The 106,140-nt window shown below is 53.0% G+C and carries 97 protein-coding genes; 51 read left to right on the top strand and 46 right to left on the bottom strand.

Annotated features, from left to right (window positions below):
- Together ACRRUX_RS14250 and ACRRUX_RS14245 are read left to right on the top strand one after the other, a co-directional pair.
- The coding region (locus ACRRUX_RS14250) for a disulfide bond formation protein B (protein ID WP_432531469.1) at nt 1–208 on the top strand (208 nt) is incomplete at its 5' end.
- Between the two features lie 361 nt (nt 209–569).
- Nucleotides 570–1,223, top strand: a complete 654-nt coding sequence (locus tag ACRRUX_RS14245) for a GntR family transcriptional regulator (protein WP_432531467.1) — start codon at nt 570–572, stop codon at nt 1,221–1,223.
- Between the two features lie 103 nt (nt 1,224–1,326).
- On the opposite strand, the gene ACRRUX_RS14240 is transcribed toward ACRRUX_RS14245, so the two are convergent.
- The 3 genes from ACRRUX_RS14240 to ACRRUX_RS14230 are packed head-to-tail and all read right to left on the bottom strand — an operon-like array spanning nt 1,327 to nt 3,847.
- Nucleotides 1,327–2,292 (bottom strand): DMT family transporter, encoded by a 966-nt coding sequence (locus ACRRUX_RS14240; RefSeq protein ID WP_432531465.1) that lies wholly within the window; start codon nt 2,290–2,292, stop codon nt 1,327–1,329.
- Between the two features lie 50 nt (nt 2,293–2,342).
- Nucleotides 2,343–3,518 carry a UxaA family hydrolase gene (locus tag ACRRUX_RS14235; RefSeq protein WP_432531463.1) on the bottom strand — a complete coding sequence of 392 codons (1,176 nt, stop codon included), beginning with the start codon at nt 3,516–3,518 and terminating at the stop codon, nt 2,343–2,345.
- On the bottom strand, nt 3,518–3,847 hold the full coding sequence (locus tag ACRRUX_RS14230) for a UxaA family hydrolase (protein WP_432531461.1): 330 nt from the start codon (nt 3,845–3,847) through the stop codon (nt 3,518–3,520). The genes ACRRUX_RS14235 and ACRRUX_RS14230 overlap by 1 nt, the downstream gene beginning before the upstream one ends.
- 566 nt (nt 3,848–4,413) lie before the next feature.
- Here ACRRUX_RS14230 and ACRRUX_RS14225 point away from each other — a divergent pair.
- On the top strand, nt 4,414–4,593 hold the full coding sequence (locus ACRRUX_RS14225) for a DUF2986 domain-containing protein (protein WP_432531459.1): 180 nt from the start codon (nt 4,414–4,416) through the stop codon (nt 4,591–4,593).
- Nucleotides 4,594–4,714: 121 nt separating this feature from the next.
- Here the strand turns inward: ACRRUX_RS14225 and ACRRUX_RS14220 are convergent, their stop codons facing one another.
- The 6 genes from ACRRUX_RS14220 to ACRRUX_RS14195 form a co-directional block, all read right to left on the bottom strand.
- Complete coding sequence (locus ACRRUX_RS14220) at nt 4,715–5,548, bottom strand: hypothetical protein (protein ID WP_432531457.1); 834 nt, start codon at nt 5,546–5,548, stop codon at nt 4,715–4,717.
- 323 nt (nt 5,549–5,871) lie between these two features.
- On the bottom strand, nt 5,872–6,441 hold the full coding sequence (locus ACRRUX_RS14215) for a DUF4125 family protein (RefSeq protein ID WP_432531455.1): 570 nt from the start codon (nt 6,439–6,441) through the stop codon (nt 5,872–5,874).
- Between the two features lie 53 nt (nt 6,442–6,494).
- On the bottom strand, nt 6,495–7,832 hold the full coding sequence (locus ACRRUX_RS14210) for an MFS transporter (RefSeq protein WP_432531453.1): 1,338 nt from the start codon (nt 7,830–7,832) through the stop codon (nt 6,495–6,497).
- A gap of 452 nt (nt 7,833–8,284) precedes the next feature.
- Nucleotides 8,285–10,720: a pyruvate formate lyase family protein gene (locus tag ACRRUX_RS14205; protein ID WP_432531451.1), complete on the bottom strand. Its 2,436-nt coding sequence runs from the start codon at nt 10,718–10,720 to the stop codon at nt 8,285–8,287.
- 104 nt (nt 10,721–10,824) lie between these two features.
- Nucleotides 10,825–11,739 carry a glycyl-radical enzyme activating protein gene (locus ACRRUX_RS14200; RefSeq protein WP_432531449.1) on the bottom strand — a complete coding sequence of 305 codons (915 nt, stop codon included), beginning with the start codon at nt 11,737–11,739 and terminating at the stop codon, nt 10,825–10,827.
- 113 nt (nt 11,740–11,852) lie between these two features.
- The gene (locus tag ACRRUX_RS14195; protein WP_432531447.1) at nt 11,853–13,154 is read right to left on the bottom strand and encodes an MFS transporter; all 1,302 of its coding nucleotides are present in this window, start codon (nt 13,152–13,154) and stop codon (nt 11,853–11,855) included.
- Nucleotides 13,155–13,563: 409 nt separating this feature from the next.
- On the opposite strand from ACRRUX_RS14195, the gene ACRRUX_RS14190 reads away from it, so the two are divergent.
- Nucleotides 13,564–14,964 carry a sigma-54 interaction domain-containing protein gene (locus ACRRUX_RS14190; RefSeq protein WP_432531445.1) on the top strand — a complete coding sequence of 467 codons (1,401 nt, stop codon included), beginning with the start codon at nt 13,564–13,566 and terminating at the stop codon, nt 14,962–14,964.
- A 664-nt stretch (nt 14,965–15,628) separates the two neighbouring features.
- Here the strand turns inward: ACRRUX_RS14190 and ACRRUX_RS14185 are convergent.
- The 5 genes from ACRRUX_RS14185 to ACRRUX_RS14165 form a co-directional block, all read right to left on the bottom strand.
- Nucleotides 15,629–16,651, bottom strand: coding sequence for a transposase (locus ACRRUX_RS14185; RefSeq protein ID WP_432531443.1), 1,023 nt, complete (start codon nt 16,649–16,651; stop codon nt 15,629–15,631).
- Nucleotides 16,652–17,213: 562 nt separating this feature from the next.
- Complete coding sequence (locus tag ACRRUX_RS14180; protein WP_432531441.1) at nt 17,214–17,636, bottom strand: trypco2 family protein; 423 nt, start codon at nt 17,634–17,636, stop codon at nt 17,214–17,216.
- 650 nt (nt 17,637–18,286) lie between these two features.
- Nucleotides 18,287–18,919 carry a TlpA family protein disulfide reductase gene (locus ACRRUX_RS14175; protein WP_432531439.1) on the bottom strand — a complete coding sequence of 211 codons (633 nt, stop codon included), beginning with the start codon at nt 18,917–18,919 and terminating at the stop codon, nt 18,287–18,289.
- 48 nt (nt 18,920–18,967) lie between these two features.
- On the bottom strand, nt 18,968–19,381 hold the full coding sequence (locus ACRRUX_RS14170; RefSeq protein ID WP_432531437.1) for a cytochrome c-type biogenesis protein: 414 nt from the start codon (nt 19,379–19,381) through the stop codon (nt 18,968–18,970).
- The gene (locus ACRRUX_RS14165) at nt 19,378–21,327 is read right to left on the bottom strand and encodes a heme lyase CcmF/NrfE family subunit (protein ID WP_432531435.1); all 1,950 of its coding nucleotides are present in this window, start codon (nt 21,325–21,327) and stop codon (nt 19,378–19,380) included. The genes ACRRUX_RS14170 and ACRRUX_RS14165 overlap by 4 nt, the downstream gene beginning before the upstream one ends.
- Nucleotides 21,328–21,874: 547 nt before the next feature.
- Here ACRRUX_RS14165 and ACRRUX_RS14160 point away from each other — a divergent pair.
- The 11 genes from ACRRUX_RS14160 to ACRRUX_RS14110 all read left to right on the top strand — a co-directional run bounded on the left by ACRRUX_RS14160 (nt 21,875) and on the right by ACRRUX_RS14110 (nt 33,400).
- Entirely contained in the window at nt 21,875–23,917 is a 2,043-nt protein-coding gene (locus tag ACRRUX_RS14160) for a multiheme c-type cytochrome (RefSeq protein WP_432531479.1), read from the top strand.
- Nucleotides 23,918–24,055: 138 nt separating this feature from the next.
- Nucleotides 24,056–24,484, top strand: coding sequence for a rhodanese-like domain-containing protein (locus ACRRUX_RS14155; protein WP_432531433.1), 429 nt, complete (start codon nt 24,056–24,058; stop codon nt 24,482–24,484).
- A gap of 87 nt (nt 24,485–24,571) precedes the next feature.
- Nucleotides 24,572–25,348: an FKBP-type peptidyl-prolyl cis-trans isomerase gene (locus ACRRUX_RS14150; protein ID WP_432531431.1), complete on the top strand. Its 777-nt coding sequence runs from the start codon at nt 24,572–24,574 to the stop codon at nt 25,346–25,348.
- Between the two features lie 36 nt (nt 25,349–25,384).
- Nucleotides 25,385–26,089, top strand: a complete 705-nt coding sequence (locus ACRRUX_RS14145; RefSeq protein ID WP_432531429.1) for a tetratricopeptide repeat protein — start codon at nt 25,385–25,387, stop codon at nt 26,087–26,089.
- A gap of 123 nt (nt 26,090–26,212) precedes the next feature.
- Complete coding sequence (locus ACRRUX_RS14140) at nt 26,213–26,920, top strand: 4Fe-4S dicluster domain-containing protein (protein ID WP_432531427.1); 708 nt, start codon at nt 26,213–26,215, stop codon at nt 26,918–26,920.
- Nucleotides 26,921–26,922: 2 nt separating this feature from the next.
- Nucleotides 26,923–27,870, top strand: coding sequence for an NrfD/PsrC family molybdoenzyme membrane anchor subunit (gene nrfD / locus ACRRUX_RS14135; RefSeq protein WP_432531425.1), 948 nt, complete (start codon nt 26,923–26,925; stop codon nt 27,868–27,870).
- Nucleotides 27,871–28,050: 180 nt separating this feature from the next.
- Entirely contained in the window at nt 28,051–28,539 is a 489-nt protein-coding gene (locus tag ACRRUX_RS14130) for a nitrous oxide reductase accessory protein NosL (RefSeq protein WP_432531423.1), read from the top strand.
- Between the two features lie 111 nt (nt 28,540–28,650).
- Nucleotides 28,651–29,985: a nitrous oxide reductase family maturation protein NosD gene (gene nosD, locus ACRRUX_RS14125; RefSeq protein WP_432531421.1), complete on the top strand. Its 1,335-nt coding sequence runs from the start codon at nt 28,651–28,653 to the stop codon at nt 29,983–29,985.
- A 3-nt stretch (nt 29,986–29,988) separates the two neighbouring features.
- Nucleotides 29,989–30,924 carry an ABC transporter ATP-binding protein gene (locus ACRRUX_RS14120; protein ID WP_432531419.1) on the top strand — a complete coding sequence of 312 codons (936 nt, stop codon included), beginning with the start codon at nt 29,989–29,991 and terminating at the stop codon, nt 30,922–30,924.
- On the top strand, nt 30,921–31,751 hold the full coding sequence (locus ACRRUX_RS14115; RefSeq protein WP_432531417.1) for an ABC transporter permease: 831 nt from the start codon (nt 30,921–30,923) through the stop codon (nt 31,749–31,751). The genes ACRRUX_RS14120 and ACRRUX_RS14115 overlap by 4 nt, the downstream gene beginning before the upstream one ends.
- Nucleotides 31,752–32,116: 365 nt before the next feature.
- Nucleotides 32,117–33,400 carry a winged helix-turn-helix domain-containing protein gene (locus ACRRUX_RS14110; protein ID WP_432531415.1) on the top strand — a complete coding sequence of 428 codons (1,284 nt, stop codon included), beginning with the start codon at nt 32,117–32,119 and terminating at the stop codon, nt 33,398–33,400.
- Nucleotides 33,401–33,651: 251 nt separating this feature from the next.
- On the opposite strand, the gene ACRRUX_RS14105 is transcribed toward ACRRUX_RS14110, so the two are convergent.
- The 3 genes from ACRRUX_RS14105 to ubiD all read right to left on the bottom strand — a co-directional run bounded on the left by ACRRUX_RS14105 (nt 33,652) and on the right by ubiD (nt 36,698).
- Nucleotides 33,652–34,224, bottom strand: coding sequence for a nucleoside triphosphate pyrophosphohydrolase family protein (locus ACRRUX_RS14105; protein WP_432531413.1), 573 nt, complete (start codon nt 34,222–34,224; stop codon nt 33,652–33,654).
- Nucleotides 34,225–34,464: 240 nt separating this feature from the next.
- Nucleotides 34,465–35,163: an NAD(P)H-flavin reductase gene (gene fre / locus ACRRUX_RS14100; RefSeq protein WP_432531411.1), complete on the bottom strand. Its 699-nt coding sequence runs from the start codon at nt 35,161–35,163 to the stop codon at nt 34,465–34,467.
- A 53-nt stretch (nt 35,164–35,216) separates the two neighbouring features.
- Complete coding sequence (gene ubiD, locus ACRRUX_RS14095; protein ID WP_432531409.1) at nt 35,217–36,698, bottom strand: 4-hydroxy-3-polyprenylbenzoate decarboxylase; 1,482 nt, start codon at nt 36,696–36,698, stop codon at nt 35,217–35,219.
- A 411-nt stretch (nt 36,699–37,109) separates the two neighbouring features.
- On the opposite strand from ubiD, the gene ACRRUX_RS14090 reads away from it, so the two are divergent.
- Nucleotides 37,110–38,054 carry a TerC family protein gene (locus ACRRUX_RS14090; RefSeq protein WP_432531407.1) on the top strand — a complete coding sequence of 315 codons (945 nt, stop codon included), beginning with the start codon at nt 37,110–37,112 and terminating at the stop codon, nt 38,052–38,054.
- 300 nt (nt 38,055–38,354) lie between these two features.
- Here ACRRUX_RS14090 and ACRRUX_RS14085 read toward each other — a convergent pair whose 3' ends face one another.
- The 7 genes from ACRRUX_RS14085 to ACRRUX_RS14055 form a co-directional block, all read right to left on the bottom strand.
- Nucleotides 38,355–39,233: a penicillin-binding transpeptidase domain-containing protein gene (locus ACRRUX_RS14085; protein ID WP_432531405.1), complete on the bottom strand. Its 879-nt coding sequence runs from the start codon at nt 39,231–39,233 to the stop codon at nt 38,355–38,357.
- 237 nt (nt 39,234–39,470) lie between these two features.
- Complete coding sequence (gene pyk, locus ACRRUX_RS14080) at nt 39,471–40,910, bottom strand: pyruvate kinase (RefSeq protein WP_432531403.1); 1,440 nt, start codon at nt 40,908–40,910, stop codon at nt 39,471–39,473.
- 123 nt (nt 40,911–41,033) lie between these two features.
- The gene (eno, locus tag ACRRUX_RS14075; RefSeq protein ID WP_432531401.1) at nt 41,034–42,338 is read right to left on the bottom strand and encodes a phosphopyruvate hydratase; all 1,305 of its coding nucleotides are present in this window, start codon (nt 42,336–42,338) and stop codon (nt 41,034–41,036) included.
- A 70-nt stretch (nt 42,339–42,408) separates the two neighbouring features.
- A complete protein-coding gene (locus ACRRUX_RS14070) occupies nt 42,409–43,551 on the bottom strand; it encodes a glycerate kinase (protein WP_432531399.1) in 1,143 nt (380 codons plus the stop codon).
- An 11-nt stretch (nt 43,552–43,562) separates the two neighbouring features.
- Nucleotides 43,563–44,828 carry a GntP family permease gene (locus ACRRUX_RS14065; RefSeq protein WP_432531397.1) on the bottom strand — a complete coding sequence of 422 codons (1,266 nt, stop codon included), beginning with the start codon at nt 44,826–44,828 and terminating at the stop codon, nt 43,563–43,565.
- A gap of 390 nt (nt 44,829–45,218) precedes the next feature.
- The gene (locus ACRRUX_RS14060) at nt 45,219–46,385 is read right to left on the bottom strand and encodes a sugar diacid recognition domain-containing protein (RefSeq protein WP_432531395.1); all 1,167 of its coding nucleotides are present in this window, start codon (nt 46,383–46,385) and stop codon (nt 45,219–45,221) included.
- Nucleotides 46,386–46,705: 320 nt separating this feature from the next.
- Nucleotides 46,706–48,109: a multiheme c-type cytochrome gene (locus ACRRUX_RS14055; RefSeq protein ID WP_432531393.1), complete on the bottom strand. Its 1,404-nt coding sequence runs from the start codon at nt 48,107–48,109 to the stop codon at nt 46,706–46,708.
- Nucleotides 48,110–48,783: 674 nt separating this feature from the next.
- On the opposite strand from ACRRUX_RS14055, the gene ACRRUX_RS14050 reads away from it, so the two are divergent.
- From ACRRUX_RS14050 to ACRRUX_RS14005, 10 genes are all read left to right on the top strand, one after another.
- Nucleotides 48,784–49,293 (top strand): MerR family transcriptional regulator, encoded by a 510-nt coding sequence (locus ACRRUX_RS14050; protein ID WP_432531390.1) that lies wholly within the window; start codon nt 48,784–48,786, stop codon nt 49,291–49,293.
- A 112-nt stretch (nt 49,294–49,405) separates the two neighbouring features.
- Nucleotides 49,406–49,978: a hypothetical protein gene (locus tag ACRRUX_RS14045; RefSeq protein ID WP_432531388.1), complete on the top strand. Its 573-nt coding sequence runs from the start codon at nt 49,406–49,408 to the stop codon at nt 49,976–49,978.
- 672 nt (nt 49,979–50,650) lie between these two features.
- Nucleotides 50,651–52,687: a cytochrome c3 family protein gene (locus ACRRUX_RS14040; protein ID WP_432531386.1), complete on the top strand. Its 2,037-nt coding sequence runs from the start codon at nt 50,651–50,653 to the stop codon at nt 52,685–52,687.
- A 94-nt stretch (nt 52,688–52,781) separates the two neighbouring features.
- Nucleotides 52,782–53,204 (top strand): rhodanese-like domain-containing protein, encoded by a 423-nt coding sequence (locus tag ACRRUX_RS14035; protein WP_432531384.1) that lies wholly within the window; start codon nt 52,782–52,784, stop codon nt 53,202–53,204.
- A 68-nt stretch (nt 53,205–53,272) separates the two neighbouring features.
- On the top strand, nt 53,273–54,034 hold the full coding sequence (locus ACRRUX_RS14030) for an FKBP-type peptidyl-prolyl cis-trans isomerase (RefSeq protein ID WP_432531382.1): 762 nt from the start codon (nt 53,273–53,275) through the stop codon (nt 54,032–54,034).
- 40 nt (nt 54,035–54,074) lie between these two features.
- Entirely contained in the window at nt 54,075–54,773 is a 699-nt protein-coding gene (locus ACRRUX_RS14025; protein WP_432531380.1) for a tetratricopeptide repeat protein, read from the top strand.
- 44 nt (nt 54,774–54,817) lie between these two features.
- Nucleotides 54,818–55,522: a 4Fe-4S dicluster domain-containing protein gene (locus ACRRUX_RS14020; protein WP_432531378.1), complete on the top strand. Its 705-nt coding sequence runs from the start codon at nt 54,818–54,820 to the stop codon at nt 55,520–55,522.
- 3 nt (nt 55,523–55,525) lie between these two features.
- Nucleotides 55,526–56,473, top strand: a complete 948-nt coding sequence (gene nrfD, locus ACRRUX_RS14015; protein ID WP_432531376.1) for an NrfD/PsrC family molybdoenzyme membrane anchor subunit — start codon at nt 55,526–55,528, stop codon at nt 56,471–56,473.
- A gap of 161 nt (nt 56,474–56,634) precedes the next feature.
- The gene (locus ACRRUX_RS14010) at nt 56,635–57,138 is read left to right on the top strand and encodes a nitrous oxide reductase accessory protein NosL (protein WP_432531373.1); all 504 of its coding nucleotides are present in this window, start codon (nt 56,635–56,637) and stop codon (nt 57,136–57,138) included.
- Between the two features lie 50 nt (nt 57,139–57,188).
- On the top strand, nt 57,189–58,424 hold the full coding sequence (locus ACRRUX_RS14005; protein ID WP_432531370.1) for a winged helix-turn-helix domain-containing protein: 1,236 nt from the start codon (nt 57,189–57,191) through the stop codon (nt 58,422–58,424).
- A 67-nt stretch (nt 58,425–58,491) separates the two neighbouring features.
- On the opposite strand, the gene ACRRUX_RS14000 is transcribed toward ACRRUX_RS14005, so the two are convergent.
- On the bottom strand, nt 58,492–59,595 hold the full coding sequence (locus tag ACRRUX_RS14000; protein ID WP_432531368.1) for a phosphoribosylaminoimidazolesuccinocarboxamide synthase: 1,104 nt from the start codon (nt 59,593–59,595) through the stop codon (nt 58,492–58,494).
- 256 nt (nt 59,596–59,851) lie between these two features.
- Between ACRRUX_RS14000 and ACRRUX_RS13995 the strand changes: the two genes are divergently transcribed.
- The 6 genes from ACRRUX_RS13995 to ACRRUX_RS13970 all read left to right on the top strand — a co-directional run bounded on the left by ACRRUX_RS13995 (nt 59,852) and on the right by ACRRUX_RS13970 (nt 65,909).
- A complete protein-coding gene (locus ACRRUX_RS13995; protein WP_432531366.1) occupies nt 59,852–60,196 on the top strand; it encodes a metalloregulator ArsR/SmtB family transcription factor in 345 nt (114 codons plus the stop codon).
- Nucleotides 60,197–60,208: 12 nt separating this feature from the next.
- Entirely contained in the window at nt 60,209–61,228 is a 1,020-nt protein-coding gene (locus tag ACRRUX_RS13990) for an ArsJ-associated glyceraldehyde-3-phosphate dehydrogenase (protein WP_432531364.1), read from the top strand.
- A 147-nt stretch (nt 61,229–61,375) separates the two neighbouring features.
- Nucleotides 61,376–62,647 (top strand): organoarsenical effux MFS transporter ArsJ, encoded by a 1,272-nt coding sequence (gene arsJ, locus ACRRUX_RS13985; protein ID WP_432531362.1) that lies wholly within the window; start codon nt 61,376–61,378, stop codon nt 62,645–62,647.
- A gap of 135 nt (nt 62,648–62,782) precedes the next feature.
- A complete protein-coding gene (locus tag ACRRUX_RS13980; protein WP_432531477.1) occupies nt 62,783–64,045 on the top strand; it encodes an MFS transporter in 1,263 nt (420 codons plus the stop codon).
- Between the two features lie 146 nt (nt 64,046–64,191).
- Nucleotides 64,192–65,424, top strand: coding sequence for a glycerophosphodiester phosphodiesterase family protein (locus ACRRUX_RS13975; RefSeq protein WP_432531359.1), 1,233 nt, complete (start codon nt 64,192–64,194; stop codon nt 65,422–65,424).
- Between the two features lie 167 nt (nt 65,425–65,591).
- Nucleotides 65,592–65,909, top strand: a complete 318-nt coding sequence (locus ACRRUX_RS13970) for a DMT family transporter (RefSeq protein ID WP_432531356.1) — start codon at nt 65,592–65,594, stop codon at nt 65,907–65,909.
- Between the two features lie 340 nt (nt 65,910–66,249).
- Here the strand turns inward: ACRRUX_RS13970 and ACRRUX_RS13965 are convergent, their stop codons facing one another.
- The 4 genes from ACRRUX_RS13965 to ACRRUX_RS13950 form a co-directional block, all read right to left on the bottom strand.
- Entirely contained in the window at nt 66,250–66,486 is a 237-nt protein-coding gene (locus tag ACRRUX_RS13965) for a hypothetical protein (protein WP_432531354.1), read from the bottom strand.
- A 174-nt stretch (nt 66,487–66,660) separates the two neighbouring features.
- On the bottom strand, nt 66,661–68,580 hold the full coding sequence (locus tag ACRRUX_RS13960; RefSeq protein ID WP_432531352.1) for an FUSC family protein: 1,920 nt from the start codon (nt 68,578–68,580) through the stop codon (nt 66,661–66,663).
- Nucleotides 68,581–68,689: 109 nt separating this feature from the next.
- The gene (locus ACRRUX_RS13955; protein ID WP_432531350.1) at nt 68,690–69,028 is read right to left on the bottom strand and encodes a TM2 domain-containing protein; all 339 of its coding nucleotides are present in this window, start codon (nt 69,026–69,028) and stop codon (nt 68,690–68,692) included.
- 273 nt (nt 69,029–69,301) lie between these two features.
- Complete coding sequence (locus ACRRUX_RS13950) at nt 69,302–70,855, bottom strand: glutamate synthase-related protein (protein WP_432531348.1); 1,554 nt, start codon at nt 70,853–70,855, stop codon at nt 69,302–69,304.
- A 271-nt stretch (nt 70,856–71,126) separates the two neighbouring features.
- Between ACRRUX_RS13950 and ACRRUX_RS13945 the strand changes: the two genes are divergently transcribed.
- From ACRRUX_RS13945 to ACRRUX_RS13935, 3 genes are read left to right on the top strand one after another with little or no spacing between them, the layout of a single operon-like run.
- Entirely contained in the window at nt 71,127–72,515 is a 1,389-nt protein-coding gene (locus tag ACRRUX_RS13945; RefSeq protein ID WP_432531346.1) for an alanine/glycine:cation symporter family protein, read from the top strand.
- 58 nt (nt 72,516–72,573) lie between these two features.
- Nucleotides 72,574–72,783, top strand: coding sequence for a hypothetical protein (locus tag ACRRUX_RS13940; RefSeq protein WP_432531344.1), 210 nt, complete (start codon nt 72,574–72,576; stop codon nt 72,781–72,783).
- Nucleotides 72,784–72,819: 36 nt separating this feature from the next.
- Nucleotides 72,820–72,960 (top strand): hypothetical protein, encoded by a 141-nt coding sequence (locus ACRRUX_RS13935; protein WP_432531342.1) that lies wholly within the window; start codon nt 72,820–72,822, stop codon nt 72,958–72,960.
- Between the two features lie 61 nt (nt 72,961–73,021).
- Here ACRRUX_RS13935 and ACRRUX_RS13930 read toward each other — a convergent pair whose 3' ends face one another.
- The 5 genes from ACRRUX_RS13930 to ACRRUX_RS13910 all read right to left on the bottom strand — a co-directional run bounded on the left by ACRRUX_RS13930 (nt 73,022) and on the right by ACRRUX_RS13910 (nt 78,001).
- Entirely contained in the window at nt 73,022–74,131 is a 1,110-nt protein-coding gene (locus tag ACRRUX_RS13930; protein WP_432531340.1) for an ABC transporter permease, read from the bottom strand.
- Nucleotides 74,128–75,174 (bottom strand): ABC transporter ATP-binding protein, encoded by a 1,047-nt coding sequence (locus ACRRUX_RS13925; protein ID WP_432531337.1) that lies wholly within the window; start codon nt 75,172–75,174, stop codon nt 74,128–74,130. Before ACRRUX_RS13925 ends, ACRRUX_RS13930 begins: the two co-directional genes overlap by 4 nt.
- Nucleotides 75,175–75,190: 16 nt before the next feature.
- Nucleotides 75,191–76,147, bottom strand: coding sequence for an HlyD family secretion protein (locus tag ACRRUX_RS13920; protein ID WP_432531335.1), 957 nt, complete (start codon nt 76,145–76,147; stop codon nt 75,191–75,193).
- Between the two features lie 124 nt (nt 76,148–76,271).
- Nucleotides 76,272–77,630: a flavohemoglobin expression-modulating QEGLA motif protein gene (locus ACRRUX_RS13915; protein WP_432531334.1), complete on the bottom strand. Its 1,359-nt coding sequence runs from the start codon at nt 77,628–77,630 to the stop codon at nt 76,272–76,274.
- A 197-nt stretch (nt 77,631–77,827) separates the two neighbouring features.
- A complete protein-coding gene (locus ACRRUX_RS13910; RefSeq protein WP_432531332.1) occupies nt 77,828–78,001 on the bottom strand; it encodes a PA3496 family putative envelope integrity protein in 174 nt (57 codons plus the stop codon).
- Nucleotides 78,002–78,410: 409 nt separating this feature from the next.
- On the opposite strand from ACRRUX_RS13910, the gene rimK reads away from it, so the two are divergent.
- Both rimK and ACRRUX_RS13900 read left to right on the top strand, forming a co-directional pair.
- Complete coding sequence (rimK, locus tag ACRRUX_RS13905) at nt 78,411–79,313, top strand: 30S ribosomal protein S6--L-glutamate ligase (RefSeq protein ID WP_432531330.1); 903 nt, start codon at nt 78,411–78,413, stop codon at nt 79,311–79,313.
- Nucleotides 79,314–79,493: 180 nt separating this feature from the next.
- Complete coding sequence (locus ACRRUX_RS13900) at nt 79,494–79,760, top strand: YihD family protein (RefSeq protein ID WP_432531328.1); 267 nt, start codon at nt 79,494–79,496, stop codon at nt 79,758–79,760.
- A gap of 153 nt (nt 79,761–79,913) precedes the next feature.
- Here ACRRUX_RS13900 and ACRRUX_RS13895 read toward each other — a convergent pair whose 3' ends face one another.
- Both ACRRUX_RS13895 and ACRRUX_RS13890 read right to left on the bottom strand, forming a co-directional pair.
- Nucleotides 79,914–81,626, bottom strand: coding sequence for a formate--tetrahydrofolate ligase (locus ACRRUX_RS13895; protein ID WP_432531326.1), 1,713 nt, complete (start codon nt 81,624–81,626; stop codon nt 79,914–79,916).
- Nucleotides 81,627–81,824: 198 nt separating this feature from the next.
- Entirely contained in the window at nt 81,825–82,664 is an 840-nt protein-coding gene (locus ACRRUX_RS13890) for a MaoC family dehydratase (RefSeq protein WP_432531475.1), read from the bottom strand.
- 224 nt (nt 82,665–82,888) lie between these two features.
- Here ACRRUX_RS13890 and ACRRUX_RS13885 point away from each other — a divergent pair, with 224 nt between their 5' ends.
- Nucleotides 82,889–83,659, top strand: coding sequence for a methyltransferase domain-containing protein (locus ACRRUX_RS13885; protein WP_432531324.1), 771 nt, complete (start codon nt 82,889–82,891; stop codon nt 83,657–83,659).
- Between the two features lie 6 nt (nt 83,660–83,665).
- Here the strand turns inward: ACRRUX_RS13885 and cheD are convergent, their stop codons facing one another.
- Nucleotides 83,666–84,298: a chemoreceptor glutamine deamidase CheD gene (cheD, locus tag ACRRUX_RS13880; protein ID WP_432531322.1), complete on the bottom strand. Its 633-nt coding sequence runs from the start codon at nt 84,296–84,298 to the stop codon at nt 83,666–83,668.
- 65 nt (nt 84,299–84,363) lie between these two features.
- On the bottom strand, nt 84,364–85,221 hold the full coding sequence (locus ACRRUX_RS13875) for a TraB/GumN family protein (RefSeq protein ID WP_432531320.1): 858 nt from the start codon (nt 85,219–85,221) through the stop codon (nt 84,364–84,366).
- A gap of 132 nt (nt 85,222–85,353) precedes the next feature.
- Between ACRRUX_RS13875 and ACRRUX_RS13870 the strand changes: the two genes are divergently transcribed.
- A complete protein-coding gene (locus tag ACRRUX_RS13870; RefSeq protein WP_432531317.1) occupies nt 85,354–85,662 on the top strand; it encodes a prephenate dehydrogenase in 309 nt (102 codons plus the stop codon).
- Between the two features lie 212 nt (nt 85,663–85,874).
- Here ACRRUX_RS13870 and ACRRUX_RS13865 read toward each other — a convergent pair whose 3' ends face one another.
- Together ACRRUX_RS13865 and ACRRUX_RS13860 are read right to left on the bottom strand one after the other, a co-directional pair.
- The gene (locus ACRRUX_RS13865; RefSeq protein WP_432531315.1) at nt 85,875–86,417 is read right to left on the bottom strand and encodes a DUF3016 domain-containing protein; all 543 of its coding nucleotides are present in this window, start codon (nt 86,415–86,417) and stop codon (nt 85,875–85,877) included.
- Between the two features lie 128 nt (nt 86,418–86,545).
- A complete protein-coding gene (locus tag ACRRUX_RS13860; RefSeq protein WP_432531313.1) occupies nt 86,546–87,055 on the bottom strand; it encodes a DUF4240 domain-containing protein in 510 nt (169 codons plus the stop codon).
- Nucleotides 87,056–87,255: 200 nt separating this feature from the next.
- Here ACRRUX_RS13860 and ACRRUX_RS13855 point away from each other — a divergent pair, with 200 nt between their 5' ends.
- From ACRRUX_RS13855 to ACRRUX_RS13845, 3 genes are all read left to right on the top strand, one after another.
- Nucleotides 87,256–88,059, top strand: coding sequence for a response regulator (locus ACRRUX_RS13855; protein ID WP_432531311.1), 804 nt, complete (start codon nt 87,256–87,258; stop codon nt 88,057–88,059).
- A gap of 132 nt (nt 88,060–88,191) precedes the next feature.
- Nucleotides 88,192–88,464 carry an HU family DNA-binding protein gene (locus tag ACRRUX_RS13850; RefSeq protein WP_432531309.1) on the top strand — a complete coding sequence of 91 codons (273 nt, stop codon included), beginning with the start codon at nt 88,192–88,194 and terminating at the stop codon, nt 88,462–88,464.
- A gap of 358 nt (nt 88,465–88,822) precedes the next feature.
- Nucleotides 88,823–89,515 (top strand): TorF family putative porin, encoded by a 693-nt coding sequence (locus ACRRUX_RS13845; RefSeq protein ID WP_432531307.1) that lies wholly within the window; start codon nt 88,823–88,825, stop codon nt 89,513–89,515.
- Nucleotides 89,516–89,556: 41 nt separating this feature from the next.
- On the opposite strand, the gene ACRRUX_RS13840 is transcribed toward ACRRUX_RS13845, so the two are convergent.
- On the bottom strand, nt 89,557–91,185 hold the full coding sequence (locus ACRRUX_RS13840; protein WP_432531305.1) for a mechanosensitive ion channel family protein: 1,629 nt from the start codon (nt 91,183–91,185) through the stop codon (nt 89,557–89,559).
- A 183-nt stretch (nt 91,186–91,368) separates the two neighbouring features.
- Between ACRRUX_RS13840 and ACRRUX_RS13835 the strand changes: the two genes are divergently transcribed.
- Entirely contained in the window at nt 91,369–91,674 is a 306-nt protein-coding gene (locus ACRRUX_RS13835; protein ID WP_432531303.1) for a hypothetical protein, read from the top strand.
- 75 nt (nt 91,675–91,749) lie between these two features.
- On the opposite strand, the gene ACRRUX_RS13830 is transcribed toward ACRRUX_RS13835, so the two are convergent.
- Complete coding sequence (locus tag ACRRUX_RS13830) at nt 91,750–91,875, bottom strand: hypothetical protein (protein WP_432531301.1); 126 nt, start codon at nt 91,873–91,875, stop codon at nt 91,750–91,752.
- A 199-nt stretch (nt 91,876–92,074) separates the two neighbouring features.
- Between ACRRUX_RS13830 and ACRRUX_RS13825 the strand changes: the two genes are divergently transcribed.
- The 6 genes from ACRRUX_RS13825 to rraB all read left to right on the top strand — a co-directional run bounded on the left by ACRRUX_RS13825 (nt 92,075) and on the right by rraB (nt 96,590).
- On the top strand, nt 92,075–92,383 hold the full coding sequence (locus ACRRUX_RS13825) for a hypothetical protein (RefSeq protein WP_432531299.1): 309 nt from the start codon (nt 92,075–92,077) through the stop codon (nt 92,381–92,383).
- Between the two features lie 96 nt (nt 92,384–92,479).
- Nucleotides 92,480–93,637 carry a hypothetical protein gene (locus tag ACRRUX_RS13820; protein WP_432531473.1) on the top strand — a complete coding sequence of 386 codons (1,158 nt, stop codon included), beginning with the start codon at nt 92,480–92,482 and terminating at the stop codon, nt 93,635–93,637.
- Entirely contained in the window at nt 93,621–94,532 is a 912-nt protein-coding gene (locus tag ACRRUX_RS13815) for a metal ABC transporter solute-binding protein, Zn/Mn family (protein WP_432531297.1), read from the top strand. The genes ACRRUX_RS13820 and ACRRUX_RS13815 overlap by 17 nt, the downstream gene beginning before the upstream one ends.
- Nucleotides 94,533–94,543: 11 nt before the next feature.
- Nucleotides 94,544–95,287, top strand: coding sequence for a metal ABC transporter permease (locus tag ACRRUX_RS13810; protein WP_432531471.1), 744 nt, complete (start codon nt 94,544–94,546; stop codon nt 95,285–95,287).
- A gap of 121 nt (nt 95,288–95,408) precedes the next feature.
- Complete coding sequence (locus ACRRUX_RS13805) at nt 95,409–96,143, top strand: 1-acylglycerol-3-phosphate O-acyltransferase (RefSeq protein WP_432531295.1); 735 nt, start codon at nt 95,409–95,411, stop codon at nt 96,141–96,143.
- 48 nt (nt 96,144–96,191) lie between these two features.
- Nucleotides 96,192–96,590, top strand: a complete 399-nt coding sequence (gene rraB / locus ACRRUX_RS13800; RefSeq protein WP_432531293.1) for a ribonuclease E inhibitor RraB — start codon at nt 96,192–96,194, stop codon at nt 96,588–96,590.
- A 50-nt stretch (nt 96,591–96,640) separates the two neighbouring features.
- On the opposite strand, the gene ACRRUX_RS13795 is transcribed toward rraB, so the two are convergent.
- Together ACRRUX_RS13795 and ACRRUX_RS13790 are read right to left on the bottom strand one after the other, a co-directional pair.
- Nucleotides 96,641–97,615 carry a sensor domain-containing diguanylate cyclase gene (locus ACRRUX_RS13795; RefSeq protein ID WP_432531291.1) on the bottom strand — a complete coding sequence of 325 codons (975 nt, stop codon included), beginning with the start codon at nt 97,613–97,615 and terminating at the stop codon, nt 96,641–96,643.
- A gap of 17 nt (nt 97,616–97,632) precedes the next feature.
- Nucleotides 97,633–98,649: a response regulator gene (locus tag ACRRUX_RS13790; RefSeq protein ID WP_432531289.1), complete on the bottom strand. Its 1,017-nt coding sequence runs from the start codon at nt 98,647–98,649 to the stop codon at nt 97,633–97,635.
- A 228-nt stretch (nt 98,650–98,877) separates the two neighbouring features.
- Here ACRRUX_RS13790 and ACRRUX_RS13785 point away from each other — a divergent pair, with 228 nt between their 5' ends.
- Nucleotides 98,878–99,684 (top strand): crotonase/enoyl-CoA hydratase family protein, encoded by an 807-nt coding sequence (locus ACRRUX_RS13785; RefSeq protein ID WP_432531287.1) that lies wholly within the window; start codon nt 98,878–98,880, stop codon nt 99,682–99,684.
- Here the strand turns inward: ACRRUX_RS13785 and ACRRUX_RS13780 are convergent, their stop codons facing one another.
- Both ACRRUX_RS13780 and rapA read right to left on the bottom strand, forming a co-directional pair.
- Nucleotides 99,685–100,563 carry a DUF3530 family protein gene (locus ACRRUX_RS13780; protein WP_432531285.1) on the bottom strand — a complete coding sequence of 293 codons (879 nt, stop codon included), beginning with the start codon at nt 100,561–100,563 and terminating at the stop codon, nt 99,685–99,687. It abuts the gene before it with no gap.
- Nucleotides 100,564–100,841: 278 nt separating this feature from the next.
- The gene (rapA, locus tag ACRRUX_RS13775) at nt 100,842–103,748 is read right to left on the bottom strand and encodes an RNA polymerase-associated protein RapA (protein ID WP_432531283.1); all 2,907 of its coding nucleotides are present in this window, start codon (nt 103,746–103,748) and stop codon (nt 100,842–100,844) included.
- Nucleotides 103,749–104,358: 610 nt separating this feature from the next.
- Between rapA and ACRRUX_RS13770 the strand changes: the two genes are divergently transcribed.
- Entirely contained in the window at nt 104,359–105,753 is a 1,395-nt protein-coding gene (locus ACRRUX_RS13770; RefSeq protein WP_432531281.1) for a PhoH family protein, read from the top strand.
- The last annotated feature ends 387 nt before the right edge of the window (nt 105,754–106,140 follow it).

The raw sequence follows: 106,140 nt of genomic DNA, 5'->3' as shown, positions 1-106,140 counted from the left end.
CTGTTCAACAGACCCACGTTTCCCCCTGAACCTGCCGCTGGATGAGTGGCTGCCATTCGAATTCGCGCCAACCGGTGGTTGTGGTGAAGATGACTGGACCCTGCTTGGCATGAACATGGCGCACTACTGCATGATTGCCTACACCTTCTTCATGATTGCGCTGGCGCCTTTGACCTTTGGCTGGCTGAGAACTTATTTCAAAAAATAATAATAAGTTGCTTCGGATATCCCGCGCTGGCACGGATGTACACCAGCCCGGGATGTCTCTGGCAATGCATCACTCTTCTTCATCGTTTGGGTGGCCTGTCGGTCACCTTTTTTCATTTCCCTGACCGGGGTCTTGATTAAGTTGCCAGCGTCATTGCAATGTCCGGAGTGTCTGATGAGCTCCTGCTGTCAGACTGCAGGAGCTGCTGACAGGATATTCAGCACCGATTTTTTGTGAAGTGGATCGCCAATGTCGGGGAGCCCGGGGCGACAGTATTCTGGAGCCGGGGGTTCATCTGGTAAGCTGTGAAGCGTAATCAGGTTAGTTGGTCTACAGAGCCAAGAAGGGGCGTACTCTGAGCATGAAAATCGTTAAACAAAGTCTGGAAGGACAAACGACTCAGTATCTGCGTCAGGCGATCATCGAAGGTCATATTGGGCTGGGCGAGAAAATTGTGGAAAGCACTCTGGCCAAAGAGCTGGATCTGTCCCGCAGCACCATACGTATGGCGCTCAATTCTCTGGTGCACGACGGCCTGGTGGTACAGAAGCCCTATTCCGGCTGGCATGTGATCTCCATCGATCGTGATGATCTGTGGGAGCTGTATAACCTGCGTCTGGCACTGGAAGGTCAGTCGGCAGAAATGGCGGCGCTTAAGGCATCCAATGACGATAAAGCCCGCCTGCGGCAAATGTTTGAGGAGTATTGCGAGCTGTGCAGCAAGGCTCCTTCCGATATGCATGCGGTCAGTGAGATGGACTGGCGTTTTCATCAGCTGGTTGTGGAGATCAGCGGCAGTGCCCGGATGCAGGCGATGTATGAACGTATTCTTTATCAGCTGAAAGCTTACATAGGCATGAGCCATCAGGATTATGATTTGTCCCAGAGCGGTGAGTCTCACCGGGCGCTGGTAGAAGCCATTTGCGCCGGTAATGGCGAGTTGGCCAATAAGGAAGCCAGAGCCAACATCACGCTGTTCAGTGAGTTGCGCAGCGAAGAGTTTGCTGCTGAATAGTCGTGAGCAGACCCTAATAACATTTAGGTTTTACCAAAGCTAATAAAAACGCCCGCATTTGCGGGCGTTTTACTTTTAAAATCAATTGCTTAATTATTGGCAATTATTCAGCAACAGCATGCTTTGACGCCGCCTTTCTACCGAATTTCAATTTGTCGCCCACAGTGTAGATACACAGGGCGATGACCACAGTGATAACCCCGGCCAGTTTTTGCAATGTGATGGTTTCACCGAGCAGAAAGTAAGCCACAATCATGGCGAACAGCGGCAGTACGTTAACCGCCATAATGGTGATAACGGCATCCTGGGTTTTGAGGATAGCCACTTCCCACACCACATAGGCAATACCGGAACACAGCAGACCCAGTGCCATGATACTGGCGAAGTGCTTGCCGTTTTCCACCAATACTGCAGCAGAGCTGAAGTCAGAGCCTATCACCAGCCCCAGGAGTATCAGCGCAATGGTGGCTGCCGAGAACTGATAGAAACAGCTGGAGAAGGTGTCATAGCGGGAGTTCAGATCCGAGCCGAACTTACCCAGAATGTAGTTGTAAGTCACAAAGCCCAGTACACCAAACAGGGCGAACAGATGGCCCAGGTTCAGCCCCTGGATCTTGTTGGAAGGATCGTAAGCGATCACTCCTGCGCCAATCAGCGACATGACGACAGCAAACACCTTGGGTGCCGATGGCTTGATTTTGTCGATCACAAATACTGCCAGCATGGTGATGAAAGGCGCCATACCATTGATCACGCCAATCTCGCCGGAGGACGTGTATTCATAGGCCAGAATGGTGAAGTAAAAGAATACCGCCTGAGCAGAAACCCCGGCCGCTGCCAGCAGCAGGACATCTTTTTTACTCTGAATTTTCTTCAGCGTATGTTTGCGTGAACAAGCGAACAACACAATAAAACCCAGAGTCGCAATGGCATAGCGGGCGATTGCCAGTACCACGGGGTCCATCTTACCGGCCAGCACCCCGCCCAGCGGGAAGGAGGCCCCCCACAATGCGGCGCACATCAATGCCAGCGCCAGACCCAGTGATTTGTTTGGAGTAATAGCACTCATTTTGTAGATCTCAAATAAAGGCGCATGGCAGCGCTTTTTAATACAGTGAGTTATTGCGGGCAAATGCCGATAACGTGTTCCAGACGCTGATCTTTCTGATACAGGGATGCATAGGCGTAGCCAACCCCTTCCAGATTAGTCTTGTCGCCACTGGCCACGGCCATCACGCGATCGACGATCTTGTTGGAGACATTGTCTATGGTGTCAGTGGCATCCATGATGCCGCAGGCATTGATGTCCATATCGGCGGTGATCAGCGAGCTGTTACCCGACACCCGGATCACAGGTACGATAGAGTTGTTGAAGCCTGCCGCGCCGGCGGTCCAGATGATCAACTGACAGCCCAGCGAGGCGAAGTGCATCGCCGCACCTCCGCAAAGCATGGTGGTTTCGGTCAGGTAGAAGCCCGGCTTGGTTGGCTTTTCTCGGTACAGATGGCTGATGCGCAGACAGTCCTGGATGGGGCGGGAACCTGTCTTGTGCATGGCACCCTGAGACTTTTCGTCGATCGTGGTCAGGCCGCCCACACTGTTGCCGATAGACATGGTTTCAGTGCCTTCAATCACATGCCAGCGCTTCAGATCTTCAGCGATCAGTCGTTCGATCTTGTCACCCACTTCTGGAGAAACTGAGCGTGCTTTGAGGATGTCTTCACAGCCCAGCAGTTCCAGCAGCTCACCAGCCATAGTGGTGGCTCCCAGATCAATAAGCTTGTCAGAGGCTGCCCCTACAGATGGGTTGGATGCCAGACCACTGGAGGTATCAGAGCCACCGCACTTGATACCAATGCGCAGTGCACTCACCGGCGCGTCAATGCGCGTTATGCTGTCGGCATAGGCTTTCAGTTGTTGGGCCAGTTCAATACCGTCTTTGATGGTTTCGATAGTGCCTTTGTTTTTAATCACAGTCAGACTGTGAGCAGGCAGGCCTTCAGCGCGAACCGGCCCGGCGACCAGCTCAGGGTCAATAGAGCCACAACCCATGGCAATCACCAGTACACCCGCGATGTTAGGGTTAATGCCGGTGTGGATGATGGTGTCGATCATCTCTTCGTTACCGCCGTACATACAGGTGTAGTGATTGGTTACCACCACGCTGCCGTCGATCTCTTTACTGATGTTGCGGGCGATACCTTCGCAGCACTCATCGATGGCGACGATCATAATCTGGTTGCGGATCCCAAAGGTGCCGTTGGGGCGTGGATAGCCTTTAAATGTTGCGGTCATTACTGTTCAATCCCCATCTGCTTGATGATTTCTTCGATAATGGCTTGTGGAATATCCAGCCGTTCACTGCGCACGTTCTGCACGTGAACCAGCTGGCCCAACGGGATCCCGGTGATGGCTTTACCGATGGAATGACCGGCTTTAAAAATACGTTCGCCACTGGCGATGTCGAACAGGGCGATCTTGTTGCCGAAGGTAATTTTCTGAAGTGCCTTAATCTCAGCGATCACCTCATTGTCGGCAGAAATGATCTCCACTGCTTCATGCTTTTGTACGTCACCCAGCAGGGTTGCTACGTTGTCGTTGGCAGCAAGTTTGATTGCTTTCATTTATCGTCTCAGCTTTCGTTGATTGTCCGGGGAGGCTGCCCTGTGCACCGGTCGCAGCGACTCGTTTCCGGGAACCCATTTGTCACCTAATGAGTGGGTATCCTGTCGAATTCTGACCCTGCGAAATGTTATCCGTTTTTCTTTCGCTTTAGTCGATTGTCCGACAATCGACAATTATACAGATAAGCTAAGGCTGAAATACGATCCTGATCACAGTGGACCGGCGTGTTATCAAAATTGCGATCGTGCCCACATAAGTCTGTGATAGCGCAATGCCAGTGGTTTTTATTAAACGCTTATTGAACAATGGTTGTCGTGAGTGTGTGTGCTTACTGTTACATTTGCTGTATCGGCATATCGTCAGCCGTGGGTGCATGCTCAAACACCGGATGCCGAGTGTGATATCAAGGCAATACTGTTATAGTGCGCCGGTTGTTCGCGCCCGATCCTTTGGTGAGCTGAGCCCTGCGTCAGTTAGAGGGGGGGCAATTGGAGCACCGGACTAACTGGGTAAGGGATTCACGGGATCGCCGAATCAATCAGCCGCTAATTTTTAATGAGATACCATGAACCGCAGAAAGAAAATCAATCAAACCCTGATCGCCAAAGACAAGAAGAAAAAGGCCAAACTCCATGGCAGCAATAAGCCGAAATACGTCAGTAAAGCCGAGCGGGAGATATTGGCAGGATTGGCAACAGAGGACGGGATGGCGACAGACACAAGCGTTTGTGCTGAGCTGCAATAGTCAAAGGCCGTAGTGATAGCCTGTTGATTTGAGCTGCATTCAATTGGACTGCAGTTACGTGCCACTGTCACAGGTTACCGGCCGTTAGCCGGCAACCTTACAGATACCGTTTTAGGGGCAGTTAAAATCTGTAGCTTATTGCCGCCTCAAATATATTGCCATCACCATCACTGCCGTATCCGGTGACATTGTATTTGCTGATATAGGTCGCACTGGCGCTGAAGTTATCATAGATGGGGAAAGTAAACCCAAGGCGCAAATGATGGCCATAACCGGTGTCGTTGGGATTGTTTGATACCGCGTTATACATGCTGTCGCGGGCAAACTTGGCTTCATACAGCAGGCCAACGCCAATTTGGTAATCCTGGGATATCGGAATATTACGGCTCGCGGTCAGCATAAAGATCCCGGATGATATTCCATTGGTACCATCATCAACATGCACGCCGAACTTATCTTTGCCATTAATCGGTGACTTTACCGAAATGGTGTAGTTATAGCCAAGTGCGGGTCTGACCTTAAAGCCGAATAGTTCAGTATCCCATGAAAATCCAATGTAGTTATTATTTTCAACAATATAATAACTTGAAATAAACGCATTGTAGAGCCAGAAATTAAGTTTACTGTTATATAGGTTTTTATTAAGTGTGCTGAAAAACCTGACTCCGGTATAGGCGCCTACGCCCTCCTGATCTAAAAAACTATTACTGGAGCCCATTTTAAATGGGTCATCAAAGTGAATCGCAGTATCATAATCGCCCCAGCTATATTTACTGTTGCGGATAAGCTTATAGATTTGTCTGTCTTGCTTGGTCATGGCCTCACTACCAAGACCGGTATCAGAAAGGTGCGATTCATTGGCGATGCTGAATATCCAATGCTCTTCCAGTAGCTCTCCCTGGCAAACACCGGGTATTAGCAGCGCTGCGAAAAATGCAGTACGGCTAATTTTCATGATAGTACTCCAAGTATAAATCTAGCTCAGTTTAGAATGCTCAGAAAACGAACATTGATTAAGGTTATATCTCTGCTTGCTGGTAAATACTTACATTGATTATTATGCTATTAATTAACTTTGTGTATATCAGAGCCTGCTGTATCTCAAATGGTCATGATTAAACTATTGGCAAACTATATTAAGTTGCTTGGCATATACTTAAATAATTAATTCAATAAGCAGGTTTTTAGCTTGTTTGTATTTCAGGTGCAACTCATTCAATGGGGAACGGTTATATCAGGATTGAAAAAACCGATTCCAACAGGCCCCAATATTTCGGGTTAATGCATTTTCACAAATGACTTGAGCGACAGTGCATGCTCCAGCTCTGGTATGGATTGATAACCCATCGCCAGACTGAGGTTACTGTAACGCTCTTCAATCAGGTTTCTTCCTTCTGCTTTTGCTTTGGCAAAAAAGTCACTGATCATTGCGATGGTTGTACTCGATAAGGCGCTGTATTCACAGCGTATATATTCACCCACTCCGGAGTCGAATGATGCCAGTAAGAGCGGATATTTATGGGTAATTTCAACAATCCAGTCCATTTCAGTAGCCACTAATTCATCTATTCGATGGGAGTCCGTCATGGCACACTGTCGTTTTTCAAGGCATGCATACTTCTCGGATATAAAATTGCGACCAATTGCTTTTGCCTGATTCATCTCTTCAAGATAGGCATCGACAATGGATGATGGCCAAATCGAATGATGCATTTCCCGCATCAGCATAAAATTTCTCAGTCTCTCCTCAGACGGAGGAAAAACCGTAGAGCTGACAGTGCGAAACATATCCAGCTCCAGTTCAATCACTGCTTTTACCGATGTACTTTTTGATTTGTTTTTAGTCATATCCATTTCCCGAAGAAGTCGACCAAGATACCGGTAATTGGTTTTCCCGGTGGTTAGCTAACTGAATTTGATACTTCTGGTACATTCAGCTGCTCCGGTTTAGTTTGCAGCGTCATTGGCAAACTGGTAGCAAATAAGGCAGAAACAAGGAAAGATCCCAGAGCGAACAGTATGGAATAGGTGTAACTTCCGGTACTGTCTTTTAAATAACCGCCAATCAGTGGACCGACGAAAGGACCAATACTGACCACAATCAAGGTTGCCAGTCCCCATACCTTTCCCAGGCTGACTCGCCCATATATCGCGCCGGCATAACCGATAATCGCCGCCGGAACTACGGCCCAGTATACGGCAAAAATGATGCAGGCAAGACCGCCAATAAAGATTTCTGTTGGATTTTGAAATAGCAGCAAAGTGCAGGAAATCGCCCCCACCAATGGACCAAAGATCAGCATAAGTTTTCGACCTTGAGCTTCACTGCTGGATCTGCCTACCACTTTATCTGACACGACTCCCATTAAGGGCATCAAAATAATGCCAGATAAACCAATAACCACATAAAGGTTGGTGGCGCCTTCAAGCGGTAACTGCAAATCAGTAACCCAATAGCTGACCACCTGAGTCCAGATTAAAAATTCCGCCAGCATGCTGGTCAGTAATATTATGATGGCGCCCCAGATCGGGTAGGTCACATACGCCTCTTTAATGGTCCAGATCCGTTCAGATTGCACTGCAGTATTAGGCTCTTCACCGTATGGGGTCAGGCCATAATTCTCAGGAGCATGCTTGGTTGCCAACGCTGCAATGGCCATGCAGACAAAGGTTAAAACACCCAGTACCTGCATGGCTGTGCGCCAGCCATCACCTTCAGCGGTAAGTAAAATCTGTTTGACGAACAGACTCATGACAAGCTGTGCCACCGGCGCCCCCATAAAGGCGATACCCAGCATCCTGGCGTAGTTCTTACCTATGTACCATTTGCGGATGGCAATAATCGAAGAAACCCACATCATGCCTGTCCCCACTCCTGACAGGATGCCGTAACAGGCATAATAAGCGTAAAGATTGTCCGTCAGGCTGGTAATGTAAAATCCGGCGGCACCAAACACTGCGCCAATGGCGTAGACCGGCCGGGTTCCCCATTTATCGACAATCATGCCACAGAAAAAAGCGGCGATGGCGTAGGTCGTCATCATTAACGAATAGCCCAGAGTCACTTCAGTTTGTGACCAGGCCATGTCCTCGCTCATCGGCACCTTAAGGATTGAAAAGGTCGCCCGATAACCAAACAGGCAGAATATTGCCAGCCAGGCTGCAACAACAACCGACCAGCCATAAAACGATTTGCTTCTTATCATAATGCGCCTCTGGTCTGGGATGGACTTTCCCACTGCCGGTTTAATGGCTTTCCAATAAAGAAGCCCCGGGCAGTAAACTGCTTTGGACTTAGAGTTGGTCAGACATCCTGTTTACCAACTTAAAAATTACATATTGTCTGTTGACCGTAATGTTTTCTGACGTGCATGTACTTTGGGCCAGGTTCAGTAACGGGTTCTGTGTGCGATGAATACTCACAGGCAGTAAGAGCACATCAGAAATCGCGACTGATATCGCCGAATAAACCGACGCAGATCCAAGCCGGTCAATTCAATTGCCTCGTTCAGAAATGGCGTTGCTATCAACGATCTTTTCCCATAGCTGTCTTTGCCGAAACAAAAATAGTTTTTTCAATAAGAAAGTGACAACGCCATGGATGCTAACCCGGCGAGAGCCTGTGGCGGCGCCGGGGTTATCGGTTATGAGAAAGAGGGAGCGGATTGCCCCCTCTGTGTGCTCACGATGACTACAGTTCGTGCTCTGTACGAGCGATCAACTCGTCCTGGATGTTGGCTGGCAAGTCAGTCCAGTAAGCGCTGTAGCCGGCAACACGAACCATCAGATCTTTGTACTTCTCAGGTTCTTCTTTTGCTGCACGCAGCTGCTCAGGATTCAGCACGTTAAACTGAATGTGTTTGCCTTTATAGTCACTGAAGTAGGTCTTGATCAGTGCTGCGATGTTGGCAGTACCTTCGTCTCCCTTAATGTTTGAAGGTGAGAAGCGCATGTTGAACAGTACGCCGTACAAGTCGTGCTGGTCGATACTGCCGGCAGACTTCAGCACTGCTGAAGGGCCATTGATATCGGTACCCTGTACTGGCGATACTGCGCCGTCAGAGAAGGAAGTGCCGGCTTTACGGCCACAGGGCAGCGCCCCGGTTTTCGCCCCGGTACCCCCGTGGAAACCAATGGAGTGAGGAGAAACCTCGTAGTGGCCGCCATCAGTTGCGGGCTGTGCGTGCCAGATTTTCTTAACCCAGTCATAAACATCGGTCAGCAGCTGGTCGACCGCCGGGATGTCGTTACCGTACTTGGGCATGGCTTTGCACTTGGCGCGCAGCTCTTCATAGCCTTCCCAGTTGGCCCGCATTGCATTAAGCATCTCCTGCGGCGTACAAATTGGGTGCTCACCAAAGATACCGTGTTTGATCACATACAGCTCGTTGGCAACGTCCTGCACTGCAACCGGTACTATGTACATGCAACTGTCAGCGTGTTCTGCGCCGCCCAGACTGCACACCCGGCCGCGGTCGATACAGTTGTCAGTGAATGCTGACATCGCCATATCCGGGAAGGTATCACCGTGCTGCAGTTTCGCGGCACGGCCGCTCTTGGTGCTGACGTCTGCCCAGTACTTGATCATCGACTTATAGGCATCGACGAACTCTTCGTAACTGGTCATCTTGGTAAAGTCACCGGTTTGTGGTCCCAGCTGTGAGTTGGAAATATGATCCCAGCCGTTGTACATAGTGAGTTCAAGGATCCGGCCGTAACTGGTCACCAGAGGCCAGATAGAGCTGGTCTTGCCAGGTACTGTGTGCAAGGTACAACCACCAAAGGCATAGTTACGCGCTTCTTCAATGGTGTACCCACGGGCTAACAGGTACTGAATGCTGGTCTCATCGTTAAAGAATGCCGGGAAGCCCATGCCCAACTTAACGGTTTCCAGCGCCCGCTTCATAAACTTGGGATTTATCCGGGTGTGCCAGCGTACCGAGATGGTTGGGTGGGTGGTTCTTACCCGCTCGGCCGCTTCCAGGAAGGCGAACGACAGTTCGTTGGTGGCATCACGGCCGGTCTTGGGATCAACCCCGCCAATAACGCAGTTGTGGAAGTGTGATTCACTGCTGAGGTTCGGTGTCATCACATCGGGCCAGAACTGACGTTTGCCCATGATCTTAACGCGGAAACATTCAAACAACTGAACCACGTACTCGTCATCGATCTTACCGCTGGCGATGTCAGCCTTATATCCCGGGTAGAGGATCTGGTCGATACGGCCATAACCCATACCGAAGGTGCGGGTGTCGTAGAACACCATCAAAATCCCGAATACCAGAGATTGCAGCGACTCCTGGAAGGTCTCGGCAGGATACTCAGGAACCCGGTTACACACCCGGGCCATCTCTTCCAGTTCGGCTTTACGAACCGGATCGCTCTCTTTTGCGGCCAACTCAAGTGCGAGGTCACGGTAGCGGTGAGCATAGTCAATGACACCCAGCAGCATCTCTTTCAGGCCACGCCAGAACTCGTAGCTGCGGTAATCTTCATAAGAGAGCAAAACGGATTTTTCCAGCTGCTCATCGATATCGGCGATCAGGGCACGGGCGCCACGTTTAACCAGGCGATCCAGATCAGGACAGTTCCAGGCCTTTTCAGCAAACATTTCAGATACTGTGTTGACGATCCAGGAGCCGGCTTCACCGATCTTGTGTTCAAAAGCGGCTTCTTCTTCGCCAAGGAACTTGATCCACTGTTCCTTGCCGCCGGTTTCCCGGAAGTATTCGCCAATTTCGCGGCCCAGTTCCATCTGCTCTTCGTTTTCCCAGCGGAAGAAGCCTTTGCGGCCTTCTACGCCATAGTTATCGATGTAATCCACAATCCACAATGCAGCAAGATCAGGGAAGAACTCCGGCCCCATGGGCTTAGCACTGAAGTCACCGCAAAGCAATTGATGGTCATCAATACGAATTGGCATCTCCTGCAGGATCTTGCGCAGGGTATGACCGCGACGACGGAAGAAATGATAGCCTTCAGTTTCTTTGTAGCCTTCCATCAAAATCTTGGCACGAGACATAGACATGCATTGGGTATAGCGCAAAGGATTCAGAACATCCCACATTACGCTGCCGCGAGATTTGTCTTCAAACTTGTTGTATACAACTTTATTGATGGTTTCCATATATATTCACCTTTCCTTTTGAATTATGAAACTAATAATGTTCAAGCATGGTGTTCCGTAACGTATCTATTTTGATAGCGCCTCCTGCAAACCTTGAGAGGTGTTCAAATTGAAGCAATCAGCTCATTAAGTTCGCGAATGTATTCATCTGATTGACGCTTATTCCTGCGGGGCGACTCGATGCCAATGCGAACGTATTTTTCTTCGCCTAAATTGTTGTATGGCAGCAGCTCAAAATGTTCGGCAGGATTCAGGCCTAAGTCATCGCGAATAAATAATGCAGTTGCTCTAATATTCTCTTTGCTGTCATTGAAGTCAGGTATAAGCGGGGTTCTGAAATGCATCCGTTTACCCATTTCAACGAGCTTTCGAGCATTCTCTAAAACATGCTTATTGGATATTCTGGTACCTTCGATATGCTTCTGGTCATCCATGCATTTAAGGTCGTAATAGATATAATCCGCATGCTCGGTGATCTTCTGAATCGTTTTCCATGGGAAGGCACCGGATATTTCAACGCAGGTATTAATGACGTTCTTATGTGCTTCCTCCAACAGTGCAGCCGTAAATTCCGGCTGCATAGCACAATCTCCCCCTGATACAGTCAGGCCGCCACCGGAGTTTTCATACAGGTTGTAGTCGCTGGTGACTAAATCCATGACCTCCTTAACCGTCATGGATTTGCCTTCAACCTTGCGGGTTTCATTAAGGCAAACACCAGGTGCAGCGCAGGCACCACAACCAGTACAGCGCGAACGATCGACAACCATTTTCCCATCCACGATGCTGTTGGCATCATGGGGACAGACATCAATGCAACGACCGCATGATGTGCATTTGTCCTGACGGAACATTAAGGTTGGCTTTAAACTCTGGGATTCCGGGTTTTGACACCAAAAGCACCGCAAAGGACAACCTTTTAAAAACACTGTGGTACGAATACCTGGACCGTCATGCAGCGAGTAACGCTGTATATTGAAAACGTGGCCAACCAACTGGTTATTGTTATCAACGTTCATACGACTAACTCCGTTTTTGATTAGGCGTGACGGCCTTAGCCGTATCAAACCTAATTGTTTCTTGCGTGCCTCCGCACTTCAGGAATGACGCTGCAGCCCTGAAGTGCCGGTGGCTATTTCGCTGGCGCTGCGGTGGGGATATCCGCATCCACCGCGCTGCTCTTGGCCGCCATCGGCAGGCTTAAAGCAAACAGCATGGAAACCGCGAAGGAGCCAAGCGCAAAGATGATGGAGTAGGTGTAACTGCCTGTGCTGTCTTTGAGATACCCCCCGATGAGAGGGCCGATGAAGGGACCAATGCCCATCACAATCAGCGTGGCCAAACCCCAGATTTTGCCCAATGTGGCGCGACCATAAATGGCACCGGTATAGCCAACTACGCCACCGGGTACGACAGCCCAGTAAACAGCGAAGATGACGCAGGAGATAATCCCGATGAAAGTGGCGGTTGGGGTTTGCATCAGCAGTAATGCACAGGCGATGACACCGGTAATCGGGCCAAAGATAAGCATTTTCTTGCGGCCCTGGGCTTCGCAACTTGATAGGGCTGTGACCTTATCGGCAACCGCGCCCATGATGGGCATGGAGAAGATGCCAACAATCCCAATAGTGATGTACATATTGGTGGCATCGCCAAGAGACAGGCCAAGGTCGGCAGTCCAATAGCTGATAACCTGAGTCCACACCAGAAACTCGGCAAGCATACTGGTCAGGAACATAAAGATGACACCCCAAATCGGATAGGTAGAGAAGGCTTCTTTAATGCTCCACACTTTCTCTTTTACACCAGGGGCTTGAGGCATCTCGCCAAAGGGTTCGTGGCCATAGTCTTCCGGGCTGCCTTTCGCCAGGAAAGCCGCAACAAGCAGACACGCCAGAGTCAGGAAGGCAAGCACCTGCATAGCGGCGCGCCACGCGTCCCCTTCAGCGCCTACCAGCGCCTGTTTCACGAACAGGCTCATAATGACCTGAGACATAGGCGCGCCCATAAAGGCCAGGCCAAACATCTTGGCGTAGTTCTTACCGACGTACCACTTGCGGATAGAGACAGTGGATGATACCCAAAGCATACCGGTTGCGACGCCGGCGAGGATGCCGTATGAAGCGTAATAGGCATATAGACTGTGGGTTAAGCTGGTAACGTAGAAACCAGCAGCGCCCAATAAGGCACCGATGAAGTAGACTGGTTTGGTGCCCCACTTATCAAGAATCATACCGCAGAGGAATGCGGCTACTGCGTAAAACACCATCATGAATGAGTAGCCCAGCGTAACCTCCGCCTGGGACCAGCCCATATCAGCACTCATAGGTACTTTGAGAATTGAAAACGTGGCGCGGTAGCCGAACAGGCAAAACATTGCTAGCCAGGATGCCGCGACAACTGACCAGCCATAGTACGATTTGCTTCTAGTCATTTTCTCCTCCTTGAAAGAGATATTCTGAGTTTTTTGTTTCGTTCCCAATTACGGGAATACACTTTATGTGCCAATATTTTTCTAGCGAGTAAAACTCAGTAAAAACAGCTGCTTGGAGAGGTTTTTATGACAGAGTGCGAAGTTTGCTATTTATCTTGATACGTAATGAATTGTGACAGGTGGATGAATATAAGCAGGAATAAAAAAGGAGAAATATTTAACAAACTCATTTAAAAAGCGGAGCGAGCTCTCATTTTTTAAGTAGTACTTATCCAATTTATTCATGCAAAGCTATTTAATAGCAAGGGAAAATCAAAATGTCGCCTGAGTGACACCTGTCACGTTAGGATACAGTGGCAGAATACTAATGCATGGCTTTACGGTATTTTTTCATGCGGAGGGACAGTCAATGCTTAAAGATATAGTATTTGGTGATATTAGACACCTAATTGAGTTCCAACGTAAGATTATCAACCTATGTGCAGATGCGCTAATGGTTGTCGACCGGGATGGTAATATTATTTATGTCAATGATAGCTTCAAAGAAGTACATGAGGTAACCGAGAGTGATGTACTCGGCCAGCCAGTAGAAAAAGTAATTAATAATACACGTTTAAATGTTGTAGCTAAAACTGGTATTCCCGAGCTTGATAATCTTCAGGATATTAATGGCCATTCTTACATTGTTTCACGAGTGCCGATATTTGAAGATGGCATATGTGTTGGCGCTGTAGGGGTAATTCGTTTTCGTGACACCCAGGAAATTGCAAAGCTAACCGAGAAAGTAAACGATTTAAAGTGGGAGCTGCAACGTCTGCGACAAAGCAACAAGACCGGCGATGGCACTGAATATACTTTCGATCGCATCGCCGGGATCGCCCCGGCGGTTCAGCAAGCCAAACAAAGTGCAATGCTCGCGGCTCACAGTAACGCTACCGTGTTGTTACGGGGGGAATCCGGCGTTGGTAAAGAGGTTTACTCGCAAAGTATTCACAACTACAGCGAGCGACGGGAAGAGCCATTTGTACAGCTCAACTGCAGTGCGATTACCGAACACCTGATTGAATCAGAACTGTTTGGTTACGAAGATGGCGCCTTTACCGGAGCCCGGAAAGGCGGACATCGCGGCTTATTTGAACAGGCCCACAAAGGCACCATTTTCCTTGATGAGATCGGCGATATGCCGCTGTCTGCCCAGGTAAAGGTGCTGCGGGTCATTCAAGAGGGTAAGGTGAGCCGTTTAGGCAGTGAAAAACTCATCGATGTCGATGTGCGGATCATTGCCGCCACCAATCGCGATCTTGAGCAAATGATCAACGATGGCAGTTTCCGTAAGGATCTGTTCTATCGCCTTAATGTCATTGCAATTGAGTTACCGCCGTTACGTGACGCTATCGAAGAGATCCCGGTAATGGCTAAATCGCTGTGGAGCAAACTGACAAAGAAAAACGGCATTTATCGCAAACACCTTAAAAAGAGCGCTCTCATTGCACTGCAGCAATACTCGTGGCCAGGAAATATCCGGGAGCTGCAAAATTTTCTTGAACGGCTCATGGTGATGGTCATTGAAGAAGATATTACCGAAGAGATTGTGCTGAACGCTTTGAAACCATTGATGACCCATAACCCAAGCGATGCCTTTGAGGTTAATGTCGCAATCAGTCTTAATGAAATGGTCGAACGCACAGAGCAAAGAGCCATCAAACTTGCTCTTGAGTACAATCCCGGCAATCGCTCTGCTGCGGCTCGCCAACTGGGGATTACCCGTCCACTGCTTTATAAAAAGATGGCCAGGTATGGATTAAGCTAACCAAAGAGCCGTTTCCATGACTCATCATGAAAACGGCTGAGCATGGACATGCAATACTCTGTATAAACGGGATTGAACACTTTTCGAATTTGGCCTGAATCGTTTCCGGGGGCACACCAAAACCAGCCAAAGAGCGATATCTGGTATGGTGGGCCAGGCTTACTCAGGCGGCACTTAAACGTGTTCCTTGCCAGACATGAGCGCTGATCCGGGCGAAAGTGGCGATAAATGCCAACAAATCCGTTCCCGTACTGAGGCCTGTTCGTAATCCATTGTGTTGGTGCGTACAGGTGGTTGCGACATAAGCCTTCATTCAGCCGCTTCCGGGAAAAGGAGCCCTGCTGGTCAGTGCGTCCTTATCAACGTGTCAGGTGGCCATCCTGGGGCAGGGGTTATGGTGGCGCGATAGCGCAGTCCTGGTACTGCCTCCATCGACTCCAGATGCACTGCCTGCCTCTTGGTAATCATGTCCCCATTTACCCCGTCTCGTGTTGATATCCATGTCTGGAGAGAATGTTGAAAGTGGCAAGAATAACTTTCAGCCGTCAGCCAGCCTCGGTACAACTCGTTGTATCATCAACAGTTCTGGTAAGGGAGCTGCAGAGCTTCGGGGCGGTTTTTCTGTCCTGCCTTTGGTGGATTGAGTGACATAGCGTTGGCTGGACTATGGACGCGGCTCAGGATGCAATTTCTGACTGTGATATTTGCCCCGGCTCCATTTTCCGCCACATTTAGCTTTCATGGCGCACATGGCATCCCATCGGCCACTGATACCACTGTATTGACGCCGAAATTCTTTGGCTGAGGTAATCCAGGCATCGTCACTGATCCCCAGTTCTGCCAGCAGTTTGGGCTTTGATGATGCAATAAAGCCATGTTTATCTGGTCGAATCGTGCGACCGGTCCAATCAATCAGCTCCAGATAATCAGCAAAATGAAACGGAATACCGGTTTGATGTACGTGAGTTGTGGCTCCATCAAAGGCCAGTAATGGTTTCAGGGGATTGCCAGGTGGCGGGGATTCTGGATTGGGCTCATGCTCAGCTTTGGACAACTCATTGATCCTCTGCTGAATAGAGGTGTAATCAGAGGAGGGTATTGAGTCGGCAATGCCGGCGCGAATAGGGTTCAAATCCACATACATCATGCAGGCGAGCAAAGCCTGCTCATCCAACAGTGCCTGAGATTTAAATCTGCCTTCCCAAAACACCCCTTTGCAACCGTCTTCCCGATTGGCTTTACGGGCGATTTCTTCGTTCAGGCAGCGCATAAACCAACTGATACTGCCCAGGCGTTCCTGCCACTCGCTAATCAAAGTATTCAGCAGTATTTGCTCGCTGTCTGACAGACTTTCGCCTTTGACAAATTTCGCCACCAGAGGATTGCCGCAAAACAGCAGGCTCCAGCGTTCAATCACCTCAATGGCTGACAGCGCCTGTTGTGCGGCAAGGTCAATTTTAAGGACTAAATGGTAATGGTTGCTCATCACCGCATAGGCACAGACATCAATACAAAATACAGAAGACAACTGCCTGATTTTATCTACTATCCAGCCGCGCCTGTGTTCATAACTGCGGCCGGAAAGGGCATCTTCCCCACACAAAAACGCCCTTCTGACACAGCGATTAATCACATGGTAGAAGGGCGTACTTTCAGCATCAATCAACTGGCGACGTGCAGTAGTCATAGTGAGCCTTTGTCTGCAAGTGTTGTCGCTTAAAAGGCTAGTAGAGGATTACTGGAACCGCAAAAAGGTTTGGCTGTCCTCGCTTATTCTCTGGAACCGCAAAAAGGTTTGGCTGTCCTCGCTTATTTCCTCGCTTATTCTGCTTGGGCTTGTTAATGGAGATTGGTGGCAGCCCCTGTGAATAAAATTGTGAGCCCAACTAACGAAAGTAACCATGCCTTGATTAGTTGGCTCTTAGCTGTTTTTACAAACTGGGGTGATTCCGGTGAAGATGTCTCTACCATTAGTAACTTCTTAATGAATGCCATATTTGCTAGTAGTGATATCTCTGATTTTGCGTGAAAACCAAGAACTTGATTGCCACCATAATCAATTGCCATTCTAAGAGTTACAGCTAGGGCGTAATAGAAATAGATTCCAACAAAGAACGTGAATAAGCCAAATAATGTAGTCATTGTTTGATTACGTAACGCCCAATTAAGGTGTGAGGCACGCAATACCGATGCCGACGCATAGTAAAAATGCCACACGTGCCGAATCACTCTTAAATTGTTTGTTATATTTATCTCTGAAACCTTGGTTTTATTAGCTTTTGTGATTTTACTGCGCCACCATTACAGGTTACGACATTTCTTTTTTGTTTATCTTTTACGGTGTCATTACGCTTTTCACGTTGCTGAAGTAATGCTTTAGGTTTCTGAGGGTTGGTAACTCGTAAATTTGATTTATTAGCGGCCTCATTTACTTCCTGGTTCTTATAGGGAGTCAACTTCAATTTTACTTTATGCATTTGTGAGGCATTGGTCTCTGCCCCTAGCTCAAATACAACAAATTTACCTCCAGCCTTACCTTTAGCATTAAGCCCGAAGCTTACCTCTAATTCCACCTCATCCATGGTAAAGAAGGGAGAGTCACTTTCAGAAGCTTCCATTAGCTCCTTTTTAACATCATCAATAAACTCTTTAAGACTTATGTTTCCCTTCACGTGGTTCTCCTAATCTGAATAAAATATAACATTTGTATAGTGTGTATGCTCGTTTGTCACCTCAGACCAGTGAAAGCCGAACCACTGTTTTGATCTATTATTCAACAGGTTAGTAACAGAAGTCCAGATCAAACTTTGCGCAAAAGTGTGCCGTGCTTGATGACACTCGGTGCCATGCATAGTGAAACTAACTTTGGGGCATAAATGCGCTGGCGGAATACACCCATTCCCCATCGGTGCCGCCGAAGAATGTTGATGAAAATTGCGTGGCTTCGACATGGATGTCGAAGCAGGCTCGTCGAATCATGGACGAGCGTCTGAGCCGATAGTGATTTTCATCATAAATTCGAGGGGTAGTCGGCACCGTCTGGGGCGGCAGGGGGATTGCAAAGGGGGCGAAGCCGCCTAGTCCCCTTTGCCCGGGTGTGGGTTGGAAACCCACGACTTGCTATCGCCGGAACGGCGATTATCCTCTTGCCGAAGGCAACTTTGGGTTGGAAGCCCACGATCTTCTGGCAAGCGAAGCTTGCCTATCAATAGCCGAAGGCTAGAGGGACTTAAAAAGCTGGGAGCTTAACTCCCAACCCACAGACCCCTCAGAACCAAATCAAAGAGATCCAAAGGCGGCATCAACTGGCCGCCCTCCACCATCAATTGGCCACAATATTCTCTGCGGTCTTCCCCGCATACTTGGCAATCAGCTTATCCAAATACGGCTGTACGCCTTTGTCATCCCAGTGCAGGAAGCCGCGCATAAAGCCCACCAGGTTACCGGCACCGTCGAACACATAGGTGGCGGGTACCACGTTGGCTGGCATGATTTGCTCAATCTTGCCGGTGGGATCAGTCAGGGATTCAAAGTTTTTGAAGTCGTGTTCTTGCAGGAAGGCAGTGATGTTTTGCGGATCCTGATCGATTGACAGAGACACGATTTCTACCTGATTACCGGCATTGTTGGCCTTGAGTTGCTGCAGCGCCGGGATCTCTTTCAGGCAAGGGGGACACCAGGTGGCCCACAGGTTAAGCATCAGCAGTTTGCCGTGATAATCACTCAGCTTAACTTCCTTACCCTGCAGATCGGTAAAGCTCATATCCTTGACGGTACGGGCATACTGCATTTCGACGAAGCCGGTCATTTGCATAGTTTTGGGGATCGGCTCGCCGGTGTGATACGCCTTGCTTTGCAGAGTGTTGGCGTTAACCGCGAGGCTGGCGGCAAACAGTGTCAGACCCAGGCCCATCTTCATGCCCAGGTGCTTGCCCGGAAATAGTCTGTTGATCATGTGAAGCAGCGTTCCTTGGTTTAATGTGATTGGATAAAAAGCGCAGTCTCAGGCTGCGCGACGAGCACGGCGGATAAACAGCACACAGCCGCCAATCCCGCCAATGAGCAGCAATACCGGCCCAAACCACAGCAGCGCAGTGCCACCGCTCAGGCCCGGGCTGTAGCGAATTTTTTCGCCGTATCGCTGCACCAGGTAATCGATGATTTCGTTTTTGCTTTTGCCTTCGTCCAGCAGCCGGAAGATATGGCCTTTGAGCTCATTGGCGATTTGGGCATTGGAGTCAAACAGGCTTTGGTTGACTGACATGGGGCAGCGCAGCTCGCGGGCGATTTCAAACCCGAGATCTTTCTTTTGCTCCGGGGTATAGACAATGCCTGCCTGACTTGATGCGATAAACAGGCCGGATACCAGTAGGGCGGCCAGCAGGGAGATAGCCAGTTTTTTCCATTGGGTAATCATGCGGATTCTCCGGCGAATTGTGGCTGTGTGGTTGCACTGTTGTGGGCGTCAGCGGTGCGGCGCCGTGGCAGGGCGCACAGCAGGCCGCCCAGCATCATCAGACCACCACCCAGCCAAATCCAGCAGGCCAGCGGTTTGATGCTGATACGGATCAGGTATTCAGTGTCAGACAGTTGCACCCCTTTGGAGACGTACAGATCACGCAGGAAGCCACGGTCGATACCCGCCTGCGACATTTCCATGCCATTGGTTTTGAAGGTCTGGCGCTGGGGGAAGATGTAACCCAGCGGCGTTTCGTCACTGCTCAGTACGGCAATGCGTGCCTGCAGGGCGGTAAAGGCGGTGGCCTCCACATGCTCGGTGGCTTCATAAACGAAGATATAGTCGCCCAGCGGCTTACCCTGACCCGGGCCCATGCGCAGCATGGCCTGCTCTTCATAGTTGGAAATAGCGGTGGCACCGATAATGGACACCACAGCGCCGAAATGCGCCAGATACATGCCCGCCATGCGCAGGTTGACATGTCCTTTGCCGTGAATGGCGGTCAGGATGAGACAGCCCAGCAGCCAGATGGCCGACGCGCTGCCCAGCCACAGGTAAAAGTTCATCGGCTCTTTATGCAGAACGCAAAGCGTGGTTGCACCAATCAGAGTGACAGCCGCCAGTATCAGCAACGGCCTGAGTTTAAGGCTGTTATCTTTTTGCCACTGCAGCATGGGAGTGATCCCCATCAGCAGCACAGTGACAAAGGTCAGTGGTACAAAGATGGCGTTGAAGTAAGGTGCGCCCACTGAAATGGTGCCCAGTCCCGCCAGTTCAAACAGCAGGGGGTAGAAGGTGCCGAGCAATACCGACAGCGCAATGGCCACCAGAATCGCCGCGCCCATCAGCATAAAGCTGTCTTTGGACAGCAAGTCGAAATCCAGCGAGCGCCTGAAGCGCTCACCGCGCAGCGCAAACAGCAGCAGGGCGCCGGCGACAAACACCAGCAGCAGCGTCAGAATTGACATGCCCCGGGTTGGATCGGCAGCAAAGGCGTGCACCGACTGCACAATGCCGGAGCGTACCAAAAAGGTGCCGAGCAGACTCAGGGAAAACGCCAGCAGACACAGCAGCAGGGTGGTGAGTTTCAGGCCATCGCGCTTTTCGGTGACGATCACTGAGTGCAGCAGCGCCGTGGCAACCAGCCAGGGGATAAAAGACGAGTTTTCTACCGGGTCCCAGAACCACCATCCGCCCCAGCCCAGTTCGTTATAGGCCCACCATGAGCCAAAGGCGTTACCGCCGGTCAGGAATACCCAGGCGATCAGCACCCAGGGGCGCAGCCAGCCGGCCTGATGTTTTTCCAGTTTGCCACCCAGCAATGCGGCCATGGCGGCGGCAAAGGTGATGGTCAGGCCAACATACCCCAGGAACAGCAAAGGTGGATGCAGAATAAGCCCTATGTCCTGCAGTATGGGATTTAAGTCCCGGCCTTCAATCGGAATATTGGGCAGATTGCGGGCAAAGGGGTTGCTGGTAAACAGCAAAAACAGGTTAAAGCCGGTGATGATCATCCCCAGCACGGCTTGCTGACGGGCGATAAAGTGCTGATCGGCACTGAAGTGTCTGATGGCAATCAGCCCACCCCACAGCGCAATCAAAGTGACCCACAACAACATGGAGCCTTCATGGCTGCCCCACACGGCGGCGACTTTGTAGTACCAGGCAAGCTGGGTGTTGGAATGATTGGCCACATAGCTGATGGAGAAATCATCACTGATAAAGCCCCAGGTCAGACAGGCTACCGCGCCTATCAGAGCCATTGCCGCCGCGCCACTGAGCAGCGGGGTATAGCTGCGCAGATAATCGTCGCCACGCCATACGCCATATAAAGGCACCGTGGCCATCAACATGGCCAGCGTCGTGCTGATAATAAGCAGCAGGTGTCCGATTTCAGCGATCATCTTGGTCCTTTGCGAAACAGGTTTAGCCGGACTGGGTCCGAAGAACAGGCATTCCACCGGGACAGACAGATTGACCCGCAGGCCAACCCCGCGATTGTCCGGTCTGTATTTAGGGAATTACCTGAGACTGAATTTCTGTGTGATATAAATCGCGCTGATTTATTGCCAATGAGCAATTCGAAATAGCACATCACGCGCAAAGCGTATCTGAAGCCAATGGGCGTTAATGTGATCTTGCCTAATTAATCTAAACCTCAAGTTTCCGCCTGCTGACTTTTTATATTTTTGAAATCCATTCATTTCGCTTTTAGATCTAAAAAGCTAAAAATCAGAACTGAAATAAAATCTTTGTTATCTTTTTAAGTAGTTGTTTTTTATGGTGGTTTTAGGGTTTTATAAGTCGTTATATGTGAGCCCAATATTAATGTGCGCCAGCTCAGGTTTTTCGTTCCACTGCTGTGAAGAATAGGCCTTGCTCAAGTGTTTATGTCGTTCGGTGAACTGTCGGGTTCAGTGACAAAAATAATAGAAATATTAGGAGTGAATGATGAAACAATGGAAACACAAGACAGCGCTCAGCGTGTTGTTTTGTTTTGGCGCAGCCGCCAGTACTTCCGTTCTTGCTGCCAAGCCTGGCGAGCCAGGATACGGCACCAAGGAAATGGGTGTGTCTGCTCAGAAGACTATCGCTAACCCGGATCTGACTGAAGAATCCAAAGGCGTAAAGACCCTGCAGGACTACATCGTGCAGGAGAAAGAGCTGTTTGATTTCCTGTTCCAGAACCACCCAGTCTTCAAATATGAAGAGCAGGGTCGCCTGCTGGGTACCTACAAGATTTCTGACCGTGGTGAAGAATACCTGGATCAGGGTAACAGTCAGAAGTACTCCAAGTACAAAGGCCGCCCAATGGCGATTCAATATCGTCTGGGTGAGAAGTCTATTCTGGACTATCCCAACAAGTTCGTCGGCCCTGAGAAGTGCGGTGAGTGTCACGCTGCTCAGTATGAAAAGTGGAGCCGCAGCCGTCACTCCAAGACCATTCGTTTCCCTGGTGAACACCCAGAAGTGAACAATGATCTGGAACAGACCATGTACCAGACCAAGGACACCTCTATTCTGCCAGACGGTGTAACACCAGATGCGATTTACGCCACTGTAGGTACCCCACGTACCAAGTACGGCTTCATTGATGCCTGGCTGGTACGTGGTACTTACCACATCCGTGACGGTCTGCTGAAAGACGGCACTGGTACTCTGGTGGCTGGTGGTAACCAGTTCTCCCGTGGCTGGGCTGAATGGCTGACTCCTGAGAAAGCTCAGGAAATCAAGAAGATCATCCCTAACTTCCCAACCAAGCTGGAAGAATTCGGTCCTACCAGTTCGCACCAGTGGGGTATGACCTCTTACGGTGCCAAGTACGAGAAAGAATTCCTGTTCCAGCCTGCATCTTCTTACTGCGAGGTGTGCCACACCTTCAAGTTTGACTTCAAGAGCAAGGATGAGTACTTCGCCGCTCTGGGTAACCCAGAAGAGCTGCGCAAGCACACTATCTCCCGCGGTATCGCCTGTGAAGAATGTCACGGCGCCGGTGGTCACCTGGATGGTGGTATCGGTGGCGGCATGCCTTCCAACTGTGAGCGTTGTCACCAGCGTTTCAACTTCGTTGACGAACTGGTTGGCGCCGAAGGCAGCGATGGCAAGATGGAATACGCGTTCGGCGTGAAGATGAAGTCTGCCTGTCCATCATGCGGTACTGAAGGTTCTCAGCTGTTTGGCTCCATGCACTATGAGAAAGGCATGCGCTGCGCAACCTGTCACGATCCACACGAAGTGACCGGTAACGACTGGAAATCTGAATACACCAAGCCTGCTATCAAGCAGACCTGTCAGGATTGTCACGAAGCTCAAACCTCTATCGCGGCCAACAGCAAGACCCACGCGAACCAGGATTGTACTTCTTGCCACATGCCAAACACCGGTTCCTGTGAAAACTTCGCCGGTATTCAGTTCCCTGACATGGCTGGTTTCGACGCAGTACGTAAGTCTCACGCCTGGAAGATTGATGTTCACCCAGAGCGCAAGATGCTGAACCCACCAGAAGGCAAGTCCCGTGACGCTTCTGTCAAGGGCTGGACTATGGCCAAGGATGAAAACGGTCACTACTACCTCGACCTGATGTGGTCTTGTGCCCGCACCGCCATCTCTGACTATGCAGTAGTGGACAACAAAGGCTGTCACAGCCCATTCCAGTCTGAACTGGAAAAAGGCCTGCACTATGAAGACCAGATGGAAATCTACGGTGAAGTGCAGAAGTGGCAGAAGCCAATCAAGGACACTTACGCCCAGGTGGTTGCCGCTATCGAGCGTATCGACCAGCTGATGGAAGTGACCAAGCTGACCAACGAGCAGAAGACCCAGATCTACATGCTGACCGAGAAGGCCCAGGCAACTGTGGACCTGCTGGAAGCTGACGGCTCCTGGGGTGTTCACGGTCCACGTTACACCAAGAAGCGTATCGATGCGGCTATGGCTTACGTGAACCAGGCTCAGGCCATCATCGACGGCTCACTGACTGCCAAGAAGATGTAAGTCTCAGTCAGGCGCAGAGTCTGAATACCGGGGCGGCTCTCCGGCTTAATCCAGACTCTGCACCCTGACCCAGCTCCGGCAGCGCTGCTGCTCTGCCGGGGCTGTTATCCAAACCATTCCATCCTGACGGAAAAGACAATGACCAAGTTAATCAAACAGATCCTCGTTTCCATCACGCTACTGCTGACAGCCAATACCTGTCTGGCCGGTTCCGGTGGCGAACTGACCCCCGCGGTGCAGCATGATCTGAATCCAAGGTACATCAGTCTGCTCGAAGGAGAAGTGCTGCATAAGCAAGGTGATGTTTATTTTTTTGACGTAAACACGCTCGAGATTTGGGCCGAAGGTTTCATCCCGGGTGCGGTTTTTTTCAATGTGAAAAATTGGAGAGAGTTACTTCCAAAGAATAAAGATGCCCAGATGGTGTTTTACTGCGCCAATCGCCTGTGTACCGCCAGTGTGGTCGCCGCCCGCGAGGTGATGAAGCTGGGCTACACCAATGTGATGCAGATGCCCGACGGCATCTATGGCTGGCGCATGTCCGGACGGGCGCACGAAGTGCCTTAAGCCGGAAAACCGATTACGGTCGGCTCTGCATCCTGCCCCCAGCGGAGCCGGCCATCCTTTTAGCGTACTGATGTTGAGAGTGTGTCGATGAAATTGTTCAAGAAAACCCTGATTGCTTCCCTGGCCGCCATGAGCCTGTGCGCCACTGCCATGGCTGCTGCGCCAGCGAACGAACTGGACCGTGAGTCCTACGCCCTGGGCGCGTCAGTGGGCAACTATATGTCCAACCAGGTGTACACCCAGACCGAGCTGGGTGCTCAGGTCAACATGGATATGCTGGTGTCCGGTTTTGTGGATGCGCTGAAAGACAAATCTGCCCTGAGTGAAGAGGAAGTGGTGGATTTGCTGAACAAGCGTCTGGAGTTCCTCAATGCCAAGCGTGAAGCCCAGTTGGCGCAAATCAAAGCTGACAACAAAGCTGAAGGCGAAGCCTACCTGATTGAAAACAAACTGAAAGATGGCGTTAAGGTGACAGACACCGGGCTGCAGTATGAAGTGCTGACCATGGGCTCAGGTGAAAAGCCCAAGCCGGAAGATGTGGTGACCTTCAACTTCGTCGGCAAGCTGCTGGACGGTACTGAGTTTGAATCCACCTACAGCATGAACAAGCCTGCCCGGATGGCGATGATGACTCTGATCGACGGCTGGCAGGAAGGCCTGCAGCTGATGCCGGAAGGCTCTACTTTCCGCTTTACCCTGCCACCGGCACTGGCCTACGGCAGTGAAGGTGCCGGCGCCATTCCGCCTGAGTCCACGCTGATTTTTGATATCGAGCTGGTCAAAGTGGAAGCGCAGAAAGACAAGCCTGCCGCTATGGGCATGGGCATGGGAATGGGCATGGGTGGAATGAAGTCAGCGCACTGAGGCTGATGACATCGACCGTATTTCAGGGGAAACAGCATGAACAGTTTGGCAGTGGCGTTGGCCGGTGTGTTGGTGATGTTCAGTGGCATGTTACTGGGACATCACCTGCGTTACCTGGCCCGTGCCAATGCCCTCGCTCCGACAGGCGAGAAGGGCATGCCGGCCTTGAGCAAGGCCTCCCCCGGATTCCCCGGCGCTATGGCACTGTTTGTGGTGCTGATGAGCCTGGGGATCTACCAGTCCACAGGTCGCTTTGGCGACTGGGACCAAGGGCGTCTGGACGACAGCATTGATTACCTGGTGGCCGCCGAAATCACCAAGGGACGTCAGGCAGTTGAACAGGCTCCCGCCAGCGAGATTGCATTACTGAATCTGGCGCACTCCTACATGGAGGGTGGTATGTACCGGGATGCCGTGGCGACCCTGGATCAGTTGTTGACCCTGACTGGGGAAGACCCTGAACTGATGGGGCTGAAAGCCACCGCCATGTACTACCGGGATGACAGGCAGCTTGCACCCGACACAGGCATTGTCGTCGCCCGGACACTGGCGCTCTTTCCCCAGGAGATGCACACCCGCATGTTGCTGGCCAACGACGCGTATTTCAAAGGGGATTATGCCAAAGCCATTGAGCATTGGCAGATCCTGCTGGGCAATACCCGTCAGGCCATCAACGAGCGCGCCATCAATAATGCGATTTTCAAAGCGCAGAGTAAGGCCGGGGCGGTATCCAGCCGATAGTGGATATCCCCCTTCAATGACATTGAGCACGCCAGCCGGGGATCATGCTCAGAGCCCCGGGGCACCGGACATAAGCACAGCGAACAATTAAAGGTCGGTGCAAACCGACAGATGGAGGATGTTGTGAGTGAAATTCTAGAGAGACGGAGGTTTCTGAAAGGTGTCGGAGCCTGCTCTTTACTGATGGCGCCCCTGGGCTGTACATCGGTTAAGGAGGAGGACGATGGCATCAACAGACCTCACTACGTCATGGTCTTTGACCAGAACAAATGCGTAGGCTGTGGCGACTGTAAAGGCGCCTGCAACAAGGCCAACGACCTGCCTGAAGGCGTGTCCAAGGTGCTGTTGGAACAGCAGTCCGGCCGGGTGGAAGGTCAGCCCTGCCCACATTGCGGCAAAATGCAGTGTGACTGTGAGCGTAAGTTTGTACGGGTATCCTGCCAGCAGTGCAAAAATGCACCCTGTGTGGCTGTGTGTCCTACCGGTGCGGCCCATAAGGACCCGGTTACCGGCGTGGTGACCATGGATGACTCCAAGTGCGCCGGCTGTAAGTACTGTATTACCGCCTGTCCGTACAATGCCCGTTTCATCAATGCCAACACTGATGTTGCCGATAACTGTGACTTCTGCCTGGAAAACAAATTGTCCAAGGGCGAATTGCCAGCCTGCGTGCAGGCCTGCCGTTACGATGCACTGATCTTCGGTGATGCCAACGATCCCAACTCCTATGTCAGCCGTTTGCTGGCGGTGAAGGACTCTGTGCGCATCAAGGCGCATTTGGGCACTGAACCCAGCCTGCGCTACATCCCGATTGTGAAACTGGGGGTATAACCATGGACGGAACTATTGAATTCACCATGGGATTGTCCGAAGGGGTCGCCTGGCCCTGGCCAATTGCCGTGTACCTGTTCTTCGCCGGTATTTCCGGTGGTGCCATGACCATTGCCCTGGCATTGCGGTTCTTCAAAGGCCAGACCGGCAACACGCCGTTTTTGAAGGCGGCCTCTGTGGTGGCGCTGGGCACCATCCTGCTGGGTATGGTGTGTCTGGTGTTTGACTTGACCAACCCGCTGTTCTTCTGGCGAATTCTGGTGTTCTACAACCTGAATTCCGTCATGAGTATCGGTGTGGTGGCATTGCTGTTCTACATTCCGCTGGTGGCCATTCTGGCTCTGCTGGCACTGGAAGAAGAGATCCGCAATATCAAGGCGCTCAGCTTCCTGCTGCCGATCGTCAATGCCTTTAAAGGTATCCGTCGTCCAGCCGAAATGCTGACACTGGCCCTGGCACTGGCGGTGTGTGCTTACACCGGCTTCCTGATCTCTGCGCTGATCCGCTTCCCGCTGATCAACACCTCAGTCCTGCCTGCGCTGTTCGTGGCGTCTGGTCTGTCTGCCGGTGCTGCATCTGCCAAGATGATCGCCGTGGGCATGTTCGGTGAAGACCTGCACTCGGGCGAAATGAAGCTGCTGCACGGTGCCGAGTGGCCAATCATGTTCTTCGAAGCACTGTTCATTTTCATGATCGCTGTGTCTTTGATGACAGGTAACGCCGGTGCGCAGATGGCATTTGCCGCCTTCACTGAAGGCACCTGGTCCAGCGTGTTCTGGATTGGTGTGGTGGGTATCGGCTTTGCCGGTCCGCTGCTGCTGAACTTTGCCACCGGCAAAACCTTCAGCCATTCGTCTCAGGCCTTCTATCTGTCCGGTGTCTGTGCCGTGACCGGTATGATGTGTCTGCGTCTGTTCATCCTGTACGCAGGTCAGATGTACGCCATCTGATCATCGCGGGTGCGAATAAGTGCTGATGCCCTTGTTTGCACCAAACGGAGGCTCACAGGCCCTCACCTGTGAGCGCCACCATTGCTTGCCAGTCCGGCCTCTGCGCGCCCTAACCGCCGGGGTGCCGGACACCCTTATGAGCCAACAGTTTTTTGCCTGTCGAACCAAGTTGAGTCTGCCATGAAAAAGTTACTTGCCCTTGTATTAATGCCTTTGCTGTTTGCCTGCAGTGACGGCACCGCTCAGGCCAAAGAGGCTGAGCCGGTTGCCCTGACTGAACATGACCGCTGCCATATCTGTGGCATGGTGATCGTCAATTATCCCGGCCCCAAAGGGCAACTGACCCTGAAAGACTCGGATACGATCCCCAAATTCTGCTCCAGCCGGGATATGTTCAACTTTGCACTGCAGAAAGAAAACCAGCGTCAAATCAGTGACCTGTTTGTGCATGATGCGGGTACAACAGATTGGCAAAATCCGAGCGACAGCGCATTTATCGATGCCAAAACCGCGTACTATGTGTACGGAACGACCAGGAAAGCCGTTATGGGACCCGCGGTGGCGCCGTTCAGTACACTTGAAGCGGCAGAGCAGTTTGCCAGGGAGTACGGCGGCCGGGTGCTCAGATTTGAAGATATCACGCTGGAGTTGCTGGCCGGGGACAAGTAACACCCTGCCATTGCTGCATATCCCGCGATATCACGGCCTTAACAAGTTTACTTTGCGCTGACCGGGCAACCGGATCGGCGCATTTTCATTAAGGAGAATGATGTTGTGTGGGTGAGTAAGGCGCGAGCGCTGCACTGTTCACTGCTGCTGGCTCTGTTGAGTCTGCTTAACTGTGTGCAGGCGGCACAGTTGCAGGTGTCCCCGGCGGATGATCTGCAGGCGGTGCTGGATAACGCCAGTGATGGCGACACGGTACTGCTGGCTCCCGGCGAGTATGCCGGTAACTTTCACATAAACAGCGCAATTCACCTTCGCGGCACCACCGACCCAAGAGATGAAAGTGCCCTGCCAGCCATTATCAACGCCGGTGGCAAGGGGTCGGCCATCAGTGTGGCGGTACCCGGCGTAACCCTCTCCAATCTTAAACTCTTCAATTATGGCGCCGACAGTTATTACCTGGATTCCGGGGTGTTGCTGCTGGACGGTGCCCATGATGCTGTCATCAGGGACAATGTCTTCTACGGGCCTGGCTTTGGTGTTCGCGGTGATAACCTCAACAATCCCAGGGTGACAGGCAACCGGATCACAGGTGACAAACGTCTGCACAAGCTAGACCGGGGCGACGGCATCTATTTCAAGCGGGTGGACGATCCCCATATTGAGGGCAATGTTATCCGGGAGGTACGTGATGGCGTGTATCTGGAAACCGTCAATCGCTCGGTGGCGTTTGACAACCAGTTCAGTCACCAGCAGTACGGCCTGCATTACATGTACACCCGTGACGACGAGGCCTGGCACAACCACGCCGAGCAGATGGACGGCGCCTGGGCGCTGATGAGCTCTGAGCGGATTTATCTGCACCACAACAGCAGTGAAAATACACTGGATTTCGGTATCCTGCTCAATCTGACCCACCACTCCCGCATTGAGGCCAATCAGGTGCGCCACAGCCGCAACCCCAAGGGGGATGTGGCCATCATGACGGAAGGCAAAGGCATCTTTATTTATGGCGCCAAAGGCAATCAGGTGCAGGGCAATCTGTTTGAAGACAATGACACAGGCGTCAATCTGGCCATGGGCGGTGAAGGTAACCGGCTGTGGGACAACACGCTTACCAACAATACCGCTCAGGTTAAGTATGTGGGCGACAAGCAGGTCGAATGGAGCCATGAAGGCCGGGGTAATTTCTGGGATGACTATCAGGGCTGGGATTTCAACCGTGATGGGGTGGGGGATATTGCCCACCGTCCCAACGACAGTCTGGATAAGCTGTTCTGGATCTACCCTGAAGCCAAACTGCTGATGGACAGCCCAGTGGTGGCGCTGCTGCGCTGGGTTGAACGCCAGTTTGCTCCCACTTCGCCCAGCGGCATCAATGATTCCTTTCCTCTTATGGCCCCGGCGACTGCGCCCGGGGAGCCAACTGTTATTGTCAACCGGAGTTAACTTGTGGATACGCCAGTGATCCAGGCCCAGGGTCTGGGTAAAACCTATTATCACCGCGGCACTGATGCCCATGCGGCGCTCAGGGATGTGAGCTTTGATTTGAGCGAAGGACGCCTGATGGCGCTGCTTGGTCACAACGGTGCCGGTAAATCCACCTTGATCAAATTGGTGCTGGGACTGATTGAACCGTCCGCCGGACAGATCCGGGTGATGGGACATGATCCGGTGCAGTCCCGTGGCAAGCGGGTGCTGCCGATTGGCTATCTACCTGAGAATGTGAGCTTTTATGACAATATGACCGGGCTTGAGCTGCTGGCGTATTTCGCGGCGCTCAAAGGCGTGGATCGTCAATGCGTGGTCGCGCTGCTGGCGGAGTTCGGGTTGGACTATGCCATGGACAGAAAGGTGCGGACCTACTCCAAAGGTATGCGCCAGCGTTTGGGGCTGGCACAGGCAACCCTGGCCAATCCCAAAGTGCTGCTGCTGGATGAACCGACCGTGGGGCTGGATCCGCTGGCTTCGGCGTTTTTGTATCGCAAGCTGGTTCAGCTCAAGCAGGCTGGCTGCGCTGTGATTGTCTGTACCCATGAGCTGGGTCTGGTGGAAGCTGAGCTGGACAGCGCGCTTATTTTAGGGAAAGGCCAGGTGCTGGCTCAGGGCGATATGAGCAGCCTGCGTCAAAGCTGCGATCTGCAGTTTGCGGTGACCTTTGATGATCTGCAGCGCCGTATCGCCGGGGATGAGGTGCTGATGCCGCTGCTCAAGGGCGACCGTCTGCTGGCGGATTTAAGCGAGCGTGAGCGGCTGCTGGACTATCTGGTGCGGCAAAAGCAGATTTGCGATCTGGCGGTGTCGCTGCCATCCCTGTCGGATATTTTCCATCATCATGTCGCGCCTTTGGTGCAGGCCAATCAAGCCCTGGGAGGAGTTGAGCTGTGAGTCCGGTATTGATTATTGCGACCAAAGAGATCCGCGACAGCCTGCGTAATCGCTGGCTGATGATGATCAGTCTTATTCTGCTGGTGCTGTCGCTGGCGGTGAGTTTCGGTGGCGGCGCGATCGCCGGCTCGCTGGAGGTCTCGTCGCTGGCCGGCATACTGTCCGGTCTGGTGACCCTGTCGGTATTTCTACTGCCGCTGGCGGCGATATTGCTGAGCTTCGATGCCTTCGTTGGTGAGGAAGAGGCGGGCACGCTGCTGTTGATGCTGACCTACCCGGTCACCCGGCCGGAGATGTTGCTGGGCAAATTTATCGGCCATTCCTGCTTGCTTGCCATTGCCTGTGTACTGGGATTTGCGCCTACGGCGCTCCTGCTGTTGCTGCTGACGGATCTGCCGGTTTCAGAGGTCGCTGCGGCTTTCGGTCACTTCATTGCCAGTGGGGTGTTGCTGGCCATGGTGTTCATTCTGCTGGGTTACATGGTCAGTCTTGGTGTCAGGGAGAAGGCCAGGGCCCTGGGCTTGCTGCTGTTCATCTGGTTTTTGCTGGTGCTTATGTATGATCTTGCGCTGCTGGCAACGGTCGTGGCCCTAGCGGATGTGCTCAGTCGGCAAACTCTGAATCTGATGATCCTGGCCAATCCGGCGGACATCTTCCGGGCGCTGAATTTGCTGACGGTGGATTTGGGGCCGCAGGCCGGACAAAGCGCATTGACGGCGCTGAGTCAAACCGGCCTGGGACTGGGCAGTCTGTACTTGTTGTTGGCTGGCTGGGTTGTTGCGCTTTTGTTGCTGTGTCGATTTCAGTTTAACCGTAAAACACTCTGAATCTGACAAATTGCCATCCCCTTCTTAAGCGGGGCAAACCCAGAGAATGCGTGACTTTGCAGCAGATTAACCCAATTGTTGATATGTAAAAATGGCGCCAGCGCAGTAAAAAAATTCCTGCACTCGCGCTATTTTTTATCAATTTTGTGACATTTGTCTGCGGTGCTATTTCTGGCTGGCATTAGTTATCTTTCTGTTTCACCTGAGGTTTTTTTGAGTTTTTGATAATTCAACTACCTCTTTTTAGGGTGTACAAATTGCGGTAACAGTCACAGATAATAGTTTTGAAAACAGTAACATTTCAATTAGTTATCTGGTTTTAAACATGCCGGATCCCAGTTTGGTTAAGTCGCAGGCAGCAAATCGTGTTGAAAGTTACCCCCTATCTCGAGTTGGATGAACAGGCAAAGCACTTGGTGGACCATCTCCATGGCACCAAGATTGCGCTGACCTTTTCCGAAGCTGCGGTAATGGCGGCACTGCTCAAGCACCCGGATGTGGTGCTGACCAAAGAGGAGCTGCTGGAAATTGGCTGGCCGGAGCGTGTCGTTGCGCCGACTTCGCTGACCCAGTGCATCAGTACCCTGCGCAAAAAACTGGAGCCTTACGGTGAAGTGCAGCTCAAGACGCTGGCGCGTCGTGGCTATCAGCTGCATATTTCCGAGCAGTCCAACGTCAAAATGCTGGCCATTAAAGACGCCAGATCCATCCGTGATCTGCTGGTGGGGGTCTCGGCGCGTACCAAGGCCGGTGGCATTCTGGCCGGGCTGCTGCTGATCGCTGCCGGTTGGTATATGAGTGATTATCACGGCGTCATCAAAGCCAGTGCCAACTGGCGTGGCGACAAGACCATCCCGTTGAATGTCGGGGGTGTTGAGGAGCAGGCCAAGCTTATCTATCGGGTGGGCAAAGAGCAGTTGCATCCTTCCTGGTGGCAAAAGCACCTGGCGCCAGAGGGCAATCATCTTGATGGCATGAAAGATTTCAGTGCCTTTGCGCTGGCGGATTTCAACAATTACTCGCTGTCCCTGTGTCCGGGGAAAGATCCCAAGGCCTGTACCGGCGAAGGTATTATCAATCTGGCGATGATCGACGAGCAGCCAGCCGGTCTGAGCATGGCGGACTTTATCCCGCTGTCCAAAGAGATGGAAAAGCGCATTCGCTATAACCGTATCCAATTGCCTCAGGGTATAGGTACCGGTGGCGAGATGACGGAACATAACTATCACGCCGATGTGTATTTCCCGGTGGCGGGTGAGCTGCTTATCCGCAACGACATTACCATGTCGCTGATTTATGACGATAAGGACTCAGGCACCTTTTACTTCTCATCCTGTGTCACCGATCAGGATTGTCTGACCACCCCCATCAAGTATCGTCTGCGCGGTGAGTTCGATCAGTACCGCAGTGAAATTGGTGGTATGGAAGCGGACGTGTTCCATGTGCGCGTTGCCCAAAAGACCCTGACCAAGCCGGAGGAGATCTCTTCCTCGGCGGTGCACTTCTTCCGGGAAAGCCGCAAGCATGAAGTACTGGATGATGAGCTGTATTTTTACCGTATCTTCCAGAACGAAAATACTGCGGTGTGGATTGTTCCGCGGCTGGGTAACTTCATAGCCTGGACCAAATATCAGAAGCTCGATTTGTAATGAAAAACGGCCGGTTAATCCGGCCGTTTTCTCTTTCACGTTCACTTCAAAATCTACTGCCACTGTCTGTTGCGACATCACCCAATCCGGTTTGCTGGGCTAACGGCACGGTGAGAAGCAGAGGCGGTATCCTGACTGGTTCAGCTTTCATTCAGTCGAGCAGGGTTAGTCTTTGCTGGTGACATTCCTTTCCCCTTCTCTTTGCAGATTTTGAGCACCCCCGGGGTACCCGTCCCCGGGGATTCTTTTATTTATACCAGTGGTGTCAGATCTGCAGGACGGTAGTTCACATTTTTCAGCACTTTGCCCGCCCGTACTGTTTTGCCGTCCATTTCCACATCCCGGGCACATTTGGCGATGATAAAGCCGCCTTTGTGGCTGGCGGTCAGCACTATGCCCTGCGCTGCATAAAAGGCTTCGGTGGCTGTGTACTCCTGCTCGTTACGGCACAGTTTACTCATGTTGCTTGAGTGAACTTCATCCCAGCAAGGCAGAAAGTTGATATTCAGATTACGGGCGACATTCAGCAGCAGGTCCACCAGATAGCTGATGGCCGGATTGTCTTGCATATGGCTTGCCCCCAGATGCACCTGACGTCCCATCAGTACATACACAGAATCCACAATGGCATCGGCCTGCTCGACTTTGTCCGGCGCCTGCGCCAACTCGGTCAATTCTTCTATGATCAGCGACGTGTGCAGGGTGTCGCTGGCGAGATCCAGTGATTGCGGATCGGCGACCGGCAGATCAAAGGCGCTGCGAAACTCAAGGATATCCCGGTACAGATGGGTGTATATCTCCGGGGTGAGGGCGGTCAGTTGCATGGGGCTCTCCAAAAGCGGTAAAGCTGGAATACTAAGTCTTGTTGGCCCTGTTTTCAAAACTGGTGTCGACATTGCAACAGGCGCACAGGGCTCGACCAGAAAAAGTACGCGACCCAAAAGGCGTGTGGCCAGGAGATAAGACAAGGGGACTGAACGTAACGCACAACGGCGGGGCGGTTAAGTGTTACCTTGAATGGAAAAGAGGAAGCGGTTGGCTTCCTCTTTGGTTGTCAGTTGGGGTTATTTAATAAACGCGAAGGCATCGCCGTAGAGGTGAGCTTCTTCCACTCCCATTTGCCGGAATACCTCGCGGGCCGCCCCCACCATATCGAAGCGCCCGGCGATATAGATGTCATAGCCGTTAAGGCTGACAAAATCGTGTTTGATCTGCTCCAGCAGGTTGCCTTGTTTGCCGTCCCACTCTTCGCTGGCCTGTTCAACTACAGGCACAAAGTGCAGCCATGGATGAGCGCTGTGCCAGTCGCGGGCCAATTGTTCAAAGTACATGGCATCCTGGGTTCGACAGCCCCAGTAGAGTGTGGTTTCTACTGTCTGGCCCAGTTTGATCTGCTGTTCAATCAAACTCTTGATGTAGGAGAAGCCGGTGCCGCCGGCGATCATCAGGCGCGGACGTCTGGCTTCATGACGCAGCCAGGCTTCGCCGCCGGGCGCCATAATGTCGATATGGCTGCTGCTCTTGAGGCGCTCTACTACCTGCATGGGATAACTCTCAGTTACCGCCGCGCCGATATGCAGCTCAATGGTGCCAGTCTCTTCGGCAGAAGCGATGGAAAACGCCCGCTTGTCATTTTCCCCCATCACAACCAGCAGATATTGACCGGCTTTGTGCTGCACAGGTTGATCCGGTTTGAGGATTACCCGGTATACCGCATCATTGAATGGGGTGACGCTTTCTATCTGACAACGAATGTGTTTCATCTTGGTTCCTTGTTACCTCTTCTGCGAAGGTTTACTGCCTGTAGCGCTGATCATCAGAGCGTAGGCGCATCATCAATACCCAGTTCATCCCAGATGGCATCGATTCTCTGTTTAACTGCTTCATCCATCACGATTGGGGTACCCCATTCGCGATCGGTTTCACCGGGCCACTTGTTGGTGGCATCCAGACCCATTTTAGAACCCAGTCCGGCGACCGGTGAGGCAAAGTCGAGATAGTCGATGGGGGTATTGTCTATCATCACGGTATCCCGTTTGGGATCCATGCGGGTGGTGATGGCCCAGATGACATCCTGCCAGTCGCGGCAGTTCACATCTTCATCCACCACCACAATAAATTTGGTGTACATAAACTGGCGCAGGAACGACCAGGCGCCCATCATCACCCGCTTGGCGTGTCCCGGATACTGCTTGCGGATGGAGATCACCGCCATGCGATAGCTACAGCCTTCCGGCGGCAGGTAAAAATCCACTATTTCAGGGTACTGTTTGCGCAGGATCGGCACGAACACTTCATTCAGCGCCACCCCCAGCATGGCTGGCTCATCCGGTGGCCGGCCGGTGTAGGTGCTGTGGTAGATGGCATCTTTTCTGTGGGTGATGTGAGTGACAGTAAACACCGGGAATTTATCTGTCTCGTTGTAGTAGCCAGTGTGGTCGCCATAGGGACCTTCTTCTGCCAGTTCATCGGGATCGATATAACCTTCGAGAATGATCTCGCTGGTGGCCGGTACTTCCAGATCGCAACTTAGCGCCTTGACCACTTCAGTGCGCTCGCCCCGCAGCAGCCCGGCGAAGGCGTATTCGCTCATGGCATCCGGTACCGGGGTCACTGCGCCCAGAATGGTGACAGGATCGCTGCCCAGCGCCACCACCACAGGGTATTTTTCGCCGGGGAATTTCTCTTTAAAGTCGGCAAAGTCCAGCGCGCCGCCTCGATGTGACAACCAGCGCATGATCAGCTTGTTGGGGCCCAGCAGTTGCTGGCGGTAAATGCCCAGATTCTGGCGTTTCTGGCGTGGCCCTTTGGTGATGGTCAGGCCCCAGGTGACCAGTGGCGCAACGTCACCTGGCCAGCAGTGCTGGATCGGCAGTTTGGTGAGATCCACCTCATCGCCGGTTTTAACTACCTGCTGACAGGGAGCATTACGCACGGTTTTAGGCGGCATGTTCAGCGCTTGTTTGAACATGGGGATTTTGGCGATCACATCTTTAAAGCCGCGTGGCGGCTCAGGTTCTTTGAGGAACGCCAGCAGTTCACCGACATCGCGCAGGGCGATGGGATCTTCCTTGCCCAGTGCCATGGCAACCCGCTTGGGGGTGCCAAACAGGTTGGCGAGTACCGGCATATCATGGCCTTTGGGATGCTCAAACAGCAGGGCGGGACCACCGGCACGCAGCACGCGATCGGCGATCTCTGTCATCTCCAGATGGGGATCGACTTCAACGCTGACTCGCTTGAGTTCGCCATTGATCTCGAGGTGATTGATAAAACTGCGTAAATCCTTAAAACTCATGTGGAAAAGCGCCAAAAATCTCCATATGCGGCGCACTATAGCATTATTCCTGTCTTAGGTCACAAAAGGTAAAATCGATTATCAGACCCAAATCATTGGGAAAAAGCTGATAAGTGTGAAATCAAATTAATGGCCTGGCAGGGTTGGCAGCGGTATAATTCGGGCCACAAGGGGAGTAACTATCGCCGGTGCTTTGATTCTCAGCGTCGGCGACCTGTCATCGTCAATCCCGGTCGAGAGTCGTGGACTCAATACCCGGTGGCAGGGCAGCGTAAGCTGTCAGTGAGACCTTGCCGAAAGGCGAGGCGTCCCGAATTCAGAATCAGTGGCCCGTTGCCTTTTGGCAACGGGCTTTTTTGTTTCAACATACAAAAAAAATTTATTCCTGCAGTGGTATAAGGGGAAATCGCAGTGTTAGAGCAATGGTGGTTATGGGCGGCATTTTTCGCCCTGGTACTGGGCATTTTGTGGATCGATATCCGTTTCGTTGGTGGCGGTCACAGCCATAAGGTGTCGGTGAAAGAGGCTGGCATCTGGACCCTGATCTGGGTGGCAGTGGCCATGGCGTTTAACGCCGGACTCTGGTTCTATTTCAATCATATCGGCGGCGCTGAACTGGCTCATCAGAAAACAGTCGAATTCCTTACCGGCTATTTGCTGGAGAAGGCGCTGGCGGTGGACAACGTGTTTGTATGGCTGATGATTTTCAGCTTCTTTGCGATTCCGGCTGAATTGCAACGGCGGGTGCTGCTGTACGGTGTTCTGGGCGCCATTATTCTGCGTTCCATCATGGTGTTCGGCGGCGCGTACCTGATCAATCAGTTCCACTGGATCCTGTATGTGTTCGGCGCCTTTCTGGTGTTCAGCGGCCTTAAAATGGTGCTGGTTAAAGAATCGGAAGAGGGATTGCAGGACAATGCCCTGCTGGCCTTTATGCGCAGACATATGAAACTCACCGACAATCTGGAAGGCGAGCGTTTCTTCGTGGTGAAGCAGGGTGTCCGGTATGCAACTCCGCTGCTGTTGGTCCTTTTGCTGGTGGAGTTCAGCGATGTGATCTTTGCGGTGGACAGCATTCCGGCGATTTTTGCCGTAACCACAGATCCCTTTATCGTGCTGACCTCCAACATCTTCGCCATCATGGGTCTGCGGGCCATGTATTTCCTGTTGGCCGGGGTGGCCGAGCGTTTTGCTCTGCTCAAGTACGGGTTGGCGGCGATTCTGGTATTTATCGGTACCAAGATGCTGATTATCGAGTGGTACAAGATCCCCACCGGCATTGCGCTGGCGGTAGTGGCGGCGATTCTGGCGATCTCCATGGCTGCCAGTTGGTTTACCAGCAAACCCAAGCAGTAATGGCGATAACGGGCGCTTCGGCGCCCGTTTTCTTATACCAACTTCATTAATAGTTTGATCAATTCAGAGCGTGTCAGGGATGCTGATTCAAGGCGCATTGTTCGACTAAGGGTGGTTCCCTTTGAGAGCAATGCAACACAGAAGCAGGATGCCTGACACGCTCACGCAGTGCGGGTTTCAATGCACTTGATACTGTGTTGAGCCATCTTGACATAGCACCACTATGACTTCGCCGGCTCGCCTTGTCTCAAGCGCATTGAACGCCCGCTGAAACAGATCAACTATTAAATGAAATTGGTATTATTTTGACTGTGGCAGTACCCCGGCCTGAACCAGCGCGGCCCGCATGATCGGCAGGCGTTGCTCCATAGTGGGCCAGAACTCATTGCCTTCGATGTTCATGGCGAAGTAAAACACGCCCTTGGTATTTTCCACATAGCCCACATACCAGCCCAGCGACTTGCCCGAGCTTTGTGACTTGTCTGAGCTTTGCGACTTGCTTAAGTCCTGCGACTTACTTGAGCCCTGCGACTTGTTTGAATCCAGTCTGCCGCCACCGGTTTTGGCATACAGGCGATAGTCGGGAGTCTCTTCCACCAACATTACCTGTTTGAGTTTGGCCAGAGACTCGGGTTTGACCGGCAATTGTCCGTGATACAGGGACTTGAGAAAGGCGATCTGCTCATCGGCAGAGATGGTCAGGCTGCCACCCAGCCAGAAGTTGTCCAGCCCTGAGCTGATATCCTGGTTGCCATAGTGAAACTTATCCAGATAGCGCTGCATGGACTGCTTGCCAATTTCTGTCGCCAGTTGACGGTAGATGGGCACGGCAGAATGTTGAAAGGCGGTGCGCAGATCTATGGGGTTTTCATGCCAGATTTTGGGCCAGTCGGACTGCACCGGGTATTTGCTTTTATCAAAGCTCAGTGGCTGCTGCAGATCCTCAATCAAGCCCAGATCCAGTGCGATCAGCGAGTTGGGAATTTTAAAGGTAGAAAAGGGCGAATAGGCGGTGGCGGTACGCTCGGGGTTGACCCGTTTCACAACCCCTGAATCTGAGGCGATCACCAGAGTACAGTTATCGCCGCAGGATGGCGCGCTGGTGTCATTGGCCTGCGTGTGGACTGAAATCGTCAGTAAGAGTGCGGGGATAATGAGTCGAAGCAAGCTGAGTGTCATGGGGAGCCTGAATTACGCTGAATGGATTGGCGGATCCTGACATTCAGCCAGTTTGAGTGCAATTAAAAAGCCGGGCGCAATAACAAAGCCGGAGCAGAGTAAAAAATCGGGGGCAAGAAAAAACCGGAGCTGGGCTCCGGCTTTTGGGCGATTCACAAGGCTTTTATGTTAGCAACCCGACTTGTGAGCGCAATGGCGCGCGGCTGGCCGGGTCCATGCCAGCATCAGGTTACGACATCAAGCTACAATGAGCGCCTTGACTGTGTTGGTGCTGCCCACAATATCCATGGTGTCACCATGGGTCAGCAGCACCAGATCGCCTGCCTGCAGGTGGCCGGTTTGCTTAAGCATCTCCAGCGCGCTGGCAGCGATATCATCGGATGCACAACCTTTGGTATCAAAGGCAATGGGCATCACGCCGCGATACAGGGCCATCTTGTTGAGAATGTGCTGATGACGTGACAGCGCGAAGATCGGCAGGTTGGAGTTGATGCGTGACATCAGCTGCGCCGTGCGGCCTGACTCGGTCAGAGCCACAATCGCCTTAATGCCTTCCAGATGGTTGGCGGCATACATGGTCGACAGGGCAATTGTCTCTTCAATCGAGTTGGAGCGGATATTCAGACGATGACCAGACAGTTGAATGCTTGGGTGCTCTTCTGCGCCCAAACACACGCTTGCCATGGCTTTTACTGTCTCTTCCGGGAAATCACCTGCGGCGGTTTCTGCAGACAGCATCACGGCGTCAGTGCCGTCCAGCACAGCATTGGCGACGTCCATGACTTCGGCGCGGGTTGGCATTGGGCTGGTGATCATCGACTCCATCATCTGGGTCGCGGTGATCACGACCTTGTTCAGCTGGCGGCTGCGGCGGATCAGTTTCTTCTGTACCGCAACCAGTGCGGCATCACCTATCTCTACACCCAGATCGCCACGGGCTACCATGATCACGTCACTGGCGCGGATGATGTCATCCATGGCCGCTTCATCCTGTACGGTTTCAGCGCGTTCCACCTTGGCCACGATCAGTGCATTACAGCCAGCCTCAGTAGCCAGTTGACGGGCGTATTCGATATCTTCGCCAGAGCGGGGGAAAGAGACCGCCAGATAGTCCACGCCAATTTGCGCGGCAGTGATGATGTCGGCCTTGTCTTTGTCAGTCAGAGCTGCCGCGGACAGACCGCCGCCTTTCTTGTTGATGCCCTTGTTGTTGGACAGCACGCCTGCCACAGTCACCCGGGTGTGGATTTTAGCTCCGGCGATGGCGGTGACTTCAAGCTGCACGCGGCCGTCGTCCAGCATCAGGATGTCGCCGACAGTGACGTCCTGAGGCAGCGCCTTGTAGTCGATACCCACGGCGTGCTGATCACCTTCCCCCTTGGCCATTTCGGCATCCAGAATGAAGCTGTCGCCAATGCTCAGTTTGATTTTCTGGTTGTCTTTGAAGGTAGACACGCGGATTTTTGGGCCCTGCAAGTCGCCCAAAATGGCCACGTTTTTGTTCAGAGATCTGGCTATTTCACGTACCTGGTTGGCACGCTCCAGGTGGTCTTCCGGTGAGCCGTGGGAGAAGTTCAAACGCACCACGTTGGCACCTGCGGCGATAATGCGTCTCAGGTTATCATCTCTGTCAGTGGCCGGGCCCAGGGTGGTGACTATCTTGGTTCTGCGAAACATATTCATTTCCAACTAGTTAATTCTTTATCAGTTGCCATGGGCGGTAATACCGCGCCCATGGCTGAAGCTTTTGTGGGGCAGAGCATCTCGTTTGCTCAGCTTTTGGCACTCATTACCAGCCGATTAGTGGTTGTTGATCTGGCCTTTGATTTCGCTCAGGCCACGGTATGGAGCTTGTTCACCCAGTTGCTCTTCGATGCGCAGCAGCTGGTTGTACTTGGCAACACGGTCAGAGCGGCACAGTGAGCCTGTCTTGATCTGGCCCGCAGCAGTGCCCACCGCCAAATCGGCGATGGTGGCATCTTCGGTTTCTCCTGAGCGGTGAGAAATCACGGCAGTGTAACCGGCTTCTTTCGCCATACGGATGGCGGCCAGCGTCTCAGTCAGCGAACCAATCTGGTTGAACTTGATCAGAATGGAGTTGGCAATCTTGTTCTCAATACCGCGGCTCAGGATTTTGGTGTTGGTCACGAACAGGTCGTCGCCCACCAGTTGGATCTTGTCGCCCAGAATTTGGGTCTGGTAAGCCCAGCCGTCCCAGTCAGACTCATCCAGACCGTCTTCGATAGACACGATTGGGTACTGCTCAGTCAGGGCTTTCAGGTAGTCAGAGAACTCATTGGAGCTGAACTCTTTGCCTTCACCGGACAGCTTGTACTTGCCCTCTTTGTAGAACTCGGAGGCCGCACAATCCAGCGCCAGGGTCACGTCTGTGCCCAGCTTATAACCAGCAGCTTCAACCGCTTCTTTGATCACGGCCAGGGCATCGGCGTTGGATGCCAGGTTAGGGGCAAAACCACCTTCGTCACCCACAGAGGTGCTCATGCCTTTGGCAGACAGCACTTTCTTCAGGTTGTGGAAAATCTCAGCGCCCATACGCAGACCTTCACGGAAGCTCTTGGCGCCCACAGGCTGAACCATAAACTCCTGAATATCGACGTTGTTGTCGGCGTGCTCACCGCCGTTGAGGATGTTCATCATAGGCAGTGGCATGCTGTACTGACCTGGGGTGCCGTTCAGCTCAGCAATGTGAGCGTACAGTGGCATACCCTTGGCAGCAGCAGCAGCCTTGGCAGCCGCCAGTGACACGGCCAGAATGGCGTTGGCGCCCAGCTTGTCTTTGTTTTCAGTGCCATCGAGCGCAATCATGATGCCATCCAGCTCAGCCTGAGCAGTAGCATCTTTGCCCAGCAGGGCGTCACGGATTGGGCCGTTTACATTGGCGACAGCGTTCAGTACGCCTTTACCCAGATAGCGGGTCTTGTCGCCATCACGCAGTTCCAGCGCTTCACGGCTGCCGGTAGAGGCGCCGGATGGCGCAGCGGCCATACCGATAAAACCACCTTCCAGGTGTACTTCTGCTTCTACGGTTGGGTTACCGCGGGAGTCCATGATCTCACGACCGATAATTTGAATAATCTTTGCCATTTTGATTGCGCTTATTAACTGTTAAAAATGAATTTGGTTGTTTGGCGGCAACCTGTGCCGCCCGCCTGCCTCAGCGTTTGAACTGGTATACCGCGGCCACGTTACGGGCGGTCAACTCGACGTTGAACTCTGCCTCTTTCAATGCCTCTTCAAGGGACACTGAGCGGGAGACCACGGCGAATACGGCGTCAATGCCATGGTCGTGTACCACGCCGCAATCCGGTGCCAGGCAGCCTGAAATCCCAATCACAGGCAGATTGAATTGCTTGGCGCAGCGCGCCACCCCGATGGGGGTTTTGCCGTGGATAGTCTGGCTGTCGATACGCCCTTCGCCGGTAATCACCAGATCAGCATCCTGCAGATGCGCTTTGAGATTGACCGCATCCATCACGATTTCAATGCCGGGGCGCAGATTGGCATTCAGCAAGCCGATAAGAGCGGCGCCCATGCCGCCAGCGGCGCCAGCGCCAGGTACCTGTTTGACTTCGACATTCAACTGTTTGGCAATGACATCGGCATAGTGACTGAGGTTGCTGTCCAGCTGAGTCACCATTTCTGGTGTGGCCCCTTTTTGTGGGCCAAATACCTGGGATGCGCCTTTGGGGCCACACAGCGGGTTGTCGACATCGCAGGCCACTTCGATAGTGATATTGGCCAGGCGTGGGTCCAGCTTTTCAGTGCTGATGTTGGCCAGTTTGGCCAGTTCACCGCCGCCAAAGCCCAGCTCGTTACCCTCAGCGTCGGTCAGGCTGATCCCCAGTGCCTGCGCCATGCCGATACCGCCATCATTGGTGGCGCTGCCACCGATGCCGATGATGATGTGGGACACGCCCAGATCCAGTGCCGCTTTGATCAGCTCGCCTGTGCCATAGGTGGTGGTGATCAGTGGATTCCGCTCGCCGCTTGGCACCAGATGCAGGCCGGAAGCGGCAGCCATTTCGATAATGGCGGTCTGCTTACCGTCCTGAGCACCTGTGATGCCGAAGAAGGCATCGACCTGGGTGCCCAAAGGGCCTGTGACCTGACAGTTGATCAGTTCACCGCCGGTCGCGTCGATAAGGGAGCGCACTGTGCCTTCGCCGCCGTCTGCCATGGGCAATTTGATGTACTGGGCATGAGGCAGCACTTGCTTAAAACCATTCTCAATGGCCTGCGCCACTTCCAGCGCGGTCAGGCTTTCTTTGTATGAATCGGGAGCAATAACAATTTTCATGATTTATTACCTTAGAAAGTGAATCCGAACACGCCAAACATCATGGTAGAGACAAAGGCGATCATCAGGCCGACAGCGGTTTCATAAGGGATCAGCTTGAGGCGCTCGTTCATGTGCATGTTCACTGAGCCGCCGGTGGCGTGGAAGAAGCTGCCGTGTGGCATATGGTCAAACACAGTGGCACCGGCGTGGATCATGGCAGCGCCAGCCAGCGCAGGCACACCCAGCTCAAGAATGGTCTGGCTGAATACGCTGGAAGCAACGGCAGTACCGGCGGTGGTCGATGCGGTCGCCAGCGACATCATGGCGCCGGATACCGGGGCCAGCAGGTAAGATGGCAGACCGGATGCCGTCAGGGCATCAATCAGTCCCGATTTGAGGCCAGAGTTGGCGATAATGCCCGCCAGTGTACCTGTACCCAGCAACATCACGGCCACAGGTGCCATGCGGCTCAGGCCAGAGATGGCAAAGCTGTTGATCTGTTTGTGACGTTTCATGGCGATGGCGCCAGCCAGACCGCCCAGTGGCAGGGCCAGCAGCGGATCAATGGCGATACCGGCAATGGGTCTTAAGGACAGCAGGGCAATGGCAACCAGTGGCGCAACGATGGCCGCACCAAAGCTTGGCAGCAGATGAGTATCTACCGTGACCACTTCATGGGCTTCCACCTTGCTGCCTTTGTTGACCAGCTTCTTGGCAATAAAGTAGGCGAACAACATGCCACAGATACCCGGGATGATACCGGCAGCCATAACACTGGTCAGTGGCACGTTAAAGGCATCAGCGGCTGCGATGGAGTTGGGGTTGGGGGACATGACGTTACCCGCTTTACCACCACCTACCATGGCCAGCAGAATAGCCATTTTGGAGATGTCGGTACGGTGAGCAATGGCCAGCGCGATCGGGGCAACAGTGATAACGGCCACGTCCACAAATACGCCGACTGCGGTCAGGATCATGGTGGCCAGTGCCAGCGCGAACAGGGCACGGGTTTCACCGATTTTCTTGACAATGGATTCGGCAATCGCGGTTGCGGCGCCGGATTCAATCAGTACGCCGGCCAGCACACCCGCGGCCAGAATACGCAGCACGGCGGTCACTATGCCCTGTGCGCCGCCTATCATCAGCGACACAGTTTCTGTTAACGACACGCCGCCAACAATACCGCCAACCAATGCGCCCAGCATCATACCGTATGCCGGGGGCACCTTTTTTAAAATCAGAAAGATAGCTACAAGCAGCGCTACCAGCGCGCCGAGCATGGATACTTCCACCACAATATATTCTCCGACTGAATAATGTCGGGAAGTAATTTAGCGACATTAAATTTTCATGTCTTTGTGTACATGTTGGAAAGCGCGCAGATAAAAATCACGTTTTTTTGTGCATATGTACAAAGCAGCAAAGCCGCGAAAAAGTAGCCGTCATGCTGGAGCAGCCGCTGTTTCCCGGTTTAACCCTGACTTGAGGCTGTGGTGTTGGGTTGCACTGAAACATTGCAAAAAGCGGTAAGTGGGTACACTTGGTTCTGGACTAGAGGCCATGATGAATGCAGCCAGGCCGCCACGGGATAAGGCAGGTGCCCAGTCCGTCGCTTGGTCTGCTTTACTCTGGATTAACCGCCGCTTAGCTGCTTGAGGTCAGTTGTATTTGCGTTGCCGGCACAGTCAGGCGCTGGGGCCTTCATGGGCTTGCAGCGACATATACAGCAGGACGTTGGCATCAAAGTCAAAGATATTGAGCTTGGTGATCTCGCAAATCTTCTCCAGTCGATAACGAATGGTATTGCGGTGCAACTGCAGCGCGTCACAGGTGGCGTTGATATTGCAGTTTTGCTGGTAGTAAATCTTGAGGGTATCGCGCAACAAGCCTTTTTTATCCTGCGCCAGCAGTAACTGATAAGGCTTGGCGATCCTGTCTGAATGCCACTTGATGTCTTTGAGATAATGCAGGCTGATGGGGATGATAGCGTCATTGTAAAAATGAAATTCATTGCCCTTTTTCGAGCTGATATTTTCATTCACCTGCATGGTGGCTTTGGCTGACAGATAGGACAGGCTTAATCCATTGATATTGGGGTAATAGTCTCCAAGATAAATCTTGGCAGCATATTTCTTGTCGTCTTCTATTCTGGCAAACAGGGCTTTAATTCGGGTCAGTTCATGCTCTTTTGACCAGGAGTCGTTGCAGAGTTTGACCGGCTTGAGCACCACCACTTCCCTGCGGGTGACAGATTTGATGGCGACGATATTGTCACGCTCAGGGTTTTCCAGCAGATAAACCAGACGAACCAGATGCTCAGAGGTGATCTGATGGCCATTTTTGGGGAACAGTTTAATGATGGTGGCGATTCTGGGCTGCTTCAGATCCAGCTTGAGTCTTTCGGCGATGTCGGTTAATTGCTCCTCATTAAAACCGTCACCATTGATCAGTTGAAATACCAGCTCTTCCCGGTGGCGTCGGTCCCACTGAACGTGAGACATGGCTTCAGCCTGCTCGATGATCAGCTCTGCAATGGATTTGACCAGTGGCACCTGCTCTCTGATCTCGGCCGGATCGCCCGAGATCCCGACAATGCCGACTGGATTATTGCCGTAGAAAATCGGCACATTGATGCCGGGTTTTACCCCTTTGAGCTGATTGGCAATGCTGTCATTGATTTCCACTGTGCGGCAATCATTGAATGCCAGCTGGGCACCTTCATGGATATCATTGATCCGTGATGCATCCCCTGAACCTATGATAATGCCATTCTGATCAATCACATTGATTGAATAGTTGAGCGCGCTCATGACTCGTTCAACAATCTTTTGGGCGATACTCTTGGATAACATAGGGCTCCTGGAATGGCAGGGTCGCACAGCGCCTGAGCCGAATGCGGGTTATCAGGTTGACCGTGAGGCTTGCTTGGATGCCAGGGCTAACAGTGCCGGGCATAGCCGTTGCGGCGATGATTCTAAATTATTCAATGCTAAATCTCAGGGCCGGTCACCGAGAATGGGATGGGCTTCGCAAATCAAGGCGGATGTCGACAGGTGGCAGCGTCTTTTGGGAAGTGCAGATAATAAAAAACCGGAGCACAGCTCCGGTTGTGTTTTTCAGCCTGCCTCAATCACGACAGGCTTTTGTCTGAAGACGCTGATTTCAAGCGAGCTTACTTCAGCGAGGTGCCCTGATAGCTCTGCTGCAACTGGGTCATTTCGATGGAAGGTACGGCGACCTTATCTTCCAGCAGCAGATCGGCCACGCTCTGATCGAAGGAGCGATAGTGCAGCTTCACATCCACCTGATAGTCAGTCACACCGGCTGGCAGCTCAAATGGGTATGACACTGTCTTGCTGCCTTTGGCCGGGATGGTGTTGTGCACGCTGAACTTGGCCACTTTCCATGGCTTGTGCTCCAGCTTGCCGTGGATGTCCACTGCTGTGTCCTGGAATACCACAGTGCCTTCCGGCAGGCTGTTGTCGGCAGTCAGAGTACCGGAGCGCAGGATCTCTTTGCCCTGCTTGTCGGTGATCACCACTTCCAGCCATACCTGACGGATAAAGGTCAGACTGGTTGGCAGGTCGTGACCGGCGCGGCGGTTGTGTACAGTCACTTCCAGCACCGGCTTGTCTTTGCTGCCGGACACTTTGGCGTTCAGCTCAGCCACGGTCTGCAGGCGCTTTTTGGCTTCTGCGGCATGTGCTTCACCACCCGGTACACCCAGCAGGGGTGCAACGACTGCGTTGCCGCCGACGAAGGTGTGGTCATGGACCAGATCACGATGAGCGCCGCCCATTCCGGCTTTGCCGCCCAGACCATGATCCTGCAGCTGTTTGGCTGGCTTCATTTCATCGGCAACCCGCACGGCGGTTTCCACCGGTACCATATGGCAGTCCTGACACTGGATCTCTGCCTTGGCATATGGCGAGTCTTTCCACTCCTGATAGGTGTGTTCCAGCGGGAAGTCGTCATGCACAGGGTTGAACACGTTGTGGCAGTTGGCACAGAACTCAGACTTGGTGTGCAGCTCTGAGTACACCACTTTGTGGCCTTTGGATTTGGCATCTGCCAGCGGACCGCGTTTGGCGCCGTCGGTGGCAATTTCCAGTGAGGCATTACCGTGCTCACCGTTGGCCGTCTTGTCCATATTGGTGTCCACTACGCTGTGACACACTTCGCAGCTGACGCCCAGAGTGGCGACACCTTGGGTGGTGAAACCGCCGTACTTGCCGGATTCAGACTTGAACTCAACGGTTTGGGTAATAGTGCCCAGCGCTGTGTGACAGCCGCCACACAGATTGCGGGTTGCACCATCGGTTTCGGCTTCACCCATAGCCCACTCTGCCTGGAATACCGGGTCGATAAAGGCGATGGAGTGCATGGAACCCTGCCAGCCTTTAAATTGACGGGGGTGACAACCTTTACAGGAGTTGGCATCACGGAACTGCTTCAGTTCAGGTGTTGCGCCGTCGGCTACTGTCAGGTTGGACAACGGGTAGGGCATGGGCTCAGCTGCAAGGGTGGCAAAAGGCAGGCTGGCGCTCAAAAGCAAAGCGAGAGTGGTTTTTTTCATGTTTGGGTTCAGGTTTCAAATAATCTAATGAACAGCTTGGAAAGACGTGAATACCCACAGTTTGAATTGGAGATGTCATCCAATACCCGCACTGAAGAGTGTTCTTTATCTTCGCCTGAGTCATTCTGGAAATGTGAACTCAAGCCATTGTTAATTTATAGGAAATTGGATAGGTAAAGTGCTGCTCGGTTCGCATAATGTACAAAACAAGAGATTTAATTCAGTTGTGTGAATAACGCCATTAAAAAATACATTTTCATACAGTTATTTCTGGATTTTTATGGGGTGTATTGTTTTTTAATTGATTAAGTGAAGTCGATTATTGGCGGTGAGCAGATATTCGATGTCAGTGCTTACAAACTGAGTGGTCCATTTTGTGTCTCGCTTCGGTGTTATGGTTTATGCCTCGCTCTGCCGTGTAAAACAGTGGGGGATGAAGAGGTGTTGTTATTTTTTCTTGCTAATTCATGCAAATCGCATGAGTGGTTTGTTTTTCTGGTTTTTATGATTTATTGCTCCTGCGTGTGGTTGGCCCCGAAAGCCGCTTCATCTCATTGCAACATACCGCTTTACTTTATAGTGGATCCGGTGATTGCCGATGAGGCGGATATTGGCTTGTTGACCTGTCTATGACCTTAAGGTTGATGATGTCCATCCCTGTACACAGAGAACGTATGATGTTGACCATAACCCAATTGGCCCGGCAATGCGGGCTGTCCAGAACGACTGTCATGTACTATGAGCAGCAGGGACTGCTGACGCCGGCCTGTCGCAGTGACAACGGCTATCGCTGGTACGGACAAAAAGAGCTGGAGCGGCTCAGGGCTATCGCAGCCTACCGGGCCTATGGTTTGTCGCTGGCGAATATCGCTACGTTACTCAGTCAGCAGGGGGAGTCTCAGATTCAGATATTAAAGGCTCACTTTAATCAGCTGGAGCAGGAGATTCGACATCTCAGATCGCAGCAACAAGCCATCATGGCGGTGCTGCAGGAATCTATTTCGGAGGACAATATGGTCACCAAAGCACGTTGGGTTGAAATTATGCAGGCCGCCGGATTTACCGAGGCGGATATGCTGCAATGGCACAGAAAATTCGAGGAAATGGAGCCGGATGAGCACCAGAAATTTCTCGAGTCTCTGGGCATAGACGCTGCTGAAATCGCCCGAATTCGTCAGCTGTAACAAGAGCTTGCCCGGTACTCTGTGCCGGGCATTTTTTATCGTTCAGATAAATAGACAGGTACAGGCTGGCGAAGTAGAGTCAAATTCTGTTCTTAGTTATTAGGAGTGTGTGATGAGAGTTCTGCCCTTATTGTTGGTTGCAGCCGTAACACTGACTGCCTGCGCCACAGGTTCCACCCCGGAAGCCAAAAAGGCCAATGCCCGTAAAGATACCGCCGAAGCACTTACCGAAATCTATGCCGATCATCCCGGAGCCAAGGCGGCTATCGCCAAAGCCAAAGGCTATCTGGTGTGTACCGGCAGTGACAGTTATCTGTTTGCGGCATCGACCGGCGGCGGGATTTGCACATTCCACACCGGTGGTAAGGTGGATTATTATCGTTTCGCCTCACTGGGAGCCGGGGTCGGTATCGGTTTTAAAAAGGTCGCTTTCCTCTATGTGTTCCAGACCAACGCAGCCATGAAGCGCTTTGTCGATGAAGGCTGGGATGCCGGTGCCCGGGCTGAGGCCTCGGCCAAAGCCGACGATGAAGGCGGTCAGGCGGCGGCCAACACCTCCTACGATGTGGAAGGCGTGCGCATTTATCAGTCTGCTATCTGGGGGGCCGCAGCTCAGGCCACAGTGCAGGGTTACAAGTTCTGGCACACTGACTTTACCGATGATGTGATAGAGCATAAAGACTAACGCTGCAGTGCAGCTGGCGCAGGCGTGGGCTTGCGCCTGACAACATCTGTGGGATCTGAACTGCTGCTGGCATTAACGTCCGGGGCGGTAACTGAATCTCTCTTATTGAACCTCTCTTATTGAACCTCTCTTATTGAACCTTTCTTATTGATAAACCCCACTGTCCGCTTCACGCAGCGCAGGCACGCAATATGAAATGCCGCCGGATGCGCGGTAATTGACTGACAGAGTTCACCAGGCACAGTCTCTTTGTGCAAGTCCCTGAATGATGATGGCGTTTTATGTCGCAGCGCGTGGTGGCATAAGCGCTTTTCTGGCTGTTTGCAGAGCCTTCGTGCCCTTTTGCTGCCCTCCAAATCCGTTGTTTCTTTAATCTTCTCAATCCTTAAAAGGGCTTTTTGAGATCATTAAAACCCTCTTTTGAGATCCATGAAAAATGTTCAATCCATCCCGTTTTTAGGCCAGCAACAAATATCAACTTATTGTTTAAATTGGAAATTGATTTTTTTGAGGATTTTGCCTGATTAAAACATTTTGTGATTGGGGGAAGTCCGTCATTTCCTGTCTGAAGTTTTCCTCAAACTGGTCCCCGCTCAAGCGCTTATGTCGTTCGGTGAACTGTCGGGTTCAGTGAAAGTTAGATGCTGATGATAATTAAGATAGGAGTAGACGATGAAACGTTGGAATTACAAAACAACAGCCGGGCTGTTGTTTTGTGTCGGCGCCGCAGGCAGTGTCCTGGCGGCCCCAACAACTGCTGAAAAACCGGGATACGGTAATGAACAGATGACGGCAACCGCTCAGAAGGTGATTGCCAACCCTGATCTGACAGAACAGAGCCGTGGTGTAAAAACACTGCAGGACTATATCGTTCAGGAAAAGGAGCTGTTCGACTATTTGTTCCAGAATCACCCTGTATTCAAGTATGCCGAAGACGGCCGTATGGTCGGGACATACAAGGTCAGTGACCGTGGCAATGAATATATGGACACCGGCGGCGGTCCTGCTTTCTCCAAGCGTACCGGCAGGCCGACTGCTATCCAGTACCGTCTGGGGGCCAAGTCTATTCTGGATTTCCCCAACAAGTTTGTGGGACCGGAAAAATGTGGTGAATGTCATGCCATGCAGTATGAGAAGTGGAAACGTTCCCGTCATGCCCAGACAGTGCGTTTCCCCGGTGAACACCCAGAAGTGGGTAATGATCTGAAGAAAAAGCTCTATGGCACAGAAGGTTCCATTTTGCCTGATGGTGTGACCGCAGATGCGATTTACGCCACCATTGGTACCCCTCGTACCAAGTATGGCTTTATTGACCGTTATCTGGTGCGGGGTTCCTATCATATTCGCGACGGTTTGCTGATTGACGGTACCGGTACTCTGGTGGCCGGTGGCAACCAGTTTTCCCGCGGCTGGGCTGAGTGGCTGACACCGGAAAAAGCTCAGGAAATTGCGAAGGTCATCCCTGGCTTCCCAACCAAGATGACAGACTTTGGTGCGTCCGGCTCTCACCAGTGGGGGGTCACTTCCTATGGTGCCAAGTACGAAAAAGAATTCCTGTTCCAGCCTGCCAGTTCTTACTGTGAGGTTTGCCACAGCTTCAAGTTCGACTTCAAGAACAAGGATGAATTCTACGCGGCGCTTGGCGATCCGAAAAAACTGCAGGAGCACACTATTGCCAAAGGGATTACCTGCGAAGAGTGTCACGGCGCAGGTGGTCACCTGGATGGCGGTGTAGGTGGTGGAATGCCATCCAACTGTGAACGTTGTCACCAGCGGTCCAACTACATCGATGGCAATGCCGAAAATCCTGATTTTGATGGCAAGCTTGAATATGCCTTCAACGTCAAGATGAAGTCTTCCTGTCCATCATGTGGTACTGAAGGTTCGCAGATGTTCATGTCGTCGCACTATGACAAAGGTATGCGCTGTGCGACCTGTCACGACCCTCATGAAGTGACCGGCAATGACTGGCAGTCAGGTTTTACCAAGCCAAATATCAAGAAAACCTGTCAGGACTGTCACCAGGCGCAGACCACTGTGGCCCAGAACGCCAAAACCCACCAGGAAATTGATTGTGTGAGCTGTCACATGCCTAACATGGGCTCCTGTGAAAACTTCACCGCAATCCAGTATCCGGATATGGCTGGTTTTGATGCTGTACGCCGTTCCCACCTGTGGAAGATTGATGTGGATCCCAAGCGCAAGACTCTGAATCCTCCGGAAGGCATGCCACGGGAATCCCACGTGAAAGGCTGGACTGTTGCCCAGGATGAAGACGGCCATGGCTACCTTGACCTGATGTGGTCCTGTGCCCGCACCTCTATTTCCGACAAGTACGTGGTGGACAACAAAGGTTGTCACAGCCAGTTCCAGTCTGAACTGGAACCCGGTCTGCACTATCAGGACCAAATGGAAATTTACGGTGAAGTGCAGAAATGGCAGAAGCCGGTTAAGGACACTTATAAGCAGGTCGAGCTGGCCATTGAGCGTATTGATCAGCTGCTGGAAGTGACCGAACTGACAACTGAGCAGAAGACCCAGGTTTATATGCTGACTGAAAAAGCGCAGGAAGCACTGGATCTGATCAAAGCCGACGGTTCATGGGGTGTTCACGGCCCACGTTATTCCCAAAAACGTTTGCGTGCCGCCCTGGCCTATGTCGAGCAGGCTCAGGCGATTATTGACGGTACTTACGCGACCAGGCAATAACACCTGAACGCCTGATGGCTGTTGCTCCCCAGCAGTCATCAGGCTGACAGGAAATCCCGGCTGGCAAACCAGCCGGGATTGACCGGAGAAGAGGATGACAAGTTTTTTCAAAGGCTTTTGCCTCAGCTGTGTGTTGATAAGCCCATGGTGCTTTGCCGGCGGTGGTGGTGAGTTGCGTCCGGCACAGCAGTACGACGTGGAACTCAATACCATCTCCATGCTGGAAGCTGAAACCCTGTTGGGTAAACCCGGAGTGTATTTTTTCGACGTCAATACCCTGGAGATTTGGGCACAGGGATATATTCCCGGCGCGATATTTTTCAACGTCCGCAACTGGCGCGAATTGCTGCCCAAAAACAAAGATGCGGTGATGGTTTTTTACTGTGCCAATCGCTTGTGTACGTCCAGTGCCGTCGCGGCCAGAGAAGTGATGAAACAGGGATACACGGGTGTCCGCCAGATGCCGGATGGTATCTATGGCTGGCGTTTGTCCGGAAGGGTAACCGAGAAACCCTGATAACAGCCACACCGTACCATGACCCCAGAGGTGCACTGCCTGGTAGTGATTTTAATGAGAGTTAACTGATGAAAATGTTCAAAAAAAGCATGCTGACAACTTTGACTGTGCTGGCCCTGTCCAGCTCTGCTGTGGGCGCAGTGGAGCTGGAGTCCAGCGTTGACCGGGAATCCTATGCGCTGGGGGCGTCAGTGGGTAACTATATGTCCGATCAGGTGTATGACCAGTTGCAATTGGGCGCCGGAGTCAACATGGATGCTCTGGTCGAAGGCTTTGTTGATGCACTGAAAAATCAATCCAGAATCAATGAGGAAGATACTGTCACTCTGTTGAATCAGCGGCTGGCCTTGTTAAATGCCAAACAGGAGGCCAGACACGCTGAGCTTACAGCACAGAACCGGGCAGCCAGTGAAAAGTATCTGGCCGAAAACAAGCAAAAAGCCGGTGTCCAGGTGACGGATTCAGGATTGCAGTACGAAGTGCTGACCATGGGGGATGGCGTCAAACCCAAGCCTGAAGATGTTGTCACTGTGAACTTTGTCGGCAAGCTGATCGATGGCACTGAGTTTGAGTCCACCTATGCCCAGAATAAACCTGCCCGTATGGCGATGATGACACTGATCCCCGGTTGGAGCGAAGGGCTGCAGTTGATGCCTGAGGGCTCGACCTTCCGCTTTACCGTGCCGGCTGCGCTGGCTTATGGCGCTGAGGGGGCCGGTGCCATCCCTGCCGAATCTGCCCTGGTATTTGAAATTGAACTGAAAAAAGTCGAAGTCCAGAAAGACAAGGCGCCGATTGATATGGGCAACATGATGAAGGGGCACGGTTAATCTGCCGCGACTGTAATGCCGGCATCGCGGGGAAAGAACAATGTTTGAATTGGGTAGCGCCATCGCTGTCACTCTGGGGGGATTCCTGCTCATGTTGTGGCGCCATCATGTGCGTTGGTGTCGCAGCGAAAACGTCAAAGAAGCCGACACTTCATATCGCGTTTGGTACTGGATACTGATGAGTCTGGCGCTGCTGATCGTCAGTCTGGGACAGTATGCCGCGGTGGGGCGTTTCAGTGACTGGAATTCCGGCAAACCGGACAGGTATGTCGATTATCTGGCTGCGGCCGAGATTACCCGGGCACGACAACAGGCTGAAAAAACGCCGGATGATGCACAGGCATTGCTGGTGCTGGCCCAATCTTCAGTGAATGGTGGCATGTATGCAGAGGCGGTAACTGCCCTTGACCGTCTGCTGACACTTCAAGGCGAGCGCGCCGACATCCTGGGGATGAAGGCGACCGCCATGTATTACCGGGACAAACGAAGCATCGCCCCGGAAACCGGCATTGTCATTGCCAGGGCATTGGCACTGCATCGGGAAGAGTTACAAACCCGGCTGTTGCTGGCGACGGATGCTTACCTTAAAGGTCAGTACGCCAAAGCCATCAACCACTGGCAGATCCTGCTGCAAAACCAAACCCAGCTATTTGACCATGAGGTCATAAACAATGCCATTTCGAAAGCAACAGGCAAATTGAATCAACAGACCGAACCCGACCATGGGCTGAGCAACTGAATAAACAATAGATATTGGCTTTAAGCTGATTGCTGGAGAATGTTGTGAGTAAAATTCTAGAGAGACGGAGGTTCCTCAAAGGCGTTGGAGCCTGCTCTTTGCTGGTGGCGCCTCTGGGAGGACCATCAGCACAGGAAACCGGTGAAGGCAACCAGCCTCACTATGTGATGGTGTTCGACCAAAACAAGTGCGTTGGATGCGGCGATTGCAAGCTGGCCTGTAACAAGGTCAACGAACTGCCGGAGGGCGTTTCAAGGGTTCTGCTGGAGCAGCAGTCCGGCCGGATCGAAGGGCAGCCATGCCCCCATTGCGGCAAGATGGATTGTGATTGTGAGCGCCGCTTTGTCAGGGTGTCCTGTCAACAGTGTAAAAATGCCCCCTGCGTGGCAGTCTGCCCAACCGGGGCAGCCCACCGGGATCCAAGGACCGGTATCGTCACCATGGACACGTCCAAATGTGCCGGTTGCAAGTACTGCATTACCGCCTGTCCCTACAATGCCCGTTTCATTGATACCAACACTGATGCGGCCTCCAACTGCGATTTCTGTCTGCACACCAAACTTACCCGGGGGGAACTGCCGGCGTGCGTTCAGGCGTGTCGCTACGATGCGCTGGTGTTTGGTGATGCCAATGATCCCAACTCTTATGTCAGTCGGCTGCTGGCGGTGAAGGACAGTGTCCGCATCAAGGCGTATCTGGGGACAGAGCCGAGCCTGCGTTACATTCCAATCGTCAAACTGGGGGTATAACTGATGGACGGAAGTATCGAATTTACCATTGGTTTGTCTGAAGGTATCGCCTGGCCCTGGCCAATTGCCGTGTACCTGTTTTTTGCCGGTATATCCGGTGGCGCCATGACCATTGCTCTGTGTCTGCGATTTTTCCGCCACCAGACAAGCAACACTCCGCTGATTAAAGCGGCCTCACTGATTGCCCTGGTGACTATCTGTCTGGGGATGTTGTGTCTGGTCTGTGACCTGACCAACCCGCTGTATTTCTGGCGGATTCTGGTGTACTACAACCTCAGTTCGGTTATGTCCATCGGGGTTATTGCGCTGTTGTTCTATATCCCGCTTGTCGCTGTGGTGACATTGCTGTCTCTGGAGGAAGAGTTGGGGCGTATTAAGGCGCTGGCCTTTTTACAGCCGCTGATCCGGGGATTCAGTACCGTTCGCCATCCGATAGAGATGCTGGTGTTGATGCTGGCACTGGCAGTCTGTGCCTATACCGGATTTTTGATCTCGGCACTGATCCGCTTCCCACTGATCAACACTGCAGTGCTGCCGGCATTGTTCGTGGCATCTGGGCTGTCGGCCGGCGCCGCGTGCGCCAAAATGATTGCCGTGCGTTTCTTTGGGGAAGAACTGCATTCTCCCGAAATGGCCATGCTGCATCAGATTGAGTGGCCGGTCATGTTCACCGAAGCCCTGTTCATTTTCATGATTGCGGTCTCTTTGATGACGGGCAATGCCGGTGCGCAGGCCGCGTTTGCCGCTTTCACCGATGGCATCTGGGCCAGTGTATTCTGGCTTGGTGTTGTGGCGGTCGGCTTTGGCGGGCCGGTATTGCTGAATTTCGCCACAGGAAACCACTTCCGTCATTCGGCCACAGCCTTCTACCTGTCAGGTCTTTGTGGTGTCAGCGGCATGATGTGTTTGCGTTTGTTTATCCTGTATGCCGGTCAGACCTACGCCCTGTAACTTTTACCGGGCGAGCTGACTTTTTACTGCAGTGGCAGAGACTTGTCTATCGGATATTGAGCCCTGGTCGAGTCGTCAGCTGCCCGGATTTTCACCGGCGTAATGCGTTGAATTATTCCGGCTTGTTCGTCGGGTAATTTACTTGTTTTCACTCAGGTTGGATGGATTCCATGAGAAAGCTCCTTTTTGCTGTTGTTATTTTAGTGTTGGCCGGCTGCTCGGACAGTGTCGGCCATGAGGGTCATAATCACCCGGTTGCTCTGGATGACCATGACAGGTGTTTTTTATGTGGCATGGTGATTACTAAATATCCAGGTTCCAAGGGAGAATTGATCCTGAAAGACTCTGAGGTTGTGGCCAAATTCTGCTCAGTCAGGGATATGTTTAATTTTGTGCGGCAAAAGGATAGTCAGCGCCAAATTGCTGCCCTGTATGTTCATGATGCAGGTAAAACAAATTGGGAAAATCCGGCTGATACCGCATTTATTGATGCTGAAAAGGCATATTATGTATTTAACTCCAGCCGGAAAGCGGCAATGGGTTCAGCCATTGCGCCCTTCAGTCAGCTCTCGGATGCCAGGGCATTTATCAATCAGTACGGCGGTGAAATTGTCAGTTATGAGAATATCACGCTGGAATTGCTGGCTATCGGAAATAAACATTAACCGGCTATTTACAGGAGTGTGTTGATGATGTGATGTTGCGGGATTTTTCAGTGTATAAGCTTACCAAAGATTTATTTTTTGATTTGTCACAAAATTATCTCCTGGACAAGGTGTCCGGAGAAAAAATTGAGCTGACAGCATCTGAAAGTAACGTACTCGCTGTTCTGCTGGATAACCTGGGACACACTGTCACCCGCCAGCAGTTGTTGGATATCGCCTGGAAAAACAAGGCGGTTGCAACCGGCTCACTGACCCAGTGCATCAGCACACTGCGCAAAAAACTCAATCCCTATGAGGACATTCAGCTTAATACGCTGGCAAGGCTGGGTTACCAACTTGAAATAGATACCGGTGAAGCACCGCAGAATAAAGGTGGTTACCGTCAGTTTCTCAATAAATTTCTGAACCGGTATGTGATTTTATCCCTGACTGTATTGGGATTAGTGTCTTACTGGATTTCTTCCTGCTATCTGGATTGGCATACTCATGAGAAAATTCCGTTCTCCATCGGTGATGTTAATGGGACAGCTGATGTTATTTACTATAAAAAGCTCAATGGGCTGGACAGTGCCAGACTTGAAAATCATCTGTCTGCGTCAGATGTACAATGGCCGGCAATAACTGGATTTAATGCGCTCTATGCCATGGATAAAAATGGCTATTCCCTTGCGCTGTGTCCTGAAATAAAACCCGGCGAGTGTATCAGTGAAAAAGCACTGAATATCTCTTACCTGCATTCCAACCATATTAAGCTGGACAGCGCCATCCGCCAGATTTACAGCTTACCTGCACATCATAATTTTGAACTGATAGATGCGCCCGGAGAGCATATTGTTGGAAATAATCTGATGGAGCATGATTATCAGGCCAGTATTTACTTCCCGCTTGGTGAACATCAGCTGGAACAGTATAAATTGAATATGGCGTTTATCTATGATTCCGAAGATGAGGGGACCCTGTTGTTTTATTCTGCGCTGACAGAATCAAATGCTGCAGAGTTTTCCATGAAGTATCGCTTCAGGGGACATTTTGAGAAACAAAGCCGTTCAATAGATTCGCTGGCAGTGGATGTGTTTCACATTCAGATTGAGCATAAGGTACTGGATAATCCGGAAAGTATCGGTGAGTCGATGGCCTATTTTTTCCGGCGTTTTCGCCGCAGTGACATCTCAGAGCAAACCCTGGATATTTACCGCATCAAACAAAGTGGTGACAGTGCGCTTTGGATGATCCCCAAGCTGGATAACTTTGTCTTTTGGTCCAGGCACAGAGAGGTCCGGATTTAGCCTGATTGGCAAGCCTATCCCCACCAGAGTGGGAATAGGCATTCTGGTATTGCCGGGCGGTTGAATATCAGTCAATCAGTTGGTATTGCTGTTTCAGAATGGCGATGATCTCGGCCTTGGGGTTATCGCTCAGCGGCAGGGCCTGGCCGGTGATCTTTGCGGCGATACCTGTGTAAGTGCGGGATGTTTCCATCATCGCCTCCAGTGGCAGGGCGTTGTCCCGCGCCAGCGCTTCACGCTCAGGCATTCTGTCTTTGTTCAGCAGAATGTCCGGGTCCGGGAAGTGGCTCAGCAGAAACTGGCGGAAGCCCTCTTTGGAGTTTTCCAGGATTTTGCCATCGCGGAAGGCGGCGCCATCCCAAATGCGGGAGGAGTCCGGCGTGCCCACTTCATCCATATAGATAAGTTTGGAGTTGCCGCTGCGGTCGGTGACATAACCAAACTCAAACTTGGTATCCACGAACAGCTGATCCAGCTTGGCCAGCGCCTCGGAAATTACGCCAAAGCCTTCTTTTAATAGCTTTTCATACAGGTCGATATCCTCAGGCTTCTCAAAACCGAAGGCTTGATAGTTGGCTTCGATATCAGCGCGGCTGATATTCACATCATCCTGCTCAGGAACACCCGGAATACCAGTGAGGATCCCTTTGGTGGAGGGGGTGATCAGCAGCTGCGGCAGCTTCTGGTTTTTGCTCAGACCATCGGGCAGGGTAATGCCACAGAACACCCGCTCGCCCTTCTCGTAGGCACGCCACATAGAGCCGGTAATGTACTGACGGATAATCGCTTCAACCTTCACCGGACGGGCTTTTTGCACTATCCACACGAAGGGATGGGGGATATCCAGAATATGGCTGTCGGCCAGGCCGTTGTCTTTGAACAGCTTAAACCAGTGGTTGGAAATGGCATTCAGCGCCGCACCTTTGCCGGGGATGCCTTTAAGGCCACCTTCGCCATGGAAAATACAGTCAAAGGCGGAGATCCTGTCTGAGATCACCATGATCGCCAGCGGCGTATCGGCGGGCACATCATAACTGTGTTGTTCGATCAGCCGACGGCTGTCAGCCTCGGTCAGCCAGTAAACACTGCGAACTTTACCGCTGTGCACGGGTTTGTCGGTACGGATGGGAAGATCGTTATTCACGGCAAGAACGGAATCGGCAAGATTCATCTCTCGGTCCTCAGGGCTGCAGGGGTCTTTATCGTGGCGGGACGTCCGGAAATAACGGTCGCCCTCCACCCTTTTGAGGCCGCATATTTTACAACCATTTGGCCTGCATTTGGCGTTCGCGATTGAGGATACACAGTTTTTCGGTGCGGGGAGTGTCACACAAGTGTCATTTGAATATCTGGCAAAGTGTATATATGATTTTTCGCATATCATTGACCGCGATTAATACCGACCTATGTGGCTGCTGGAGAACACCTTGCTGCCTTTGACCTTTTTCAAAGCCCTGGCCGATGACACCCGGTTAAGCACCTTGCTGCTGATCGCGGCTGAAGGGGAGCTGTGTGTGTGCGAACTGATGGCGGCACTGCAGTTGCCGCAACCCAAAATCTCCCGCCATCTGGCGCTGCTGCGCAAAGAGGGGCTGCTGGCTGACCGGCGCCAGGGGCAGTGGGTGTTTTATCGTTTAAACCCACAACTGCCTGACTGGTGCATCGAAATACTGGCGACCACGCAATCTGCCAGCCATCAACAATTAGCCCCGGCGCTTGAGCGTTTATGCGCCATGGGCACGCGCCCCGAGCGGGCAACATCCTGCTGCTGAGGAACAACAAGTATGACGATCAAGATTGGCATTAATGGCTTTGGCCGTATGGGACGTCTGGCGCTGCGCGCGGCCTGGGCCTGGGATGATGTGGAATTTGTACAGATCAACGACCCGGCCGGTGATGCGGCAACTCTGGCGCATCTGTTGGAGTTTGACTCAGTGCATGGTCGCTGGCCTGAGGCGGTAAGCCATGACAGCGATGCTATTGTCATTGGTGATAGGCGAATTGTCTGCAGTCGTAACAAGGCGATTGGCGAGACCGACTGGTCAGCTTGCGATCTGGTGATTGAAGCCTCCGGGGTGATGAAGTCCAAAGCCTTGCTGGAGGCGTATCTGGCTCAGGGCGTGAAGCGGGTGGTGGTCACTGCGCCGGTAAAAGAGGAAGGCGTGCTCAATGTGGTGATGGGGGTTAACCATCAACTGTATAACCCGGCTGAGCATCCTATTGTGACCGCCGCATCCTGCACCACCAACTGTCTGGCGCCTGTAGTGAAGGTGATCCACGAAAACATCGGTATCCGCCATGGCTCCATGACCACCATTCACGACATCACCAATACCCAGACCATTCTGGATGCGCCCCACAAGGATCTGCGCCGGGCACGGGCCTGTGGCATGAGCCTGATCCCCACCACCACAGGCAGCGCCACCGCCATTACCCATATTTTCCCTGAGCTCAAAGGCAAGCTGAACGGTCATGCGGTGCGGGTGCCACTGGCCAACGCCTCTATCACCGACTGTGTGTTTGAGCTGGAGCGTGAGGTGACCGAAGCTGAAGTCAATGCACTGCTGCAACAGGCGGCCGCGGGCGAGCTTAACGGTATTCTGGGCTATGAAACCCGGCCACTGGTGTCGGTGGATTACAAAACCGATCCCCGCAGTGCCATTGTCGATGCGCTGTCGACCATGGTGATCAACGGCACTCAGCTCAAGCTCTATGTCTGGTATGACAATGAGTGGGGCTATGCCAACCGTACCGCCGAACTGGCGCGTATGGTGGGTACTCTTGACTTGCAAAACAAAGCATAAGCAGGTTGAAGCCTGTGTAGGGAGCCTGATCCTAGAATCTAGAATCTAGAATCTAGAACCTAGAACCTAGAACCTAGAACCTAGAACCTGGAACCTGGAATCTAGATCTTAGGCTCCCCATTATTGCCGTTATCAATGGAACCTCTGATGTTGGCACGTATTAAAGCTTTGCCTGAGCAGGTGCGGCAGTATCTGCTGATCACCGGCAACTACTGGGCATTTACCCTGACCGATGGCGCCCTGCGTATGCTGGTGGTGCTGCATTTCCATGATTTGGGATACAGCCCGCTGGCGATTGCCATGCTGTTTCTGTTTTATGAACTGTTCGGGGTGGTGACCAACCTGGTTGGCGGCTGGCTGGGTGCCCGGCTGGGGCTGAATCGCACTATGAATATCGGCCTTGGGCTACAGATAGTGGCGCTGGCCATGCTGCTGGTGCCTGTTGCCTGGCTGACTGTGCCCTGGGTGATGGCGGCGCAGGCGCTCAGTGGCATCGCCAAAGATCTCAATAAGATGAGCGCCAAAAGCGCCATCAAGACACTGGTGCCCAAAGGCGATACCGGGGAAAGCCGTCTGTATCACTACGTGGCAATGCTCACCGGCTCCAAGAATGCTCTCAAAGGTGTAGGCTTTTTTCTGGGGGCGGCACTGCTGAGCCTGCTTGGTTTCAAAGGTGCCGTGCTGCTGATGGCGCTGATGCTGACTCTGGTGTGGCTGCTGAGTCTGGCGAAGCTCAAATCCGATCTGGGCAAGGCCAAAAACAAGCCCAAGTTCAGTGAGATTTTCTCCAAGAGCCGCAGCGTTAATATTCTTTCTGCCGCCCGTCTGTTTCTGTTTGCCTCGCGGGATATCTGGTTTGTGGTGGCGCTGCCCGTGTATCTGGCGGCGACCTTTGGCTGGGATCACTGGCAGGTGGGCAGTTTTCTCGCCCTGTGGGTGATTGGCTATGGTGCGGTGCAATCCATCGCCCCCCGAATCACCGGGGGTAAAAAGCCTGGTGGCAATAACCTTGGTGGCAACAACCCGGTCGCTGCTCAAGGCGCGCATGTGCCGAACGGTAAAAGCGCACTCTTGTGGGTGTCGCTGCTGGCGGGTATCCCTGCCTTGATTGCTTTGGCTCTGAGCGCGGGAATCGCCCCTGAAGTGTCACTGGTTGGCGGGCTGGCGCTGTTTGGCGCAGTGTTTGCGGTGAACTCATCGCTGCACAGCTATCTGATTGTCAGCTATGCCAATGACGATGGTGTGTCGCTGGATGTGGGTTTTTACTACATGGCCAACGCCATGGGACGGCTTATCGGCACCCTGTTGTCCGGCTGGGTGTTTCAGCAGTGGGGACTGAGCGCCTGTTTGTGGATAAGCTCGCTGATGCTGACGATAACCGCGCTGATCTCCATCTGGCTGCCGAGAAACAGCCAGTAAACTAGCTCAAGGCGCCACTGGGCGCCTTTGTTGTCAAAAGGTTAATTCGCTTGTATGTTGAGCCCTCGATACTGATGCGAATCAGTCGGTTCCCGGTTAGGGCCTGAGTGCCCCGATTCAACAGCGAGATGGATGATGCAAAGCGATATTTCTCTGGCCAGAGTAAAACAGTTCCCCCGCCTGATGTGGATTCTGCTGTTTGGCTCTTTTTTCACCCGCGGCAGTTTTTACATGGTGTGGCCCTTTCTGGCCGTGATCCTTTATGAGCGTTTTGGCCTGTCGGCCACCGAGGTGGGGCTTATCCTCTCCTCCGCTGCCCTGGTATCTGTACTGATCAGCTTTATTGGCAGTGCGCTGTCTGACCGGGTAGGCAGACAGAAGATGATGTATGCCACGGGCGTGCTTTATATCGTCTCCTTCTCTTTGTTGGCCGAGGCCGACTCTGTGGCGGGTTTTGCTTTGGTCATTACTCTTTGCTCAATCGCGACTTCATTGTGGCGGCCTTTGGCATCGGCACTGATTGGTGACATTATCCCTGAATCCCAGACCCGGGAGCTGGCGATGCAAAGCCTCTACTTTATCGTTAATGCTGGTTGTGCTGTGGGCCCCATCGCGGGCGTTTGGCTGGGATTAACCGGCGAGCAGTCCAGCTTCTATATCACCACTGTGGCCTTTGGTTTTTTGCTGATATTGCTGTGGTGGGGATTTCGCAGCCAGGATGTCAGGCAGCAACAAGCGCCATCAACTCATGCCTCGGCGGAGGATGGAACAGGAACGACGCCCGTATCCGGGATGCGTCATACACTGAGGGTGATGGCCAGAGACAGACTGCTGCAGTGCCTTATTCTCGCCAATGTGATCTGCATGTTTATCTTCGGTCAGATGGATGGCTCGCTGATACAGTACCTCAGCCGTGAGCAGGTACCGAATGTGCTGGAATTGATCGCTTCGATGATTTTCGCCAATGCCATGGTCATTATCAGCTGTCAGTTTTTGCTGCTGAAATTGATGAGCCAGTGGTCTTTGGTGAAGCGTATCCAACTGGCCCTGATACTCCTGATGCTGTCTCAACTATGGATGGGGCTCAATCCCGTGAACCTGTTCTGGGGCTGGATTGGCGCCGTGATTGTGATGAGTCTGGCGGAGGCTGTACTGTTCCCGACCATGAATGTGCATATCGACCGTATTGCTCCGGCTCATCTCAGGGGGGCTTATTTCGGAGCATCTTCCTTCTATGAGTTTGGTTTCGCGCTGGCACCTCTGGGCGGCGGCATTGTTCTGGATTTGTTCAATGGCAGTTGGCTGTTTCTCACCTGTGCTCTGCTGACCTTGCTGGTGATGCTGTTGTACAGTCAACTGGAAACCCTGTCTCGCCCCGATTTTGCGACAAACAGCTGATCATAAAAGCGTCAAGCTGGCCGTGCATGATAGCCCCGAAATATCGACTTATCCTTCGGGGGGAACAAATGAAGACAGGGCTAACGGAAATGAGGCTGGTGACGCAGGGGTGTCACCAACAGATACGTTGTGGATTGGCAGGGATAATGATGGCGACCCTGCTGGTGGGTTGTGGCTCCGAAACCAAAGCTGTGGGCACGGTTAATTCCGACGAGCAGGTTCAGGTGGGACCCAGACCGTATTTTCTGGTGGCTGACATGGATGAGGGGGAGTTGAAAACCCAACTTGAACAATGCAGCGAAGGGCCATTTTACACCACGGATTTTTCCATCGGTCACCGCGGCGCATCCATGCAGTTTCCTGAACATACCCGTGAATCCTATGTCGCTGCCGCTCGCATGGGCGCGGGTATTCTTGAATGTGATGTAACCTTTACTCAGGATAAGGAGCTGGTTTGTCGCCACTCCCAGTGCGATCTGCACACCACCACCAATATTCTTACCGTGCCTGAGCTGGCAGCCAAGTGCAGCGTACCTTTTACTCCTGCAGATCCCGCTTCCGGGGCCAAAGCCCAGGTTATGTGCTGTACCAGTGATATTACTTTGGCAGAGTTTAAGACGCTTAAAGGTAAGATGGATGCCGGTAACCCGGATGCCACCAGTGTGGCCGAGTATCTGGATGCGACACCCAGCTGGCGTACCGATCTCTATGCCAGTCGAGGTACGCTGCTGAGCCACAAAGAGAGTATTGCTTTGTTCCAGTCATTGGGCGCGAAAATGACGCCTGAGCTAAAAAGCCCGTCAGTGACCATGCCCTTCGATGGATTCAGTCTGCAGGATTACGCCCGTAAGTTAATTCAGGAGTATGAAGACGCCGGTGTTGCGGCCGGGGATGTCTGGGCGCAGTCCTTTAATCTGGAGGATGTGAAGTACTGGCTGGCCAACACCCCGGAGTTTGGCAAACAGGCTGTCTATCTGGATGGCAGGGATGTGAACGACGGCTTTGACCCGAACAATCCTGCCACCTTTGACCCCAGCATGCAGGTGCTGGCGGCCGATGGGGTGAAGGTTATCGCGCCGCCACTGTGGATGCTGGTGACGCTGGATACAGATAACCGGATAGTGCCCTCTGAGTATGCCAAATCGGCCAAAGCTGCCGGGCTTGATATCATCACCTGGACACTCGAGCGCTCCGGTCCGCTCGCTGCTGGTGGCGGTTGGTATTATCAGAGTGTGACAGATGCAATCAACAACGATGGGGATGCCCTTCAGCTGTTGGACATACTGGCAAAGGATGTTGGTGTCATCGGAGTATTCAGCGACTGGCCCGGTACGGTCACTTACTACGCCAGCTGCATGGGAATGCCTGCCAGTCAGTAGCGGCTGGTCAGTATGGGGCCGTTGGCCCCTTCAAAAGTATGTCCCCGGGCAAGCCTGCCGGTATGCCTTCCACCCGGGCTGAGATATGATGGCGACTTAGAAAGACGTGGGGACGACCTCACCGCTCTGCTTGTCTTAGGGGACGACCCCATTACTGAGCATGATTTATGGCTTGGGCAATTCTCTTTCTGGCTGGCCTGTGCGAAGTCGCATGGGCCGTTGGCCTTAAGTTTTCTGAAGGGTTCACGAAACTACTCCCCTCTGTATTTACCGTTGGCTTTATGCTGCTTAGCTTCTGGTTGCTGGGGCTTGCCCTGAGAAATTTGCCTCTGGGCACGGCCTATGGCGTGTGGGTTGGTATCGGTGCCATAGGCACGGCAATTGCCGGAATTTACCTGTTCGATGAGCCAGCAACACTGCTCAAGTCTGTCAGCCTGTTGCTGATTGTGGCCGGTATCGCCGGGCTGAAGTTATCCAGTCACTGAGTGACGGTTGATATAATACCAATTTCATTTAATAGTTGATCTGTTTCAGCGGGAGTTCAATGCGCTTGAGACAAGGCGAGTCGGCGAAGTCATAGTGGTGCTATGTCAAGACGGCTCAACACAGTATCAAGTGCATTGAACCCCGCACTGCGTGAGCGTGTCAGACATCCTACTTCTGTGTTGCATTGCTCTCAAAGGGAGCCACCCTTAATCAATCAATGCGCCTTGAATCAGAATCCCTGACACGCTCTGAATTGATCAAACTATTAATGAAGTTGGTATACCCTTGTTTAAACGCAAACAGCGCCCGCAAGGACGCTGTTGGTGACAGGTATTGGTACTATTTACGGCACTGGCCGATAACAAACTCGGTGGCATACCAGGCGGCACCGACGAAGAAGGCGGGCACGATAAAGCCGCTCAACAGCTGCATCTCAATGCTGGTATCCAGACGGGCATACTGGCTGACCAGAGACTGGAAAAAGCTGTTGCCGGATTCTGTGGGCAGGTAGCCCCAGATGATGAAAAATGTGCAGGAAATTACGCATAACAGGCGTAGTAAAAGTCTGGTGTCCATGGTGCCAACCCCGATTGCCGAATTCAGCGGCAATATAGGCTCCTGCAGGTGAAAAATGTTTGAAGCGGATCAAAATATTGAAATCAGATTTTTTGAAATTATCCTGATTTTTCGGTCTGTTAAGGGCTGCCTGCCAAAAGCATTGGCAGGCGGCCCGACAAAGCCTGTCAGAACTCAGGCTGACTGGGGATTAACCAGATCAAATGGTCTTTGCCGGTCAAGCCAGATAAACAGACTCTGAATATCCTGTGCCAGCCATTGCTGCAACTCATCACCGGCAACCGGCTCTTCGGTGGCAGGTAACAACTGCCAGCAGCTGCTCATGCGTTGATGGTAAAGGTGTTGCCATTGCTGCAGCTGCTGCGGCATCCAGGGCAACGCTGAGTCAGCACTGCGGGCCAGCATACCGATACAGGCGTGCAGTCGCAGCCCCAGCCACAACAGCGACTGCCAGTCTTTCAGTTCCCGCGCCGAGGTATTGGGTTCCAGCTGCATATAGCTGATCTCCTGACTGAGCTGGCGCAACGCGGCGTGGGCCTGCCATTGCAGCGGACTGTCCTGTTGTCCCTGATTGACTGATACCAGCCAGCGGGTTTCCAGTTCCCACCATTTATCGACATAACTGTCGAGCCAGCGGCGGGTCCAGCTGGGAATAAACAGATGCATCGCCAGAAACGCCAGCAGGGCGCCGGTGAGGGTGTCCAGTGCCCGGTAAAAGGCGATGTAGGGATTGCTGGGCAGCAGCAGAGTAATGGCAAACACCATCATCATGGTCAACCAGAACACATGCACTTCATATCTGGCTTTGTAGAAAGTCGCGAACGCCAGAAATACCGTGATGCAGGTGGCCGGATACAGCCAGTCGCCCTGTCCCCAGAACCAGATCATCGACAGCGCCACCAGACTGCCCAGTACAGTGCCGTACAGGCGACTCCAGATCCTCGCCTGCAGCTGTCCCAGAGGCGCAGCCATCAGTACGATGAAGGCCGTCAGCGTGACCCAGTATCCCTGAGGTAACTGCAGTAGCATCACTACCCCCTGACAGCACATAAGGGTAAACAGGATGCGAAGGCCGTGGTGCCATTCGCGGGAATGGCGACGAATGGCTTTGTGCCACTGGCAGCGAATGCTGATGGCGTCTGAAGGCCAAAGCTGTCCGAGTCGCGCGCGCCAGTCTTTGGCGGGCATGCTGCTTTGCAGTGCCAGCCTCAGGCGGCTGTCGGCAGAGATCAGCAGTGGGTGAGTAATAGATTCAGGCAGTGACGGAATGGCCACATCGCGGTTGAGGGCATCAGCTACCTGCAGCAAGTGCTGAGACAGCGCCGGTTGACTCTGCAGCTGCAGGCGGATGCGGCTGATCACCTCCAGGGTTTCAATCAGTGTCAGCAGAGTAAACAGGCGCGCCGCCAGACGATTGACCTGAGGTTTGTCCGGCATCTCCAGCAGCCAGTGCGATAGCACGGCGATGGCGTCATCCAGCTGTTCACGCAAAGCCAGGCGTTGATTGACCTGAGCCGGATCGGCCTGAGCCAGTACGTCACACCAGGCGGCCAGTTGCTGATGACAGCGTCCCAGCAGTTGCTCACCCTGATGCAGTGCTCGCCAGGGCCCGGCAATGACCGCGCTTACCACTGCCAGCGTCGCGCCAAATGCGGTGGCACTTAAAATCATCAGGCCGCTGACGCCTGAGTCCAGCAGGTGCAGGGCACAGATAAAACAGAAACCTGAGTTATAGGTCAGCAGCTGAATGTATTTCCGCTGGTTGGACGTCAGGCCGTACAGCAGACCTATAGCAGCCAGGATCAGGGTGCCGGTCAGCGGTTGCCACAGGCTCAGCAGTGCCAGCGCACTGGATATGCAACAGATGATGGCTGAGCAGGTCAGCAGACTGGCGCGTTTGGGATATGCCAGATTGCGGCCCTGTACCCCCACCAGCCAGGCCACTATCAAGGCATTGACGCCGGCTGCCTGTTCACCCAGCAGGGTAAACAGCAACAATCCAATGACCATGGGCAGGCCAATTCTCAGGCCATCAGGCAGATCAGCACGATCCGGCAACCATCCGGACAGACGCTTAAAGGTTGGGGAGTTCATCAACAGGGGGAAGGATGGAAAATCAGGGCGCTATTCTAGCTGTGTCCCCGGGGCAGAAAGGTGATCTTGCTCTGGAATTTTGCCCCGGTGTGATGCCGGGGCAGAGGGCTTAACAGCTCAATTCGCGGCGACAATAGCGGCGTTGAAATGCCATCGGTGTCATTCTCACTGTGCGCAGGGCATCCAGCCATCCCAGTGCCACAGGCACCAGAGTCCAGCAGAAAGCCAGGTATAGGGAACCCTTAAGGTGTTGTCCCAGATAAAATTTATGCACGCCAAATCCCCCCAGCAGCAATCCATACCAGGCCGCCAGTTGCTGGTTTTTGATACGGATATGGGGATCGACACCGGCCAGCGCTTCCAGGCCAAGGGCGCAGTGGCAGGAGGTGCATACCGGGCTGCCCAAAGGCAGGTCGATTCCGCATTGAGGGCACGGATTATGGGTCATTGTTCAGCTCCAGAGGGTAGTGCCAGTGAAACTTGTCATTGGCGTGCAGGGTTGGGAAATTATGCGTACATGTGTTCGCTGAGATCCAGATATCCAGATCACAGTCTGAAAAAATATTAACTTGAATAATCTTTGAAAAAGCGGCTTCGGCGAGGCTGGCGTAAGGGCGGGGTGATAGCAGGCCGGAATACAGGTGTTTTCCGGGCTCCAGTGAGTGGCTGGTTGCCCGTGTGCCACGGCACACGGGCATTAGCAGATGTTCATGAAGCGATCTCAGTCAAGGGTTATGCCTGAGTATCGAATGCCACTGAGTTTGGCCATGTCTCTGTGCCAGGTCGCGAGATCGTTGAGGTTGAACTGATTGAGATGACTATGGCCGCAGGCTCTGGCCATGACCTGCATCAGCTCGGTTGAGGCGGCAAAAAAGTTGCCGAGTCTTGCCGCGGCAACTCCGACATCCAGCCTTGCGCGTAATTCCGGTTTTTGAGTGGCGATGCCACTCGGGCAGTTGTTGGTATTGCAGATGCGGGCGCCGATACAGCCAATCGCCTGAATGGCGGAATTTGACAGAGCCACCCCGTCAGCGCCCAGCGCCATGGCTTTAACAAAGTCCATCGGCATGCGCAGGCCGCCGGTGACGATCAAAGTTACTCTACCGCTGGCACCAACACTGTCGAGATAACGGCGGGCTCGCGTCAGCGCCGGTATGGTGGGCACACTGATATGATCCCTGAAGATCTCCGGTGCCGCGCCGGTACCGCCGCCCCGCCCATCAAGGATGATGTAATCAGCACTGGCATCCAGGGCAAATTGGATATCCTGTTCGATGTGGTTGGCGCTGAGTTTGAAGCCTATGGGAATACCGCCGCTGAGCGCTCTGACCCGATCGGCAAAGCGGCGGAAATCGGCAACTGAGTGCAGATCTTTGAAAGTGGGCGGTGAGATTGCATCTTGTCCGGCAGCGATACCTCTTACCTGAGCTATCTTGCCGATATTCTTGGCGCCGGGCAGGTGTCCGCCGGTGCCGGTTTTGGCGCCCTGGCCGCCTTTGAAATGAAACGCCTGCACTTTGCTGAGCAACTCTTCCCTGAAGCCAAACATGGCGCTGGCCAGTTCATAGAAATAGCGGGAGTTGGCGGCCTGCTCCTCCGGCAACATGCCTCCTTCGCCCGAGCAGATGCCGGTGCCGGCAAGTTCTGCGCCGCTGGCCAGAGCGATTTTGGCCTCCTCTGACAAAGAGCCGAAGCTCATGTCCGACACAAACAGCGGGATTTTCAGTATCAGCGGTTTTCTGGCCTCCGGGCCGATGACCAGCTCAGTCCCCACGGGCACATCCTCCAGCAGCGGTTTGCTGGCCATTTGCGCCACCATAATCTGGATATCATCCCAACCTGGCAACTGAGTACGGGGGACGCCCATGGCGGTCATGCGGCCGTGGTGTCCCAGTTTGCTCAGGCCCTCGGTGGCCAGTTGGTGGATGTACTGTACATGGGGCTCGATGTCGGTATTGACCGGTGCCGGAGGCTTGTTGTTACCGCTGTGAATCGACTCGGGTCCCGGACCGGGTTTGCCAATCTCAGTGGCGGAAAACCGGCTGTGGGTGCCATCGCAAAACGGGCTATTGCCAGTGTGTTTGCAGGCGCACAGGAAGGCGTCGCCATCCTGCTCGGCGGTAAAGGTCTGAGGGGTGAAATCAGTTCCTGCATGGCTGCCATCGCAGAATGGCTGGGATTTGGACAATCCGCAGCGACAGAAGTAGTAATCCTTACCAGCCTGCAAAACGACTTTCACCGGTTTGTTATCGGCAATGACGGGAGTGGAGGGCATAGGCGATTCCTGTGGTCTGGACGGGAACTGTTGTCTTTGGTTGCCATCGGCAGTGAGCGAAAACAGCCATCCCGTTGGATGCGGTAGTGATGTTATAGCCCTGTCCGCTGGTTCAGTGATATTCACCTTTCGGGTTACCTCTTCCATTGATGCGTATTTTTCGCTTGATTAAGCAGCAATAAAAGGCGCGATGAATTGTCAGTAGGACTTTTCAAATGTTAAGTGTTCGTTGTAGTCTGTTCGCCACAGCTAACAATAATAAGAGATTGATATGGAAGCGCTGTTGGAGAAATTGGTGGACTGGACCGGGGTGGTCAATGGCATCGTCTGGGGCACTCCCATGCTGGTGTTCATCCTTGGTGTTGGACTGTTTTTGTCCGTGGGCCTTAAATTTATGCCCATATTGAAACTGGGCACAGGCTTTAAGCTGCTGTGGACCGGTCGCATTCCCGATAAAGATCAAAATATGAAAGGGGAGATCAGCCCTTTCAATGCCCTGATGACCTCGCTTTCGGCCACCATAGGCACAGGCAATATTGCCGGGGTGGCCACCGCGATTGTGATGGGCGGCCCGGGAGCCCTGTTCTGGATGTGGTGTACCGCGCTGGTGGGGATGGCAACCAAGTTTGCCGAAGCCGTGCTGGCGGTTAAATACCGCGAAGTCGACGACTATGGTAACCATGTCGGCGGCCCCATGTACTACATCAAAAATGGCCTGTCTTCAAAGTGGGCCTGGCTGGGTACCGCTTTTGCGCTGTTTGGCTCGTTCGCCGGGTTTGGTATCGGTAACACAGTGCAGGCCAATTCGGTGGCCGATGCCCTGAGCACCAACTTTGCCGTGCCCACCTGGGTGACAGGTGTGGTGATGATGGTACTGGTCGGTCTGGTGCTGATGGGCGGTATTAAACGGATTGCCGATGTGGCCGGAAAACTGGTGCCTTTGATGACAGTGTTTTACATCACCGCCGGGCTGGCTGTGCTGGTGGTCTACGCTGCTGAGATCCCCGCCGCCTTTGCGCTGGTGATTGAAAGTGCTTTCAGTCCTGTGGCGGCTCAGGGCGGATTTGCCGGCGCTGCTGTGTGGGCGGCGATTCGATTCGGTGTTGCCCGCGGCGTGTTCTCCAACGAAGCCGGTCTTGGCAGTGCGCCCATTGCTCATGCCGCGGCGCAAACCAACAATCCGGTGGCCCAGGGGCTGGTGGCTATGCTCGGCACCTTTATCGACACCATCATAGTGTGCTCCATTACCGGGCTGGCGATTGTGGTTTCCGGTGCCTGGACATCCGGTGAAAACGGCGCTGCGCTGACCTCTTACGCTTTCTCCCACGCTTTGCCTATGGGCAATTACATAGTCGCGGTGGCGCTGGCTATCTTTGCTTTCACCACCATTCTGGGTTGGAGTTTTTACAGCGAAAAGTGCGTGCAGTATCTGTTTGGCGTTAAGGCCATCAAGCTATTTCGCCTGATCTGGACGCTGGTGGTGCCGCTGGGTGCCATGGCCTCGCTGGACTTTATCTGGCTGTTGGCCGATACACTTAACGCCATGATGGCGATCCCCAATCTGATCGCGCTGATGCTGCTGAGCCCAGTGGTGTTTGAACTGACCCGCAAGTACTTTAAAAAGCAAAAAGAGGCAAAGGAGTTGGCTAAGCAGCGCTGAACTAATAACTAGGCTGCTCAGGTATTTGCTTGGTCGGAATAGCACTATGGAGGGGGTCATGGAGCGAGTGACAATGTTGGCCATCGCGGTGGCTGTCGTATCGCTGACGGCATGCAGCGGTGGCAGGTTTTCTTCCAATCTGGAGGAATATGGGCAGGCAAAAATTCAGTCCGGCGTTGTGAAACTCTATCGGCAGGATGAGATTTTTAATCGAAATTATGTGGCACTTGGGCAAGTAGAAACCAGTTTCTGTGGCGATGTCAGCTAATTGCAGGAAGGGCGTTACGCACCCAGTGAGGCAGTGATGAAAGATGCGCTGAAGCTGCAAACCCGCAAGCTTGGTGGCAATGCGCTGGTCATTAAGCAGTGTGGCAAGGGTAATTATCGTGGCTGCAGCATTTATACCGAGTGCATTGGTCTTGCCTACCAACTGACAGATGCCTGAGTGTCTATGCAGATACCGGTGGGGATAGCAAAACGGCGCCATGGGCGCCGTTTTCTTTGGGTTAATCCAATCGCTTGCTGAAGCGCAGTGAGGCCAGCACTATCCCCAGTGCGGTGAACCCCAGCAGCCACAGGGCATCGGCGGCCATATCTGAGAGATCGCCGCCCCGCAGTACTATGGCTCTGATGATGCGCATAAAGTGCGTGCCCGGCAGCAGCTCGGCGATCCACTGCGCCGGTTTGGGCATGGCTTCAAAAGGGAACATAAAACCCGACAGCAATATGGTGGGCAACAACACAAAAATGGTCATCTGCATTGCCTGCAGCTGGTTTTTTGCCAGGGTGGAGATAAGCAGTCCCAGACTCAGACTGGCGGCGATAAACAGCAGGGTGCCCATGAGTAATTGAGAGATATCGCCATTGATGGGCACAGCAAAAATCAGGTGGCCCAACCCCAGAATGATGGCCATCTGCAGCAGGCCAACCAGAATATAGGGCAGGATTTTGCCCAGCATCAGCTCCAGCGGCTTGATGGGGGTGGTGATCAGCAGCTCCAGATTCCCTTTCTCCCGCTCGCGCACTATGGCGGCCGAGGTGAACAGTATCATGGTCATGGTGAGGATCACCGCGATCAGGCCCGGCACGATATTGACTGCACTGCGCTGCTGCGGGTTATAAAACAGCGCCACCTCAAAAGTCGGCGGACGGGTTGTTGTCTGCCCGGTGATTTGATCCAGCGGCATACTGCGCAGTTGCCTTATTGCGCCCGCCACCATGGTATCTGAGCCATCCACCAGCCATTGCCCCAGGGTTTGCTGATTGGCAAGGCGGCCGGTGAGATCCGGTGGCAGTACCAGAGCCGCGCGGATTTTTCCCTCCGTGATGGCCTGCTGCGCCTGGGTGACCTGATCATAATTGGCGACAATCTCCACCACCTGAGTCACCCTGACCGCTTCCACTATCCAGCGTCCGGCTGCGCTGCCACTTTGATCGACAATGGCGACCGGCACGTTGCGCACATCAGTATTGATGGCGTAGCCAAACAGCAGTAATTGAATCAGCGGGATCATCACCACCATGCCGAAGGTCAGCCGATCCCGCTTGAGCTGCCGCATCTCTTTGGAGACGATGGCGCCAATCCGTCGCAGGCTGGCCAGTATGACGGTCATCATCGGCGGCTCTCCTGGCTTGGCGTGTGGGCGGAGCTTACGTTTGCGACCGGGTCGTTACCAGTGCAGTCGACAAACACATCCTCGAGATTGGGGGAAACCCGGGTGAGATTGACCGACGCAGGCAGGTGTAATGCGGCGCTCAGATAATGCTGCGGATCGTCGATGGCTTTATCCACCAGCACCCGCAGGCGACTGCCCAGCTGAGCTGCACTGGTCACGGCGTCGAGGCGCAGCAGTGGCTCTTTCCGTGATCTTAAATTATCGCCGCTGATTTCAATCACATTGGCTCGCATATTGGCCATCAGGGCCTGTGGGCTGCCGTCGGCGCAGATCCGGCCGCGGTTCATGATCGCCAGCCCGTGACAGCGTTCGGCCTCATCCATGTAATGGGTGGTAACCAGAATGCTGGTTCCGGCCTGGGACAGATCAAACAGCTGCTCCCAGAAGTCCCGGCGACTTTGGGGATCGACCGCTGAGGTAGGTTCATCCAGAAACAGCACTCTGGGCTGATTGATACAGGCGCAGGCCAGTGCCAGCCGCTGTTTCTGGCCGCCACTCAGGGTGCCGGCCAGCTGCCTGCTCAGCTCGCCCAGTCGGTAGGTCTGCATCAACTGCTCGATACGGCTGCGCGCCAGCGGACGCGGCAGGCCAAATATTTGCGCCATAAAGTGAAGGTTTTCGCTGACGCTGAGATCCTCATACAAAGAGAACTTCTGGGTCATATAACCGATTTGTTGCCTAAGCAGCTCGGCTTGTCGGGGGACTTCCAGGCCAAGCACTCTGGCTTGCCCCCGGGTGGGCGTCAGTAACCCGGTCAGCATGCGAATAGCGGTAGATTTGCCACAGCCGTTGGGACCAAGAAAGCCATAGATCTGACCTTCAGGCACTTTAAGGCTCAGCTCGTTGACCGCAGTAAAATCACCAAAGCGTTTGGTCAGTCCCAAGGCTTCGATGGCAAGCTCCTGGCTTGCGGGCCCCTGCTTGTCTGCCGTCGGGCTGTTGCTCAGGTCTGTACTCAAATCAGTACTCGCATCAGTACTCATATTTGTGTTCATGAGGTCACTCATGGCTGACCGTGGGCAGATTGACCTGCGCCGGAATACCTGTGGGCAGGGAAGCCGCGCTGTCGTCCAGATCCAGCTCGGCCAGATACACCAGTCTGGATCTGTCCTGCTCGTTGAGGGCGTAATAGGGCGTAAAAGCACTTTGGGCACTTACCCAGCGCAGGGTGCCCGTGAAGTCATTGGCCGTGCCATCCACCTGCACCGGCAGTTGCTGGCCAATGTGCAGGCGTGCGACATAGGCTTCTGGGACATAGACTCTGGCGTAAGGGGCGTTATCTGCCTGAATGGCGACTATCACTGAGCCCAGTGGCACCCGCTCACCGACATTGAATGGCAGGCTGTCGAGGCGGCCATCGCGGGTGGCGCGTACACTGAGATCATCCAGGATCTTTTGCTCCAGTGCCAGTTTTGCCAGGGTGGCATCGAGCGCCGCTCTGGCCTGATTTATCTCCTCCTCACGCACTCCGGCAATCAGTTTACTCAGCTGCTCTGCACTGGACTCCAGCTCGGCTTCTGCCTGATCGCGCAGCGCCCTGGCCTTGTCATTTTCGGCAGGGCTGGCGAGTTTATCCTTGCGCAATTGGTTGATCCGCTGGAAGTTGAGCTGCGCCTCGGTCAGGGCGGCGCGGGCCCGGGCGACATTAGCCTGGGCGGCGGCAATATCTTCAGGACGCTCACCATTGGTCAGGCGCAGCAGAAAAGCCCTGGCTTTGGCAACGTCGGCTTCTGCCATAGCGACCATAGCCGTTTGTTTGCGGGTGTCGAACTGCAGTAACAGTTCGCCCTGTTTGACCTGGCTGCCTTCACGTACCGGCAACTCAGTGATGATTTCATCCGAGGTGGCGCGCAGCAATACCCGATCGCGCTCCAGTGTTCCCAATGCCTGAGGCGGTGGCGGCTGGCTGCAGGCGAACAGCAGGCACAGTGGCAATATCATCCAGCTTGATTTCATGTCGCATCCCCGTCCTGTTGAGGCATCCCCTGATTGTACAAAGTAAATCAGTCGCTTCTGTGAAGCCAGCAGGAATTTTGTGATGTGCTGGCCGCATAGTTTGCGGCCAGCCAGAGGCTGGCGATCAGTCTGAGCTGTCGTCGAACTCGGTCTCGTCGTCGAGAAATTCCGGGATCGGATCTATGGTGGGCAAGTCTTTGAACAGCCTCTGGAAGTGACGCTGTACCCCTTTCAGATCTATGCCGGCAAGGCCGGTGGCGAAGCCAAACCAGGCGTACAGGCCGGAGTAGTCCTCAAACATGGGCGGCAGGTATTCCGGCGCCACCACAATGCCACGCTTGTAGGCCTGATACAGCACAGGGATATCTTCAATGGCCAGCTTGCCGACAAACAGCATGGGGATAAGTTCCGGCATGCCGGCTGTGATGGCAGCGCGAATGAAGTTGATGTTCTCCACATAGCCGCGAACGTACGAGATGTCCTTGGTAAAGCAGGAGCCGCCGGTGACCACGCCGCCGCGAAACACCCGCTGAGTGACCCGGTAGCTGTCCTTTTCGCTGAGATTTTGTCCGCGAAAATGGCGGTACACTTCGATAAAGTCAGCGCCATTTTCCGCCATATCCACGGCGGTGACCCGATCGCTGATACGTCTTGCCCGCCCAGGGGTGGAGCTTAAGGTCAGCATTTCCAGCAATACCGCCAGACCTTCCTGGGTGGCGGCAACTCTGGGGGAGCCGGATCTCAGCCAGGTGGCCCAGGGTTGGGCGCGGCCATTGAGTGTGGTGCCCAGGTGCGCCCAGCCTTCATGCACCTCATAAACGTTCAGATCCGCCTGACTGAACATCGCCTGACTGTTGAGTTTGATGGTATCGCCGCCCACAGCTGCGTCTGAGACGATACCGTCACTCAGGCGTACCAGGATGTCGTCATTGAGAAAATAGCGGTTGAGACGATGACTCAATTCATCCACGGCTTCTTTGGCGGTAATGCTCTTGGGATGGCGTTTGTTGATGCGTCTGGCCGCGGGCAGGGAAAACAGGTAACTGAGGCGATCGCCCAATTGTCTGAGGGTATGGCGGTCGCCGTGCAGTTTGTGGCGGGCCGAGCCGTAGAGTTGCTGGCTGATGTAGCCAAAATCCTCCTTGCCCCGCGCCAGCAGCAGCTCCACTACCAGCTGATACTGCTCGATGTTTTTGACAAGGATACGACCAAGAGGATCTTTGCTGCCCAGTTGTTTGCGGATGCGTTTTTTCAGCGATTTAAGCGCTTCGCGGGTGGTATCAGGCTCAAAGTTGAGTTTGCGACGGCGATAATAGTCGGCATCTATGTCCGGCATGCGCTGACCGCCACTGGCGAGAAATCTGATTTCCTGCTCTCTGGGCCATTTGATGGCATCGAGTACCTGCAGTGGTGCCTGCAGTCGGATCAATTCATCGGAAAAGCTTTTGAGATGTTCTTTATAGGCCTGTTCAACCGAAGACATGGCAGGAATTCCATTTTTACCTTGTTGCCCGACGACCAAAGCGGGCGTTGGTCGGGTGCGGCAGATGGGCGCACTGTTGATAGGGTTATAGCACAGGGATATGAGCAGAGATACAGCTTCAGGTTGTTGAAATCCACAGAGATGAATGAAATCAACCGGCCCATGGCGGGCCGGTGACCACACGGAGCACTAATTGCTCAGTCGTCCAGTCCTAACGCCCGACGCAATTCGCGCTGCTCGAAATAGTCATCCAAACGTCGTTTTAACTGGCGTTTTTGCTCCATGGATTTGGCAGCCTGCGGATTCTGAGGCTGGGACACATCGTCCATTTCGAGATCGTCTTCCACTGAGGTATCAACAATCTTAGGCATGGTGTATGGCTCCATTGGGTCAGCCCCGCCCTGGCGGGTTGACGGTTGCTTTTCGGGGCAATTTCTAACGAAAAAGCATTTTGCTGAAAAGCAAAATATGGTGCTCGTCCCGGACCGGATGTCGAATATTTGAAATTGTTCACAATCATTGCCCCTGGCGTGAATCCGGCAACATTCACTGCTGTTGGGGGATGGGTATTTATCACTCTGTTCAATGGCTTGGCGATAGCATAAAGTGGTGTTTTCAGCAGCAGTTCCGGCCGCTGCGAGATTCTGCTTGCCAAATATGGCAGGATGGACAAAGATTCGCGCTTTGGCCGTCCCAGGGGATGGCCTGACTGAGTTCAGTCGTTGACTGGCCTTCCTGTGGGAGGCGTGGTTCGATCATTTTTATTGAGCTGGAAATTTCATGAAAATTGGTATTTTGTCGCAGCATCCGGAGCTGTACTCCACCCGTCGTCTGGTGGAGGCCTGTGAGTCCAGAGGGCATGAGGCGCTGGTGATCAATCCGTTGAATTGCTACATGAACATCAATTCGGTGCAGCCGACAATTCACCTTGAAGGGGAAGACATTGGTCAGTTTGACGCCATTATCCCCCGTATTCACGCCAGTATTACCTTCTACGGCTGCGCACTGGTGCGTCAGTTTGAGATGATGGGCGTATACGCTATCAACGACTCTATTTCTATCTCCCGCTCCCGCGACAAATTGCGCGCATTGCAGTTGTTGTCACGCCAGAACGTGGGTATGCCGATTACCGGATTTGCCAGCAAGCCGGATGATATTCCCGATCTGATCAGCATGGTGGGCGGTGCGCCGCTGGTGATCAAGCTGCTGGAAGGGACGCAGGGCATTGGTGTGGTATTGGCTGAAACCAAAAAGGCGGCGGAGAGTGTGATCGAAGCTTTTCTGGGGCTGAAAGCCAACATCATGGTGCAGGAGTACATCAAGGAGTCCAACGGCAGCGACATCCGCTGTTTTGTGGTGGGTGACAAGGTGGTGGCTGCGATGAAGCGTCAGGGGCCTGAAGGCGACTTCCGCTCTAACCTGCACCTTGGCGGTACGGCCGAGAAAATTAAAATCACCCCCGAAGAACGTAAAACCGCTGTTGCGGCTGTCAAGGCCATGGGACTGGGCGTGGCCGGGGTGGATATTTTGCGCTCTGCCCGTGGTCCACTGGTGTTGGAAGTGAATTCAGCACCGGGCATTGAAGGTATTGAGCAGGCCACCGGTGTCAAGGTCGCGGAAAAAATCATCGAGCATATTGAGAAATCGGTCGCGGCCCGCAAGTCCAAGAAGACGGTAGCTTAATCGCTTCTTTCAATCACAAAACGCCCGCTTTGCCGGGCGTTTTGCTGTCAGCGCTAACCTGTCAATTAATGCGCACCCGGCAAGCAGCAGGATATCTTGGCTTGGTGTGATATTTCAGAATTTGATAATGTAGTCCTGTTCAAGTGAATTCAGGCCGGTCGGCCTAATCTGGAGTCTGTAATGAAATGTCATCGCGTTAACGAATTGATTGCGCTGTTGCACCCTGAGTGGCAAAAAGAGCCTGATCTCAATCTGCTGCAAATGCTCGCTAAACTGGCTGCTGAGGCAGGTTATCAGGGCAAGCTGGAAGATTTGAGTGATGACGTGCTGATCTACCATCTGAAGATGCGTAACAGCGACAAAGACGAAATGATCCCGGGTCTGGCGAAGGACTATGAGGAAGATTTCAAAACCGCCATTCTGCGGGCCAGAGGCGTGATAGAGTGATTGTTGATATCACTCGCTGCACAACAAAAGCGAAACCCTGAGGTTTCGCTTTTTTGTTGTCAGCAGGCGCTAAATTCAGAGCCGAACACCTTGAATGGCTTGTGGCTGGCCGCACGCGTTGCAGTCAAATACCTCTGCGCGGTGAGCTGCGGATCAGGCCAGCCCGGTAATATTACCATCGGCATCGACATCGATATTCAGATACGCAGGTTTCAGGCCGAGTCCCGGCATGGTCATCACGCTGCCCATCAGCACTGTGATAAATCCGGCGCCGGCATTGGGCTGCAGCTCAGTGACCGGAATGGTAAAGCCGGATGGTGCACCTTTGAGGAGGGGATCATGGCTGATGGACATGGGCGTCTTGGCCATGCACAGCGGCAGCTTGTCGTAGCCCAGAGCTTCCAGAGTCTGCAACTGCTCCCGGGCTTTGGCTGACAGACTGATACCCGCTGCGCCATAGCCATCGACTGCCAGCCGATTGAGTCGCGCTTCAAGCGGCGTATCCAGTTGATACAGCAATTTGAAATCGGAGGGGCTGTTTGCCGCCTGCACCACTGTGCGGGCCAGTTCAATGGCGCCTTGTGGGCCTTCGGCAAAGGCATTGCTTAACTCGCAGCCAAAGGCGGCGCTTTGCATCACCTTTTGTTTCAGCCACTGCAGCTCTTCTTCGGTATCGGTCGGGAAGCGGTTAATGGCGACCACCACAGGCACACCATAACGGCTGACATTATTGATATGCCACTCCAGATTGGCATAGCCAGCTGCCAGGCGCTCGGCATCCGGCGCGGTAATGGCGGTTTCAGACGCGATACCTGAGTTGGCTTTCAACGCCTTGAGGGTAGTGACCAATACCGCCGCAGCCGGCGCATCACCTGATTCCCTGACCTTGATATTGCTGAATTTCTCAAATCCCATATCTGAGCCAAAACCAGCTTCGGTCACCACATAGTCACAGCAGCGCAGGGCGATTTCATCCGCCAGAATGGAAGAGTTGCCATGGGCTATGTTGGCAAATGGCCCGGCGTGAACCAGGGCCGGTGCGCCGGACAGGGTCTGCATCAGGGTTGGCTGAATGGCTTCGGTCATAATGGCGGTCATGGCGCCTGCCACACCCAATTGTTCGGCGGTAATGGGATTCCCCGCTTTATCCAGCGCCAGCAGGATGCGGCCCATGCGCTGGCGCAGATCTGCCAGTGAGCGGGACAGTGCCAGGATCGCCATCAGCTCGGAAGCGGCGGTGATATCAAAACCTGAATCGTGCACGGGACCATTGTTGTGACCCAGACCGGTGGTGATCTGGCGCAGCGCCCGGTCATTATGATCCATCACCCGTTTCCACAGAATGTGCTCAGGGTCGATATGTAATGGTTGCAGGCCGGTCTGAGCGGTAAAGTTCTCGGCACCCAGGCGGGTTTCATGGTGCAGTCGGGAATCCAGTGCCGCCGCCGCCAGATTGTGAGCGCTGGTCACTGCATGAATATCACCGGTCAGATGCAGATTCAGCTCGTCCATGGGGACGACCTGGGCATAACCCCCACCGGCCGCGCCACCTTTAACCCCAAACACCGGACCCATGCTGGGCTGGCGGATGCAGGCAGCCACGTGTTTGCCTATCGCATGCAGTGATTGAGTCAATCCTATAGTGGTAACCGTTTTTCCTTCACCAAAAGGCGTTGGGGTTACCGCGGTTACTATGATGAGTTTGCCTTTGGGGCGGTCGTTCAGGCGGCGTAAAGATGACAGATGGATCTTGGCTTTGGCGGCACCATAAGCCGTCAGTTCATCGGCTCTGAGGCCCAGTTTTTCGGCGATAACGGTGATCGGCTGAAGACTGGCTTGTCTTGAAATCTCAGTGTCGGTCAGCATTCTGTGTGCTCTCTTGGTGGGGCGGCTACCTGGGGCGGTGCAGCGATATCCGGTGGCCGGCTCTGTCCTTGTTTTGGGTGGCGCTATGTTAGGTTAACTCAGGTTTGCAAATCTTGCCGAAAATGCAAAGTGTGATGGAACACTGTGTTTATATAGTCACGCTAATATAAAAGGCCGGCGATGCCGGCCTTACAGGAGTTATCCCAGGAATCTGACTGAGCCGGTCAGATGCGGGCGCCGGCCGCGGCCATCCCGGAGTTCAAAACGTTTGCCGTTGTCCGCGGCATCAATGGCCGCAAAGGTGACATCTGCAGGCATAAACAAGGGGAGTTTAAAGGCGACATCCACTTCGCAGGGGCGATTGGCGATGTCGTCGCTCATGGCCGCAATACAGCGGGCCTTGGACCACATGCCATGTACCAGTACCCGATCAAAACCAAAGCGTTTGGACAGCAGAGGATGCAGGTGGATGAGATTGTAATCCCCGGAGGCTTTGGCATAGCGGCGTCCCAGATCTTCGCCAAGTTGCCATTGCTCAGGATTTTCCCACTCCATGGCCTCGGCTTTGGGGGGCCTGCTGCGTTTGCCTGGCCGGTCGAGACGGTATAGATAGGTGGATACTGACTCCCACACCAGTTCGTCTCCTGACCACACTTTGGAGACCAGATCGAAGGTCAGCCCGGTGTCGGTTTCTTCGCTGCCCGCCAGCACACATTCGATACGGAAGCGTTCATCGATATGCAACGGGCGATAGCTGGTGATGCGATTGCGCAGGTGGATCATGCCCAGCAGCGGGAAGGTGATCCCCGGATGGGTGAAGATCAGTGCCTGCAGGCGAAACACCAGGACGTGCATGTAGGTGAGCGGCAGTTGCTTGCCATCGAAGTTGAAATTACAGACATCTGCATATTGGCTGACGGCCGCCGGGGATACTGACACCTGATCGCAGCTGACCTGAATAGCCGGCAGTGGCTGGCCGTCCCATCCTGGTTTGCGACCAAAGAAAATCTTGCGATAGAGCGAAAACAGCGATGGCATCGCCTGAAGTTCAACCTTGTATTGCATCTTCCCGTCAGTGACCTGTTTCGTTGACAAGGGCGGGATTATAACCCAAATCACCGCTGACAGGGTATCTGTCTGAGTATTGCGCTGTCTGTGGCAGATTTGCCGGGGGGCCGAGCCGTGCAGCGGAGAGCGGTCATCGTCGTCAAAGTGCCGCGGTTATGCGACACTATGCAACCTGTGACAGGAGAGTTTGATAAGTGCAAGACAAGAACTTCGATAGTTTGGCCGGAAAGTTTGCCAAGAATATTTATGGTACGCCGAAGGGAGAAATTCGTGCGGCTGTATTGTGGCGGGATTTGACTGAGACAGTGCCGGCGATCCTCAACGGCAAGCTGCGGATTCTGGATGCCGGTGGTGGGTTTGGTTATATGAGCCAGAAGCTCGCGGCCCTTGGTCACGAGGTGGTGCTGTGTGATATCTCTGCAGAGATGCTGACGCTGGCCAGGGAGCAAATAGCCGCCAGCGGGCAGGAGATGAATATTCAGCTGATCCACAGTGCGATTCAGGATTTGAATGGCGGGGAGCTGGAGCAGTTCGATTTGATCCTGTGTCATGCGGTCGCTGAGTGGCTGGCCGATGCCAACAGCACGCTGGCAGGCTTGCTGGGAATGCTTAAGCCGGGTGGATACCTGTCACTGATGTTTTTCAATCTGGAAGCCATGCGGTTTCACGCGCTGGTATCGGGCAATTTTGATTATGTAAAAGCCGATTTTAAAATCAAAAAGAAGGTGCGGCTGACCCCGACCCACCCCCTGTTACCCGATACCGTGGCGGACTGGTTTGAAGACTGGCAGCTGCAACTGCTGTGTCATTCCGGGGTCCGGGTTATTCACGATTACCTGAAGAAGCGTTTGCCTGCAGATTTTGATTACGGTCAGTTACTGGAAATGGAGCTGGCGTATTCCCGTCATCCGGCGTATCGGGATTTGGGACGATACGTGCATTTCATAGGTCAGCAGGTGATGTGATGAGATTCAGTTGTCGAACAGTTCAATCTCATTGTCTGCGCCGGTAATTTTAACCCCATCCAGATATTCTTTTTCTTCCCGGATGGTTCTTTCCACTGGCTCAGAAGCAAGACGTTTCACCATGGCCCTGCCGCTTTTGGGATGAAACATCACTTTTCTGGGCCAGATGCCGCCCACGTCTTCTGCCAGGATCTCTATGCCTTCCAGTGCCAGATACTGGCGCACAAATTCGATGTTGGACTCCCCCACGTTGATTATCGACATGCCACCAAGTTTGGCACCTCCGAAGATTTTGGCTTTGAGATTACGGCGTTGTCCGCCGGCAGACAGAATACTGTTTATCAGCTTCTCCATGGCCCAGTTGCCGTAACGGCAGGAATAGCTGGTGAGCTGATGCCAGTCATCGTGGGCCTTGCGTTCAGGCAACAGGAAATGATTCAGCCCACCAATGTGCATCACCGGATCCCAGATACAGGCGGCGATACAGGATCCCAGGCGGGTGAAGATGTATTCATCCTGGCAACTGATGTAATACTCTCCGGGATCCACCCGAGCAGTCATGCACTCGTGCTCTCGGTTCCAGTATCTGGGAATGGCTTCAAACCCGGGGTACACCAGGTTGCTCAGGTTGGCTGTCATCAAGCCTCCGTGCTTGTTACATCTGTTGAGTATAGACAGTGGAGACTAACTTTAGGGGTATATGGCTAAAGTAATTTGGTGACCTTGATGTTTTTGCCCGCCAGCAGCCCGGGAATATTCTGGGCACCAACCAGGTGACCGGCGCCAACAATAATAAACAGCGGCGCTTCAATCCGGTGATTCTGCATCATTTGCAGCAATGTCTCTGCCATGCTGTGGTTGCGATCCCACAACAATTTCTGAATAAACTCCCGCTGGTGTGGTTGCTGTAAATCTCCTTCCATCAGCTCAGCCAGACGAGCGTTGTCGCCGTTTCGCCAGGCGTCTATCAGGGCGTTGGCATCCATTGGCGTTCCCTGAATGGCTTCCTTGAGCATCAGCCATTGAATATCGCTGTTAAAGGATGCCAGCATTGCAAATTGTTGCTCAACGCCTTCCAGTTCATACAGTTTTTTGTTTGCCATACGGCCAACAAAATATCCGTCAACACCGGCGCCGGGATCGAGTCCCAGCGTCTGGAATTGTCCCATGGCAATCTGGCTGGCCTGCAACCAGGGGGCAAGCCCCGCAATGGATTGACAAAAAGCCTGTTTATGGGCGCAGTAATCGGCCATCTGTTGCTGCTGCGAGAGCGACAGCGGTTGTCGGATGAGGCCATATTGACGGATAAGTGGCAGTAAATCGGCTTTGCTGGTATCAGCTTCAACCACCAGACTGGCTGACTGCGCAAATGCGTTTTCAACCAGATCCGGCAGCGGATAAAAATCCGCCTTCCCCACATGGACTGAGCCCAGTAACCAGGCCGTTTGTCCCTGATACTCCAGCTTAAAAAAAGGTGGCCGGTCGGTAGTGGCCGCCTGTGCGACCACAGAGCACAGCAGTGGCAGTATCAGCCAGAAACGTCTTAAGCAGGAGCGGGGCATTTGGGTGTCCTTATTGATAGAAATAATGGTGGGGTCAGTCAGCTGTTCATCGCCCATGCCAATGCGCGCCGGTTCGCAAGCCCGGCAGGATTGGGTATACTGCCGCCCAATTCACACGTGACAGGATCCCTTATGCCACAGAACAAGGTACTGGAGCAATTGCAGGAAAACCTGCAGCTGGTTTATCGACAGGCAATCGACGCCGACAACAAACTCAATGGGTTACAGCAAGCCGGTCATGGAAAGTTCCAGGCCGTTTTTGCTGACGATCAGGGATTTCGTACCCGCAGCAATCGCTTTTTGCCCTATGTCAAAGAGCTGGCAGAAGAGCTGGCGGAGATGCAACAGGAAGCTGAGCTGACACCTGAAGATTTGCAATTGATGGTGAAGCGCCTGGCGCTGCTGCTTAAAACTTTGCAGGCGTTCAAACGTCAGGCCTGATCGGCATAATGGCATGGATGACGTTGCTAAGCTGAATCCGGACTTTTGGCCAGGCAACCCTCAGTGATGTTGAACCATTGACAGGTTAGTGCCGTTAATCATCCACACTGCAGCCTCGTGTGGCGGCGGAAGGATTGGCGAGGCAGCCTGAGTTGGTTGTGACCATCTCAGGCGCATTTCAATATCAGACCGTCTGCAAGTTGATATACCGCTTATTTGGGTGGATGGCCTTCCAGTTGCGGCGCCAGCGTCCGGTTAAACCACTGCTTGAGCATTTGATTCTCATACATGAATGACTCCTGACGCAGTGGCTGGATCCCGCCCAGATAATTCATGTCTTTAAGATTCTCGTCGCCGGACAGCAGTACCTCATGCCCCTTCATCACCCGATAACTGAAATCGATTCTGGGAGGATAGATATCTTTCAGAACCCGGATATCGTTGGCAGTGGCACCGAATGTCGGGCGCACATCACCGGCCAGATCCACATTGGTGACCGTCAGTTCGAGTTTTTCGCCATTGGTGAGGACCTTGTCTGCCAGCTTGTTGAGCTGTTTGGTCATGGACTCAAAGGCCCGCTGTTCATACCTGGACTGCAGCTCACCTGACGATTTGATGTCAGTGTATTTGTCTGGCGACTGCCAGGTAATTTTCACCGCGCCATCTTCAGTCACCGGATTGGGGGCTTGTTGGTCATCGGCCAGCACCGTGCCGGGAAGCAGCATGGCAGCCAAAAAAATCGCTTTGATTTTCATTGAATCATCTCCTGCTACTGAGTTCAGTATGCTAACCGAGCCCAAGGCATGTCAGGGGTTGTTGAAGGTTATTGATACGGTACAAAAGTTAACCTGAACCCCTGCTTAATACAATCGGCATTACCGGCTCAGAATGGGAAGCGCTCTGCCAGTTGTGGATAGGTTTTCTTCAATGACTTGGGGCGATCATCAAACTTTTTGCCGGCGGGCGATGATTGACCGGATGAGACGAACGGCAGTTCATGGTCAGTGCGATTTTCGTACAATTGACCGGCCACCAGATCATATTCCTGTAAAAACGGGTAAGGATACTCATCCATCAATGGAAACTCGGGTACCAAGGCCAGCGCATCCGGGTTAAGCACTATTTGCTCGAACCAGTCTTTACCCAGAGAAATCAGATAACTGCGAAATTCCGCGAAGGCATATTCGGTATCCAGTCCGGTGACGACATAGGCGGCGCCCCACACAGACCACTGATAACTGCGGCGCATCTGAATGGCAAAGTGCTTGTCGAATGCGGCCAGTTGCTCATCACTCAGCGGAGCCAGGCGTGCCTGCAGCTGGGCGGTAATTTCTGTGTCTGATTGGTTCAGTGAGGCTCGGGTTACCAGTTGCCAGAATTCTTGTTCGGTCATGAAGGACTCGGATCGGGAGAAAAGCCCCATTTTAATGAAGCAATATGCCCTGTGTCATCCGTCGGCAGCCGGCAGAAAAAAATAACCGACTCAATACGCTCTTTTACACAGCTGCTAATCTTTAAGGCGGGAATACTGTGATGTGCGGTCTGGAGTCACCGGCAATCAGATAGTTTCTGCAATGCGCTGAGGGTTGATTTATGGAACATGTCTCAATTGATCAGTTGTCGATACTGCTTATCGAGCCGTCCTGTGCTCAGCGCAAGATCATCATGAATCAGTTGATGGAAGAAGGGATACACTCCATCAAAACTGCCGGGGATCTGACAACCGGCAAGCAGCTGGCTGAGCAGTTAAAGCCGGATCTGGTTGTCAGCGCCATGCACTTTGCCGATGGTACTGCGCTGGAGCTGGTTGCTCATGTTAAAAGCCACAGCGCCTGTGAAGAAACACAATTTATGCTGATTTCCAGTGAGATCCGCAAAGAGCAGCTGGAAGCCTATCGTCAGTCCGGTGTGGTGGCGATTCTGCCCAAGCCTTTTGAGCTCAGTCATTTGCACTCTGCGCTGCTCTCCACCGTGGATTTACTGGGACATGATGAGCTGGACCTGGACTATCTGGACGTCACCGAGCTGCGGGTATTGCTGGTGGATGACTCCGGGCTGTCCCGCAAGATTATTCGCCGGACGCTTAACACTCTGGGCATGAATGACAACAACATCATTGAAGCCCAGGACGGTAAAGAAGCGATAGGCCTGCTGCAAACCCATGAGTTTGATCTGGTGATTACCGATTACAATATGCCGCTGGTTGATGGTCTGATGCTGGCGAAATATATTCGTCAGTACAGTCAGCAGCCCATGTTACCCATCCTGATGGTGTCGTCAGATGCCAACGAGTCCCATCTCTCCAACGTTGCCAGGCACGGGGTTAATGCCTTGTGTGATAAACCCTTTGAACCGCAATTGGTGCGCAGGCTATTGAAACAATTGCTGGAAGAATGAGATTTTTTGCTATTAACCTTGTTTTAACATCTTCACGAATTCCCATGCTTGTGGCATGGTAACACTGACCCTGTTGGTTCTTGGGTCTTGCTATCTGGTAATCCATAACTGTGATGATGTGAGAAAATAACAATGAACAAGACGGAACTGATCGCCAAAATGGCCGAAAACTCGGAGCTGTCCAAAGCGGACGCGGCCCGTGCCCTGAAATCTTTCGAGCAGGCAATTACTGAAGCCATGCAGGCGGGTGACAAGATCTCAATCCTGGGATTTGGTTCATTTGAGGTGGGCAAACGCGCAGCCCGTACCGGTCGTAACCCTCAAACCGGCAAAGACATTCAAATCCCTGCGGCTAACATACCCAAGTTCAAAGCGGGTAAAGCCCTGCGTGACAGTGTGAATTGATCGTTTTTGGCTGGACACAAGCCCTCATTGTTGAGGGCTTTCTTGTTTTTGGGGCCGCATTCTCTTCATTGCACTGCAAGCGTGCCTGACGCGCCATCGGGAGGCATTGGCAGCCCACCTGCTTGCACCAATACTGCTCATCTTATGGTCTATTGTGGGTCGTATTATTGCTAAAAAACTCATAATACCCATTTTTAACAGTTAGTTAGCTTCTCAACTTCACCGCGGCTTTGATTGCACCTTCACCTGCATCTGCGCTGGCACGCTATTGGCAAACAGTATCAGGTGTCTGATGGTCTGCCCTGAAAGGAAACCGGCTGCCACAGATCAGGGGAATGATGAATTTGAGGAGATAACAATGAAGAAATACGCGTGTCCGGCAGGGATTGTCCTGTGTCTTGTGTCGCTTTCACCACTGGCTCAGGCAGGAGTCTCCGGCAATCTTGGGGTCAGTTCCAATTATCTGTGGCGGGGGATCAGTCAAACCGGTAATGGCAGCGCGGTTCAGGGAGGACTTGATTACAGCCATGACAGCGGTTTTTACGCCGGAACCTGGGTGTCCAACGTCGATTTCGGGGATGACACCAGTTATGAACTGGACCTGTTTGCAGGCTTTTCCGGCGAACTCAGTGAGGGGCTGGCCTATGACCTTGGTTATGTGTTTTACGGCTACCCGGATGCCGATGCCAGCGTAGATTTTGGCGAGCTGTACGCATCTGTGTCATGGCAGTGGCTGACGCTGGGGTATGCCCATATTATTCATGCCGGCAACGCTGTTGCCGGGGATGGGCTGGATGACAAGGATTTGGGCTATTTGAATGCCGATATCAACATTCCTCTGACCGATAAACTGACCCTGACGGCTCACTACGGCTACAGCCATGGTGATGTCAGCGAAGCCTGGTTTGGTACGGATCATTACTCCGATTATTCGTTGGCGCTGGCAGCCAGTACCGAGCTGGGGGAGGTGAGCTTTACGCTGTCGGACACTGATTTGGCGGGAGATGATATCAAAGCCGTGATTGGTTACAGCTATCAGTTCGATTTGTGAGTATAAAAAAGCGCCCTCGGGCGCTTTTTTGAGTCTTCGGCTTATTTGGCCGAAGTTTGATAAATATGTACATCCCGCTGTGGGAATGGAATGCTGATCCCTTCGGCATCGAAGCGCATCTTGACCGCCCGGGTAATATCCCAGTACACATCCCAGTAGTCTTCCGGCTTGGTCCAGGGGCGGACAATGAAGTCCACTGAGGAATCGCCCAGAGTGTGCAGCTTGATGGTAGGCTCCGGATCTTTCAGCACCTTGGGGTGATTGATGACGATATCGTGCAGCACCTGTTCGGTATGCTCAATGTTGTCGGAATAGCTGATACCAAACACCATATCCACGCGGCGCTGATGTTCCACGGTAATATTGTTGATGGTATCGCCCCAGATTTTGTTGTTGGGGACGATCAGGCGTTGGTTATCCAGGGTCATGATGGTGGTGGATACCAGACTCATGTGGCTGACTTTGCCTGTTACCCCGGCGGCGTTAATCAGATCGCCCACATCGAAAGGACGGTAGATGAGGATCATCATGCCGGAAGCAAAGTTGGACAGGGTATCCTGCAGTGCAAAACCAATGATCACACCGGCGATACCGAAACCGGCAAGCAAGGGGCCGAGCTCAAAGCCGAGCTGTGACAGGGCAATCAGCAGCCCGATGGAGTAAACCACCTTACTGGACAGCTTGGTGAAGAAGTCCTGCAGCAGCTTGCTGAAGTTCAGTTTGGAAGTGCTGACCGCGCGACGCACAAAGGACTCTACCAATCGGGCCACCAGGCTGGCGACGAACAGGATCAGCAGGAAAATAAAGACTTTGAATATCAGAGTTGGGCCATGTTCAATCAGCTGGCTTTTGGCCGTGGTCAACCACTGTTGCAACAGACCGGAAGCCACATCTATGTTCAGTACATCCTGGGTGATGTCGCCGCTGACAGAGAACAGGGTCTTTTTCATTTCCGCGGTATTCTGTCCCAGTTCATCCAGCAGTGTGATGATACTGCCAAGGCTGGCGTTACTTTTTTGCAGCCACTCTTTGTAAAGCGCGACTTTGGCGGTTTGCTCAGCGCTGACATCTTTGCCGGCGGCATTGGCATCCTGCACTGCAGCTTTAAGCTGTTGCTGCAGGAAGGTGACCTGGCTTTCCAGATGTTCACCGCGCAGGTCCAGTGCCTGGATCAGTTCAGCCTTGTTGCTGCTGACATCCATTCCTACTTTTTCAGCCCACTTAATGGTTTCCAGCTGGGCACCAAAGAACTGATCACGCTCGGATTCCCGCTTGGCGATCAGCAGAATGGTCTGGCTGTCATCCGCCTGCCCCAGTTCCTGCTTGAGCTTGCTGATATTGTTGGCCAGATAACCCTGTACCTGATTGATAAATTGCAGCTGCTCGGTAATCAGTGGTTCAACCGATTTGGTGTCAACGTCCGGTTGGGCAACCATAGTGGCAATCAGGCTGCGCAGCTCGGTAATTTTGTTGATGATGCGGTATTCGGTCAGGGCGCGGATTTCGCCTTTGGCTGTTTTCAGCTGCGCAATATCCTGATCAATCGCCTGTTGCAGCAATTGAATTTGTTGGGTGGTTGGGGCCGTGCTGGTCGGCGCCTCATTGGCGAAGGCACTCAAGCAGGCCAATGACAGCAGTGCCGCTGCCAGAGTAGTAGCTAACTTGGACATTGGAATGGAATATCCTTAATGACTTTAAGGTCGTAATGATATTCCCCCGACCGGGGTGGCGGCAACAGTGAAAAATCCGGAATTGGTGGATGGCTTGGGGTTCAGTGTATGGATTTGCTACACTCGCATCCCTGAATTGTGGTCAAACATTTGGCCGCTGATTGTTACCCATGGATTACGCCTATGATTTGCCCACACTGCCACAAAGGTTTCAGCGTTGCCCGAATAGAGAAACAGCGCGGAAAAGGACTGAAAGCTGAGTTCCAATGTCCTCATTGTCATGCCTGGCTTGGCAAGAATGTCACGTTGCAGCGCCTGAAAATACTCGGTTTCTATCTGGCCGTTGCCATGGGGGGCTGGTATTGGTGGTTGCCTGAGGGCCGGATGATTGCGGCTCCGGTCGGTATTCTGTCGCTGATCCTGTTGCTGGTTGCCAACCTGATGGACCATTTGCGCGTGGTCGAACCTCCGCAGGACGAAGCGCAATAGTTGCGCCGCCGGTTAACTCCAGTCTGTTGTTCAGCAATATCCCATGGCCTTGGGCGATGGGATATTGCAACAGCATCAGCTCAGGATCACTTCCTGTCCTGCCAGTGACGCCTCCACCCACCAGATGCCGCCCAGCACTGCTGCCAGAAACAGCAGGATGAACAGAATCAATCCCAGATTCGCGCGGATAAAAGCCAGCATATTGTTTCTCCCAAAATATCCACACCCGGGTGGATGCTATCCTGCTGTCCACAATAGGTTTTACAGCTTAAACCAGTCTTAATTTACGCTGAAGATACAAAATTGCTCTGCTTCTGGGGCTGACATGTTGCGTATTTGTGGTAAAGTCCAAGCCGGTTAAATATGAGTTCGTCATCGAGAAATCTACCGGGGAAGGGATTTGCCACAGCTGAGCAAAAGCACCAAGCATGTGATTATCTGGCTGTTATTCAGCTGGATAAGTTTGGTATTGCTGGCTCCCGCCCACAGTCTTTCGCATATTCCGGATGGCTCCGGTGACACACTCTCGCACTGTAGCCTGTGTGTACATCAGCATCATATGGCGACAGGTATTCCGGCATCCGGTCTTACATTACTGCCAACCTCGCCCCAATTCCTGATTGTTGTCGCGGAGCAGATTGTTCCGCTGATGCCCGCTTTTACTTGGTACTTCAGCCGCGGCCCACCTGTTTTCTCCAATACCCTTTAAAAATCAATGATGAATTATCCTGCAGGCGATGGTCTGCGGGACGTGGGATGCTATGGAGAAAATATGAAATTCCAATCTTTACCCGTTGTTGGCTGTATGACAGCAGTGACTGTGGCACTCGTCTGTAGTCCGGTATTTGCGCAGATTCCCGGGCTGAACAATCCGGCGATCAGTGCGGTGCTCAATGGTTATTACCAATCTGCCGATCGAGTGCTCGGTAATGCCGAAGGTTTTGGTCTGAATGAAACTGAGCTGGCCATCAGTGCGAACATCGATGATTTGTTTTACGGCAAAATCACCACAGTGCTGGAGATGCAGGAAGGGGAGACTCAGGTCGAACTGGAGGAGGCTTTCATTCAGACTCTGGCCATGCCTGCAGGTCTGGGGATACGGGCCGGGCGCTTCCTGTCGGACATCGGCTATCTCAACAATCAACATCCCCATGCTGATGCTTTTGTCGAGCGGCCGGCTGTTTACCGCGCGTTTTTGGGCGGTCACTACTTCGACACCGGGCTGCGGCTGAACTATCTGGCGCCGACGGAGCTCTACTGGCTGATTGGCTCGGAAGCCTTCAGTGGCGAAGCGCTGCGCTTCGAGGATGACAGTGGTGAGCGGGACTATCGCACTGTTGGGGTTTATACGGCTTATACCAAACTGGGGGGCGATATCGGTGAGTCGGGCTCCTGGCAACTGGGGCTGAATTATCTGCGCAATCAAAATGGCCGGGCAGGCTTTCATGAAGAGCATCCGGCGGCGGAAGTGGCTGCCGATGAACATGGTCACAGCCATGATGTTGCCTATACAGGTGAAAATCTGTACGGGGCAGATTTTGTTTATAAATGGGCACCTCAGGGAAATTATAAATACCGTCATTTGACGCTGAGCGGTGAGTATTTCCGCCTCAGTGACTTCAGACCGCTGGAGAGCCATGACACAGATGCCGGGCATACTGATGAGGGCAAAGATGTTATGCAGGGCTGGTATCTGAGCGGTGTTTATCAATTTTCTCCCAACTGGTCGGTCGGCCTGAGATACGGCCAGGTCGACACTCAATTGCTGCATGATGAACACTTTGATGCCCAGAAACTAAAAGAGACAGAGCTGATGCTGGCCTGGCATCAGAGCCACTTCTCTACGGTGCGGTTGCAGTATACCCGTCAGCAGGGCACCAATTTTGATGCTCTGAATGACGACAATATTTTCACTCTTCAATACATTATGACTCTGGGGGCTCACGGTGCGCATCAATTCTGATTGGCTTAATGCCCTGTTATTGCTGATAGGAGTGAGCAGTGCGTCGATGGCGTCTGCCCAACTGACGGTATTTGCCTGTGAGCCGGAATACGCCTCATTGGTGACTGAGCTGGCACCGGACGCCGAAGTGTTCAGCGCAACCACCGCATTTCAGGATCCTCATCTGGTGCAGGCTCGTCCGAGCCTTATTGCCAAAATGCGGCGCGCGGATTTGGCTGTGTGTGCCGGTGCTGAGCTTGAAATCGGCTGGTTGCCCATGCTGCAGATGAAATCTGCCAACCCCAAAGTCAACAGTGGCGGGGCTGGGCTGTTTTTTGCCGCTGAGCAAACCGATACCCTCGATAAGCTGCAGCAGGCGGATCGCAGCATGGGGGATGTGCATCAACTGGGGAATCCTCATCTGCATTTCTCGCCAGCCAGGGTACTGATGGTCGCGACTGCGCTGGCAGAGCGTATGGCGCAACTGGCCCCAGCCAATGCCGCCGCGTATCAGGCCAATCTGCAGCAATTTGTAGCGCGCTGGCAGAAGGCTGTTCCCCAATGGCAACAGCAGGCAGCAGCGCTGCGCGGCAAAAAAGTGATTGGTTATCACAGCAGTTTCCGCTATCTGTTTGACTGGCTGGGGATAGAGCAGGTGGCCGATCTTGAGCCCAAGCCGGGATTACCGCCCTCCAGTGCACATTTGGCATCTTTGCTGACCCGGGCTAAAGCGGGCGACATCAGCGCCATTACGGTGGCCGGTTATCAGGACCGGCGGGGGGCCGATTGGCTGGCGCAGCGCACAGGTTTACCCGTGGTGGTGTTGCCTATGTCTGTGGGCGGTGATGAGCAAAGCCAGGATCTATTCGGTCTTTATGGCAGTGTTATCCAGCAACTGACAGGAGTCATACAGTGACTGCAGATCTGATGCAGGTGCTGTTGCCGGCCTTTGTGGCCGGCTTACTGGTGCTGTCTACCCATGTGGTACTGGGCAGACAGGTGCTCAGGCGGGGAATTATTTTCATCGATCTGGCTATCGCCCAGGTCGCCGCGTTGGGCACAGTACTGGTACAAATGCACCATGAACTTGGCGAATGGCCGTTTGTTCATCTGTGGATGCCATTGGCATTTGCGCTGGCGGCGGCTGGAATTATCGCCTGGCTGGAAAAGCACATGGCCGATGAGCTGGAAGCCATGATTGGTTGTTTCTATGTGTTGGCGGCGGTCTTGGCGATGCTGCTGTTGTCCCACGATCCCCACGGTGGTGAGCTGCTCAAACAGGTGTTGTCCGGACAAATCCTGTGGGTGGATTGGCCAGCGCTGGCATTGCCAGCGCTGGCATCTGTTGCGGTATTGGCTGCGGTGCTGTGGCGTCCGGCATTGCTGCATGGCCGCAGTTTTTATCTGCTGTTTGCGCTAATGATAACCCTGTCGGTAGAGCTGGTGGGCGTGTATCTGGTGTTCAGTTCGCTGATCCTGCCTGCGTTGGCGGTTAACCGGTTGCGGGGGCCCCGACAATGGCCAGTTGCTTATCTGGCAGGGGCTTTGGGATATCTGCTGGGGCTTTGGCTGTCTGCGCTTTATGACTTACCGGCCGGTGCCACCATAGTGGTCACCCTGGCGTTGACGGCACTGACATTTCGTCTGCTGCATGCCAGAATCACCCGCTAATTCAATGGTATTAAAGCCATTTTTGAAGTGAACAGATTTTAAGCGTACAGCTGTTATCAAAAGATTGAGCGGCAGGGCGTTGCTGGCTATACTGTCGCCAATTTTTTTGCAGGAGACTGTCGTGCTGTTAATCGTCAGATGTCTGCTGTTGGCGGTTATGCTTGTGTTTGCCTTCCTTTTCGGCGGGTTATATTGCTTGCTGAGGCCACGACACAGAGACAATGTACATATGTTCGCCAGGTTGTTTTCAGCCGCGGCGCCAATTCTGGGTATCAAGGTCATCGTACGCCGCCCCAGCCATGAGTCCCCGACACCCTGCGTGTATCTGGCCAATCACCAAAACAATTATGACATGTTCACCCACACGGCCGCGGTGCCCAAAGGTACCGTCAGTCTGGGAAAGAAAAGTATTTTGTGGATGCCGCTGTTTGGCCAGATTTACTGGTTGTCCGGTAACATCCTGATCGACCGTAAGAATCGCAGTAAAGCCTTTGATACCATGGCGAAGACTGCACAGAAGATCAAAGACAGCTGCCTGTCTGTGTGGATTTTCCCTGAGGGTACCCGCAGCCGTGGCCGCGGTCTGTTGCCTTTCAAAGCCGGCGCCTTCCACACTGCCATTGCGGCCGGTGTCCCCGTGGTGCCAGTGCTGGCTTCCAATCAAAGCGATATCCATCTTAATCGCTGGAACAACGGGGTCGTCATTATCGAAGTGATGGACCCGGTTGAAACCAAGGGGCTGGGCAAGGAATCGGTCAAGGAACTGTCCGGAAAAATGCATAAATTGATGGAAGATAAACTGCTCCAGTTGAATGCTGAAGCCGCAGCGATGATGGGCAAAACCTCAGCGGCTTGATAGCCGCTTTATGCTATACTGCGCCGACTGATTTTGATGGAGACGAGCATGTCTATTGAACGTATGCTGAAAGAGCAGCTGGAAGAAAATCGCGATATCGTACAGGCATTGCTGGACGATGGTTCTGATCCGGATGCCGAGTATGTGATTGAGCATCACTTTTCCTGCACCAACTTTGACCGCCTGGAAAAAGCCGCAGTGGATGCATTCAAGCTGGGCTTTGAGGTGAACGATGCGGAAGAGATTGAGCTGGAAGACGGCAGCACTCTGTTCTGCTTCGACGCCATCGCCAACCACAGGCTGGAAGTTGAACTGCTGGACAAAGCCTGTGAGCAGTTGATGACGCTGGCAGCCAAGCTGAAAGTTGATTACGACGGTTGGGGCACTTACTTCATCGGTGACGAGATGTCAGACGACGATGACGAGGAAGAAGAGATCCTGCACTGATCTCAGCTCTTAATAACATATACATAAACCCGCCAAATGGCGGGTTTATGTTATGCGTCGTCTTTACCCCGACTGTAAACCTGCACATTGTTGCGTCCCGACTCTTTGGCCTGATACAGGGCGGCATCGGCGCGGCGAACCCAATCTGAATTCTGATTGATATCTTCATCCAGCATGCAAATCCCGGCACTGATAGTAAAGCCTATGGTTTTCTTATCCAGTTGCATGGGGGATTGCTCGACTTTCTGACGCAAACGTTCGGCAAACTGAGCGGCGCTGTCGGCATCGGTTTTGGGCAGCACAATACCAAATTCTTCGCCCCCATAACGGCCGGCAATATCAGTTTCCCGCAGTGAGTCATTGATCATGGCGGCCAGGTGCTGAATGGCTCTGTCACCCACCAGATGGCCATATTTATCATTGATGGATTTAAAGAAATCGATATCCAGCATCACCAGACTGGCCTGTTCCTGATAGCGCGCAAAGCGCTCAAATTCACGATTGAGCAGATCCTGCCAGTGGCGGCGGTTGTACAGCTTGGTCAGGCCATCGGTCTGGCTCAGTTCGGCAAGCTCGGCATTGGCTTCTTTCAATTGCAGCTTGTTGATGGCCACATCGGTGACGTCATAGATGATCATACACAGATGGGTGACTTCGCCGGTCAGCGCCGACAGCGGGAATAAGGTGACATTCTGATACATAAACTCCGCTTGGCCGGTAATGGGGCGGTAGTTTTTGAAACGGAAAATGTAAGGTCTTTGTTCCCAGCTGATGAAGGCCCGGTTTTTCAGGGTGAAGACCACTTTCATTTTCTTTTTCAGCCAGTCTGCAGAAAGTTCAGGAAAGCAGGCAAACAGATCCCTGTCCCGCAAATCGTGGGGGGATATGCCACTGTGGTTTTCCATAAAGCCATTCCACAGTTGAACTTTATAGTCCCTGTCCAGCACCACCAGGCCGACTTCGATCGTTTGCACCATTTCGATCAGCCGGTGGAGTTCATTCATATGATTGACTTCGTGTGGCATAGTGCTCCCCGGCGCTGTCAGTCCAGCAGATAGCTGAGTTTGTAGTTCATGGTGGGAATCGAGTCTTCGGTAAACAGCAGCAGCAAATCGCAGCGGATGTTGTAACTCTCAATCTGATAATTGATCTCGATGGCCAGGGTGCGCTGCCATTTATGGATTTTGTCTTTGATAAGCTCTGACAGATCGCAGTGACGACCAAGCACCACAGGGTGAGACTGGCTGAAATTCATGTGCAGCTGCTCAAATACGCCCCGCAAAAATGCGCCAATCAGCACGTTGCCTGTGTCCATCAGCACTTCGATTTCCGTGTCGGGATCCAGCGGATCATCGATGCGCATCAGTCTGGCCATATCTTCAAAGCTGCCATCATAGAACATCAGCAATGCCTCTCCGGCAACACCGGCGGCAATAAATCCCTGGCACAGCGCAGAGGCTTTACTATCACTCTCCACCGCTTTGAGTGCCATGGTCAGCTCACTGGTTTCCAGCACGTTGACGTTGGGGATCGGCAGTTTGACAAAAACGTCCAGCAACTTGGCCAGCAGATCGGCGGCCTGTCCCATGGCGATATTGGCGACCTCCTGACAGGCATCACGCAGATCGACTTTGATCATGCTGGTATCTGTCAAAGGTGGGGGAGCGGCAGGCTCCTGCTCTGTTGTGGCAGGTTCGAGTATGCCGTAATTGAGCAGGATTGCGCGGATGGCTTCGGGTTTTACCGGTTTCTGAATAAAATCGATGGCACCAAGTGATTTTACCCGCTCATGGGCTTTGGCCTGAATATCACCGGACACCACTATGATGACGGCGGGCAGATCCTGCTGTTGAACCTGAGTCAGTACCTGATAGCCGTCCATTTCCGGCATATTCAGATCCAGAAAGACAATTTCTCCCCGGCCTTCCCTGATGGCTTCCAGCCCTTCCCGGCCATCGGCAGCGAAGCTCAGCTCGACGTCCCACTCGGGGGGAAGACTGCGGGCCATTTGCTTTCTGGCCATCGCAGAATCGTCGCAAATCAATACCTGAGTTGTCATAGCTCCCTTAATCCCGCCGTGTCTTTTATTCTTAAGCCTAACACTGATTTTGGTATTTGACGGAGTTTCGTCTGGCGTTGGTGCCAAAATCAGTGCAAACGACGGCACCTGACGTGCAGCCCGGTTTGTCCGGGCAATGCAACCTGAACGCGCAAGTTTAACAAAATCTTTGCATTGTGTATTCAACTCGGTCTAATGTGGCTCATTCAGCGGCAAAGGAATAAGTGTATGTCATTGAAGTATGTGACTTTTAATGTGGTTGATGGAATAGCCAGGGTGACGCTTGACCGGCCAGACAAACTCAATGCGCTCAATTACCAGATGTTTTGCGAAATACGCCGGGTACAGAAGATGATCCGCCGGGATGCCAATATCCATGCCGTGATCCTGTCCGGTGCCGGGGGCCATTTCAGTTCGGGTCTGGATGTGCGCAGCGTGATGAAGCAGCCACTGCAGGCCGTTAAACTGCTGTTCAAATGGTTACCCGGTAATGCCAATCTGGCGCAGCAGGTGTCATTGGGGTGGCAAAGACTGCCGGTACCTGTAATCGCGGTGATTCACGGGCACTGTTATGGCGGTGGTATGCAGATAGCTCTGGGCGCAGATATGCGTTATGCCTCACAGGATGCGGATTTCTCTATCATGGAAGCCAAATGGGGGCTGGTGCCGGACATGGCCGGACTGGTCGCGCTGCGCAGCCTGTTGCCCAGAGACAAGGCGCTGGAGCTGACGTTGACGGCTGATATTATTCAGGCAGAAGATGCACAGACGCTTGGGCTTATCACCCGGGTGAGTGCCGATCCCATGGCCGATGCGATACAGATGGCTACCCGGCTGATGCATACCTCACCGGACGCGGCGGCTGCCATCAAAGCCAGTATTCACCGCAGCTGGAGTGCCTCAGTCAGGACGTTGCTGGCGCGGGAGTCCTGGTATCAAATCCGCCTGCTGCTGGGCAAAAACAGCCGGATAGCGGCATTGCGTCAGACCCGCGAGCCCGATAAGCCCTGGCACCCCAGACAAAATGGCTGGTGATCAACGGATCAGGCTGGTGTAAGCAAAACCTTTGATGGCCACAGTGGCATCCTGCCAGGCGCTGGGGATATCCAGATCCAGTGCCAGCTGCAATTGACGGTACTTAGCCGGGCCTTTGGATCGGCTCAGATGCTGACGCTTAGTCAGGGTTTCTCTGGACGCCGGATGGCCATCGGGAGACTGAATATCCAGCACAGGGATCGACAGCTTTTCCAGACCGCTGATCAGGGCCGCATTCAGTTGTGGCTGGGGCAGATAGGGATTGAACACCACCAGCAGATCCGGTGTGGGGATTTTTTCCTGATTAAGCAGTTCGATAACCATGGCGGCCGTCTGATTGCTGACAATCATCAGTCGCTTGCCCGGAAACTCACTGCCCAGCACATCCAGTTGCCCCAGCGCTTCGCTGACCGACGCCTGTCTCTGGCTGATAAATTCACTCATCTGCGTCATTGAATAGTCCGGTGTGGATTGGCCTGACGTCAATTTGAGTTGTCCCTCTCCGGGGTTGGCCACTGACTCTGCTGTGGTGGAAAAATTGGCCCGCGGCAGCGGCAGTGGGGACGACAGATTGATGCTGGCCCAGCCTGCTGAGTTCAGAGCCCGTCGCAGATGGGCAATGAGCCCCGGAGTATCAGGCACCTGCCCCGGGCTTGCCAGCAGAATCACGGCGCCGTATTGGTGCCTGCCTTCCCAGGAGCGAACCAACACAGGTGACGATTGCGCTCCCACCTGAATGCTGCGCAGCTCATCATCGGGCAGATAATCATATCCGGCCTGGGCAATTTGTGGCTGATAGCTGAAGGTCTCGGCACTCAATGCCGGTGGCATTAATGCCAGCAACATCAGCGTCAGGGCTGAGCGAGTCAAGATAGACATTCCTTTGGTTTCTGATACTTGCTCAGTATATCAACAAAAAGCCCTGCATCGCGTAATGCTGTTCATTTAGGAAAAGTATCGCTGGTTAACGGCAAGATATGGAGCCACCAAGGGCATGAAGACAAACCGCTATCTTTCTTTGCTCTGCTTTCGTGCGTGCAGCGCCGTGGCGAAGTGAGTACTTGGTTGAGTGCTTGGTGTGGCGGCCTTTCAAAATAAAAAAAGCCTTGTGTGAAGTTCACAAGGCTTTTCAGGATCAGGACGGATGGTTACCGGCCTCAGGCATGGCTGACCAGCACCAGTCGGATGGCATCCAGCTGCAGGGCGCAATCGTCCAGATAGCGCTTGAGCTCAACCATCTGCTCACGCAGATAATCCAGTTCCTCTTCACGGATATTGGGGTTCACCGCTTTGAGGGCTTCCAGGCGTTCGAGCTCAGCGGTCAGCTGGCTGGTCATGCTGTCACGGGCGTCGTCCAGCAGTTTATCCAGTTCGACTTTGGCGACTTCATCAGCCTTGGCCAGCAGCGGGTGCATCAACGTTTGCGAGGCGTTCACCAGTTTGCTGCCAATATGACGGTTCACCGCACTGAGCTGGCGATCGAAATTGTCATAGTTGACGTTGGCCGACAGATTGTTGCCACTCTTGTCCAGCAGCACCCGGATAGGTGTAGGTGGCAGGTATCTGTGTACCTGGCTGGCTTTGGGCGCTGAGGCTTCAGCCAGATAAATCAGCTCGACAAACAGGGTGCCTGCTGGCAGTGCCTTATTCTTCAGTACGGCCACGCTGGTGCTGCCGGTTTCAGAGCCGGTGATCAAATCCAGCGCGGTCTGCACCAGCGGATGCTCCTGAGTGATCAGCGCAATATCGTCACGGGACAGCGCAGTGTCACGATCGAAGGTTACTGTCAGACCATCTTCCGGCAGACCCGGATAGGTCGGGAACATCATATGTTCGCTGGGGCGCAGGATAATGGTGTTTTCGCCACTGTCTTCCTGATCCACGCCGATAATGTCCCACAGGCGGATCACAGCACCGATAAGGCCGGTATCGTTGTCCCGCTCTGCCAGACGTTCAACCAGTGCCTGAGCTCTGTGACCACCGTGAGAGTTGATCTCCAGCAGTTTGTCACGACCCTGCTCCATGGCATGTTTCAGCTCTTTGTAGCGTGCCTGGGTGTGGTTCAGCAGGTTGGTCATGGCATCCTGATCATCTTCAATCAGTACATTGACCAGGTCTTCCTGGAACTCGTTAAACAGTACATGACCGCTTGGACAGGTCAGCTCGAAGGCATTCAATCCCTGATGGTACCAGGTCAGCAAACGCTCCTGTGCTGTGCCGGTCAGGTAGGGCAGGTGGATCTGCACGTCATTTTTCTGGCCGATACGGTCCAGACGACCGATGCGCTGCTCCAGCAAGTCCGGATTCAGTGGCAGGTCAAACAGTACCAGATGGCTGGCAAACTGGAAGTTACGGCCTTCTGAACCGATTTCAGAGCAGATCAATGCCTGGGCGCCGCTCTCTTCCTGCGCAAAGTAAGCGCCGGCTTTGTCGCGCTCGATAATCGACATGCCTTCGTGGAATACGGTGGCCTGAATACCTTCGCGGGTACGCAGTGCTTCTTCCAGTGCCAGTGCCGTCTCTGCCTGACTGGCGATGATCAGTACCTTCTTGGAGCGGTTGTTCTTGAGAAAATCAATCAGCCAATCCACACGTGGATCGAACTTCCACCAACCGGCGTTGTTCTCATCGAAAGCCTGATACATCTTCTCCGGCGCCAGCGCCATGCTGATTTTTGACTGCAGGCTCTTATAGCCGCCCATCATGGCGTTTACCCGCGCAGCTGTCACATATTCCTGTGGCATGGCGTGGGGGTAAGCGTTGAATATGCGCTTGGGGAAGCCTTTGACTGAGGCGCGGCTGTTACGGAACAGCACCCGGCCGGTACCGTGACGGTCCAGCAGCTCCTGCAGCAGTTCACTGCGGGCAGCCTGTTTCAGCTCTGCATCCACCTCATCGGCCTGGATCATACGAATGGCCGGGGCGATATCTTTTTCACCCAACAGTTCAGTCAGGCTGTTGATGGCTGCATCAGACAGCTTGTGCTCGCCAGCCAGCGCTTCGGCGGCTTCAGCCACTTCTTTATAGCTGTCTTCCTCTTTGATAAAGGCGTCGTAATCGTAGAAACGGTCCGGATCCAGCAGACGCAGACGGGCGAAGTGACTCTGATGGCCCAGTTGATCCGGGGTTGCGGTCAGCAGCAGTACGCCGGGAACCACTTCAGCCATGGCTTCCACAATTTGATAGGCTTTGCTTGGCTCATCTTCAGACCATTCAAGGTGATGGGCTTCATCCACCACCATCAGATCCCAGTCGGCATCCAATGCCTGCTCCAGACGGCGCTTTTTGCGCAGCAGATCCAGCGAGCAAATCACCAGCTGCTCGGTATAGAAAGGATTGTCGTGCTCGGCAAAGGCTTCAATGCAGCGGTCTTCGTCAAATACGGCGAAGCGCAGGTTAAAGCGGCGCAGCATTTCCACCAGCCACTGATGGCGCAGGGTGTCGGGCACGATAATCAGTACGCGCTCTGCGCGACCTGTCATCAGCTGTTGATGGATAATCAAACCGGCTTCGATGGTCTTGCCCAGACCCACTTCATCGGCCAGCAATACCCGGGGCGCAAACCGGCGACCCACTTCATGGGCAATCCACAGTTGATGAGGAATAAGACCTACACGCGGACCCTGCAGGCCGAGCACATCTGAGCTGGCCAGTTGATGGCGCAGCAGCTGGCTCTTGTAGCGCATGGTAAAGCGGTCCAGACGATCGATCTGGCCGGCAAACAGACGGTCCTGTGGCTTATTAAAACGGATGTTGTGATTCAGCAGAGTTTCACGCAGTTCGATGTGTTCACCGTTATCACTGCGGGTGCCGAAGTAGTAAACCAGGCCGTCCTTTTCCTCAACGGAGTCGATCTTCAGTGTCCAGCCTTCATGGCTTTCCACGTCATCCCCGGGATTGTAAATCACGCGGGTGAGGGGGGCGTCGGAGCGGGAGAACATGCGGTTCTCGCCCGTGGCCGGAAACAGCACAGTGACCATGCGGCCTTCTACCTGTACCACGGTCCCCAATCCCAGTTCTGATTCTGTATCGCTGATCCAGCGTTGACCTAAGGCGAACGGCATAACTAACTCTTTTCTCCGGCACATTTCACAAAGGGCGCGTATGGTATACCCAAGCCTGCTGAGGACACAAGTCGGTAACCCGGTGTTGACGGGCTGCAAATCTCAGCCAAGCGGTAAGGACGCTGCTGCCATCGGCTTTTGGCTGCGGCAACCGGTGGGTAAAAAAGTTCATTCGCGCAGATTTTTCCGCAGGCTTTTGTGCGGACAGGCAGGTTATCCGCAAGCGCAGACTCAGGATAAAGCTCAGTGCTGGCGATGACCTTAGTGCATGCCTTTACACCACTGGCCTGATACCAGTGCTGGCAACTGTGGCCTGAACTGGGCATGGAATACAACCTTTGCTGCGCAATAAGACGCCCGAGAAATCAGACTAAGACGGTGGGCTGTCGAATACAAATTAACCTTTATGCAGGGTGTCATGCTGCTGTCATCCTGATGACATTAAACTGACGATATCAATCGAAAAGTGAGTTGAGCTTTGGCTCCTTTGGTGCCACTATTAACATTAATTAAACATTTGTCCGGATTGAGAAAACAGGATAGGGAGGAGTAAACCAAAAGTGCTGTAAACCATAAAAACAACGCTGGCATAAGCTGGATTGGAGGCGCCATGGAGCAAGACGGCAGAAAGTTATTTGTACTGGATACCAATGTACTTTTGCATGAACCCTTAGCCATATACTCGTTCAAAGAACACGATGTAGTCGTCCCGATGACAGTTCTGGAGGAACTTGACCAGATAAAAGACCGCAAACGCGATGTCAGTCGTGACGCCAGAGTCGCGATTCGCGCCCTGGAAGACGCCATCGGCAGTCTGTCCACCCCCGAACAAATCGTCAGTGGCGTGCCGCTTCCCGCCCGGGAAGGACAAACCGCCGCATCAGGTAGCCTGGCTATCTTCCCCGACCATCAGATCGAATTCACCATAGGCGCATTGCCCGGTGACAACAATGACAACCGCATCATCAACACCGCACTGCATCTGCAGAAACAGTACAGCCCCCGGCCAGTGGTGCTGGTCACCAAAGACATCAACATGCGCCTTAAGGCCAAAGGTGCCGGGATGGAGCGGGTTGAGGACTATCGCACCGATCAGCTGATTGACGATATCCGTTTCCTGGCCAAAGGTTTTCACCAATATGAGGGTAATTTCTGGGAACACCTGAATCGGGTATCGACCGCCAGACAGGGGCGCAATACCATCCATGAAGTGCCGGTAAAAGAGTTGGATGATACTCAGCTCTATATTAATCAGTATCTTATTGATGATGAATCGGACTTCTGTGGCCGGGTGGTCGATAAAAATGATACCCATATGCACATCCTGGATCTTGGGCGCAGCCGGGTGCTGAATCAGCAGGCCTGGGGGGTCAAACCCAAGAATATCTATCAGGGCATGGCGCTGCAGGCGCTGATGGATCCCGATATCGATCTGGTGATCCTCACTGGCCCAGCCGGTTGTGGTAAAACCCTGCTGGCGATGGCAGCAGCGCTGGAACTGGTGGTCGAGCGCAATCAGTATGAAAAGGTCATAGTGACTCGCAGCACGCCGGAGATTGCCGAATCCATCGGCTTCTTGCCGGGCACAGAAGAAGAGAAAATGATGCCCTGGCTGGCGGCGGTCACAGATACTCTGGAAGTACTGCACAAGCATGATGTCAATCCCACCGGCAGCATGAACTACATCATGGAAAAGGCCAACATCCAGTTCAAATCCATCAACTTTATGCGCGGGCGCTCAATCCAGAACTCCATCGTGTTGCTGGATGAGTGTCAGAACCTCACCGCCTCGCAAATTAAAACCATGATCACCCGCATGGGCGAAGGCACCAAGCTCATCTGTTGCGGTAACCTGTCGCAGATTGACTCCAACTATCTGACAGCGGTCACCTCAGGCTTGACCTATATTGTGGAATGCTTCAAGAACTTTGAAGGCAGTGCCAACATTTACCTCAACGGCGTCGTCCGCTCACGCCTGGCCGAATACGCCGAAGAGCATTTGTAATTCTCTTTTGAGGTAAAGGTAAAAACCGGACTTTCCCAAGTCCGGTTTTTTGTGTGCGGTCATTTCTAGATGGCCTGTCTGTTTGTTATTTCATTGCTATTAAGGTCGAACGTTGGATATGCAGGTTGCACTAATTTGATAGGCGTAGCTGCAAAAATGACCGTTGAAAATAAGGTGAATGCTCATCGATGATGAGCGTGATTATGAGCGCAATGCATGGATGTATTGCTGGCATTTGTTCAAGGACGAATTTGGTTTTCGTCGAGCCTCCAGGGAAGGATTGACGGCGAGGCATTTGGGTAGCTGCGCAAAAGGCCGTTTTCGAACATCCATGTCTTTCACGGCATTCAGGCTTCCTGCCTATCCCAGCGGCAGGCAATGGTAATC

Source organism: Shewanella sp. GXUN23E (assembly GCF_050865035.1).
GTDB lineage: Bacteria > Pseudomonadota > Gammaproteobacteria > Enterobacterales > Shewanellaceae > Shewanella.
The sequence above is the reverse complement of the archived record's forward strand: the minus strand, read 5'-3'. Positions and strand labels throughout refer to the sequence as shown.

Excerpts from the sequence above, each read along its gene's own strand:
- ACRRUX_RS14245 (WP_432531467.1), top strand. The coding sequence starts at position 570 with ATGAAAATCGTTAAACAAAGTCTGGAAGGACAAACGACTCAGTATCTG.
- ACRRUX_RS14240 (WP_432531465.1), bottom strand. The coding sequence starts at position 2,292 with ATGAGTGCTATTACTCCAAACAAATCACTGGGTCTGGCGCTGGCATTG.
- ACRRUX_RS14235 (WP_432531463.1), bottom strand. The coding sequence starts at position 3,518 with ATGACCGCAACATTTAAAGGCTATCCACGCCCCAACGGCACCTTTGGG.
- ACRRUX_RS14230 (WP_432531461.1), bottom strand. The coding sequence starts at position 3,847 with ATGAAAGCAATCAAACTTGCTGCCAACGACAACGTAGCAACCCTGCTG.
- ACRRUX_RS14225 (WP_432531459.1), top strand. The coding sequence starts at position 4,414 with ATGAACCGCAGAAAGAAAATCAATCAAACCCTGATCGCCAAAGACAAG.
- ACRRUX_RS14220 (WP_432531457.1), bottom strand. The coding sequence starts at position 5,548 with ATGAAAATTAGCCGTACTGCATTTTTCGCAGCGCTGCTAATACCCGGT.
- ACRRUX_RS14215 (WP_432531455.1), bottom strand. The coding sequence starts at position 6,441 with ATGACTAAAAACAAATCAAAAAGTACATCGGTAAAAGCAGTGATTGAA.
- ACRRUX_RS14205 (WP_432531451.1), bottom strand. The coding sequence starts at position 10,720 with ATGGAAACCATCAATAAAGTTGTATACAACAAGTTTGAAGACAAATCT.
- ACRRUX_RS14200 (WP_432531449.1), bottom strand. The coding sequence starts at position 11,739 with ATGAACGTTGATAACAATAACCAGTTGGTTGGCCACGTTTTCAATATA.
- ACRRUX_RS14195 (WP_432531447.1), bottom strand. The coding sequence starts at position 13,154 with ATGACTAGAAGCAAATCGTACTATGGCTGGTCAGTTGTCGCGGCATCC.
- ACRRUX_RS14190 (WP_432531445.1), top strand. The coding sequence starts at position 13,564 with ATGCTTAAAGATATAGTATTTGGTGATATTAGACACCTAATTGAGTTC.
- ACRRUX_RS14185 (WP_432531443.1), bottom strand. The coding sequence starts at position 16,651 with ATGACTACTGCACGTCGCCAGTTGATTGATGCTGAAAGTACGCCCTTC.
- ACRRUX_RS14175 (WP_432531439.1), bottom strand. The coding sequence starts at position 18,919 with ATGATCAACAGACTATTTCCGGGCAAGCACCTGGGCATGAAGATGGGC.
- ACRRUX_RS14170 (WP_432531437.1), bottom strand. The coding sequence starts at position 19,381 with ATGATTACCCAATGGAAAAAACTGGCTATCTCCCTGCTGGCCGCCCTA.
- ACRRUX_RS14165 (WP_432531435.1), bottom strand. The coding sequence starts at position 21,327 with ATGATCGCTGAAATCGGACACCTGCTGCTTATTATCAGCACGACGCTG.
- ACRRUX_RS14160 (WP_432531479.1), top strand. The coding sequence starts at position 21,875 with ATGAAACAATGGAAACACAAGACAGCGCTCAGCGTGTTGTTTTGTTTT.
- ACRRUX_RS14155 (WP_432531433.1), top strand. The coding sequence starts at position 24,056 with ATGACCAAGTTAATCAAACAGATCCTCGTTTCCATCACGCTACTGCTG.
- ACRRUX_RS14150 (WP_432531431.1), top strand. The coding sequence starts at position 24,572 with ATGAAATTGTTCAAGAAAACCCTGATTGCTTCCCTGGCCGCCATGAGC.
- ACRRUX_RS14145 (WP_432531429.1), top strand. The coding sequence starts at position 25,385 with ATGAACAGTTTGGCAGTGGCGTTGGCCGGTGTGTTGGTGATGTTCAGT.
- nrfD (WP_432531425.1), top strand. The coding sequence starts at position 26,923 with ATGGACGGAACTATTGAATTCACCATGGGATTGTCCGAAGGGGTCGCC.
- ACRRUX_RS14130 (WP_432531423.1), top strand. The coding sequence starts at position 28,051 with ATGAAAAAGTTACTTGCCCTTGTATTAATGCCTTTGCTGTTTGCCTGC.
- ACRRUX_RS14105 (WP_432531413.1), bottom strand. The coding sequence starts at position 34,224 with ATGCAACTGACCGCCCTCACCCCGGAGATATACACCCATCTGTACCGG.
- fre (WP_432531411.1), bottom strand. The coding sequence starts at position 35,163 with ATGAAACACATTCGTTGTCAGATAGAAAGCGTCACCCCATTCAATGAT.
- ubiD (WP_432531409.1), bottom strand. The coding sequence starts at position 36,698 with ATGAGTTTTAAGGATTTACGCAGTTTTATCAATCACCTCGAGATCAAT.
- ACRRUX_RS14085 (WP_432531405.1), bottom strand. The coding sequence starts at position 39,233 with ATGACACTCAGCTTGCTTCGACTCATTATCCCCGCACTCTTACTGACG.
- pyk (WP_432531403.1), bottom strand. The coding sequence starts at position 40,910 with ATGTTTCGCAGAACCAAGATAGTCACCACCCTGGGCCCGGCCACTGAC.
- eno (WP_432531401.1), bottom strand. The coding sequence starts at position 42,338 with ATGGCAAAGATTATTCAAATTATCGGTCGTGAGATCATGGACTCCCGC.
- ACRRUX_RS14070 (WP_432531399.1), bottom strand. The coding sequence starts at position 43,551 with ATGAAAATTGTTATTGCTCCCGATTCATACAAAGAAAGCCTGACCGCG.
- ACRRUX_RS14060 (WP_432531395.1), bottom strand. The coding sequence starts at position 46,385 with ATGTTATCCAAGAGTATCGCCCAAAAGATTGTTGAACGAGTCATGAGC.
- ACRRUX_RS14055 (WP_432531393.1), bottom strand. The coding sequence starts at position 48,109 with ATGAAAAAAACCACTCTCGCTTTGCTTTTGAGCGCCAGCCTGCCTTTT.
- ACRRUX_RS14050 (WP_432531390.1), top strand. The coding sequence starts at position 48,784 with ATGATGTTGACCATAACCCAATTGGCCCGGCAATGCGGGCTGTCCAGA.
- ACRRUX_RS14045 (WP_432531388.1), top strand. The coding sequence starts at position 49,406 with ATGAGAGTTCTGCCCTTATTGTTGGTTGCAGCCGTAACACTGACTGCC.
- ACRRUX_RS14040 (WP_432531386.1), top strand. The coding sequence starts at position 50,651 with ATGAAACGTTGGAATTACAAAACAACAGCCGGGCTGTTGTTTTGTGTC.
- ACRRUX_RS14035 (WP_432531384.1), top strand. The coding sequence starts at position 52,782 with ATGACAAGTTTTTTCAAAGGCTTTTGCCTCAGCTGTGTGTTGATAAGC.
- ACRRUX_RS14030 (WP_432531382.1), top strand. The coding sequence starts at position 53,273 with ATGAAAATGTTCAAAAAAAGCATGCTGACAACTTTGACTGTGCTGGCC.
- ACRRUX_RS14025 (WP_432531380.1), top strand. The coding sequence starts at position 54,075 with ATGTTTGAATTGGGTAGCGCCATCGCTGTCACTCTGGGGGGATTCCTG.
- nrfD (WP_432531376.1), top strand. The coding sequence starts at position 55,526 with ATGGACGGAAGTATCGAATTTACCATTGGTTTGTCTGAAGGTATCGCC.
- ACRRUX_RS14010 (WP_432531373.1), top strand. The coding sequence starts at position 56,635 with ATGGATTCCATGAGAAAGCTCCTTTTTGCTGTTGTTATTTTAGTGTTG.
- ACRRUX_RS14000 (WP_432531368.1), bottom strand. The coding sequence starts at position 59,595 with ATGAATCTTGCCGATTCCGTTCTTGCCGTGAATAACGATCTTCCCATC.
- ACRRUX_RS13990 (WP_432531364.1), top strand. The coding sequence starts at position 60,209 with ATGACGATCAAGATTGGCATTAATGGCTTTGGCCGTATGGGACGTCTG.
- arsJ (WP_432531362.1), top strand. The coding sequence starts at position 61,376 with ATGTTGGCACGTATTAAAGCTTTGCCTGAGCAGGTGCGGCAGTATCTG.
- ACRRUX_RS13980 (WP_432531477.1), top strand. The coding sequence starts at position 62,783 with ATGCAAAGCGATATTTCTCTGGCCAGAGTAAAACAGTTCCCCCGCCTG.
- ACRRUX_RS13975 (WP_432531359.1), top strand. The coding sequence starts at position 64,192 with ATGATGGCGACCCTGCTGGTGGGTTGTGGCTCCGAAACCAAAGCTGTG.
- ACRRUX_RS13970 (WP_432531356.1), top strand. The coding sequence starts at position 65,592 with ATGGCTTGGGCAATTCTCTTTCTGGCTGGCCTGTGCGAAGTCGCATGG.
- ACRRUX_RS13965 (WP_432531354.1), bottom strand. The coding sequence starts at position 66,486 with ATGGACACCAGACTTTTACTACGCCTGTTATGCGTAATTTCCTGCACA.
- ACRRUX_RS13960 (WP_432531352.1), bottom strand. The coding sequence starts at position 68,580 with ATGAACTCCCCAACCTTTAAGCGTCTGTCCGGATGGTTGCCGGATCGT.
- ACRRUX_RS13955 (WP_432531350.1), bottom strand. The coding sequence starts at position 69,028 with ATGACCCATAATCCGTGCCCTCAATGCGGAATCGACCTGCCTTTGGGC.
- ACRRUX_RS13950 (WP_432531348.1), bottom strand. The coding sequence starts at position 70,855 with ATGCCCTCCACTCCCGTCATTGCCGATAACAAACCGGTGAAAGTCGTT.
- ACRRUX_RS13945 (WP_432531346.1), top strand. The coding sequence starts at position 71,127 with ATGGAAGCGCTGTTGGAGAAATTGGTGGACTGGACCGGGGTGGTCAAT.
- ACRRUX_RS13940 (WP_432531344.1), top strand. The coding sequence starts at position 72,574 with ATGGAGCGAGTGACAATGTTGGCCATCGCGGTGGCTGTCGTATCGCTG.
- ACRRUX_RS13935 (WP_432531342.1), top strand. The coding sequence starts at position 72,820 with ATGAAAGATGCGCTGAAGCTGCAAACCCGCAAGCTTGGTGGCAATGCG.
- ACRRUX_RS13930 (WP_432531340.1), bottom strand. The coding sequence starts at position 74,131 with ATGATGACCGTCATACTGGCCAGCCTGCGACGGATTGGCGCCATCGTC.
- ACRRUX_RS13925 (WP_432531337.1), bottom strand. The coding sequence starts at position 75,174 with ATGAGTACTGATGCGAGTACTGATTTGAGTACAGACCTGAGCAACAGC.
- ACRRUX_RS13920 (WP_432531335.1), bottom strand. The coding sequence starts at position 76,147 with ATGAAATCAAGCTGGATGATATTGCCACTGTGCCTGCTGTTCGCCTGC.
- ACRRUX_RS13915 (WP_432531334.1), bottom strand. The coding sequence starts at position 77,630 with ATGTCTTCGGTTGAACAGGCCTATAAAGAACATCTCAAAAGCTTTTCC.
- ACRRUX_RS13910 (WP_432531332.1), bottom strand. The coding sequence starts at position 78,001 with ATGCCTAAGATTGTTGATACCTCAGTGGAAGACGATCTCGAAATGGAC.
- rimK (WP_432531330.1), top strand. The coding sequence starts at position 78,411 with ATGAAAATTGGTATTTTGTCGCAGCATCCGGAGCTGTACTCCACCCGT.
- ACRRUX_RS13900 (WP_432531328.1), top strand. The coding sequence starts at position 79,494 with ATGAAATGTCATCGCGTTAACGAATTGATTGCGCTGTTGCACCCTGAG.
- ACRRUX_RS13895 (WP_432531326.1), bottom strand. The coding sequence starts at position 81,626 with ATGCTGACCGACACTGAGATTTCAAGACAAGCCAGTCTTCAGCCGATC.
- ACRRUX_RS13890 (WP_432531475.1), bottom strand. The coding sequence starts at position 82,664 with ATGCCATCGCTGTTTTCGCTCTATCGCAAGATTTTCTTTGGTCGCAAA.
- cheD (WP_432531322.1), bottom strand. The coding sequence starts at position 84,298 with ATGACAGCCAACCTGAGCAACCTGGTGTACCCCGGGTTTGAAGCCATT.
- ACRRUX_RS13875 (WP_432531320.1), bottom strand. The coding sequence starts at position 85,221 with ATGCCCCGCTCCTGCTTAAGACGTTTCTGGCTGATACTGCCACTGCTG.
- ACRRUX_RS13870 (WP_432531317.1), top strand. The coding sequence starts at position 85,354 with ATGCCACAGAACAAGGTACTGGAGCAATTGCAGGAAAACCTGCAGCTG.
- ACRRUX_RS13865 (WP_432531315.1), bottom strand. The coding sequence starts at position 86,417 with ATGAAAATCAAAGCGATTTTTTTGGCTGCCATGCTGCTTCCCGGCACG.
- ACRRUX_RS13860 (WP_432531313.1), bottom strand. The coding sequence starts at position 87,055 with ATGACCGAACAAGAATTCTGGCAACTGGTAACCCGAGCCTCACTGAAC.
- ACRRUX_RS13855 (WP_432531311.1), top strand. The coding sequence starts at position 87,256 with ATGGAACATGTCTCAATTGATCAGTTGTCGATACTGCTTATCGAGCCG.
- ACRRUX_RS13850 (WP_432531309.1), top strand. The coding sequence starts at position 88,192 with ATGAACAAGACGGAACTGATCGCCAAAATGGCCGAAAACTCGGAGCTG.
- ACRRUX_RS13845 (WP_432531307.1), top strand. The coding sequence starts at position 88,823 with ATGAAGAAATACGCGTGTCCGGCAGGGATTGTCCTGTGTCTTGTGTCG.
- ACRRUX_RS13840 (WP_432531305.1), bottom strand. The coding sequence starts at position 91,185 with ATGTCCAAGTTAGCTACTACTCTGGCAGCGGCACTGCTGTCATTGGCC.
- ACRRUX_RS13835 (WP_432531303.1), top strand. The coding sequence starts at position 91,369 with ATGATTTGCCCACACTGCCACAAAGGTTTCAGCGTTGCCCGAATAGAG.
- ACRRUX_RS13830 (WP_432531301.1), bottom strand. The coding sequence starts at position 91,875 with ATGCTGGCTTTTATCCGCGCGAATCTGGGATTGATTCTGTTCATCCTG.
- ACRRUX_RS13820 (WP_432531473.1), top strand. The coding sequence starts at position 92,480 with ATGACAGCAGTGACTGTGGCACTCGTCTGTAGTCCGGTATTTGCGCAG.
- ACRRUX_RS13810 (WP_432531471.1), top strand. The coding sequence starts at position 94,544 with ATGCAGGTGCTGTTGCCGGCCTTTGTGGCCGGCTTACTGGTGCTGTCT.
- rraB (WP_432531293.1), top strand. The coding sequence starts at position 96,192 with ATGTCTATTGAACGTATGCTGAAAGAGCAGCTGGAAGAAAATCGCGAT.
- ACRRUX_RS13795 (WP_432531291.1), bottom strand. The coding sequence starts at position 97,615 with ATGCCACACGAAGTCAATCATATGAATGAACTCCACCGGCTGATCGAA.
- ACRRUX_RS13790 (WP_432531289.1), bottom strand. The coding sequence starts at position 98,649 with ATGACAACTCAGGTATTGATTTGCGACGATTCTGCGATGGCCAGAAAG.
- ACRRUX_RS13785 (WP_432531287.1), top strand. The coding sequence starts at position 98,878 with ATGTCATTGAAGTATGTGACTTTTAATGTGGTTGATGGAATAGCCAGG.
- ACRRUX_RS13780 (WP_432531285.1), bottom strand. The coding sequence starts at position 100,563 with ATGTCTATCTTGACTCGCTCAGCCCTGACGCTGATGTTGCTGGCATTA.
- rapA (WP_432531283.1), bottom strand. The coding sequence starts at position 103,748 with ATGCCGTTCGCCTTAGGTCAACGCTGGATCAGCGATACAGAATCAGAA.
- ACRRUX_RS13770 (WP_432531281.1), top strand. The coding sequence starts at position 104,359 with ATGGAGCAAGACGGCAGAAAGTTATTTGTACTGGATACCAATGTACTT.